This is a genomic window from Oceanospirillum sanctuarii, from assembly GCF_002150805.1.
Taxonomy (GTDB): domain Bacteria; phylum Pseudomonadota; class Gammaproteobacteria; order Pseudomonadales; family Halomonadaceae; genus Oceanospirillum; species Oceanospirillum sanctuarii.
Window position 1 is genome coordinate 57,672 of sequence record NZ_MTBA01000013.1, and the last position, 115,343, is coordinate 173,014.

General features: G+C 51.0%; 108 protein-coding genes (2 of these 108 cut by a window edge). 52 read left to right on the forward strand and 56 right to left on the reverse strand.

Features of this window, described 5'->3' with window-relative positions; translation table 11 throughout:
• Window positions 1–1,097, forward strand: partial view of a hypothetical protein gene (locus BV405_RS16195; RefSeq protein WP_086481930.1) — the 3' portion only. It extends 844 nt beyond the left edge of the window; only the last 1,097 of its 1,941 coding nucleotides appear in the window; the start codon falls outside the window, past its left edge; it ends in the stop codon at window positions 1,095–1,097.
• A 147-nt stretch (window positions 1,098–1,244) separates the two neighbouring features.
• The gene (locus BV405_RS16200) at window positions 1,245–1,805 is read left to right on the forward strand and encodes a hypothetical protein (RefSeq protein WP_086481931.1); all 561 of its coding nucleotides are present in this window, start codon (window positions 1,245–1,247) and stop codon (window positions 1,803–1,805) included.
• A gap of 58 nt (window positions 1,806–1,863) precedes the next feature.
• Here the strand turns inward: BV405_RS16200 and moaA are convergent, their stop codons facing one another.
• The 9 genes from moaA to BV405_RS16245 form a co-directional block, all read right to left on the reverse strand.
• On the reverse strand, window positions 1,864–2,877 hold the full coding sequence (moaA, locus tag BV405_RS16205) for a GTP 3',8-cyclase MoaA (protein WP_086481932.1): 1,014 nt from the start codon (window positions 2,875–2,877) through the stop codon (window positions 1,864–1,866).
• Window positions 2,874–3,347, reverse strand: a complete 474-nt coding sequence (gene moaE / locus BV405_RS16210; RefSeq protein ID WP_086481933.1) for a molybdopterin synthase catalytic subunit MoaE — start codon at window positions 3,345–3,347, stop codon at window positions 2,874–2,876. The genes moaA and moaE overlap by 4 nt, the downstream gene beginning before the upstream one ends.
• Window positions 3,348–3,351: 4 nt before the next feature.
• Window positions 3,352–4,200 carry a cyclic pyranopterin monophosphate synthase MoaC gene (gene moaC / locus BV405_RS16215; protein WP_086481934.1) on the reverse strand — a complete coding sequence of 283 codons (849 nt, stop codon included), beginning with the start codon at window positions 4,198–4,200 and terminating at the stop codon, window positions 3,352–3,354.
• Between the two features lie 154 nt (window positions 4,201–4,354).
• The gene (locus tag BV405_RS16220; protein WP_086481935.1) at window positions 4,355–5,665 is read right to left on the reverse strand and encodes a bifunctional molybdopterin-guanine dinucleotide biosynthesis adaptor protein MobB/molybdopterin molybdotransferase MoeA; all 1,311 of its coding nucleotides are present in this window, start codon (window positions 5,663–5,665) and stop codon (window positions 4,355–4,357) included.
• Window positions 5,665–6,294, reverse strand: coding sequence for a molybdopterin-guanine dinucleotide biosynthesis protein B (mobB, locus tag BV405_RS16225; RefSeq protein ID WP_086481936.1), 630 nt, complete (start codon window positions 6,292–6,294; stop codon window positions 5,665–5,667). Before mobB ends, BV405_RS16220 begins: the two co-directional genes overlap by 1 nt.
• A gap of 275 nt (window positions 6,295–6,569) precedes the next feature.
• A complete protein-coding gene (mobA, locus tag BV405_RS16230) occupies window positions 6,570–7,223 on the reverse strand; it encodes a molybdenum cofactor guanylyltransferase MobA (protein ID WP_217895689.1) in 654 nt (217 codons plus the stop codon).
• Window positions 7,224–7,331: 108 nt separating this feature from the next.
• The gene (locus BV405_RS16235) at window positions 7,332–8,111 is read right to left on the reverse strand and encodes an ATP-binding cassette domain-containing protein (protein ID WP_176330198.1); all 780 of its coding nucleotides are present in this window, start codon (window positions 8,109–8,111) and stop codon (window positions 7,332–7,334) included.
• Between the two features lie 70 nt (window positions 8,112–8,181).
• Window positions 8,182–8,886, reverse strand: coding sequence for an ABC transporter permease (locus BV405_RS16240; RefSeq protein ID WP_086481939.1), 705 nt, complete (start codon window positions 8,884–8,886; stop codon window positions 8,182–8,184).
• A 284-nt stretch (window positions 8,887–9,170) separates the two neighbouring features.
• Window positions 9,171–10,007 carry an ABC transporter substrate-binding protein gene (locus tag BV405_RS16245; RefSeq protein WP_086481940.1) on the reverse strand — a complete coding sequence of 279 codons (837 nt, stop codon included), beginning with the start codon at window positions 10,005–10,007 and terminating at the stop codon, window positions 9,171–9,173.
• 500 nt (window positions 10,008–10,507) lie between these two features.
• Here BV405_RS16245 and BV405_RS16250 point away from each other — a divergent pair, with 500 nt between their 5' ends.
• The 4 genes from BV405_RS16250 to BV405_RS16265 all read left to right on the forward strand — a co-directional run bounded on the left by BV405_RS16250 (window position 10,508) and on the right by BV405_RS16265 (window position 15,514).
• Window positions 10,508–11,989, forward strand: a complete 1,482-nt coding sequence (locus tag BV405_RS16250) for a sigma-54-dependent transcriptional regulator (RefSeq protein WP_245832359.1) — start codon at window positions 10,508–10,510, stop codon at window positions 11,987–11,989.
• Complete coding sequence (locus tag BV405_RS16255) at window positions 11,989–14,130, forward strand: sensor histidine kinase (protein ID WP_086481941.1); 2,142 nt, start codon at window positions 11,989–11,991, stop codon at window positions 14,128–14,130. The genes BV405_RS16250 and BV405_RS16255 overlap by 1 nt, the downstream gene beginning before the upstream one ends.
• Window positions 14,131–14,489: 359 nt before the next feature.
• A complete protein-coding gene (locus tag BV405_RS16260; protein ID WP_086481942.1) occupies window positions 14,490–15,227 on the forward strand; it encodes an AzlC family ABC transporter permease in 738 nt (245 codons plus the stop codon).
• Window positions 15,188–15,514, forward strand: a complete 327-nt coding sequence (locus BV405_RS16265) for a branched-chain amino acid transporter permease (protein WP_086481943.1) — start codon at window positions 15,188–15,190, stop codon at window positions 15,512–15,514. Before BV405_RS16260 ends, BV405_RS16265 begins: the two co-directional genes overlap by 40 nt.
• 89 nt (window positions 15,515–15,603) lie before the next feature.
• On the opposite strand, the gene BV405_RS16270 is transcribed toward BV405_RS16265, so the two are convergent.
• From BV405_RS16270 to BV405_RS16295, 6 genes are all read right to left on the reverse strand, one after another.
• Entirely contained in the window at window positions 15,604–15,921 is a 318-nt protein-coding gene (locus BV405_RS16270) for an antibiotic biosynthesis monooxygenase family protein (protein ID WP_086481944.1), read from the reverse strand.
• A gap of 124 nt (window positions 15,922–16,045) precedes the next feature.
• A complete protein-coding gene (locus BV405_RS16275; protein WP_086481945.1) occupies window positions 16,046–16,735 on the reverse strand; it encodes a RelA/SpoT domain-containing protein in 690 nt (229 codons plus the stop codon).
• A 1-nt stretch (window position 16,736) separates the two neighbouring features.
• Window positions 16,737–17,834 carry a ParA family protein gene (locus BV405_RS16280; protein WP_086481946.1) on the reverse strand — a complete coding sequence of 366 codons (1,098 nt, stop codon included), beginning with the start codon at window positions 17,832–17,834 and terminating at the stop codon, window positions 16,737–16,739.
• A gap of 543 nt (window positions 17,835–18,377) precedes the next feature.
• Window positions 18,378–19,286: a helix-turn-helix transcriptional regulator gene (locus BV405_RS16285; protein ID WP_086481947.1), complete on the reverse strand. Its 909-nt coding sequence runs from the start codon at window positions 19,284–19,286 to the stop codon at window positions 18,378–18,380.
• A 65-nt stretch (window positions 19,287–19,351) separates the two neighbouring features.
• Window positions 19,352–20,278, reverse strand: a complete 927-nt coding sequence (locus BV405_RS16290) for a formate dehydrogenase accessory sulfurtransferase FdhD (protein WP_086481948.1) — start codon at window positions 20,276–20,278, stop codon at window positions 19,352–19,354.
• A gap of 521 nt (window positions 20,279–20,799) precedes the next feature.
• On the reverse strand, window positions 20,800–21,336 hold the full coding sequence (locus BV405_RS16295; RefSeq protein WP_086481949.1) for a peroxiredoxin-like family protein: 537 nt from the start codon (window positions 21,334–21,336) through the stop codon (window positions 20,800–20,802).
• Between the two features lie 174 nt (window positions 21,337–21,510).
• On the opposite strand from BV405_RS16295, the gene BV405_RS16300 reads away from it, so the two are divergent.
• Window positions 21,511–22,440 carry an AraC family transcriptional regulator gene (locus tag BV405_RS16300; RefSeq protein ID WP_086481950.1) on the forward strand — a complete coding sequence of 310 codons (930 nt, stop codon included), beginning with the start codon at window positions 21,511–21,513 and terminating at the stop codon, window positions 22,438–22,440.
• A 56-nt stretch (window positions 22,441–22,496) separates the two neighbouring features.
• Here the strand turns inward: BV405_RS16300 and BV405_RS16305 are convergent, their stop codons facing one another.
• Window positions 22,497–23,447, reverse strand: a complete 951-nt coding sequence (locus BV405_RS16305) for a DUF2971 domain-containing protein (RefSeq protein WP_086481951.1) — start codon at window positions 23,445–23,447, stop codon at window positions 22,497–22,499.
• Window positions 23,448–23,648: 201 nt separating this feature from the next.
• Between BV405_RS16305 and BV405_RS16310 the strand changes: the two genes are divergently transcribed.
• On the forward strand, window positions 23,649–24,497 hold the full coding sequence (locus BV405_RS16310) for an MBL fold metallo-hydrolase (protein WP_086481952.1): 849 nt from the start codon (window positions 23,649–23,651) through the stop codon (window positions 24,495–24,497).
• A gap of 14 nt (window positions 24,498–24,511) precedes the next feature.
• Here BV405_RS16310 and BV405_RS16315 read toward each other — a convergent pair whose 3' ends face one another.
• Window positions 24,512–25,345: a substrate-binding periplasmic protein gene (locus tag BV405_RS16315; protein ID WP_086481953.1), complete on the reverse strand. Its 834-nt coding sequence runs from the start codon at window positions 25,343–25,345 to the stop codon at window positions 24,512–24,514.
• Between the two features lie 998 nt (window positions 25,346–26,343).
• Here BV405_RS16315 and BV405_RS16320 point away from each other — a divergent pair.
• From BV405_RS16320 to BV405_RS16360, 9 genes are all read left to right on the forward strand, one after another.
• Window positions 26,344–27,144 (forward strand): transporter substrate-binding domain-containing protein, encoded by an 801-nt coding sequence (locus BV405_RS16320; RefSeq protein ID WP_086481954.1) that lies wholly within the window; start codon window positions 26,344–26,346, stop codon window positions 27,142–27,144.
• Between the two features lie 76 nt (window positions 27,145–27,220).
• Entirely contained in the window at window positions 27,221–27,883 is a 663-nt protein-coding gene (locus BV405_RS16325) for an amino acid ABC transporter permease (protein WP_086481955.1), read from the forward strand.
• Between the two features lie 12 nt (window positions 27,884–27,895).
• On the forward strand, window positions 27,896–28,558 hold the full coding sequence (locus tag BV405_RS16330) for an amino acid ABC transporter permease (RefSeq protein WP_086481956.1): 663 nt from the start codon (window positions 27,896–27,898) through the stop codon (window positions 28,556–28,558).
• Entirely contained in the window at window positions 28,555–29,277 is a 723-nt protein-coding gene (locus BV405_RS16335; RefSeq protein ID WP_086481957.1) for an amino acid ABC transporter ATP-binding protein, read from the forward strand. Before BV405_RS16330 ends, BV405_RS16335 begins: the two co-directional genes overlap by 4 nt.
• 155 nt (window positions 29,278–29,432) lie before the next feature.
• Window positions 29,433–30,395 (forward strand): dihydrodipicolinate synthase family protein, encoded by a 963-nt coding sequence (locus BV405_RS16340; RefSeq protein WP_086481958.1) that lies wholly within the window; start codon window positions 29,433–29,435, stop codon window positions 30,393–30,395.
• Window positions 30,383–31,339 carry a 4-hydroxyproline epimerase gene (locus BV405_RS16345; protein ID WP_086481959.1) on the forward strand — a complete coding sequence of 319 codons (957 nt, stop codon included), beginning with the start codon at window positions 30,383–30,385 and terminating at the stop codon, window positions 31,337–31,339. Before BV405_RS16340 ends, BV405_RS16345 begins: the two co-directional genes overlap by 13 nt.
• A 42-nt stretch (window positions 31,340–31,381) precedes the next feature.
• Window positions 31,382–32,653 (forward strand): NAD(P)/FAD-dependent oxidoreductase, encoded by a 1,272-nt coding sequence (locus BV405_RS16350; RefSeq protein ID WP_086481960.1) that lies wholly within the window; start codon window positions 31,382–31,384, stop codon window positions 32,651–32,653.
• Between the two features lie 96 nt (window positions 32,654–32,749).
• The gene (locus BV405_RS16355) at window positions 32,750–33,778 is read left to right on the forward strand and encodes a trans-3-hydroxy-L-proline dehydratase (protein WP_086481961.1); all 1,029 of its coding nucleotides are present in this window, start codon (window positions 32,750–32,752) and stop codon (window positions 33,776–33,778) included.
• 241 nt (window positions 33,779–34,019) lie between these two features.
• The gene (locus BV405_RS16360) at window positions 34,020–35,036 is read left to right on the forward strand and encodes an Ldh family oxidoreductase (RefSeq protein WP_086481962.1); all 1,017 of its coding nucleotides are present in this window, start codon (window positions 34,020–34,022) and stop codon (window positions 35,034–35,036) included.
• A gap of 204 nt (window positions 35,037–35,240) precedes the next feature.
• Here BV405_RS16360 and BV405_RS16365 read toward each other — a convergent pair whose 3' ends face one another.
• Window positions 35,241–36,767 (reverse strand): aldehyde dehydrogenase (NADP(+)), encoded by a 1,527-nt coding sequence (locus BV405_RS16365; RefSeq protein WP_086481963.1) that lies wholly within the window; start codon window positions 36,765–36,767, stop codon window positions 35,241–35,243.
• A 391-nt stretch (window positions 36,768–37,158) separates the two neighbouring features.
• Between BV405_RS16365 and BV405_RS16370 the strand changes: the two genes are divergently transcribed.
• Window positions 37,159–37,749 (forward strand): Hpt domain-containing protein, encoded by a 591-nt coding sequence (locus tag BV405_RS16370; protein ID WP_086481964.1) that lies wholly within the window; start codon window positions 37,159–37,161, stop codon window positions 37,747–37,749.
• Window positions 37,750–37,800: 51 nt separating this feature from the next.
• The gene (locus tag BV405_RS16375; protein ID WP_086481965.1) at window positions 37,801–38,955 is read left to right on the forward strand and encodes a response regulator; all 1,155 of its coding nucleotides are present in this window, start codon (window positions 37,801–37,803) and stop codon (window positions 38,953–38,955) included.
• A 292-nt stretch (window positions 38,956–39,247) separates the two neighbouring features.
• Here BV405_RS16375 and BV405_RS16380 read toward each other — a convergent pair whose 3' ends face one another.
• Window positions 39,248–39,934, reverse strand: coding sequence for a GntR family transcriptional regulator (locus tag BV405_RS16380; RefSeq protein WP_086481966.1), 687 nt, complete (start codon window positions 39,932–39,934; stop codon window positions 39,248–39,250).
• Window positions 39,935–40,485: 551 nt separating this feature from the next.
• Between BV405_RS16380 and BV405_RS16385 the strand changes: the two genes are divergently transcribed.
• The 8 genes from BV405_RS16385 (at window position 40,486) to BV405_RS16420 (ending at window position 49,957) form a co-directional block, all read left to right on the forward strand.
• Window positions 40,486–41,049: a DUF3305 domain-containing protein gene (locus tag BV405_RS16385; RefSeq protein ID WP_086481967.1), complete on the forward strand. Its 564-nt coding sequence runs from the start codon at window positions 40,486–40,488 to the stop codon at window positions 41,047–41,049.
• A complete protein-coding gene (locus BV405_RS16390) occupies window positions 41,046–41,801 on the forward strand; it encodes a DUF3306 domain-containing protein (RefSeq protein WP_086481968.1) in 756 nt (251 codons plus the stop codon). Before BV405_RS16385 ends, BV405_RS16390 begins: the two co-directional genes overlap by 4 nt.
• A gap of 492 nt (window positions 41,802–42,293) precedes the next feature.
• The gene (locus BV405_RS16395) at window positions 42,294–44,114 is read left to right on the forward strand and encodes a 4Fe-4S binding protein (RefSeq protein WP_086481969.1); all 1,821 of its coding nucleotides are present in this window, start codon (window positions 42,294–42,296) and stop codon (window positions 44,112–44,114) included.
• Between the two features lie 16 nt (window positions 44,115–44,130).
• Window positions 44,131–44,766: a TorD/DmsD family molecular chaperone gene (locus BV405_RS16400; RefSeq protein ID WP_086481970.1), complete on the forward strand. Its 636-nt coding sequence runs from the start codon at window positions 44,131–44,133 to the stop codon at window positions 44,764–44,766.
• Between the two features lie 161 nt (window positions 44,767–44,927).
• Window positions 44,928–45,173, forward strand: a complete 246-nt coding sequence (locus tag BV405_RS16405; RefSeq protein WP_086481971.1) for a twin-arginine translocation signal domain-containing protein — start codon at window positions 44,928–44,930, stop codon at window positions 45,171–45,173.
• Window positions 45,174–45,192: 19 nt separating this feature from the next.
• Window positions 45,193–48,057, forward strand: a complete 2,865-nt coding sequence (locus tag BV405_RS16410; RefSeq protein WP_086481972.1) for a formate dehydrogenase subunit alpha — start codon at window positions 45,193–45,195, stop codon at window positions 48,055–48,057.
• 82 nt (window positions 48,058–48,139) lie between these two features.
• Window positions 48,140–48,826, forward strand: a complete 687-nt coding sequence (gene fdh3B / locus BV405_RS16415) for a formate dehydrogenase FDH3 subunit beta (RefSeq protein WP_086481973.1) — start codon at window positions 48,140–48,142, stop codon at window positions 48,824–48,826.
• A gap of 78 nt (window positions 48,827–48,904) precedes the next feature.
• Complete coding sequence (locus tag BV405_RS16420; protein ID WP_245832360.1) at window positions 48,905–49,957, forward strand: formate dehydrogenase subunit gamma; 1,053 nt, start codon at window positions 48,905–48,907, stop codon at window positions 49,955–49,957.
• A gap of 101 nt (window positions 49,958–50,058) precedes the next feature.
• On the opposite strand, the gene BV405_RS16425 is transcribed toward BV405_RS16420, so the two are convergent.
• From BV405_RS16425 to BV405_RS16445, 5 genes are all read right to left on the reverse strand, one after another.
• Window positions 50,059–50,472: a hypothetical protein gene (locus BV405_RS16425; RefSeq protein ID WP_086481974.1), complete on the reverse strand. Its 414-nt coding sequence runs from the start codon at window positions 50,470–50,472 to the stop codon at window positions 50,059–50,061.
• Window positions 50,473–50,534: 62 nt separating this feature from the next.
• On the reverse strand, window positions 50,535–50,990 hold the full coding sequence (locus BV405_RS16430) for a GNAT family N-acetyltransferase (protein WP_176330199.1): 456 nt from the start codon (window positions 50,988–50,990) through the stop codon (window positions 50,535–50,537).
• Window positions 50,991–51,126: 136 nt separating this feature from the next.
• The gene (locus BV405_RS16435; protein WP_086481976.1) at window positions 51,127–52,422 is read right to left on the reverse strand and encodes a sensor domain-containing diguanylate cyclase; all 1,296 of its coding nucleotides are present in this window, start codon (window positions 52,420–52,422) and stop codon (window positions 51,127–51,129) included.
• Window positions 52,423–52,606: 184 nt separating this feature from the next.
• Entirely contained in the window at window positions 52,607–52,966 is a 360-nt protein-coding gene (locus tag BV405_RS16440) for a hypothetical protein (RefSeq protein ID WP_086481977.1), read from the reverse strand.
• 201 nt (window positions 52,967–53,167) lie between these two features.
• A complete protein-coding gene (locus BV405_RS16445; RefSeq protein WP_086481978.1) occupies window positions 53,168–54,295 on the reverse strand; it encodes a (R)-mandelonitrile lyase in 1,128 nt (375 codons plus the stop codon).
• Window positions 54,296–54,569: 274 nt separating this feature from the next.
• Here BV405_RS16445 and BV405_RS16450 point away from each other — a divergent pair, with 274 nt between their 5' ends.
• Window positions 54,570–55,688, forward strand: a complete 1,119-nt coding sequence (locus tag BV405_RS16450) for an aminotransferase-like domain-containing protein (RefSeq protein ID WP_086481979.1) — start codon at window positions 54,570–54,572, stop codon at window positions 55,686–55,688.
• Window positions 55,689–55,694: 6 nt separating this feature from the next.
• On the opposite strand, the gene BV405_RS16455 is transcribed toward BV405_RS16450, so the two are convergent.
• From BV405_RS16455 to BV405_RS16475, 5 genes are all read right to left on the reverse strand, one after another.
• Window positions 55,695–56,009: a helix-turn-helix domain-containing protein gene (locus BV405_RS16455; RefSeq protein ID WP_086481980.1), complete on the reverse strand. Its 315-nt coding sequence runs from the start codon at window positions 56,007–56,009 to the stop codon at window positions 55,695–55,697.
• Window positions 55,996–56,328 (reverse strand): type II toxin-antitoxin system RelE/ParE family toxin, encoded by a 333-nt coding sequence (locus tag BV405_RS16460; protein ID WP_086481981.1) that lies wholly within the window; start codon window positions 56,326–56,328, stop codon window positions 55,996–55,998. The genes BV405_RS16455 and BV405_RS16460 overlap by 14 nt, the downstream gene beginning before the upstream one ends.
• Window positions 56,329–56,407: 79 nt before the next feature.
• Window positions 56,408–56,932: a hypothetical protein gene (locus BV405_RS16465; RefSeq protein WP_086481982.1), complete on the reverse strand. Its 525-nt coding sequence runs from the start codon at window positions 56,930–56,932 to the stop codon at window positions 56,408–56,410.
• 211 nt (window positions 56,933–57,143) lie between these two features.
• Window positions 57,144–57,545: a type II toxin-antitoxin system HicB family antitoxin gene (locus BV405_RS16470; protein WP_086481983.1), complete on the reverse strand. Its 402-nt coding sequence runs from the start codon at window positions 57,543–57,545 to the stop codon at window positions 57,144–57,146.
• Window positions 57,546–57,607: 62 nt separating this feature from the next.
• Window positions 57,608–58,546 carry a DUF2971 domain-containing protein gene (locus BV405_RS16475; RefSeq protein ID WP_086481984.1) on the reverse strand — a complete coding sequence of 313 codons (939 nt, stop codon included), beginning with the start codon at window positions 58,544–58,546 and terminating at the stop codon, window positions 57,608–57,610.
• 304 nt (window positions 58,547–58,850) lie between these two features.
• Between BV405_RS16475 and BV405_RS16480 the strand changes: the two genes are divergently transcribed.
• Both BV405_RS16480 and BV405_RS16485 read left to right on the forward strand, forming a co-directional pair.
• Window positions 58,851–60,203, forward strand: a complete 1,353-nt coding sequence (locus tag BV405_RS16480) for a DEAD/DEAH box helicase (protein WP_086481985.1) — start codon at window positions 58,851–58,853, stop codon at window positions 60,201–60,203.
• Window positions 60,204–60,263: 60 nt separating this feature from the next.
• Entirely contained in the window at window positions 60,264–61,112 is an 849-nt protein-coding gene (locus tag BV405_RS16485) for a hypothetical protein (RefSeq protein WP_086481986.1), read from the forward strand.
• Window positions 61,113–61,154: 42 nt separating this feature from the next.
• On the opposite strand, the gene BV405_RS16490 is transcribed toward BV405_RS16485, so the two are convergent.
• A complete protein-coding gene (locus tag BV405_RS16490) occupies window positions 61,155–62,453 on the reverse strand; it encodes a sensor domain-containing diguanylate cyclase (RefSeq protein ID WP_086481987.1) in 1,299 nt (432 codons plus the stop codon).
• 317 nt (window positions 62,454–62,770) lie between these two features.
• On the opposite strand from BV405_RS16490, the gene BV405_RS16495 reads away from it, so the two are divergent.
• From BV405_RS16495 to BV405_RS16505, 3 genes are all read left to right on the forward strand, one after another.
• Window positions 62,771–65,710, forward strand: a complete 2,940-nt coding sequence (locus BV405_RS16495; RefSeq protein ID WP_086481988.1) for a DUF2339 domain-containing protein — start codon at window positions 62,771–62,773, stop codon at window positions 65,708–65,710.
• 257 nt (window positions 65,711–65,967) lie between these two features.
• Window positions 65,968–66,516: a molybdenum cofactor biosynthesis protein B gene (moaB, locus tag BV405_RS16500; protein WP_245832361.1), complete on the forward strand. Its 549-nt coding sequence runs from the start codon at window positions 65,968–65,970 to the stop codon at window positions 66,514–66,516.
• 129 nt (window positions 66,517–66,645) lie between these two features.
• Window positions 66,646–67,926, forward strand: a complete 1,281-nt coding sequence (locus tag BV405_RS16505) for a molybdopterin molybdotransferase MoeA (protein WP_086481989.1) — start codon at window positions 66,646–66,648, stop codon at window positions 67,924–67,926.
• A 103-nt stretch (window positions 67,927–68,029) separates the two neighbouring features.
• On the opposite strand, the gene BV405_RS16510 is transcribed toward BV405_RS16505, so the two are convergent.
• Both BV405_RS16510 and BV405_RS16515 read right to left on the reverse strand, forming a co-directional pair.
• Window positions 68,030–68,392 carry a RidA family protein gene (locus BV405_RS16510; RefSeq protein ID WP_086481990.1) on the reverse strand — a complete coding sequence of 121 codons (363 nt, stop codon included), beginning with the start codon at window positions 68,390–68,392 and terminating at the stop codon, window positions 68,030–68,032.
• 59 nt (window positions 68,393–68,451) lie between these two features.
• Window positions 68,452–69,924 carry an aminotransferase-like domain-containing protein gene (locus BV405_RS16515; RefSeq protein WP_217895690.1) on the reverse strand — a complete coding sequence of 491 codons (1,473 nt, stop codon included), beginning with the start codon at window positions 69,922–69,924 and terminating at the stop codon, window positions 68,452–68,454.
• 170 nt (window positions 69,925–70,094) lie between these two features.
• On the opposite strand from BV405_RS16515, the gene BV405_RS16520 reads away from it, so the two are divergent.
• Window positions 70,095–70,985 carry an EamA family transporter gene (locus tag BV405_RS16520; protein WP_086481991.1) on the forward strand — a complete coding sequence of 297 codons (891 nt, stop codon included), beginning with the start codon at window positions 70,095–70,097 and terminating at the stop codon, window positions 70,983–70,985.
• A gap of 71 nt (window positions 70,986–71,056) precedes the next feature.
• On the opposite strand, the gene BV405_RS16525 is transcribed toward BV405_RS16520, so the two are convergent.
• From BV405_RS16525 to BV405_RS16575, 11 genes are all read right to left on the reverse strand, one after another.
• A complete protein-coding gene (locus tag BV405_RS16525) occupies window positions 71,057–71,665 on the reverse strand; it encodes a hypothetical protein (RefSeq protein WP_086481992.1) in 609 nt (202 codons plus the stop codon).
• A 1-nt stretch (window position 71,666) separates the two neighbouring features.
• Window positions 71,667–72,365 carry a HupE/UreJ family protein gene (locus BV405_RS16530; protein ID WP_086481993.1) on the reverse strand — a complete coding sequence of 233 codons (699 nt, stop codon included), beginning with the start codon at window positions 72,363–72,365 and terminating at the stop codon, window positions 71,667–71,669.
• Window positions 72,366–72,578: 213 nt separating this feature from the next.
• A complete protein-coding gene (locus BV405_RS16535; protein ID WP_086481994.1) occupies window positions 72,579–72,962 on the reverse strand; it encodes a hypothetical protein in 384 nt (127 codons plus the stop codon).
• Between the two features lie 84 nt (window positions 72,963–73,046).
• Window positions 73,047–74,351: a Xaa-Pro dipeptidase gene (pepQ, locus tag BV405_RS16540; RefSeq protein ID WP_086481995.1), complete on the reverse strand. Its 1,305-nt coding sequence runs from the start codon at window positions 74,349–74,351 to the stop codon at window positions 73,047–73,049.
• A 114-nt stretch (window positions 74,352–74,465) separates the two neighbouring features.
• Window positions 74,466–75,404, reverse strand: coding sequence for a LysR family transcriptional regulator (locus BV405_RS16545; RefSeq protein WP_086481996.1), 939 nt, complete (start codon window positions 75,402–75,404; stop codon window positions 74,466–74,468).
• An 80-nt stretch (window positions 75,405–75,484) separates the two neighbouring features.
• Window positions 75,485–76,654: a M14 family metallopeptidase gene (locus BV405_RS16550; protein ID WP_086481997.1), complete on the reverse strand. Its 1,170-nt coding sequence runs from the start codon at window positions 76,652–76,654 to the stop codon at window positions 75,485–75,487.
• 163 nt (window positions 76,655–76,817) lie between these two features.
• Window positions 76,818–77,864, reverse strand: coding sequence for an ABC transporter ATP-binding protein (locus tag BV405_RS16555; protein WP_086481998.1), 1,047 nt, complete (start codon window positions 77,862–77,864; stop codon window positions 76,818–76,820).
• 1 nt (window position 77,865) lies between these two features.
• Entirely contained in the window at window positions 77,866–78,858 is a 993-nt protein-coding gene (locus BV405_RS16560; RefSeq protein ID WP_086481999.1) for an ABC transporter ATP-binding protein, read from the reverse strand.
• Between the two features lie 4 nt (window positions 78,859–78,862).
• The gene (locus BV405_RS16565) at window positions 78,863–79,837 is read right to left on the reverse strand and encodes an ABC transporter permease (RefSeq protein ID WP_245832362.1); all 975 of its coding nucleotides are present in this window, start codon (window positions 79,835–79,837) and stop codon (window positions 78,863–78,865) included.
• A 12-nt stretch (window positions 79,838–79,849) separates the two neighbouring features.
• Window positions 79,850–80,827 carry an ABC transporter permease gene (locus BV405_RS16570; RefSeq protein ID WP_086482000.1) on the reverse strand — a complete coding sequence of 326 codons (978 nt, stop codon included), beginning with the start codon at window positions 80,825–80,827 and terminating at the stop codon, window positions 79,850–79,852.
• A 169-nt stretch (window positions 80,828–80,996) separates the two neighbouring features.
• On the reverse strand, window positions 80,997–82,553 hold the full coding sequence (locus BV405_RS16575) for an ABC transporter substrate-binding protein (protein ID WP_086482001.1): 1,557 nt from the start codon (window positions 82,551–82,553) through the stop codon (window positions 80,997–80,999).
• A gap of 518 nt (window positions 82,554–83,071) precedes the next feature.
• Here BV405_RS16575 and BV405_RS16580 point away from each other — a divergent pair.
• The 7 genes from BV405_RS16580 (at window position 83,072) to hepT (ending at window position 87,064) form a co-directional block, all read left to right on the forward strand.
• Window positions 83,072–83,473: a YacL family protein gene (locus BV405_RS16580; RefSeq protein ID WP_086482002.1), complete on the forward strand. Its 402-nt coding sequence runs from the start codon at window positions 83,072–83,074 to the stop codon at window positions 83,471–83,473.
• Between the two features lie 117 nt (window positions 83,474–83,590).
• On the forward strand, window positions 83,591–83,827 hold the full coding sequence (locus BV405_RS16585; RefSeq protein ID WP_086482003.1) for an RND transporter: 237 nt from the start codon (window positions 83,591–83,593) through the stop codon (window positions 83,825–83,827).
• Window positions 83,828–83,925: 98 nt separating this feature from the next.
• Complete coding sequence (locus BV405_RS16590; RefSeq protein ID WP_086482004.1) at window positions 83,926–84,354, forward strand: HIT domain-containing protein; 429 nt, start codon at window positions 83,926–83,928, stop codon at window positions 84,352–84,354.
• Window positions 84,355–84,439: 85 nt separating this feature from the next.
• Entirely contained in the window at window positions 84,440–84,934 is a 495-nt protein-coding gene (locus BV405_RS16595; protein WP_217895691.1) for an HAD family hydrolase, read from the forward strand.
• Window positions 84,935–85,014: 80 nt separating this feature from the next.
• Entirely contained in the window at window positions 85,015–86,154 is a 1,140-nt protein-coding gene (locus BV405_RS16600) for a GNAT family N-acetyltransferase (protein WP_086482006.1), read from the forward strand.
• 76 nt (window positions 86,155–86,230) lie between these two features.
• Window positions 86,231–86,635 (forward strand): type VII toxin-antitoxin system MntA family adenylyltransferase antitoxin, encoded by a 405-nt coding sequence (mntA, locus tag BV405_RS16605; RefSeq protein ID WP_086482007.1) that lies wholly within the window; start codon window positions 86,231–86,233, stop codon window positions 86,633–86,635.
• 3 nt (window positions 86,636–86,638) lie between these two features.
• Complete coding sequence (gene hepT, locus BV405_RS16610) at window positions 86,639–87,064, forward strand: type VII toxin-antitoxin system HepT family RNase toxin (RefSeq protein WP_086482008.1); 426 nt, start codon at window positions 86,639–86,641, stop codon at window positions 87,062–87,064.
• Window positions 87,065–87,084: 20 nt separating this feature from the next.
• Here the strand turns inward: hepT and BV405_RS16615 are convergent, their stop codons facing one another.
• The 3 genes from BV405_RS16615 to BV405_RS16625 are packed head-to-tail and all read right to left on the reverse strand — an operon-like array spanning window position 87,085 to window position 89,619.
• Complete coding sequence (locus tag BV405_RS16615) at window positions 87,085–88,047, reverse strand: pentapeptide repeat-containing protein (protein ID WP_086482009.1); 963 nt, start codon at window positions 88,045–88,047, stop codon at window positions 87,085–87,087.
• Between the two features lie 38 nt (window positions 88,048–88,085).
• A complete protein-coding gene (locus tag BV405_RS16620; RefSeq protein ID WP_140054647.1) occupies window positions 88,086–88,493 on the reverse strand; it encodes a hypothetical protein in 408 nt (135 codons plus the stop codon).
• Between the two features lie 10 nt (window positions 88,494–88,503).
• Window positions 88,504–89,619, reverse strand: coding sequence for a helix-turn-helix transcriptional regulator (locus BV405_RS16625; protein WP_086482011.1), 1,116 nt, complete (start codon window positions 89,617–89,619; stop codon window positions 88,504–88,506).
• 53 nt (window positions 89,620–89,672) lie between these two features.
• Between BV405_RS16625 and BV405_RS16630 the strand changes: the two genes are divergently transcribed.
• Window positions 89,673–90,893, forward strand: a complete 1,221-nt coding sequence (locus tag BV405_RS16630; RefSeq protein ID WP_086482012.1) for a PDDEXK-like family protein — start codon at window positions 89,673–89,675, stop codon at window positions 90,891–90,893.
• A 75-nt stretch (window positions 90,894–90,968) separates the two neighbouring features.
• Here BV405_RS16630 and BV405_RS16635 read toward each other — a convergent pair whose 3' ends face one another.
• The 3 genes from BV405_RS16635 to BV405_RS16645 form a co-directional block, all read right to left on the reverse strand.
• A complete protein-coding gene (locus BV405_RS16635; protein WP_086482013.1) occupies window positions 90,969–91,235 on the reverse strand; it encodes a hypothetical protein in 267 nt (88 codons plus the stop codon).
• A 77-nt stretch (window positions 91,236–91,312) separates the two neighbouring features.
• Window positions 91,313–92,110, reverse strand: coding sequence for a hypothetical protein (locus BV405_RS16640; protein WP_140054648.1), 798 nt, complete (start codon window positions 92,108–92,110; stop codon window positions 91,313–91,315).
• 35 nt (window positions 92,111–92,145) lie between these two features.
• On the reverse strand, window positions 92,146–93,783 hold the full coding sequence (locus BV405_RS16645) for a SulP family inorganic anion transporter (protein WP_086482015.1): 1,638 nt from the start codon (window positions 93,781–93,783) through the stop codon (window positions 92,146–92,148).
• 268 nt (window positions 93,784–94,051) lie between these two features.
• Here BV405_RS16645 and BV405_RS16650 point away from each other — a divergent pair, with 268 nt between their 5' ends.
• From BV405_RS16650 to BV405_RS16660, 3 genes are all read left to right on the forward strand, one after another.
• Window positions 94,052–95,776 carry a proline--tRNA ligase gene (locus tag BV405_RS16650; protein WP_086482016.1) on the forward strand — a complete coding sequence of 575 codons (1,725 nt, stop codon included), beginning with the start codon at window positions 94,052–94,054 and terminating at the stop codon, window positions 95,774–95,776.
• A gap of 274 nt (window positions 95,777–96,050) precedes the next feature.
• Entirely contained in the window at window positions 96,051–97,184 is a 1,134-nt protein-coding gene (locus BV405_RS16655) for an FIST signal transduction protein (RefSeq protein ID WP_086482017.1), read from the forward strand.
• Window positions 97,185–97,230: 46 nt separating this feature from the next.
• A complete protein-coding gene (locus BV405_RS16660) occupies window positions 97,231–99,285 on the forward strand; it encodes a hybrid sensor histidine kinase/response regulator (protein WP_176330200.1) in 2,055 nt (684 codons plus the stop codon).
• A 135-nt stretch (window positions 99,286–99,420) separates the two neighbouring features.
• Here the strand turns inward: BV405_RS16660 and BV405_RS16665 are convergent, their stop codons facing one another.
• Window positions 99,421–100,974 (reverse strand): methyl-accepting chemotaxis protein, encoded by a 1,554-nt coding sequence (locus BV405_RS16665; RefSeq protein ID WP_176330201.1) that lies wholly within the window; start codon window positions 100,972–100,974, stop codon window positions 99,421–99,423.
• 764 nt (window positions 100,975–101,738) lie between these two features.
• Here BV405_RS16665 and BV405_RS16670 point away from each other — a divergent pair.
• On the forward strand, window positions 101,739–103,361 hold the full coding sequence (locus tag BV405_RS16670; RefSeq protein ID WP_176330202.1) for a methyl-accepting chemotaxis protein: 1,623 nt from the start codon (window positions 101,739–101,741) through the stop codon (window positions 103,359–103,361).
• Window positions 103,362–103,487: 126 nt separating this feature from the next.
• On the opposite strand, the gene BV405_RS16675 is transcribed toward BV405_RS16670, so the two are convergent.
• Together BV405_RS16675 and BV405_RS16680 are read right to left on the reverse strand one after the other, a co-directional pair.
• On the reverse strand, window positions 103,488–104,339 hold the full coding sequence (locus tag BV405_RS16675) for a pirin family protein (RefSeq protein WP_086482021.1): 852 nt from the start codon (window positions 104,337–104,339) through the stop codon (window positions 103,488–103,490).
• A 132-nt stretch (window positions 104,340–104,471) separates the two neighbouring features.
• On the reverse strand, window positions 104,472–105,377 hold the full coding sequence (locus BV405_RS16680) for a DMT family transporter (RefSeq protein WP_086482022.1): 906 nt from the start codon (window positions 105,375–105,377) through the stop codon (window positions 104,472–104,474).
• A gap of 138 nt (window positions 105,378–105,515) precedes the next feature.
• Between BV405_RS16680 and BV405_RS16685 the strand changes: the two genes are divergently transcribed.
• Window positions 105,516–106,985, forward strand: coding sequence for an aminotransferase-like domain-containing protein (locus BV405_RS16685; protein ID WP_086482023.1), 1,470 nt, complete (start codon window positions 105,516–105,518; stop codon window positions 106,983–106,985).
• 56 nt (window positions 106,986–107,041) lie between these two features.
• On the opposite strand, the gene BV405_RS16690 is transcribed toward BV405_RS16685, so the two are convergent.
• The 3 genes from BV405_RS16690 to BV405_RS16700 form a co-directional block, all read right to left on the reverse strand.
• Window positions 107,042–108,235 (reverse strand): NnrS family protein, encoded by a 1,194-nt coding sequence (locus BV405_RS16690; RefSeq protein WP_086482024.1) that lies wholly within the window; start codon window positions 108,233–108,235, stop codon window positions 107,042–107,044.
• 155 nt (window positions 108,236–108,390) lie between these two features.
• The gene (locus BV405_RS16695) at window positions 108,391–108,699 is read right to left on the reverse strand and encodes an acylphosphatase (RefSeq protein ID WP_086482025.1); all 309 of its coding nucleotides are present in this window, start codon (window positions 108,697–108,699) and stop codon (window positions 108,391–108,393) included.
• 99 nt (window positions 108,700–108,798) lie between these two features.
• Complete coding sequence (locus BV405_RS16700; RefSeq protein WP_086482026.1) at window positions 108,799–110,073, reverse strand: YihY family inner membrane protein; 1,275 nt, start codon at window positions 110,071–110,073, stop codon at window positions 108,799–108,801.
• Between the two features lie 83 nt (window positions 110,074–110,156).
• On the opposite strand from BV405_RS16700, the gene arsC reads away from it, so the two are divergent.
• Genes arsC through BV405_RS16715 form a run of 3 tightly spaced genes read left to right on the forward strand, consistent with a single transcriptional unit; the run spans window position 110,157 to window position 111,577 of the window.
• Window positions 110,157–110,507, forward strand: a complete 351-nt coding sequence (arsC, locus tag BV405_RS16705; RefSeq protein ID WP_086482027.1) for an arsenate reductase (glutaredoxin) — start codon at window positions 110,157–110,159, stop codon at window positions 110,505–110,507.
• The gene (gene wrbA / locus BV405_RS16710) at window positions 110,504–111,100 is read left to right on the forward strand and encodes an NAD(P)H:quinone oxidoreductase (protein WP_086482028.1); all 597 of its coding nucleotides are present in this window, start codon (window positions 110,504–110,506) and stop codon (window positions 111,098–111,100) included. Before arsC ends, wrbA begins: the two co-directional genes overlap by 4 nt.
• 42 nt (window positions 111,101–111,142) lie before the next feature.
• A complete protein-coding gene (locus BV405_RS16715; RefSeq protein ID WP_086482029.1) occupies window positions 111,143–111,577 on the forward strand; it encodes a DUF2069 domain-containing protein in 435 nt (144 codons plus the stop codon).
• Window positions 111,578–111,730: 153 nt separating this feature from the next.
• On the opposite strand, the gene BV405_RS16720 is transcribed toward BV405_RS16715, so the two are convergent.
• Window positions 111,731–113,347 carry a sensor domain-containing diguanylate cyclase gene (locus BV405_RS16720; RefSeq protein WP_086482030.1) on the reverse strand — a complete coding sequence of 539 codons (1,617 nt, stop codon included), beginning with the start codon at window positions 113,345–113,347 and terminating at the stop codon, window positions 111,731–111,733.
• 513 nt (window positions 113,348–113,860) lie between these two features.
• On the opposite strand from BV405_RS16720, the gene BV405_RS16725 reads away from it, so the two are divergent.
• A complete protein-coding gene (locus BV405_RS16725) occupies window positions 113,861–114,940 on the forward strand; it encodes a Glu/Leu/Phe/Val dehydrogenase dimerization domain-containing protein (RefSeq protein ID WP_086482031.1) in 1,080 nt (359 codons plus the stop codon).
• 87 nt (window positions 114,941–115,027) lie between these two features.
• Window positions 115,028–115,343 carry the start of a sodium-dependent transporter gene (locus BV405_RS16730; RefSeq protein ID WP_086482032.1) on the forward strand. 1,076 nt of this gene lie beyond the right edge of the window, so only the first 316 of its 1,392 coding nucleotides appear in the window; the start codon lies at window positions 115,028–115,030; the stop codon falls past the right edge of the window.

Genomic DNA, 115,343 nt, shown 5'->3' on the forward strand with positions numbered 1-115,343 from the left:
ACCGTGGTCGCTGGGAGCTAGCTGATGCTCTGGATCGCATGGAACGAAACCGCAGTGAATACCGGATTGCACAGGCAACCGGCCTGAGTCGTATCCGTGCACTGGCGAACTTTATTAACCAACAGTATCTGTCTCAGCGCACCAGTGAAGACGAAGAAGTTGAACAACTCCAGATCAACCAGTCCGCAGACATTCTGGTGGAAAGTGCCGAGCACTATATGGATGAGTGTGCCGAGCGACTTGCAGAATACTGCCGCAAAGCCCGTCGTAAAAAAGCCAAAGTCGATAAAAACTGGATTCGTGAGCAATCCCGTCAGCTGGGCGAAGCATTGAATCTGTGGAAAGAGATTCGTCGCTCATACGAGCGCATCGGTCGCATTCACGTACAGTTGCTCAAAGCTTCCGACCGTTGGGAAAAATTTGTTGATACCTTCTCTGTCAGCGACAACAAACTGCAGATCGGCACCGGCCACCGAGGTCTTCGGGTGACAGAAAAATATGTCTATCTGGATGAAGAAGGCATCAGTGAAGTCTGCGCCAAGCTACATGACTTTATGGTGAAACATAAGCTGACACCGGAAGATCAGAATCAGGCTCGCAACAAAGCGCTGCGTGGTCGAGTGGAACGCTCTTCGCTGCCGGAAGACCATATTACACCTGAACTTGCCAAGCAGCTGGCTATTGAGATCGCATTGGCTCTGGAACCTCATATTCATCTGAGCCGTCCGGAGATCCAGCGGGCAATTTACAGCACCAATGCCATCTATATGAACGATATTGAGCCCGGCATGAGTGCTGCAACCAAGGCTGCTATGGGAACCGCCATGGCCAATGAGAAGCGCCACGATCTCTCTGTAGCGGCTGAACGTCTCGCATTAGCGCTGGTAAAACACTATCAGGTGGAATTAGGGGAAGATGCTATCGCCTTCCTGCGTGATACCTATCATGCCCGCGAAAGCCGACTGAATATGCTCAATCAGTTTGCCAAACCAAGAGAACGCAAAATCAGCTATCTGAACCTGCGACCACCCGTGGTTGCTGCCCCTAAACGAGATTGGTACAAGGCTCTGATTGAAGCCCGCCGACTGGCGGAATAAGCCTTCGGGCAATAAAGCATCGATGGAAAGATGCATCCTGTAACGTATGCCTACAAAAAAGCTATCCTTAATGGATAGCTTTCACGGCAAAATAACTGACTCAATGATTTAATGAGTTATTGCTTACGGTTCTACAAGGGAAAGTCGATGTTTCAGCGGATTAAGCAGATTGTTACACCATGCCAGAGCAGCATTTCATCAGGTTCTACATCTGATAAGGCAGGCTTCAAAAACTTTGTAATGCTGTTAAAAGGGCTGACATTAACCAGTATCATCGCACTGACAACCGGCTGCTCCAACATGCGGGAGCAAAGCGTATCCCCCTGGGAAGAGTTTGATCCTGATTCCGATGAAGCGATCGTACTGGTCAGCCTGCAGCTGGATGAACACGCTACTGCCATTAACCAGCAAGGCCTAATGCCTCACCGAGGCCCTTCCCGCATGGTATTTGCCATGTATGCAGAAACGGAATCCCTCTTCACCCTCAAGAGCATCCAGCTGAGCCAACCTGCTGATAATCCGCGCACTCTTTACTTCAGCAATACCAAAACCCTGAAAATTGAAGAACCCGGCATCTACTTTTATGGCAATGTGCTGAAAATGGGCGGCAAGGTGTATCTGGACTATATGCTGAAACAGCAACAGATTGACCGGGCTTCCCAGCGCTATCCAAAGGTTTTTGAACAGCTGGAAAGCAAAAATTTCTGACCGAGCCAGTACCGCTTGAGAGAATAGAGCTTTCAGCCCGTATAAAGTGATGACCGGCTTAACCGCCGGTCATATTCATAAAGCGAACCACCTGAACATCACCATCCGTTGTAAAGTGATGACGCTCCGGCTTAATCGACATACTCTCCCGAATTGCCTGCTTCACCGGCTCTATCTCCCCCGGATTTGCACGGATAATCGCTCTTAGATCCACTGAGTGCTCATTCCCCAGACAAAGCAGTAAACGCCCTTCAGCGGTTACCCGTACCCGGTTACAGGTGCCGCAGAAGTTATGGCTGTGGGGCGAGATAAATCCAACTTTTGTTTTCAGCCCCGGAATGCGGAAATAGCGAGACGGCCCGTCTGTCTTTTCGGTAGTCGGCACCAGCTCATAGCGCTGGGCAATCACTTCACGGACTTCATCACTGGAGCAGTAGGTTTCTTCTCTCTCATGCTCAGAGATCTCACCCAACGGCATCTCTTCGATATAGCTGATATCGATGCCACGCTCGATGGCAAACTCCAGCAGATCTAAGATCTCGTCATCATTGCGACCTTTAAGAATCACGGCATTGAGTTTGATACCTTTAAAACCCACTGCTACCGCAGCATCGATACCAGCGATTACCTGAGTCAGATCCCCCTTGCGGGTCAGTTGACGAAACCGCTCAACATCCAGAGAGTCCAGAGAGATATTCAGACGCTTCAGGCCTGCAGCTTTCAGATCCTCAGCCATACGCCCCAGCTGGGAACCGTTTGAGGTCATGGCAAAATCGGTAATCTGCGGCAGATCGCCAATATGCTCGATCAGCTCCATTACATTTCGGCGCACCAGAGGCTCACCACCGGTCAGGCGGATCTTGTTCACCCCCAATTGAGCAAAAGCTTCTGCCACCAGAGACATCTCTTCCAGTGTCAGTACCTTTTCCCGGGGCAGAAAGGTCATCTCTTCACCCATGCAATAGACACAACGGAAATCACAGCGATCCGTTACCGACATGCGCACATAGGTCACCTGACGGCCAAAGCCATCAACCAGCTTTTCCTGTTCAGACTGAATCGAAGTGGTCATACATCCCCCTCCTTCCAGCGGCGGGCGGCAGCAGCATCTGAGCTTCTTTCAGAAACCCAGTAATCGCCATGACGGGTGTTCTCTTTTTTCCAGAAAGGCGCGCGGGTTTTCAGAAAATCCATGACGAAGTTGCAGCCATCAAAGGCTGCCTGACGGTGGGCAGAAGCCACCGCCACCAGCACAATAGGATCTCCCGGAGTAAGTCGCCCGACACGATGGATCACATGCACCGCCTGCAAAGGCCAGCGCTCTGCGGCCTCCTGAGCAATCTCTTCCAGCGCCTGCTCGGTCATGCCCGGATAGTGCTCAAGGGTCAGCGCCAGCACATCCGGTTTTTCATTAAAATCCCGTACCAGACCACTGAAGGTAACTATGGCACCAATATCAGTACGATCAGCAGAGATCGCCCGGTTCACTGCACTCAGGTCAAATTCCGCTTCCTGAACACTGATATGAATCTGACAACTCATCAATCTAGCCTCCCGTGACCGGTGGGAAGAAGGCTACCTCGTCACCTGCCTTGACTTCGGCAGAGGCTTTCGCCATTTGCTGATTCACAGACATCAGCAGGTTCTTCGCCGACAGAGCTTCCGCCCAATCAGCATGGGAGGTGATCAATAGCTCCTTCACCTCCGCAAGGGTCAGGCTGTCGCTGTCCAGAGGCACAGAGATCTGCTCGCAACCCAAAGCTTCTCTCAGACCGGCAAAGAAGCGTACATCAACAACTGATGAGCCTTGTGTGGCTTCATTTGTAGCCTGAAGGGAAACCTCAGCTTGCGAAACGTCCTGTTGAACACTTGCGGAATCACTGGCCATCTGCCAGTGACCGGACTTACCTCCTTTTTTCTCCAGCACTTTTGTGCCGGAGATCACCATGGTTTTGTCCACGGCTTTACACATGTCGTATAGGGTCAGGGCGGCAACCGAGGCCGCGGTCAGAGCTTCCATCTCCACACCGGTCTGCCCTGCCAGTTTGCACAGGGTTTCGATACGAATACGATTATTTTCCAGCTCAGGGGTCAGCTCAACCTTCACCTTAGTCAGCATCAGCGGATGGCACAGGGGAATCAGGTCAGCCGTTTTTTTCGCTGCCTGAATACCAGCAATACGGGCGACTGCCAGCACATCACCTTTTTTATGTTCACCGGAAACGATCATACGCAGGGTTTCTGGCTGCATCTCGACATAGGCTTCTGCCACAGCTTCTCGGGCGGTGACCGCTTTTTCGGTCACATCCACCATGCTGGCTTCACCCTTAGCATCAATATGGGTAAAGCCTTCAGGGTGCAGGTCAGAGACTGGGTTGTTTGCTCGCTGAGTCATAATTTTTCTCTCTACTTCCCGCGCGCTGAAACCGATGCTGAAACAAGCAATCGACCAGAGGCGGTGATCATTTTTATTCTTTAAGGCTGTTAAAGCGCATCAATTTATTAGCGGTTAGCCGCTGTTTGCAGACATTTCTGTTAAAAAGTAACGGTCAGAGCAAGTCTGCAAAGGGATAGATATTGACTGTATCCCCGGGGGCGATAGCCGCATGGGCATCACCAATTTCAATCAGACAGTTGGCTTCGGTCATCGAACGCAGAATGCCGGAGCCCTGAGTGCCGGTTGTCCGCACCTCAAGCTGTCCATCACTGTTAAAACCAAAAATGCCACGGTGAAAGTCGGTGCGACCTTCACGGCTGCGCATCTTTTCACCGGCAAGGGCAGGAATTCCCTGCAGCTGCCAACCGGTTTCACCCTGCAGTTTGCGTAGCGCCGGTTGCGCCAGCTGCATAAAGGTCACCATCACAGCAACCGGATTGCCGGGCAGGCCAAAAAACCACGCCGATCCCGAAGGATTATTGATCAGATCTTTACCAATACGGCCAAAAGCAAAAGGCCGACCGGGACGGATATTCATACGCCAAAAGCCGATCTCGCCCACCTGAGCCAGAGCAGTTTTGATGTAGTCCGCGACACCGACAGAAACACCACCGGAAGAGACCACTACATCGGCCTTCACCGCTGATTCAGCCAGAGTCTTGGCTAGCACCGCTTCCTGATCCGGCAGAATGCCCAGATCAATGACATCACAATGCAGTTTTTTCAGCAGCGCGATCAGGGAATACCGGTTGGTATCGTAAATACTGTGCGCCGGTAATGGCTGCCCCTGCGCCACCACCTCATCACCGGTGGAGAAAACCGCAACCACAAGAGGCTTAAATACCGCAACTTCTGTCAGACCAAGGGAAGCGATCAGCCCCTGATGGGCCGGAGTCAGGCGAGTGCCTGCTTTAACCGCAATCTGCCCAGTTGCCAAATCCTCTCCCGCCTGACGAATATTGTCATTCAGTCGCAGGGATTCCGGCTTTTCGATCACCACCCTGTTGTCACCAGACTGGCAGATCTCACGCATAACAACACTGTTGGCTCCCGCAGGCACAGGTGCACCCGTGGTAATGGTGACCGCCTGACCGGTTTTCAGCTCACCTGCAAAACCGTGACCGGCCAGCGCCTTACCCACCAGTTCATATTCAGACTCAAAAACCTCACGGCCATCTTCCGGCAGCGCCAGCGCAAAACCATCCATCGCCGCATTGGTCTGTGCAGGTACATTGATGGGGGAAATCACATCTTCTGCCAGTACACAGCCTGCAAGCTCAGCTATCGGCTGTTGAATAATCTGAGGCTTCGCTGCAGCGTCAACCGCATCCAGCAATGCCTGTCGCCCCTGCTCAACACTCAGCTGTCCCGGCTGATCAAAGCAACTTACCGCAGCCTGAGACGTATTCAGTTCCAATGTCATCACAGAGCTCCCTGTTTGCTTGTAGTGTCGCCATCGATGCAGCTCTCAGCATCCAGAGCCTGACGCTGCTGCTCCACTTGCTGTATCACAAAGTCAGCGATCGCTTCCGGATCATTCAGATCCAGCAAAGGCAGTGCATTAACCGCTTCGCCCGAATCCACCAGATTCTCTTTCAGCTTAGTGACATCATTCGTGGCGATAGCAATAATATTGGTGTCATCCACAGCAATTACCGGCTTACCGGTTGCCGGGCGATGTATCTCAATTTTTGGAAAAGGGATCGCCTTAAAACCCTCAACCAGAACACAATCCAGGCGGTGCAGGGGTAAAAAATCGATCATCTCCTGCAGATCAGGATCTTTTGCCGGTGATTCGTCACTCACAGGGAAATCCAGCATCATCGCCATGCGCTGACTTGAAGCCACCAACATAGGGGCTGCACCAGCCTTGCGCAGTTCAAAACTGTCTTTACCCGGTTGATCTACCTCGAAAGCATGATGAGCGTGCTTCACTACAGCGCAGCGGACACCTTTCTGCACCAGAATCGGTAATAATTTCTTCAACAGCGTGGTCTTTCCGGAACCGCTGAAGGCCGAAAAACCCAGCACGGGCAGGGGAAAATTCAACATAACCCTTCCTATTTGGCTCAGCGCTGAGCTCGCTTTCAGCGCAGGGGTTCGATACCCGAACCTTTTTGTCGTGTTTTATCAGTCTAGTTCAGCAAGGAATATTCCACGGCAGCGCTGAAACGGGTCAAAAAAGTACCAATAAAGTCCATATAGTCCGGAGCAAGGAAAAATTTCCATAAAAAAAGCAGCGACTTAGCGCTGCTTTTCTGTCTTTCCGGATTGAGAATTATGGACTGCGTATTGAACTTAAGACCCTGGTAGATACTACTAACTTGTCAGAGACGCTGCTCCAGCTCCTGAACTTCCTGCTGGGTATTCAGATTCATAAAATCTTCTTCCGGGCTGTCGAATGGCACCACCACCATACGATGCTGCATATACCAACGGTCAATCTTACGTTTACCCTCAGCCAGCCAGGATTCAAGACTTGGTAACAGACTTCGACGCATCAGAGAGATTACCGGCTGAAGACGCTCGCCATCGTGAACTACTGCCACATCCACATCGTTCTTAGCGACCGCCTCGTTCAGCTTCTCAACAACATCCTTTGGCAGCAGAGGAATATCGCAGGGCACAAATAACACCCAGTCAGTTTTGGCGTGGGTCAGACCGGTCAACATTCCCATCAGAGGACCGTGATACCCCTGTTCGATATCTTCCACAACCTGATGTCCCAGCGCCTGATACTCTTCCAGACTGCGGTTGGCATTGATCAGAACAGACTGCACCTGCGGGCTTATCTGCTCCAGCACATGATGAATCATTGGCCGGCCCTGAAAGTTTACCCAGCCTTTATCCATGCCTCCCATACGTTGCCCCTGACCTCCGGCCAGAACCACCGCTGTAATCTCACGGGTGTCGGATAGGATTGATTGTTTGGTCATTGGCTGAGGCACTCCGGACAAAATCCCTATATTAAGATCTGACATAGCGACTCCTCCGCCTATCAAAAAACATATATCTGACATTCACTATAAGCCACCTAGGGAAAACCCGTGGACTTTTTTCGTGACGTTACGTAAAGGGCAAACGAACCCTTAGCCCTCAATAGAGGAAGCAGCTAACGTGCCAGAACTGATGCTCCACCGGGTATTACAAAGATCCGTCAGTAAGTTCTTCTGGTGAGAACTCACCATAATAACCGCACCTTTATCAATTAAATCAGTGACTAAGCGATGCATCAGCTCAACGGAATCATCATCCAGATTAGCAGCAGGCTCATCCAGCAAAAGCAGATCAGGCTGCAACAGCCAGGCTCTCAGCAGGGCGAGTCGTTGCCGCTCTCCACCGGAAAGGGTCACCGCATCCTGATATCGCAAGCCCTCAAGCCCCGCCAGCTTTAAACCCAGCTCAAGAGCTTCACGGGCCGCCGGACGCTTATCCGCCTTCAAAGAACGAATCACAAAGTTAAGGTTGCGCTCCACACTACCGGCAAAAAGATACGGTGTCTGATGCAGATAACAGATACGCTGATCACCCGCCCCGGAAGAGTCATGACAGCGAATCTCCCCATCCTGAACCGGCTCCAGACCTGAGATCAGACGCATCAGGGTGGTTTTTCCGGAGCCATTGGCTCCCTGCAGCCAGATATGCTGCTGGCCATCCCAACTCACCGTATCAACCTTGAAAAGAGCTTCAGCCTGATCCGGCCAGCTCTGAGTTAAACCTTCGATACTAAGCAAACAATGCACAGAGTCTGAAGGGGATTGTTGATCGGCCAACTTGCCCGAAGGACGGCTTTTCTCGGATTTATCGGAGCCAATCCAGGGTAGAAGAGATCGTAAAAAGCCTTGGGTTGAACCGGAATCCGGGGTCATCTTTTGCCTGTTAGCAACGGAAGATCGCTCTGTCACAACGGATGGTTTCTCTATCACATCAACACCTGTATCAGCGGCTGGCCAGCTGACCCTTACCTCGTAGTAATCCCATACCCACATTCAGCACCATGGCGAGAATAAAGAGCACCAATCCAAGCGCCACACCCTGCGCGTACTCCCCTTTCAGGGTTTCCAGTGCAATCGCTGTAGTGATACTTCGGGTGTAATTCAGAATATTACCGCCCACCATCATGGCACAGCCTACTTCCGCGATAATACGGGCAAATGCGGCGATAAAGCAGGCATATAGCGCATAGCGCACTTCCAGCATCAGAACCCAGAGGCAGCGCAGCGGGTTTGCGCCCAACATCTTGGCCGTTTCCCAGGCACGCTTATCCGCCCCCTGAAAGGCACTGTGACTCATGGAAACCAGCAAAGGCAAACAAAGCAGGAACTGACCAACGATCATCGCATCCTGAGTAAACAACAGACGCCAGTCACCCAAAGGCCCAGCGCGGGATAACAGCATAAAGAGAATCAGACCCACAACAACAGTTGGAACAGCCATAAGAGTGTGTGTCAGAGAAAGCAGAAGCCACCGACCGGGAAAACGCCAGTAAGCCAGAGCGAAACCGATCAGAGTCGCCGGAATAATCGCCAGAAGAAGTGCAGTAAAAGAAACCCTGAAAGATACGCCGATAATGGTCCAGAGCGCTTCATCGCCTGATACCAGTAGTTCAACCGCCGCAGCAAAGGTCTCGGTCAGAGAAGCCATTAATGGATGCGCCTTATACTTATCTTATTTTTCTTTTGATTGGTTGTTAGCTGTTCTGTCATTTTGCCTCCTCCGGCAAAACACTTGGCGATCAACTCACTCAGAACAGATCACCTTAAAACAGCAAACCCGCCGGTGCTATCAGTCACAACCGGCAGGTCTTATCTCATCTCGTTTACTGATACTGCCGCAACAACCCCAGCGGTATCAGATAAGTCGATCAGAGTTACAGCCACCAACGCAGGAGAACATCGGCAGCTGCATTACGCTTATACCAAGCGTGCTTACTTAGCGTTAGCGATAAACAGACGCTCACCGTGCAGGCGGAAGTCGCTAATACGCTTCTGAGTTTCCTCAGATACCAGCCAATCGCTCAGCGCCTGAGCACCTTTAGTGTTCAGACCGTCGTATTTAGCAGGGTTCACCAGAATTACCTGGTACGGGTTGAACAGACCCTTGTCGCCTTCAGAAGCGATTTCCAGATCTACTTTGGTTTTGTAAGCCAACCAGGTACCACGGTCAGTCAGAGTGTACGCCTGCAGCTCCGAGCTGATCTGCAGAACTTTGCCCATACCCTGACCCACTTCACGGTAACCTTCAAACGGCAGTTTAGTACCCGCCTGCTTCCATAGACCCAGTTCTTTCTTGTGAGTACCGGAATCATCACCACGGGAAATAAACAGAGACTGAGTCGCAGAAACTTTAGCCAGCGCCTCTTTAATGCTATTAGCAGACTTAACGCCAGCCGGATCATTCTTAGGACCAACCAGTACAAAGTCGTTGTACATGATGCCGCGCGGCTGAACACCGTGACCTTCGTTTACAAATTTGGCTTCAGCTTTAGGAGCGTGGGTCATTACCAGATCCACATCGCCATCACGTCCCATACGCAGCGCCTTACCGGTACCTACCGCAATCACCTGAATAGTTGCGCCGTTAGCTTTTTCAAACTCAGGCAGCAGGTAATCCAGCAGACCAGAGTTATAGGTACTGGTTGTGGTCGCCAGACGTACAATCCCCAGGTCTTCCGCATAAGACTGGATTGATACGGTTGCCGCCAGCGCAGCCAACGCCGCCGAACGGATAAAGGTTTTCAGTGTGCTCTTTTTAGTTGTGCTCATGCTAGTTGCTAGTCCTTTAAATGCTTCAAAGTGCAATGTTTGTTATGATCGGGCACCCTCTGGAGCAAGATAGATGCCAGAGTGCCTCATCCCTGATAAACACTGACTCGCAAGTCAGATTAGATCAAAGTAGATGACTGCAATAGTAAAAAAAACAATAAAACAGGGTCATAATGACCCAGATAAAACACCCTCCGGACAATATGACGCACCGCATCTTCTCCAGCACAAAACGCCGGAAAAACTAAAAGTGACAAAGATCACTCAAGCGGCCCTGACAGACTGATCAACTCCATAACGATCAGATTGCACAGGACAGTCAGAAAGAGATCCGAGAAATGGAACAGACAGGTCGGGGCAGGAATAATTCCCGACTATTTTCGCTGATGGCAATAAAAAGGCTTAGAGGTAACACGTTATAAAAGCAGCCCCATAAAAACAGTCACCGCGAAAATAAATAAACAACAATACCGAGCGAAGAAACGAACACGATGGTCTCCATGGATAAAAACTCCCGCTTTTCCGCCGCTGACTCTACAGGCACACAGTCAGCAGGCACCCCCTCCGGCGCACCAACTTTTGGTCTGGGTGGATTAAACGCAGGCGCAATGGCTCCAGCAATTTCGGTTCTGATCGTTGATGACGAACCGGGCATGCGCAACTTTCTGATCAAAGCTCTGAACAAACGCTTTGCGCTGGTGGAATCTGCCGACAGCATCGAAACCGCTGAAGAGATTCGTAAACGCTGCCACTTCGACCTGATTATCTGCGACATCAAACTACCGGGACGCTCCGGTATTGAGTGGCATGAAGCGATCTCCGGTGACGAGCGCCGCAGCGATATCATCTTTATGACCGCATACGCGGATCTGGAAACCGCCATCGAAGCCCTTCGTGCCGGTGCCAGCGACTTTATTCTCAAGCCATTCCGTCTGGAACAGATGATGGCTGCCATCGACCGCTGCGTTGAGCGCCGTCTGATGGCCCGTGAAAACTTTGTCCTCAAACGTGAACTGAACACCGTATACAGCTCGGGCAGCGCCATGCTGGGTGAAAGTCAGGCGATTCGTGATGTCGACAGCATTATTCGTCGTGTCGCTCCAACCCCTTCTGCAGTTCTGATTGAAGGTGAATCGGGAACCGGTAAAGAACTGGCTGCCCGCGCCCTGCACGAAAACAGTGGTCGAAGCGGTGCCTTTGTACCGGTGAACTGCGGCGCGATTGCAGCGGATATTCTGGAAAGTGAACTGTTCGGCCACACCAAAGGTGCCTTTACCGGTGCTCAGAAAGCCCGTGAAGGCCTCTTTACCTTCGCCAGCGGCGGTACACTCTTCCTTGATGAGATTGGTGAAATGCCACTGGGCATGCAGGCCAAGCTGCTGCGTGTACTGGAACTGAAAGCGGTCAGGCCTGTGGGCAGCGAGCAGGAGATCAGTGTTGATGTCCGTATCGTCGCCGCAACCAACCGCAATCTGGAAGAGGAAGTTAAAGAAGGCCGCTTCCGTGAAGATCTTTATTACCGCCTGAATGTACTGACGCTGACGCTGCCTCCACTTCGGGATCGTCCGGAAGATATTCCAACACTGGTGCACAACTTCTCCCGCAAGCTATCCAAGGAACTGGGTCTGCCACCTGTGCCTCTCACCCACGAAGATATGGCCGTCATCTCAGGCTATGGCTGGCCCGGCAATATTCGTGAACTGAAGAACTTTGTTGAGCGCTGTATCCTTTTGGGTCGCCTGCCCATCGAAAGCTTTGCCAGAGGGGACAGTATGTCCCAGAGCAGCGAAATCACTCCGACCGAAGGGCGCGGATATCCCTCCAGCTGGCCGATGGATGAGGTGGAGAAGCACCATATCCTGCAGGTACTGAGCGAGTTTCAGGGTAATAAATCAGCCGCCGCCCGCCAGTTGGGTATTTCTCGTAAAACATTGGATCGGAAATTGCAGGCGTGGGATGAAATTCAGGGTGCCGAATCCTGATGTCATCCATCAAGCGACAGGCGAAGCGACCCTGGTACATGCGTTCATCAATCCGAATTAAAATTTTAGGCCTGAGTATTGCGCCTCTGGCACTGACTCTGGCCACCCTGATTGGCATGACCAGCTACTGGGTCACTTCCTACTCCACCGATCTGCTCGACCGCAAGGTACGGGCAGATCTGTCTGTCGCCGAAGGTATTCTCAATATTCTTGAGCAACAGGATCTGAGCAATCTGAAACAGCTCAGCCTGAGCCAACAGCTGCGCGAAAGCGTGCTGCGCCAGCAACCAGCGCGCATCAGCCAGCAACTGTACAACTTCAAGATGCTGCATCAGCTGGATTTTGTCCGCATTATCCCGGCCACAAAACTCAGCGAACGGGTATTGAAAGAACCCAGCCTTGGGCAGATCGCCTCTCAGGTACTGGCAGGCAACGCCAATGCTGGCTTGCAGCTGATCGGCCCTGAGGAGCTGACCTTTATCGATCCTCAGCTGATCGATCAGGTTCGTATCAAGCTGCTCAACACGCCAATGGCACAGCCCACGGATCGCAACTTTGAAAGCCGTGGCATGTTTATCCGCGCCCTGCACCCAATCACCAACGACAATGGAGAGCTGATTGGCCTGCTGGACAGTGGCCGCCTGCTAAACCGCAACAACAATTTCGTCGATGAGATCCGCGATCTGGTCTATCGCCCCGGCACCCTACCAGAAGGCGGCTTGGGCACGGTGACCCTCTTCCTCGATGATGTCCGAATCAGCACCAACGTACCGAACAAAGCGATGCCTTCTCCATCCGGCATGGAGCTGGTGGAGGTCTCAGCCCCCCGCGCTGTGGGCACCCGTGTGTCCAAAGAGGTGTACCAGAAGGTACTCACCAAAGGTGAAAGCTGGGTAGATCGCGCCTTCGTGGTAAACGACTGGTATATCTCCGCCTATAACCCAGTGGAAGATCTGGCGGGCAAGCGCATCGGCATGCTCTACACTGGCTTTCTGGAACAGCCCTACAAAGAGATTCATAACCAGACCCTGCTGAACCTGATTCTGGCTTTTGCCGTGGTCGCCTTTATCTCGGTATTTCTGGTACTGCGCAGCACCGGCCTGATCACCCACCCGATCCGCCGCATTCATAGCGTGGTTCAGGCAGTAAAAGCTGGTAAACGCCAGCGCATCGGCATGATGGATACGCAGGATGAGTTCAGCGAACTGGCAGAACAGTTCGATACCATGCTGGACCTGCTGGAAGAGCGAAACCGCCAGATTCAACAGGCTGCCGAGGTTCTGGAACACAAGGTTCAGTCCCGTACCCAGTCCCTGCAGGATAAAACCCGCGAGCTGGAAGAACATATTCGCCTGCTACAGGCCACCCGCGCCCAGCTGATCACCAAAGAGAAACTGGCCGCTCTGGGTGAGCTGACCGCCGGTATCGCCCATGAGATCAATAATCCCGCTGCGGTGATTCTGGGTAATATGGATCTGCTGCAGGCTTCCCTTGGGGAAAATTCTGCTGAAGTGGAAGAAGAGATCGAGCTGATCGTCCAGCAGGTTTACCGGATACGAGCACTGGTGAACAATCTGCTGCAGTACAGCCGTCCCGGCGAATACACCCAGTCGATGTCACCACTGAATATCAATCAGGTGGTGGAAGATACTCTGCTGCTGGTGCGCCACACCCTTGAGAAGCAGAACCTTGAGGTGAAACTCAGTCTGCACGCCAAAAGCTCCGCCGAGGCTAACGTGCAGCAGCTGCAGCAGGTGTTCGTCAATCTGGTGATGAATGCCGCCAACGCCTCCCAGAGCTTTAAGAACATCCATATCCGCAGCCACGACTGGTACGAAGATCAGGTACTGAAAGGGGTTGTGGTTGAGGTAGAAGATTCCGGCATGGGTATCGCAGATGAGATTCTGCCCCATATCTTTGATCCTTTCTTTACCACCCGGGATAACGGCACAGGCCTTGGCCTGTCGGTCAGTTACGGCATTATCCGCCGCTATGGTGGTGATATCCGTGTCCATAGCGTTCTGGGTCAGGGCAGCACCTTCAGTGTCTACCTGCTGCAGAAAGCCCGCTACAACGACAGCGACCACGCCACCGCAGAACAGCTGCTGGCAACCCTGTCCGAGGCACAGAGAAAGCGCTGATCCGGCGCTTTCTCTGTTATCCCCTCGCCTGATCTGCTCGCCCCCACGCTTTTACTCGCTCCCACGCTCTGCGTGGTAGCGCCAAACCATAACTCCTATGCATTCCCACGCGGAGCATGGGAACGAGCCTATATGACGGGCACGCTTCGCTTTGCACCATCCTACGGCTTACATTAAACCTGCTTGTGTGGACCTCTCTTATCTACCCTACTCACGCAATCACTCTAAACTTTGGTCTAGCCAGACCTTAATTCGCCGTGAATCATTTGGTTTTTCCAAAAAAGACTTCTAATATAGCCGATCGCGCTGGTTCACCCTTTTTATTCAGGCTATTCACCGCTCCATTTAAGAAAATCACTATGTCATCAGAAGAATCAACACAGATCAGCCACTCGGCTAACCGCTTTGTCTTTCAGGCATCGCTGCCGGTGATGTTTGGCTATATTCCGCTAGGCATGGCCTTTGGCGTGCTGTTCAGCGATCTGGGCTATCACTGGATTTTTGCCACCCTGATGGGTGTCTTTATCTTTGCCGGAGCCGGACAGTTTCTGGCGGTGGGTCTGCTTGCCAACAGCGCAGGGCTTATGGAGATGTTTATCACCATCTTCCTGCTCAACTCCCGACACATGTTCTACGGCATCTCGCTGGTGGGAAAAATTCCCAACAAGGGCGCAAAACGTCTCTATCAGATTTTTGGCCTGACCGATGAAACCTACTCCCTGCTCACCTCAACCCGCCTGCCGGAATGGGTTGATCCGGCGGAGTTTCAGTTCAAAGTCACCCTGTTTAATCAGATCTACTGGGTGATCGGCTGCACGTTAGGTGCCTGGCTGGGTGGCCAGATCACCTTCTCCACCGCAGGTATCGAGTTTGTACTGCCCGCGCTCTTTATGGTGCTGACCCTAGAGCAGTACAAAAACCTGAAAAAGCCCGCGCCTTTTCTTCTCGCGCTGGTGATCGGCATAGTGACCCTGCTGTTTATCAGCCGTGATCAGATGCTGTTAATCTCAATTCTGCTCAGCATGAGCGTTCTGTTAATGATTCACGCAGGTAAACGATGGAATCCGCAGGCTATCTCTTCACAGTCATCGCAGTAATGACTGCGGCCACCTTTCTGACCCGGGTACTGCCTTTTGTGTTGCTCTACAAGGTAGCGGATCATCATATTCTGGTGTTTCTGGGTAAGTACCTGCCACCGGTGATGATGGTGTTGCTGGTGGTGTACACCTTTAAGAATGAAGATCTGGCCAGTACCGGTTTTCTGCCGGAACTGGGGTGCTTAGCGCTGACGGCAGCGCTGCACCTGATGTTTAAACACCCACTGGTGAGTATTCTGGGGGGAACCGGAGCTTATATGGCACTGGTGCAGATGGGGGTGAGTTAACGCCCTGTTAATGGGCGGATTACGCTTGGCTAAACTTAGCGAAGAATGAGCGCCAGCCAAGCAGTAAGGCGTCCATTTTAAACAGCTTGTTATATGCCGTAATCTCGCTCTACTTTTGAAATACGAACCTTAAATGACTCGTACCATAACTTACGACCAGTTTTTTGAGCTTCTAAATGCTCAGTATTAGCTTTCCAATTTTTGATAGACTCTAAATCTGTCCAGTAAGAAACTGTAATACCAACTTCCTCTCTTGCTGACTCAGCGCCTAAATATCCAGGTTGCTGCTCAGCTAATTCAGCCATTCTATTTGCAGTTTCACCATAACCGTTATCTCCTTCCGTACGAATCGAAGTAAAAATAACAGCATAATATGGTGGCTTTGGGGTGTTAGCTAAAAGGGACATCCGAACTCCTTAGGCATATAACGCCGGCCACAGCGGCTGGCAAAGCTGGCGGTTTTTGTGCCGCGAAGCGCACAAAAAGTGACAGGTTTAACAGTCCGTTGCTGGCCTTTGTTATGCCATTTTATCATTTTGCATCTTGAAGAGAATTTAGCTCAAATATCGAATCAGAAAGCCTCGTCCCTGCACCTACAACGCGAGCTAAAACTTTAAGCTGCTCCTGCACCACCTTATTTTTAGACGGTTCTGGATAGTTAAAAGTATGATCAATCTCTCCCCAAACTTCTTCAAACAAAGTTCGAACCTGAACTTCGCAGGTGATATTGCTATCCGCCCTAGGTTTAAACACATAATGCACGCTGGTGTAAAAACTTTCCTTAAGCTTGGGAGAAACCCCTAAAGCCTCGAATGTTTTGGAATATTCAGGATCCCATGTATATGCTTTTGGCGGTTCAAATAGGGCGAGCTCTCCGGAATCAACATATTTCATTAGAGCTTTATGAATTGCTTCAAACTGTCCAATATAAAGGTGGAGTATTCGAATACCGCAAATATCGGTGATTCGTTCTTTTATGTTGCCTTGTGTAATAGGTCCTTTCTGCTCATCCTCAGGCAACAGTGAATCTTCGTGATTCTTTCTCTCAATCTTGCTTTTTAGGTGATCAAGATCCTTAAATCTTGACTTATAGCTGTGCACCAGATTTTTTAGCTCAGGATCTCTGTTTATATAAGATAAAAACTTGTCATGAAGTAACTCATAAGAATGCATATCGTCTTTAATGAGCTTGATTGCATCGTCTAGATTGATATTTTCCATATCAGAGTAACTCCAATCTTTCCAAAACGTCATCGGCAAGTTTTATATAGCCTTTTTTTGTTTCGTAATAGCTGCCTGCATTACCCTTTATCGTATTTTTTTCCTCACCTAAGTTTGGAAGATTTGGAACGTCCCACATTGGGGACTTATATTTTTGGGCCATTGTCGGGAGGGTGCCATGACCATGAATTACAGAGCTACCACCTATTGAAGTGTCAAAATAATTATGACCATTGTTTAGCAAGCAGTCAGCTGGGATGAAGTTTTTTATAGTTTCTGGAATTTTCTTTGCGTAGTTATAATGTGCAAGGGCTATGTTTAGCTCGTTAGGTGCGTCAGACCTTTTTTTTGCATTGTAGACAGTGTATCCCAGGAGCTTTACAAATTTACTAGGAAAGTATTCTCTTTTGCTGTCTGACAGCAAGGAATACATGGTATTGAATTCCTTACTCCATACGGAAAGCGCATTACCAATATTTCTAATACCATAGTCAGAAAACATATCAGGCGCGCAAGGAATCAGTATTGAGTCAGCGCTCGATATGATTACTTTGTTAAGAGAACCTAGACTAGGGGACGTGTCAATAAGTGTAATGTCATAACCATATTTTTGAGCATAGTCTTCACATATTTTTCTTACTGAAGTAACAATTCTTATTGCCTGTGGCTCACCCAGGAATGCTTCGCTCCAGTGTTTTGCTAATTTGTTTTCGAATAAGTGAAGGGTTAATCTCCCTGGTATCAAATCTAAATTTTGTCTTAGAGATACAGGTGTAGATAATTCTTTTTCTTCTGATTCGCCGTCCTCGATTGGTTTTAACAGATAATGTATCGAATGATTAGCTTTTTGAAAGGACGCAAACTGCTCATCACTAATTTTTGATTTGGCAGCTTTGTAATCGCTAATATATTCGTCTTCTGAATTCCATATTTCTTCTAAACGCTCTTCAGAAAGTCCATACAAAGTTAAATTGGACTGCGGATCAAGGTCGATAAGTAGAACCTTCTTACCTTTCTCAGATAAAGCTGCACCCAAGTGGTAGGTCAAAGTAGATTTTCCAACACCACCCTTGTTGTTAAATACCGATACTATTTTCACTTATTCTCTATCCTTAATCTTTTTAACTATCTGAGTAATTTGACCAGTGCTTGCGATTGCATAACATTTTGATATCAGGCATGCTCGTTTTGACGATTTCAATATACCGTCGAAAAATAAGGAAAAAGTTTGATTAGAAAGGAAAAATCCATTTCCTGATCTGACTGCTTCCCTGCTAAACGCGCATGCGCGTTATCACAATTAAACGTTGCCTGTTATCCCAAGCATGATTTCCATAATTCATTGATTTTGCAGCTTATCCATTTCTAGCACTCCGGTAAACCGCGCATTAAGTCGGACAAAACGAGCACAGTTTGCGAGAAAACAGAAAATATACTGTATAAATCATCAAAAATTCACCTGAAGGGATTTATCGAATGCTGGCGAGATATGAATTTCAACGCGGAGCGTTGGAACTGGAGAGGGGAACGCAAAGCGTGGAACGAGCCGAATATAGGCCGCACATGCGCCCCAAACGCCAAAACGCCCCGGCGCTTTTCAGCGGCGGGGCGTTTCAATCATGCCGAAGGCAAACCTACCCGATTAGCTCTCTGCGCCGTTCCAGACCATCTTGCCGCATTCACTCAAATCATACCCGCCGAGACTATCTGCCAGTGCGCGGCCTTCATTACTTTGCATATAGGTAAACAGCTGCTGGAACAGGCCACGGAAATAAACGCTGCGCGGTACAACCAGATCAAAGGCTTCTTCGCACACCGGAATAAAGCTGAGACCGTATTCACGGGCGGCACTCAGGCTACCCGGCCCGACATCGGCATCACCACGGCAGATCATGGAGGCCATTTCACGCTCACTGAACGCCTGCACGGAAACATTCAGGTCGGATTCCTGCATCTGCTGGCCGGTCAGCCACTCCTGCAGAAAACGTTGTGAACCCGCGCCTTCCTGACGGATCGCCCAGCGCATGCGGTGCATCGGCAGGCTGCTGGCATCATCGGTTTCAAACTCAGGGTTTACGATTAAGCCCTGCGTGCGTTTAAAGGCATGGATCAGCACCCACTGACGATAATGGGAGAACTGACGCACCAGCCCCGGGTGGCGCAGATGGCTCTCTTCTGCCCGCCCCCAGTGAATCGCCGCTACATCTGCATGCCCCTGAGAAAGCAGACTTAGCCCCATACGGGTGCCGGTCACGCTATAGCTGTACAGCGCCTTGTTACCCACCACAGAAGGTAGTCGCAGCATCATCGCCTGCAGGAAAGGATCATCACTGCCGGTCAGCAGCAGGCGATCTGCCATCAGACCGCTATGGCAGGATTCCAGCAGCCAGCGATCCACCAGTTTCTTCGGAAAAAGCCACTTACCTGTCACCTTGGTCGCCGGAATCTGACCTTCACTGGCCAGGGCATAAACTTTCTTCTCGTTCAGATGCAGGTATTCAGCCACCTGCTTTACGTTCATAAAAAGGGTATCGGCGATCACTTCAGACATAGCGTTCTCTCAGGTTCAAAAAGCGTGGGGTTCTATTTGAAATCGGGTTAAGCCGGTCAGGCTTATTAATCTTTTTTTCTGGACGGCGATTTAGGGCGAACCGGCGGCGGTGCGTCCCAGTCGAAGCGCTCTGCGCCCTCGTACAACATAAAGTGCTGCCCCTTGGCGCGGGCGATCAGCATAATACCCAGCTGTTTTGCCAGCGCCAGTCCCATGGCGGTCACACCGGAGCGGGACAGAAGTACGGAAATGCCCATACGGGCGACCTTAATCACCATCTCAGAGGTGAGACGGCCCGTGGTGTAAAACACCATCTGCTCACGCACCATAGGCGTAGGATTTTCTGGTGAGGACGTCAGCCACTGTTTACCCGCCAGCGTATCCACGGCGTTATGACGACCGACATCCTCTGAGAAGGCCAACACTTCTGCGCGGTTTTCCTCTTCTGTATCAGCATTCAGCGCACACAGTGCACAGCCATGTACCGCACCGGCAGAGCGGTAGGTTTCGTTATATTCGTTGAGGGCTTTCAGCAGACGATAGATATCGCTTTGGGCGACCTTAAAGCTGGGCAGCTGGATAGTTTCCAGATCATCCATCAGCGCACCGTATTGCGTACCCTGACCACAGCCTGTGGTGACGGTTTTATGGGCCAGTTTCTCTTCCAGCTCCTCACCAATCTCATCGGCAACCACCACAGCGGCTTCCACATCCCAGTCCACCTGCACGGCACGAATCTGACTGAACGCTTTCACCATGCCCTGATTGCGCAGATAGCCCAGCACCAGTGCTTCCGGCTCTGCACCTAAGGTCATCAGGGTGACGATCTCGCGTTTATTGAGATAAAGGGTAAGCGGGCGCTCACCTGCGATGGCGATCTCCCGAATCTGGCCGTATTCATCGAATACCTGAGTGGTTTGTGTCAGCTCAGCACTGGCCTGACTGATGACAGCTGCTTCAGCGTTTTGCTTATCGGTCTCTATCATTGTCATATCGGGTCACGTCACTTTTATTATTCATTATTCGGTAGCGCATCTTTTTTTCGGTAGCGCATCTTGGGAGCGTCAAAATGCCCACCATGAATTCGGTTATAGAAAACAGCAAAGATCATTCCTGTTTTATCTATCGACGGGCTAAAAAAAGAAAATCAGGGATAAATAATGACCGTAACGGAGAAGAAAAGTGCGCCTAAGGGAAAATCAGCGGCAAAGGGAGACAAAATTAGCAAGTTCGAAACAGGCAGAACCCATGGGTCACGGAGGGGCTTTTAACCGGATTAAGTTTCAGGAAATGGAACTTCAGAAACCGGAATCGGGAAAATAAATCAGCGATCAATTTTTTCTGCCAATAAACACCCGGTTCACTCAGACAGAGCTTGTCTGCTGCGGCAGCAAATCACCGAAAACGACAAAATGACACACATAGGACATTTTGTCCTATGCGTGTCATTTCAGGCTATGCGGCCATCTAAACAAGCAGCCATCCAAACTAATGGACTAGATAAAGCCCTCGATCAGATCAGCTCGCCACGGGCCGGGTAATCATTTTTCAGTACGAAATCCAGCGCCCCCAGCATCTCTTTAAAGTGCGGACGGGCAAATGGCATGGTACTGACATTACCCCAGTACAGCGTGCCATCCGGACGAACCAGATAGATAGCAGGCTCGCTGAATACCGTTGGCTCTTCCACGCCGATAGAAGTCTTGCCCTTACCGGCAGAGGTGTACAGCCCCCAGTCTTTCACCTGCTGCGCGGTCAGTCCATAACCTATGGTGATGTTCGGCAGTTCCCATTCGTTTTTCACCGCTGTTGCACGCTCTTCAGTGTCGCTGGACAGCGCCAGTACAGACACACCTTTCGCGGCAAAGTCTTCCGCCAGACGGTTCAGTTCCGTCAGGTAGTTTCGGCAGATCGGGCAGTGATAGCCGCGATAGAAAACCACCATGGTGAAGTTTTGCGGATGCTGATCTTCCAGACTCCAGCTGTCGCCACCCACAGTGTTTACATCAAGCGCGGGGACAGGCTGACGAGGCATTAAAGGCGTAACCATATTCGTTCTCTCCAAAAGTTGAATCACTCTGCTGTCGGGGTCATTGCCCGACAAACCTGTGTCGATGGAGAAAGCATAGGTGAACTTTCTGTACGATCAGTACGCAGTTTTGCTATCTTTAATAGCAGTTCGTACAAAACAGATCATTCACCTTGGTTATTTGACGGAATCTTTATGGATCGACTCAGCGCCCTGCTTAACCTCTTCCAACCGGAAGCCCGTCATGTCAGCCAGAGCAATCTCAATGACGGGGCGCTCTCTGTCCCGCAGGATGACTGCAGCAGACTCTATCTGGTGAAGAGTGGTCGCCTGCAGCTGACAACCCCATACGATGAGCAAACACTGAACTGCCAGTGCGGGGATCTGATCTGGCTCCCCAGAGGCGATGCTCATCAGCTGGCCGAACTGCGTGAAGAGCTGCGGGAAGATGGCATCAATTTTGATCAGCAACCCGCTGCGGTCGTGACTCAGATCGATATCGCCTTTTTACATCGCGAGCCAAATCAGGAGTTGAACCTGCTGCAAAGTACCCTGCCCGCTCTGCTTTATCTGCCTGCCAGTGAGAGTCAGATCTCCAATCTGAAACCCTTAGTGGAGCTGATGTTTCAGGAAGCGGGTCAACAACGCTGCGGCCATACCACGGTGGTTAACCGGCTGGCGGAGGTTCTGTTGGTGAATCTATTGCGGCATCTGATGGCGAATCAGAAAGTCGCCACCGGTGTGCTCGGCGGCCTGAGTGATCTGCGCTTGGCTCGCGCCATGACCGGCATTCACGACACCCCCGGCGAGAACTGGACATTAGAAGAACTCGCCAATACCGCAGGCATGTCCCGCACCGCCTTCAGTAAACGCTTTCGGGAAGTGGTGGGTTTTACCCCCGCGGATTATCTCGCCCACTGGCGGATGAGTATCGCCTGCAAGAAGATCAGCAGCGGTACAGAGAGTATCGCTGCCATCGCCGATGAACTGGGCTATCAGAGTGAGACCGCCTTCCGGCGGGCATTCCGGAAGGTCACCGGCCATCCACCGGGGTTTTATAAGAAGGGAGGGAGTTTTAGCGAGATCCCTAAGGAAGATACTTTTGAGGCCGAAGCGGTTACATAACCGCTTTCAGCCAGTGAATTGAAAGCAGTCGTAAAAAGTAAACTGCCAATCAATAACTATACTTCTTCAAACTCAATACTGTAGTAATCTAAATTTTGCACCGCTTTGAATACTTCGAAACGTCCCGAGGAGCATGCATGTAGCCCTGTGACACTTTCCTTAGTTAACTTTGAGGCCAGACCAATCAGACAGCTGTTTATTGCCCCAGGTGCTAGTTTCATTAGATAAATGACTTCAGGATTTTTACTTAACCTCGCTAATTCAATAGCAATAAAAACTCTTTCGCCATCATCTGAAATATCCATTAAATCAAAAACACAGGACCCATTTTCATTAACTTTAAAATAAGGTTCCGCTTTTACCCTATCTCTCAAATTCATGTTATCTATTAGACTGAAATCAGGAAGTATCACCCTGTCCGCCTGTTCCAGTCTGAGAACAACACGGTGTTCTTGTTCATAAATCCATTCATCACTTTTCTGAAAGAAAACCTCATAAAGTATACGGTCTGCTCCCTCAGCGATTATGTTTGAATAATCATAGTCGAACTTGTCGTTTCGATATCTCAACCCCTTTCTATACGCGACAGGCATGGGTACTCCATCAAAAGGGGACCACTCCTCATCCAATGAGGAGTTTATTAAGGGATCAGCCCTGAATAAATTTTTGAAAATTGAGCCATTAGGCCCGAACGATAGTATTCCAGCAACAAGCCCCTTATGTTCATTGGCATAATGAGCCCACATCAGCAAGTTTTCTTTATTTTCAGTAAAACTAATAACACCTATATGGTGCTTTCTTAGATCAACATACTTGGAAAAAGAGATTTCTCCATATTCAGGATCCCAAGTCATGGAGAATTCAAAATCATTCGCTAGCTCGTCTAAGCTAGATCTACAAAAAACCGCTTCAAATGGATCATTCAAAACACTTGGTTGCGACAGGCGAATGTACCCTTCTTCGAAGATGCCTCGCGGCTCGCCCATGTATTTAAATAGCTGTTTCAAGCGGCTCTCCTTGTCAAAACTCAGCGAAGAATATGAAGTCTATACTACTGCCAAAAGGCAGGTAAAAGTCACTTTCTGATAACAACAAAGCAATGTCGTTTTATTCCTGACATTAATTAATTCCCTATCCCCATCCGGCGGCAGTGGTAGACTGGCATTCAAACACCTGTTTGATACAACCACTAATCGCTAGGTTCTCCCATGCCAATACGCAAACGCTACAGCTATACCGATGATCAGGGCTTCCATGTGGAAGGCGCTCGGGTTGGCCGGTTGAATCTGGGGATTAACACCTCCTTTATCCTCTATCGCTTGGGGGACACCCTGATCGATACCGGCCCGTCGAATCAGTGGCCGGAAAGTAAGCACTTTATGGAAGAAGCGCCGATCAGCCGGATTCTGCTCTCTCACCACCATGAGGATCACAGCGGGAATGCCGCCAACGCGGCTGAGTTGCTAGGCGTAACGCCTTTCGCCCCGACTCAGGCAACAAACAAGTTCAGTCAGGGTTATAAAACCCCGTTGATGCAGCGGGTGATCTGGGGTGATCCCAAGCCGGTGAGAACTCAGCCTCTGCCTGAGATCATAACACTCGATGGCTTTGGTGAACTGCAGGCAATCCACACACCGGGACACGCAAAAGATCTGCACTGCTTTTACCTGCCCCAGCGGCGCTGGCTGTTCAGCGGTGACCTTTATATCTCCAAGTCCCTGCGCATGATGCGGGAGGACGAAAACCTGACAGAGATTCTGTACAGTATGCAAAAGGTGCTGGAGCTGGATTTTCAGGTGATCTTCTGCCCACACCGGGGGATTCTGGAACAGGGCAAGCAGGCGATGCAGGAGAAGCTGAGCAATATGCTGAACCTCTGCCAGCAGGTGCAACAGCTTAGAAAAGAAGGTTTAAAAGAGAAGGCGATCAGCAATAAATTGCTGGGTAAAGAAGAACTCGCCTGTTACCTGAGCGGCTATAACTTCTCTAAGATCAATCTGATCCGACAAGCGTTAAAGGTTGATCTGAGCGAGTTTACAGCCGTTCCTCTGAGCTAAAGCGAAACCTGAGCTTAGTCAGTACCGGCGCGGGTTGCTACATCCCTATCTGACACATTAACCTGATCAAAATAGCGCTGCAGGATCTTCTGATAACGACCATCCGCCTTAATTCGCTTCAGCGCAGCCTCAAACTGCTCAATCAGCTCCTGATCAGAACCTTCGCTAAAGGCCATATAAAGACTGCCGGACAACGGCTTTATGCTGAGTACCTGCTCAAAGTCATTGGGATTGGCATCACTTCTCATGGCGAAGTTGAACGCCGCCTCATCATAGGCGATCAGAGGAATACGCTGGTGTTTCAGCTTCCGGATATTGAGCAGGTCTGAGCCGATCACATCAAGGTGGGCAAAACCCTCGGAACGCAGGTAGGTATAGATAACATCCTGTTGACTGACACCAACTTCATAGCTTTTGGCATCGTCCAGACTGGTGATACGAATCGGATTCTGGCGCAATTTGTAAATGGAGGTTCGGTAAGGTGCGATCTCGCCAACCCAGTGAAACAGCTCTTCCCGCTCCGGAATACGGGCGATGGAAAAGATCAGTACATTTGGCTGGTTCAGGGCTTTACGGTACGCCCTGACCCAGGGCATAAACTGCAGATCGTATTTCTGCCGGGGGTAGTCCAGCTCCTGCAACACCGCCTGCAGAACCTCTACCGACATACCCTGAGGTTCACCTTTCACCTGATAGTTATAGGGCGGAAAGCTTTCCGTCACGACCGTCAACTGAGGAAAATACGCGCCTTTGCCATAAGCCTGCACCGAGGCCAACAGCAAGCCCAGACAGACAACAAGGCTTTGGAATAGCCGATTTTTTTCAGATTTAGCCGCCATTACAACCATTTCAGACACCCTCTTATTGTTGTTTCCGGAATCTTCGCCCCGGTCAATCCATCTGCGATTAAGAGATCTGTCCCTGTATTTTTCAGTACGCCCACAAAGTCGCAAACCCTGCTACAAAATTACGACCATTGAACAATGGGCAACGCTAACACTTTGCGGCAGATGTGACCACCTGCCACTACAAGTTTGGAGTTTTTTCCTAATATCTAAAACTGGCATAGTTTTTTTATTACAAAAAAACTGAAGCCATAGAAAAACAGTCATTAGGAAGCACAGGGACATTCTCGCTGCCCCAACTTGTCCCATCCTGTCCAAAAACCCTTTTTTCTCTGGGTATTATTACGACTGAAGCTGCTTATGCTCCTGCCAAAAACTGGCACCACGCTTGCAATGTATAGGGTAATTATCCGGCCTTGACGGGGTCACCCTGCACAGTTCGTAAGCCGATTCCGTCAGCTGCCATGTACCGGATAATTTTGGGGTTGTTCTGCGCCGGCCTGACAGATTCGTTCTGGCAGGTATTTCGGAGTTCCGAGACGGCGCTTTTTTATCTGATCTTTTGATATGCAAGATCATGGAGTCCCCCCACCCAATCGCGGTAAACCTTCTTACACCTCCGAGAAGCCCTTTATCAGGTCTATTAAATCGGTATGCCCAGAGTCTTTCTGGAACCCGCAGCTCATTGGACACCTTCTGAATGGCTGCGGGCTTTTTTTTGCCTGAAAAAAAGTTTCTGCCGAATTACTGCCCAATAATCACTCTGCCCACGCCATACATAAGCACTCACTCACACAAAACAAGTCTTTGATATTGCAGTAAAAATCCTACAGAAAACCATCAGCCCCCGGATAAAAACCCGGCTTTTCCTTCTGAGACCAAAGCCCTTTTCTGACCGACAAACGCCAACATCAGACAAAACTTTCCTTGACGGCTTTTTGCTCGCTTTGTATTTTGTATCCAAAATACAAACAAGAACACTCATAGAAGAGGTCGTCACAATGAAAAAAACAATAACTTGTCTACTTTCCGCCGCTCTTTTGGCCACCACCCCTGTTAAGGCTGACACCCTTGATAACGTGGTTGACCGGGGCGAGCTACGTTGCGGTGTCGTGCTGGATTTCCCGCCGATCGGCTACCGTGATGCCAATAACAATCCCGCTGGTTTCGATGTGGACTACTGCAACGATCTGGCCAAGGCATTGGAAGTAGAAGCAAAAATTATCCCGGTCACCTGGTCTGAGCGTCTGCCGATCATCGCCACCGGCCGTGCCGATGTGGTATTCGGTGCAACCTCCGACAGTCTGGCGCGTGCACGTACCGTGGGCTTCAGCATTCCTTACGCGATCTACTTCGCTCAGGGTGTGGTGAACAGCAAGGTTGAGATCAACAGCTTTGAAGATATGCGCGGCAAGCGCGTGGCAGCCGCAATCGGCACCGTTCCGGAGCAGGAGTGGCTGAAGATTGCTAAAGAATGGGGCGAAGAGCACCTGTATCAGAGCTACCAGTCTGAAAACGAAGTCTTCCTCGCGGTTGCTCAGGGTAAAGCCGATATCGGTATCACCACCAACACCGCTGTAAAACCGATCACCAGTCAGTTCAAAACCCTTAATGCCGGTCCTCGTATGCCCTGGACTGCGGATTACACCTCAATTGTCGGTAAGCGTACCGATGTCACCTGGCTGAACTACCTCAATCTGTTTGTTACCCATCAGGTTCGCTCCGGTCGTTACGACGAGCTTTGGGGCAAATATGTGGGCAATAACGTGCCTGAACTGCGTATTCCGGGCGTGATGTACTAACCCCGGCTCTGTTCTGATTCGTTAAAGACCAAAGCCCCGCCCGGCCTCCGGGCGAGGCTTATTGAGGTAACCCTCCATGTTTGAATACAACTTTCACTGGCGACCTGTGCTGAAAAGCCTGCCGGACCTGCTGCAGGCCGGTCTGCTGACCCTTGAGGTCGCGGTACTGTCCATGGTGATCGGCATCACCATAGGTCTTTGTCTGGCGTTAATGCGAATGAAGCTGCAAGGGCCACTGAAGTGGTTTGCAGTCAGCTGGATCGAAGTCGCCCGCAACACTCCGGTGCTGTTTCAGCTGTTCTTTTTCGGTTTTGGCCTGGGTGCAATGGGTGTCAACCTGCCCCCCTACGTCATCATCGTCACGGGGCTGAGTTTTAACTGCGCCGGTTATCTGGCGGAGAACTTCCGGGGTGGCTTTCAGGCGGTGCCGGATACTCAGATCAACGCGGCACGCTGTCTGGGCATGAACTCCTGGCAGGCTTATACCCGCATTGTGATTCCCCAGGTGTTCCGCATCGTTTACCACCCGATCACCAATCAGATGGTGTGGGCGGTTCTGATGTCGTCACTGGGCATGATGATCGGCTTCCGCGAACTCAGTGGTGAAACGCAATTCTTCGCCAGCCGTACCTTCCGCATCTTTGAATATTTCGCGGTAACGGCGGTGGTTTATTACGTGATTGTCAAAGTGATTCTTGGCTCTTCCCGACTGCTCTCAGCCCGTCTGTTCCGGTACTAAGAGACTGTAACCATGCAAGAAACAATAACTTTTTTCAGCGGTTTCGGGGCATCAGATCTCTGGTTCCTGGGTGACGCTGCCTTAAAAACACTGTGGATCTCCCTGCTGTCCATCAGTATCGGTACGGTGCTGGGAGTGATTTTTGGCTGGATGCTGCACGAAGGCAAATGGATGGCTGCAGCGACCATAGGCTCGATTCTGGATATTTTCCGCTCCGTGCCTCTGATCATTCAGCTGGTACTTTTTTACAACTTTGCACCCATCGTGGGGCTGAGCCTTGACCCTTTCGGCTCCGGGGTTGTGATTCTGACTATCTACACCGCCGCTCTGGTTTCCAACGTCGCACGGGGCGGTATTGAAGCGGTGCCGGTATCCATGCGTAAGGCATCACGCTCGCTGGGTATGAGCTACTGGCAGGATCTGTTCCATATCGTGTTACCGATTGGCGGACGGGCGGTATTCCCGGCCTGGATCGGTGTGGTGCTGGGCGTGATGAAAGACAGCGCACTGGTTTCGGTACTGGGCTATGTGGAGCTGCTCAAAGCCAGTCAGATTCTGATCACCCGTACCCAGGAACCCTTCCTGATTCTGGCACTGGCAGGCGCTTTCTACTTTGCCCTGTCTTACCCAATTTCCCGCTACGCGGCCAAGTTTGAACAACGGTGGGCACAATGATTGAGATTCGTGATCTTCACAAACACTTCGGCGATCTGCACGTTCTGAAAGGCATCGATCTGGACGTTAAAAAGGGCGAAGTGCTGTCGGTAATCGGCTCTTCCGGTTCCGGTAAATCCACCCTGCTGTACTGCATCAACAGTCTGGAAAAGATTCAGCAGGGCTCAGTAAAAATCGATGGTATCGATGTACACGCAAAAAGTACCGACGTGAACAAACTGCGTCAGAAACTGGGCATGGTGTTCCAGCAGTGGAACAGCTTCCCGCACCTGACCGCGATGGAAAACGTAGCGCTGGCACCCCGCATCGTTAAGGGCAAATCCAAAGAGGAAGCCCTGCATATTGCGGAAACTCAGCTGAAACACGTTGGCCTGGGCGACAAGCTGAAGAACTACCCGTCAGCCCTCTCCGGCGGTCAGCAGCAGCGTCTGGCTATCGCCCGCGCTCTGGCGATGGAGCCGGAATACATGCTGTTCGATGAAGCCACCTCGGCTCTTGATCCTGAAAAAGTAGGTGAGGTTCTGGACACCATGCGCCTGCTGGCAGAAGAAGGTATGACCATGATCTGCGTAACCCACGAAATGGGCTTCGCCCGCGACGTATCCGACCGGGTTGCCTACTTCCACCACGGCGTGATGGAAGAGATAGGGCCACCGGAACAGATCTTCGATGCCCCGGTTTCTGAGCATACCCGGAAGTTTTTGGCCAACGTGCGCTGAAAGCTGGCAAACGTGCGTTAAAGAGCTCGCCAACGTGCGTTAACAACCTAAACGACTTTATCAACCAACATTTCAAATAAGAACGTAAGTCTGACATTTGGATAGAACAACCCCGTATCTGAAACATACGAGGCCACATATAAGGTAAAACACAAATGAATAACGCTATTTTCACCGGAACCATGCCTGCCCTGATGACACCCTGCAAGGCAGACCGTACCCCGGATTTCGATGCGCTGGTTAAGAAAGGCCACGAGATGATCGAAGCAGGCATGTCCGCCGTTGTTTACTGCGGCTCTATGGGCGACTGGCCACTGCTCAGTGACGAAGAACGCATGGAAGGTGTTGAGCGATTGGTTAATGCCGGTATCCCGGTTATTGTGGGTACAGGTGCCATCAATACCAAATCTGCTGTTGCACACGCGGCTCACGCGGAAAAAGTCGGCGCAGCAGGCCTGATGGTGATCCCCCGCGTACTGTCCCGCGGCCCTGTGATTGCCGCTCAGAAAGAGCACTTTAAAGCGATTCTGGAAGCCTCTCCCAGTATCCCTGCCATCATCTACAACAGCCCGGTTTACGGCTTCTCCACCCGCGCGGATCTTTTCTTCGCACTGCGTGCCGAGCACCCGAATCTGGTGGGCTTTAAAGAGTTTGGCGGTGACGAAGCAATGCGTTATGCCGCCGAGAACATCACCTCTCAGGATGAAAACGTAACCCTGATGGTGGGTGTGGACACCGCTGTCTTCCACGGCTTTGTGAACTGCGGTGCAACCGGTGCCATTACCGGTATCGGTACCGCTCTGCCGAAAGAAGTCCTGCTGCTGTGCGCTCTGTCTAAGAAAGCTGCTGCCGGTGATGCCGAAGCGCGCCAGCGTGCACTGGAACTGGAAGCCGCCTTTAACGTGCTGGCAAGCTTTGATGAAGGCCCGGAACTGGTACTCTTCTTTAAATACCTGCTGGTTCTGAACGGTGAAGAGGAATACCGCCTGCACTTCAACGAAACAGACGAACTGAACGCTGCACAGCGCCGTTACTGTGAAGACCAGTACAACCTGTTCAAATCATGGTTTGCTGACTGGAGCAAACAAGGTGGAGTAATCGCAGAATGCATGTCGTAGACAGCCATACCGAAGGCGAACCGACCCGCGTCATTCTGTCCGGAGGGCCCGATCTTGGATCGGGCCCTCTGGCCGAGCGCGCAAAACGTCTCGCTACAGAACATCAGGATCTTTACCGCTCGCTGGTTAAAGAACCTTACGGACAGGAAGCCATGGTTGGCGCCTTGCTGGTGGAACCGGTTGATCCGGAATGCGTTGCCGGTGTGATCTATTTCGATGCCGCCGCGGTGATCGGCATGTGTGGTCACGGCACCATAGGTGTCGCCGCAACTCTCGCCTATCTGGGTCGGATCGGTATCGGCACCCACAAGCTGGAAACACCGGTGGGCGTGGTTGAGATCGAACTGACGGATAAAAACACCGTTTCTGTCACTAACGTGGACAGTTACCGTCTGGAAAAAGACCGCACGATTCAGGTGGAAGGCATCGGCCCTAATGGAGCATCCGTTGAGGTTAAGGGCGATATCGCCTGGGGCGGCAACTGGTTCTTTATGGTCAATGACAGCCCTGCTGCAGTTCGTCCTGATAACCTGATGGCGCTGACACAAACCGCAGTTGCGATCCGCAAAACGCTGGAGAAAGACGGCATTGCCGGAGGTGATGGCGGCATCATCGACCATATCGTGCTTTTTGGTGATGCTCTGACGCCGGAAGGCCACAGCCGTAACTTTGTCCTCTGTCCGGATAACGCCTATGACCGCTCCCCTTGCGGCACCAGCTGTTCCGCTCGACTGGCCTGCCTTGCAGCAGACGACCTGCTGCCACCGGGTCAGGAGATTCTGCAGGAAAGCGTGATCGGCAGCAGCTACCGCATCCGTTACCAGCCCGCACCTGAAGGCAAAATCAGCCCGACCATTACCGGTCAGGCCTTTGTCACCCGGGATGCCACCCTGATCTTTAATGAGCAGGACCCGCTGAGAAACGGAATCGATCTGGGCATTTAACGCATCTGTTTAATAAGAATAACTTCAGGGATCACCGCTTCCATGAATCAAAGCGAAACCTCTTACGATGTGATTGTGATCGGTGCCGGCATTATCGGCATCAGCAGCGCACTGAAACTCCAGTCCGAGGGCCACAGGGTTCTGGTACTGGATCGCAGTGGTGTTGCCAAAGAAACCTCTTTCGGTAACGCAGGGGCGTTCGCCTTTGCCGATATTGTGCCGCTGGCAACCCCCGGCATTATGCGTAAAGCCCCGAAATGGCTGCTGGACCCGCTGGGCCCGTTAACCATTAAACCGGCCTACGCCCTGAAGATTATTCCCTGGATGCTTAAATTCTGGCGCGCCAGCTGGCAGGACAAATATCAGGCGGCGATGACCGCTCAGGCCAGTCTGATGGCGTTGTCAAAAGCGGCTCTGGAGCGTCAGATCAAAGCGGTAAACGGCGAAGCCATGATGCGCCGTGAAGGTCAGCTGCAACTCTACGAAGGCGAAGCGGAATTCAACGCCAGTCTCCCCGGTTGGAAAACCCGCATGGAGCATGGCGTAGTGTGTGAACTGCTGGAATCACCGGAAGCGATCGCCAGGATACAGCCCGGTATCGATCCCCGCTTCACCCACGGCGGCTTCACGCCGGAATGGATCAACACCACAGATCCGGAAGCCTGGACACTGCACCTTTATCAGGCGTTTACCAAAAAAGGTGGCCGCTATGAAAATGCCAGCGTCAGCCGTCTGATCCCTCAGGGGGATGGCGTGCTGCTGCAGCTGTCTGACGAGGGCGCTCAGCAAAGCAAAAGCTACAGCGCCAAGCGTGTTGTGGTGGCTGCCGGTGCCTGGTCGAAAACCCTTGCCGCAAGCCTTGGGGAGAAAATCCCGCTGGAAACAGAACGCGGCTACAACACAACCCTGCCGAAAGGTGATTTTGAGCTGAACACCCATGTCACCTTCAGCAACCACGGCTTTGTGGTCAGTAAGATCGGTGACCAGATCCGTGTCGGCGGCGCTGTTGAGCTGGGCGGTCTGCACCTGAAACCCAACTATAAACGCTCCCAGGTACTGCTGGATAAAGCGGCCCGCTTCCTCCGTGGATTCAACAAAGAGGATGGAAAACAGTGGATGGGCTTTCGTCCCTCCATGCCGGACAGTCTTCCGGTGGTGAGCTACTCCGCTAAAACAGATCGCGTGATCTACGCCTTTGGCCACGGCCATTTGGGACTGACTCAATCCGCGGGTACAGCCGAGCTGGTAGCTGCTCTGGTGAGCGGTGAAGAGCCACCGATTCCGGTTGCCCCTTTCTCGGCAAATCGTTTCTAAAACAACAATAAGAAGCGGCGGTTAGCGTTGGATTCAACCATTCGCGCCAAACCGTCGCCTGAACGCTGGCGTTTTACCAGCAACAGGAGCTAAGCGATGCGAAGTTGTAAAACACTGCATGTGATCTCCGCCCACGCCGAAGGCGAAGTGGGTGATGTGATTGTCGGTGGCGTACTGCCACCACCGGGGGATACCCTATGGGAGCAACGCGCGTTTATCGCCAAGGACGAAACCCTGCGTAATTTTGTCCTGAACGAACCCCGTGGCGGTGTCTTCCGCCACGTCAATCTTCTGGTGCCACCCAAGCATCCGGAGGCCGACGCCGCCTTTATTATTATGGAACCGGAAGACACCCCGCCGATGTCCGGCTCAAATTCGATCTGCGTGTCGACGGTTCTGCTGGATGGTGGCCTGATTCCGATGCAGGAACCCTTTACCGATCTGACGCTGGAAGCTCCCGGCGGACTGGTTAAAGTCCGCGCCGCATGCCGCAACGGCAAAGCGGAACGTATCTTTGTACAGAATGTCGCCAGCTTCGCCGACAAGATAGGTGTCAGCCTTGAAGTTGACGGTATCGGAACTCTGACCGTGGATACCGCCTACGGTGGTGACAGCTTTGTGGTGGTGGATACCGAACAGCTGGATCTCGACATCAACGAAGCAAACGCCAAAAAGCTGGCGCAGCTGGGGGTAAAAATCACCAACGCAGCCAACGAACAACTGGGCTTCAGCCACCCGGATAATCCGGATTGGGATCATATCTCCTTCTGCGCGTTCTGCGGCCCACTGACCAAAACCGAAACCGGCTTTAAGGGCCGTTCTGCGGTAGCGATCCAACCAGGTAAGATCGACAGATCCCCGACAGGTACCGCGGTATCCGCCCGTATGGCGCTGATGGCGGCAAAAGGCATGATGCAGGAAGGCGATGAATTTGAGGCGGAATCCATTATCGGCTCAACCTTCACCGGCAAGATTCTGAAGCATACAAAACTTGAAAGCGGCCACCCCGCCATTACCCCCCAAATTAGTGGTCGGGGTTGGATTACCGGTATCCATCAGCATATGCTGGACCCGGATGATCCCTGGCAGGAAGGTTACCGGTTAAGCGATACCTGGGGAGCCTGATCCATAAAGACTCACGACCCTGTTAAGGCTCATGACTGTGTTAAGACCCACTACACATCAGGAACTGCTGTGCGCGTCCCTTCCTTACCTGTGTAGTTTTGCTAAAGAATCCCACTACCTGTTGGGTTCTTTAGCTTTTTTGTTTATGCCCTTTTCATTCTGAGCAACCGGGCATTGAAAGAACTGCGACAAATAAATAACGACAAACAAACATCAACAAAATCACTAAGTAGAGCGTCCTATGTCGAACAACATCACCTTGTCACTTGAAGACGTAAAAACACTGAGCCTGTCGGTGCTGACACAGAACGGCTACAGCGAGGCACATGCCTCAGCCATTACCGATGTAATCTACGCTTGCCAGCTGGATGATTGCCACTCTCACGGCCTGTTCCGACTCTTTATGTGCGCTGAAACCATGCGCGGCGGTCAGGTCGATGGTCATGCCCTCCCCACCATTACCGAACCCGGCCCTGCGGTGGTTAAAGCCGATGCCAACAAAGGGATCTCCCTTCTGGCGCTGAACGAGGCGATGCCCCTGCTGGTGGAGAAAGCCAAAACCAATGGCATTGCCGCCCTTGCCATCAACAACTGCTTCCACTTCTCTGCCCTCTGGCCAGAGGTTGAGATGCTGTCGGCTCAGGGCTTAGCCGGGATCGCCATGGTGCCAAGCCATGCCTGGGTCGCACCGGCCGGTGGCACACGGGGCACGCTGGGGACTAACCCTCTGGCCTTCAGCTGGCCTCGTCTGGAAAAAGATCCCTTCACCTTTGACTTTGCTACCAGCCAGTTTGCCCGTGGCGAGATCGAACTTTACCGCCGTGCCGGCAAGCCCCTGCCAGAAGGTGTTGCCATTGATAAAAACGGAAAGCCAACCACAGATCCAGAGGCCGCGATGGAAGGCGCTATGCTGACTTTTGGCGGTTACAAAGGCTCTGCCCTGTCCATCATGATTGAGCTGATGGCCGGGCCGTTAATTGATGATCTGACCAGTCTCGAAAGTATGGCGGCTGCTGACGGTAATACAGGTGCCCCATACCACGGCGAGATTATTCTGGCGATGAATCCTGAGATGCTGAGCGGCGGTAAAGTGGCACAGAATGATGAACGCGCAGAGCGCCTGTTTGCAGATATTATTGATCAGGGCGCACGCTTGCCGTCACAACGTCGTTATCAGGCTCGGGAGCGTAATCTGGAACGCAACGCGTTGGAGATTCCGGCACAGCTGTATCAGGATATTCTCAAACTGAAGGGCTGATCTCCTTAGCTGGGCCCCTTCTGCTTCTATTCACGCGTCCTCGATTCCCTACACTGTCGATTTCGTACCTATAAAACCTTTACCCCTAAACAGAAACGCCCCTTGCGAAGTGATTCGCAAGGGGCGTTTTTGTCGGCTTTCCTTCTCTCGGGGTCACACAACCCCGTCCGACAAAACTATTTCCTTAGTCTTCCACTATATGACTTATAGCTGAAGATCAGCCGGTAACAAGGCCGCAGGAATATCCTGATAGCACACCGGACGCAGGAAACGGCGGATCGATAGCGTGCCAACCGAGGTGGCACCGAAGTTTGTCGAGGCCGGATAAGGGCCACCGTGCACCATGCTGTCACACACTTCAACCCCCGTTGGGAAGCCATTCGCCAGAACACGACCCGCCTTGCGCTCCAGAACCGGCATCAGCTGACGACCCAGTTGGGTATCGCCTTCACTGTCCGCATCCAGATGTAGAGTACAGGTCAGCTGCCCCTGCAGGCTGTTGGCAATCGCCAGCATCTCTTCTTCAGAATCTACGGTGACCACCACACCCAGCGGGCCAAATACCTCTTCCGCCAGAATCTCATTCTCCAGCCAATTGCTGCCGGTGGTTGAGAACAGATAAGGGGTGGCATCACGCAGATCACAGCTGGTGGTCAGCACTTCGCGCACACCTGAGGTGGCTGAGATACGCTTCTGACCTGAACGATAAGCTTCTGCGATGCCATCGGTGAGCATGGTTTGTGAAGGCACGTCTGCCAGTGCTGAACGGGCTGTTTCCAGAAACAGATCCGCTTCTGCCCCTTTTTTCAGTACCGCAATACCCGGATTGGTACAGAACTGACCCGCTCCCATGGTCAGCGACTGAACCCAGCCTTTTGCCAGCGCATCACCACGATTGGCAACCGCCGCAGGCAGGAGGAACATAGGGTTTACCGAACCCAGCTCACCAAAGAAAGGGATCGGCTCAGGACGGGCAGCACACTGATCAAACAATGCACGACCACCCGCCAGAGAGCCGGTAAAGCCTACGGCTTTAATCAGCGGGTGCTGCACCAACGCAGAACCCACAGCGCGATCACCACCCTGAATCAGGCTGAAAACACCGGGATGAATACCGCATTTCTCAACGGCTGCAGCCACCGCTTCTGCCACGATTTCACCAGTGCCGGGGTGCGCACTATGACCTTTAACTACAACCGGGCAGCCTGCCGCCAGAGCTGCAGCGGTATCACCACCTGCGGTAGAGAACGCCAGCGGGAAGTTAGAAGCACCAAATACTGCAACCGGTCCGATAGGTCGCTGGATCATTTTCAGATCCGCACGGGGCAGAGGCTGACGATCAGGCATAGCTTCATCGTGACGCTTATCCAGATAATCCCCTTGCAGAATGTGCTGGGCAAAAAGACGCAGCTGACCAACGGTACGACCGCGCTCCCCCATCAGACGTGCTTCCGGAAGGCCAGTTTCGGAACAACCGATCTCGGTAATGGCATCGCCACGGGCATCAATCTCATCGGCGATGGCATTCAGAAAAGCAGCGCGGGTTTCACGACTCGAGTAACCGAACTCGTTAAAAGCAGCTTCTGCCGCTTCAACGGCAGCATTAACGTGATCGGGCGTACCTTTGGCAAAGGAAAATGCCTGACCGCTGGCAGGGGAAGAGAGAAAAGCCTCTTCACCGGCAACCCATTGTCCGGCGATTAAGTGTTTACCGTGGGGCTGAAAAGACATGGTTGATCGCTCCTGTTCTGGACTTTTGTTTTAAGGATTTTTTAAGCGTCAGGTTTTAGGCATCGACAGCTGTTTAGCACTGAAACCAACCTGCCCACCATTTGCAGTACTGAGAAAGCAGGAGGTACTGATTAGAGAAGTACTAGGCAAAACAGCTGAATGATCCTGACTGCCTCAACTAAAAAAGGATATTGTATCCAATATACATTACAAAATAGAAAGAGAAAACCAGAGCCCTGAAAAAAGCCTACTAAGGAATGGGTCTGAGTTGGAATCTTGGCGTGGATCATAAAAAGCATTCAAAAAACATTTTTAACCTTTTTAAAGATACTGTTTTTATGTATCTTAATTTGCATCAGCCACAAACGGTGCAATCCGAAGGAAGTGAAGGATGACGAACGCCCCTCTGCTCGACCTTAACGACGTACTGGAACGTCTGGGCGGCGACAAGATTCTTTGTGCCAGTCTTTTTCAGGAATTTATCAGTCGATATCAGGGTGTCAGTGATGAGATCCGTAGCCATCTGGAAAATGAAAGCTGGAGTTGTGCGGTCAATGCCGCCCACCGTCTGAAAGGGGTTGCCCTGAATATTGGTGCTAAAAAGCTGGCAGGTTGCGCCTCAGATCTGGAAGCGACCTTAAAAGCCTCACAACAGCCGAACCAGTCGATTCAGACGATCAACCTGAGTCAGTTAAATGATCTGGTGCCGGAAACCTTCGCAGAACTGGAAAATCAGGCACAACGGCTTCAGCAGGAAACCTCTGCCGAATCCGCCGATACCCTTTCACAGGCTGCGATTCAGGAACAGCTTCTGGAAGCCAAAGCCTGGTTTGATACCGACTACGGCAAGGCTTTACGTCTTGTCGAACAGCTGGCACCCCAGTGCCCCGAAGATGAGCATCAGGAAGTGCACCAGCTGCTGGGGCTGATGAAGCAGTTTAATATCATCAGCGCCCGAAAAGCCCTGCATCAGATGGTCTGATCCGCTTTTGATACCAACACTTTCCCCGCCGTACATTCAGGACACCGACCTATGAATGCTCAACCCCCGGAAATATCCGCAAACGAGTCTTTTAAGCATGCCTCGCCCGTCTCAACAGCTCAGGCAACCGTGCTGATCGTTGATGACTCACCGATCGATATCAGCTTTCTGGTCAGTGGTTTGGCGGATAACTTTGCCATTATTGTTGCCAACAATGGACTGATGGCGCTGGAACTGGCTCAGGAACGTCAGCCGGATGTGATTCTGATGGATGTGTCTATGCCGGAGCTGGATGGCTACGAATGTTGCCGTCAGCTCAAACAGCTGGAAAGCACCCAGCATATCGAGGTGATCTTTGTTTCGGCCCACAACAGCGTGGAAGAGAAGATCAAAGGTTATGACGCCGGTGGTTCTGACTACGTGGGCAAGCCGGTTATTCCAGACGAGTTACAACAGAAGGTGCGGGTGGCGGTTGAACATAAACGCCAGCGTGAGCAGTACCTGCGCACTGCACGCCACACCGGCACAGCGCCGCTTAATCAGCTGACAACGGCAGAAGAGCAATCGGTGCTGGTAGAGTTTATGAAAGCAGGGTCAAGAACCGGTTCCGCCTCAGAGCTGGGGGAATACCTGCTTAAAGCGATTGAAAGCCTGGGTCTTGCCGCCTGCAGTTATCTCAATTTCTCCAAGGGAGAAATCATCCGGGCAACTGAGCGTGTGACACCGCTGGAGACAGATCTTCTGGCTCAGATTATCGGTTCCAAACGGGTACTGGAAGATGACCGCCGTCTGATGATCGCCTGTGATCAGGTCGCGGTGCTGATTCGAGAGATGCCGGAGGAAAAAGAAAGCGCAGGGCGTTTCCGTACTCACCTGGAAACTCTGATTCAGGAAGCAGGACACTTCCTGCAGATGATCGAAAACCGCACCCAGCTGGCTGGGCTGATGTCGGATATGCAGAATTCCATTCTGGAAGTGAATCAGGAGCAGGAGCGCATCGAGAAACAGAGTCAGGATCTGTTCGATACCCTGTTAAGTGATATCCATACCGCCTTTGATGATTGGGGCTTAATGGAGTCTCAGGAGAAACAACTGCTGAGTCTGATCCATCAATCCATGACCAATATGCAACAGTGTTATGAATCCGGCACAAATAAAGACGAAACTTTGCGTCCGGTACTGGATCGCCTGATCGCAATGAGCTGATAATAGATCAAGCGAATGATTCTAAAAGAGCCACTAATTAAGTATCAGCTTTAGAATCCGGTTTTAACGACCCCACAGGCTCAATCGCGTCATATCAGTCGCAGACGAGTTCATCACTTGTACACGTAGGCTCGACCCAAAAAAACCTACTCGCTAGAAAACGTACCTGTGATATTGAACCGCCCGGCATCCTCTCTAAAGAGAAGATCCGGGCGGTCTTTTTATCTGCAATCCGAAGCCTGCCTGGAGCAGAGATAAGAAGAGGAATAACCCATAAGCTATTCAGAAGGCATCAGCCCGCTTCTTCTTCCGCAGCTCTTTTAGCAGCAATCAGCTCCAGCATCTGCAGCTTGGTGTTTTCGATATGAGAACGCAGCATCTCACAAGCCGCCTCTACGTCACCGCTACGGGCCAGATCCAGCAAAGACTGGTGGTCTTTCTCTGCATTGGCTGACTTATTCAGCTCATCAATGTGCATGCCCACATAGCGGTTGGACTGCACACTGGCACGCTCCAGCAATGCTTTAGTCAGTTCACGGCCGGATGCCTCATACAGTCTATTGTGATACTCCTCGTTTAGAGGTCCCCACTCGGCAACCTGACCGGAAGCGTAGGATTTTTTCATCGCTTCCAGAATCTCTTCACACTCGGAAAAGTCCTGCCCGGTCATATTCGGAATAGCGCGGCGGAACAGATCCACTTCGAGCAACATACGCACATCAAAGATCTCAGCAATCTCCTCCAGCGTATGTTTGGTTACCGTCGCACCCCGGTTGTTCTGGAATACCACCAGACCTTCCGCATCCAGACGTTTCAGCGCCTCACGGATCGGCATACGGGACACATCATACTCATCGGCGAGCAGCTCCTGACGGATCAGCTCTCCTTCCACCAGATCGCCTGACAGAATGCGCTTACGCAAGTCAGCAACGATCACATCTGGTAAACTTTGGCGAACAACAGCCCTCTTTTGAGCCACGTCACTCCCCCTCTCTTTACAGAAACCTGAACCCTCGCACAGATTTCGGGAAACACACAACAATTCAGATTTTGGGATACAGTATCCAAAATACAAATCACTTTGCCGCCATTATACCTACCTTATGGACGGATCGGTGAATTTATTAGCGTAAACTTCAGTCTAATATTGCACTGCACTTACTGCTTTCATTATTTACAGACCTTGATTTAGCGATTCCATATCCGGTCAAAATATCTGAAATCCCTCTAACTACTTCTCCGCTCAGAACTTTTCTCCCTTTTTTCCCTTAGCTTCCCCAAAACCTGTGGCTCACTCCTTGCCTTAAAGAACCTTCGGGGATCTCTATCTATATTTAGCCTTTGAATAGCTTCGCTTCAGGAGCTGGCCGGTCAGGTCATTTTCAAAATGAGAGCCTGAGGCTGAAAACCCCAGAATCATTTAAGACGGTCTAACCTGAACGAAGGCTATAAGAGATAAAGCTGTGACACCGAATAAAACCGGGTTCAACCCACAACTGATTAAACACTGCTACAGGAAGGGATTTTCCAATGACTGATTCAAAGAATATGAAGCTACTGGGCATTGAACTTTCACCACTGGAACTGCGTTCCGGTCGCTGGGTACTGCAGGAATGGCAGATCGATCAGATCTGGCCTGAACCTCAGGACAATCCCCCTGCGGCAGGCGCACAGGAGCAAAGCGCCAAAGGCAATCCCGTGACCTGGCTGCCGTTTGAATTGCACCGGGATGAGCGCAGCGCCTACCGCTTTAACCTCAACTCTGTCGTGCCTCACCTGTTCGTACTCTGTGATGACTCGGAAGGTGATGAATGGCAGCCGATGCAGATCACCGCCTGTCAGGATCTGGCCGCCTCTTGGCTGGATGGCGAGCAGAAGGTACTGGAATACCCGATGCCGGAAGCTCTGCAGTGCTGGATGGAAGCCTTTATTACCGAGCATGGCGAACTGATCGAAGTGAAGAAAAAGAAACGCTACGCCGGTGAAAAGCGCCCGAAAGATAACGAGCAGGGCACCGAATCAGCAGACAAGTCCACCCCCAATGGCTGCATTGCCAATAACACCACCTCAGCAGAAGCAGGAGATCACCCGTGAGTGACAAGGGTTTCTTTTCCCGCTGGGCCCAGCGGAAACAACAGGTACAAGAGGAAGAAGCTGCCCAGCAGGCGGCTCAGGAAGGCGCTGAGGCGGAACAGCAGGCACCAACTGCAGAGCTGAATCAGACCACCGAAGAACTTCAGCAACTGCAAAGCCCGGATGATCAGCTGCTGGCTGTCGATCAGGTAGAAATCGACACTTCGAATCATGCCGTGACTGACGGTGAAAACCCGCTCTCTGACGAGGATATGCAGGATGTTAATAGCATCGATGGCAATACCAACGTCAGCGCCTTCTTCAGCGAAGGTGTCAGTGAAAAGCTGCGCAAACAGGCACTGAAAGCGATGTTCCTCAAGCCTGAGTTCAATGTTCGTGATGGCATGGATGATTACGATCTGGACTATACCGACGTCAAAGAGCTGTCCAGCGATGTTGCAGCAGGCCTGCGTAACTGGTTCAAAAACAAAGACCCTCTGGATCTTGAAGGCCAGCAGGAAGCTGGTGCAGAAGCCGCAGCTGCGGCTGTTGAAGGCGCAGATTCTGTTACCTATGACGCGAACGGCAGTAATGAAAGCGTAACGGACGAGGTACAGGAAACTGGGTCACAAGGTGGCGCATCGGATACGAGCCGACCCTCAGACGAAAGTATGACTGACGAACCATACCCTGAGACAGATCAAAATAAAACTGACCTTGCGTCAGGTAAGACGACAGTAGCGGATTCTGCTCCTGAACAGAATCCGACCTGATAAGGCAAAAACAGCCGCGACAGATTGACGCTAACGTCAAGCAAGGTAAGAACACCTTAGACCAAAGTCTGAAAAGCATTAAAAAACAAGGTGATAACAGGGGTTAAGGGAGATTCTGGCGAGAAACACACTCCTGATGCCCTGAGAAAAAACAGGGACAAAATGGGGCGATTTGAATAACAACCCAATTTGTCCGGACAAAATGTCCCAAAAGGATACAAAACAACATAACGAAACAGAGCAAAGCAGAACCAAGCGCTTTTTGTTTTCGGAATTCCGGGTCTGGCACTTGCTCCAGCAAGAGTCGATAAAGCTGAAAAATGATGACCTGAATGGTCAGGCAGGCATAAGCCGGTTATTCCAACAATAAGAAAACATTGCCGAGAAATGGTCTCCGCTTTGCTCAGCTCTTCCAAGCTTCTGAAACCAACCGTGATTAGGGTTTCAGAGATGACGACAGCAGGAAGAGATAACAGCGGATGAGGAAAAGTAATGACAGCTCAGTTCACTGAACAGCAGCGCCAACAACAAGCAAGCAACCACCAGGCACGCACCAGCGCACTTGGTGCTTTGTCACGCCCGCAGAATCTTGCTGCCCCGTCAGTTAGCTATCAGGCTGGCGGCCATCTGTTGATTATTGGTGCCGATGACCTGACCCGTTTGGCCGCCTGCGAACTTCTGTCTCAGTCAGAAGACGGCACTATCAGCATCAAAGCAGACTCAGGCGTTAAATCCATCAGCCTGCTGATTACCGATGCAGTACAGAATCCCGGTAACGATGCCCTTGAGCAGGCATTGATCCAAACTGAAAAACTACCGGTTGCTTATGGCAACCTGAACGAGCTGAAAGGTTATCTGGGCGAGTTTCAGGCCCTGATCAAGCCAACAGCCACAGACACGGCTAATGCCGACAGCATTGAAGCGATGGATCTGGCACCTGCCCTGATTCACCGCAGCCACTTTGATCTGGTACTGGATCTGGGGCGTGAGCCTGCACTGGCTCAGGAACTGTCACCACCGGGTTATTTTGCCGTGGGTTCTGATTCCGAAAGCACTCTGGCATCTGTGCTGGAAGAACTGCCGAATTTTGATGGCGAGTTCGAGAAACCGCTTTATTTCCGCATCAACAACGATATCTGCGCCCACGCAGGTCGCGGCAAAACCGGCTGCACCCGCTGTCTGGATGTCTGCCCAGCAGATGCAATCTCCAGCATCAACAATCAGATCGAAGTCGATTCCTATCTTTGTCACGGCGCAGGCAGTTGTTCTACCGCCTGCCCGACCGGCGCTATCAGCTATGGCATGCCAAAAGCCGAGATGATGGCAGATTACCTGACCCGTTTGCTGGCGCACTATCGTGATCAGGGCGGCGTTCAGCCGGTGATCCTGTTCCATGCAGATGAGCAGGAAGTTGCAACTGAGCAGCTGGCTTCCAACATTATTCCGGTGGCACTGGAAGAGATCGCAACCGTCGGTATGGAGCTTTGGCTGCACGCCTTTAATGAAGGTGCATCCCGCATCATTTTCCTGACGTCAGATAACGGGGCACACCGCACACCCGCCAGCCTGATTCAGCTGCTGGATCGCGAAACCAAACTGGGCAACCAGATTATCAGCGCCATGGGCTATGGCGAAAACAGCCTGAGCCTGTGTGCGGATATCGCACAGCTTTCTGAAGACAACTTTAATACACCAGAGCAAGACGGCATTCAGGTCGCTCCCGCTTCTGTTACCGCATCTGTTTCTGCCTCAGGGGTTCAAACCCTTGGTGAAGCGCCAAGCAAGCGTCAGCGTCTGATCAGCAATATCAACCGTCTTCAGCAGGAAGCACCTGCTGGTAGCGAGAAAGTAGAACTGATTCCACTAACAGCCAGTGCACCTTTTGGCCAGATCAGCATTGATGCGGATGCCTGCACCCTGTGCTTCTCCTGCGCCAACATCTGCCCGACCTCTGCATTACAAACGGGCGGCGAAACACCAGCTATCCTGTTCACAGAGAAGGATTGTGTTCAGTGCGGCCTGTGTGAAAGCGCCTGCCCTGAAACTGCGATCAGTCGTGAACAGCGCTTTATCTTTAACAGCGACGTTCGTGACAACCCGCGCACGCTGCACAAGGATGAAGCATTCTGCTGTCTGGATTGTGGCAAGCCATTCGCCCCTACCAGCACAGTAAACAAGATGAAAGACAAACTGAAAGATCACGCCATGTTCGCCGGTGAAGCTCTGCGTCGTCTGGAACTGTGTGAAGACTGCCGCGTTAAAGACATCTATCGCGGCTTAGCAGCTGACCCACAAGCTCAGCTGAATCTTTAATCAGGAGGGACAGACGATGACTACAGAACAGAACCAAGCACTGGCCCAGCCTGCAATCAGCGAACACGATCTGCTGCGTGCAGACATCTACAGCCTGCTGGCAGCACTGCTGCGCGGCGTCCCCACTGAAGAGATGATTCAGTGGCTGAACGAACTGGAAACCGATGAGCATGATGGCTCGGATATGGGTAAAGCCTGGAGCGGTCTGCAACTGGCCGCCCGCCACGTTCAACTGGAACAGCTGGAAGACGAATACCAACAGCTCTTTATCGGCCTGGGTCGTGGTGAGCTGGTGCCTTATGGCTCCTGGTATCTGACCGGTTCCCTGATGGAAACCCCACTGGCGATCCTGCGTCAGGATCTGAAGCTGCTGGGTTTCGAGCGCGAAGAGAACGTTAAAGAGCCGGAAGATCATGCTGCGGCTCTGTTTGAAGTAATGGCGTTTCTGATTATGAGTGGCGCGGGCAGCACCACTCAGAAAAGCTTTTACGAGCGCCATCTCGCGGAATGGGTTGGACGCTTCTTCCGCGATCTGCAACAGGCAGACTCCGCTGTCTTCTACAGCGGTGTAGCAACTCTGGGGCGCGCTTTTACCGATTTCGAAACCGACAGCATGGCAGCCATTAAAGAACAAGCCGTTGAGCTGAAGTAACTCTTTCAGCCGGGGCAAACCGATTCAGATGCACCACTCGGTGGTGCCTGATGAAAATACAGACAGGGCGACAACCCTGCACCGTGGAAAATAAAGCTCTCAAAAGGAGCAACAGGTCAGAGCAAGCCTGATCCTGTGATAAGGCAACGAGGAGAACGCAAATGAGTGAAAACAATAATAAGGTCACATCACCACCTGATCAGACGGAGGGCCTGCAGCACGCGGGCCGTCGTCAGTTTTTAAGAACTCTGGCCACTGGCGGCGCGGTAGCAGGTATCGCAGCGGTAACGGCTTCTCAGGCGATGGCTGCCACTACTCCTGAAGTAGGTGTAAAACCTGCTCCGGAAGAGAAAAGCGGCTACCGGGAAACCGACCACATCCGTACTTTCTACGATACCCTGCGCTAACGGACCGGAGAGCACCTAAATGAAACTGACCAAAAAAACCGCCACGGGCGCAGGCAAGACCGACAGTAAAGGTCTGGGTCTTAGCCGTCGTACCTTCCTGAAGAACACAGGTATCACTACCGGTGGTCTGGCTGCTGCCGGCTTTATGGGCAACGGCATGATCCGTAAGGCCGAAGCGAAAACCGAAGCGATTTCGCCAAATGCGCCTAAAGAAGTTAAACGTACTATCTGTTCTCACTGCTCTGTAGGTTGCGGTGTTTACGCAGAAGTACAGAACGGTGTATGGACCTATCAGGAACCGGCATTCGATCACCCGTTCAACCGTGGCGCTCACTGTGCAAAGGGTGCGTCCCTGCGTGAGCACGGCCATGGCGAGCGTCGTCTGAAGTACCCAATGAAGCTGGTTAACGGCAAATGGCAGAAAGTCAGCTGGGAAACTGCAATCGACGAGATCGGCGACAAAATGCAGCAGATTCGTGCTGAATCCGGTCCGGATTCTGTTTACTGGCTGGGTTCTGCAAAGCATAACAACGAGCAGGCATATCTGTTCCGTAAGTTTGCGGCGCACTGGGGCACCAACAACGTTGACCACCAGGCTCGTATCTGTCACTCCACCACAGTAGCCGGTGTTGCGAACACCTGGGGCTATGGTGCGATGACCAACTCCTTCAACGACATGCACAACTGTAAGTCTGTGATCCTGATTGGTTCGAACCCGTCGGAAGCACACCCGGTTGCGATGCAGCACATCCTGCTGGCGAAGGAGCGTAACAAAGCTCAGATTATTGTTGTTGACCCACGCTTCACCCGTACTGCTGCTAAAGCAAACGAGTACGTACGTATCCGTCCGGGTACTGACGTTGCTTACGTTTGGGGTCTGCTGTGGCACATCTTCGAAAACGGCTGGGAAGACAAAGAGTTTATCCGTCAGCGTGTTTACGGTATGGACGAAGTTCGTGCAGAAGTGGCCAAGTGGACACCAGCGGAAGTTGAGAACGTAACCGGTGTTGGCGAAGCGCAGATGCGTAAAGTTGCCAAGATGCTGGCAACTAACCGTCCGGGTTCTGTTGTTTGGTGTATGGGTGGTACTCAGCACACCACAGGTAACAACAATACCCGTGCATACTGCATCCTGATGCTGGCTCTGGGTAACATGGGCGTAAGCGGCGGCGGTGCTAACATCTTCCGTGGTCACGACAACGTACAGGGTGCTACTGACCTTGGCGTACTGTCTCACACCCTGCCAGGCTACTACGGTCTGTCCGGCGGTGCCTGGAAACACTGGGCTGGTGTTTGGGGCGTAGATCTGGAATGGCTGAAAGGTCGTTTCGATCCGGCTCAATATCGTGGCAAGCAGCCAATGAACAACGCTGGTATTCCGGTTTCACGTTGGGTTGACGGCGTACTGGAAAACAAAGACAAGATCGACCAGAAAGATAACATCCGCGCAATGGTTTACTGGGGTCACGCTGTGAACTCTCAGACCCGTGGCGTTGAGATGAAAAAGGCGATGGAAAAACTGGATATGATGGTTATCGTTGACCCGTATCCAACGCACGCTGCAGTTATGCACGATCGTAAAGATGGTGTTTATCTGCTACCAGCCTGTACTCAGTTCGAAACTTACGGTTCTGTAACAGCGTCTAACCGTTCGATTCAGTGGCGTGATCAGGTTATTGAGCCTCTGTTCGAATCCAAGACTGACCACGAAATCATGTACCGCTTCGCTAAGAAGCTGGGCTTCGCGGATCAGCTGTTCAAGAACATCAAGGTTGAAGGCAACATTCCGGTAATCGAAGACATCACCCGCGAATTCAACAGCGGTATGTGGACGATCGGTTATACCGCACAGAGCCCTGAGCGTCTGAAAGCACACCAGCAGAACTGGCACACCTTCGACTTCGATACTCTGAAAGCTGATGGCGGCCCTGCAAATGGTGACTTCTACGGTATGCCTTGGCCATGCTGGGGTACTCCGGAGATGAAACACCCGGGTACTCCTCTGCTGTATGACACAAGCAAACCGGTTGCTGAAGGTGGTCTGAACTTCCGTGCCCGTTTCGGTGTAGAGCGTGATGGTGTAAGCCTGCTGGCTGAAGACTCCTACCCTGTAGGTGCCGACATCAAAGACGGCCACCCGGAGTTCACCGACAAGCTGCTGAAACAGCTGGGCTGGTGGGATGACCTGACGGCAGAAGAGAAGAAAGCCGCAGAAGGCAAAAACTGGAAAACTGACCTGTCTGGCGGTATCCAGCGTGTTGCGATCAAGCACGGTTGTGCGCCGTTCGGTAACGCGAAAGCCCGTGCTGTGGTCTGGACCTTCCCGGATAAAGTGCCACTGCACCGTGAGCCTCTGTACACCCCTCGTCGTGACCTGCTGAGCAAGTACGCGACCTGGAAAGACGTTGAATCTCACTACCGTCTGCCGACTCTGTACGAGTCCATTCAGAAACAGGACTTCTCCAAAGAGTATCCGATCATTCTGACCTCCGGTCGTCTGGTGGAATACGAGGGTGGCGGTGAAGAAACCCGTTCTAACCCTTGGCTGGCAGAACTGCAGCAGGAAATGTTTGCTGAGATCAACCCTTACGATGCCAACAACCTGAATGTTCGCGATGGCGCAGACATCTGGGTAGAAGGTGCTGAAGGTGGTCGTATCAAGGTGAAAGCCATGGTAACCCGTCGTGTAGATCGCGGAGTTGTATTCATTCCGTTCCACTTCGGCGGTAAGTTCCAGGGTAAAGACCTGACCGACAAGTACCCTCAGGGTTCCGCACCGTATGTTGTGGGTGAAGCGGCGAACACCGCAACCACATACGGTTATGACAGTGTGACTCAGATGCAGGAAACGAAAGTGACCCTGTGTAAAGTGACACCGGCTTAAACCCTGTAGCGCGGCGGATTGGCCCTAAGGGTCACTCCGCTGGAACCACCAGTGAGGCTTTGCCTCCGTAAGGAAAAGAATCATGGCTAAAATGAAATTCCTATGTGACTCCGAGCGCTGCATTGAGTGCAACGGCTGTGTCACTGCTTGTAAAAACGCAAACGAAACCGAATGGGGCATTCAGCGCCGTCGTGTTGTAACACTGGACGATGGTGAGCCAACAGAGACCTCAATCTCCGTTGCCTGTATGCACTGTACTGATGCGCCTTGTATGGCGGTTTGTCCGACAGACTGTTTCTATCAGACTGACGATGGCATCGTACTGCACGATAAAGATCTGTGTATCGGTTGCGGCTACTGCCTGTTTGCCTGCCCGTTTGGTGCGCCACAGTTCCCGACTGAGGGTGCATTTGGTGAGCGTGGCAAGATGGACAAATGTACTTTCTGTGCCGGTGGCCCTGAAGAGGATCCTATCGTAGAGAAAGAGAAATACGGCGCTAACCGTATTAAAGAAGGCAAACTGCCTCTGTGTGCTGAAATGTGTTCCACCAAAGCCCTGCTGGCAGGTGATGCTCAGGTTGTTTCTGACATCTTCCGTGAGCGTGTGGTTTACCGTGGTCATAAAGATGGTGCCTGGTCTTCCCTGGAAGGCGGCGCAGCGACTCCAGGCCAGATGAGCCAGGAAGAGATGGCTGCACGTGCTGAAGCGTTCGCAACGGATGCTACTTTCGCCAGTAACACCAAGGGCGATATCATCGCTAAAGCCTGATTGGTTTAGCCTGAGCTGCCGGGTTTTCCGGTAGCTCTATTGGCTCACCTCAGGTGTTTGACTTAAGAGTTGGATCTTATGAACACATATACGACACAGACAGGCAGCACCCTGCGCGGTGCACGCTCTACAGGAATTAGTCCTGTTCAGCGCCTGAAGATGGTCGCCATCAGTCTGTTAGCACTTTTGTGCCTGACACTGAGCAGCACCCTATGGGCCAGCACAGAAGCCTCTGACGCAGAAAATCGCGTAAAGGGTAACTTTGCCGGTGCCGGTTACTGGCGCGAAGTATCGGACGGTACTGAAGGCTACACCACTTCCAAGGGTCGCGAGCACGGAAAGCTGATCAATGTCAGTGGCGAAACCTGGCGTGACTGGCGTAACCGCTGGGTAAGCCCAGGCGGTCTGTACGCGATTGGCGGCAGCCTGGGTCTGCTGACTCTGGTTTACCTGCTGATCGGCCCTCTGAAACTGGATAAGCCCCGCACCGGTAAAGTGGTTGAGCGCTGGAAGCGTTTTGACCGCACCATGCACTGGTTCGTAGCGATTACCTTCCTGATTCTGGGCTTTAGTGGCTTCCTGATCATGTACGGCAAGCACTTCGTGCCGGATCTGTTCGGTTATACCTTCTGGAAGAACCTGATTGCGTTCTGCAAGCTGGCTCACAACTATATCGGCCCTATCTTCTCATTGGGTCTGATCGTTATGCTGATCAGCTGGATGAAGCACAACTTCTTCAACAAGGTTGACCTGAAGTGGTTCCTGCAGGGTGGCGGTATTATCGGCAACAAACACCCAAGCGCAGGTTTCCTGAATGGTGGTGAGAAAGGCTGGTACTGGTTGCTGTTCTTCGGAGGTCTGACGGTGGTAGGTTCCGGTCTGGTACTGGACTTCCCTATCTTCGGTCAGCTGCGTGACACCATGCAGTGGGCTAACCTGATCCACGGTGTTTCTTCTCTGCTTCTGCTGGCAGCTTCTTTCGGTCATATCTATATCGGTACGATCGGTTCTGAAGGTGCACTCGAAGGCATGAAGACCGGCTACGTGGATGAGACCTGGGCAAAACAGCACCACGATCTCTGGTACGAAGAAGTCAAAGATCAGGCAGTTGATGAGAAGGAAGTACGCTAAGTACAGATTCTTTCAATCGATCGTGACTGATCAGTAAAAAGAGGAGCCTGGCTCCTCTTTTTTTGTCTCAACTTTATCCGCTGACTTCGACCAAAAACTGTTCAGCTCGCCCAGGCTTCCGGGCTAAGGTCGACATAGTCACCACTACCGTTGCGGAAAAGCCTTAACTCAATGTCACTGAGCTGAGCATTACATTCTGACAACTGCTCGACCAGCCATTGATAACCCGCCTTAAATGCCTGTTCCTGAGCCTTTCGGGCAGTATCGCCCTCCTCGAAACCAAGAAGATGCGGCCAATCAAAGGTTCGGAATTGAGGCAGATGATCAAACTCCTCAACTGGTGACAGATTCCAGAACCCTTCGATAAAACAGGCAATATCAAGAAAAAAATCGCACTGAGTCTGGCCTGCATCGGCACAGGCGCGGGCGTTTTTCTCCACCAATTCTCTGAAAGCAGAGCGATAAACATTAAGAGTATTCAGAACCAGCTGTTCTGAGCTTTCTGTATCCTGCATGGTTTAAATCCTTTTTAACCGTTCCGGATGATGATCAGGGTGTGCCCATCATGGGCACACCACTACAACTGCGCTTCCACTATCCGGGCCATCGGCTGATAAACCAAACCACCGGACTCTGAAATCTCGCCATTCGGCTTGAAACCGAAGCGCTGATAAGCAGGCACAGAAGTGAGAGAAGCGTTAACCGTAACCTCTTCCTGGCGGGCATGATCAAAAGCTTCAGCCAGAAGCTTCTTACCGATCCCCTGCTTCTGATATGCAGGTTCAATAAAGAACATAGCGATATGACGCCCTTCTTTCAGTTCAATGACACCCACCGGCTGTCCGCCGTCTTCGGCAACAAACATAAGGTTGTCTTTCTGCATACGATCCGCGAAGGATTCAGGGGTCGTCACACTGGCAAAGGTTTTAGCACCTTTGAGGGAAAGGGTATCCGCAACGGAATACCTGAATGAACGCAGACATACTGCGCTGACGCTTTTCAGATCCTTCTGGGTCATCGTCCTGATAATCACGTTTATATCCTCTTGATACTCAATCCAATTGAACTCAATCAAGTATTAAAGCGAATAAAAGCGCACCTGAAAACCTGTGAAATACTGGCAGCATTAGCCTGACCTCTGATAAAGACCTAGCCTTTATTTTTTCAGCTTAAAGGCTCGCTTTTGTGGTACCTATCTGCAACTCAACACGATTGCGCCCCGTCTTTTTCGCCACATAAAGTGCGTTATCAGCAACTTTCACGGCCTCTTCAAAGCAGGCACCACTTTTTACCTGAGCAAGGCCGATGCTGATAGTCAGGGTTAAGGTACGATCCTCTGCCACCTGAAGAGGGCTACGGGCAACCTGTTCCCGGAAGCGATCAAGCTTCTCGAGACAACTTTTTAGCTCACCACCGGGGAAGAAAATAGCAAACTCTTCACCACCGAAACGACACAGGGAAACCTCATTGCCAAAGGTATTTCGCAGTTTCTCAGCAAGGCAGATCAAAGCATGGTCACCACACTCGTGACCAAAGGAATCGTTGATTTTCTTAAAGAAGTCGATATCGATCAGAGCGACAATTCCCTTAAGCTCTGAATGCCGCTGGGAGAGATAATGCTCTACCTCCTGACTGAACCCCCGACGATTAAGCAGGTTTGTCAGAGGATCCCGATCTGCCAATTCCTGCAGTCGATGCTCTTTCTCTACCTGATCGGAAATATCCCGTTCAATGGCAGCAAAATGGGTAATCTGGCCATAGGTGTTTTTTAACGGGAAGATCTTCAGATCCAACCAGTAAGGAGTGCCATCTTTACTGAAATTCTGGATACGCTCGTGAATCCAGTCTTTGTTTTCCAATCCTTGCCGGATACGTTTACGGGTATCATCAGAGGTTTCCGGTCCCTGAAGAATACGCGGATTCTTGCCCATCACCTCTTCCCGGGTATAACCACTCAAACGGGTAAAGGCGTTATTAACATAGACAATCCGGGGCCCCGGCTCATCAATCGGATCGGCTTCGGTGATAACAACCACGTCATCAGAATTGGCGACCACAGACTCAAACGAGATCTCAGACTTCATCCCCGTAATGTCGATAAAACTGACAATCACATGTTCAATACTGCCGGATGAAGAAAACTGAGGATTTGCATTGCACAGCACCCAGGTCACTTCCGCAGTGGAACTGTCGCAAATACCCACTTCAAGATTTGCGATGCTTCTGCCTTCAGAGATTACCCGATTGACGGGAAAATCCTGATGGGTCATCAGACGATTCTGGCTATCCACAAAGCGCCAGCTGGGATCAAGAGTATCCTTACCCATCGCCTGCGCCTCTGTCAGACGCAGAAGTTCCAGTGCTCTGGGATTGGCATAGAGGATTTCAGTGGTAGCACTATGAACCACAACCCCTTCACGCAAACCTTCTAACAGAGACTTTGGGTCGAGATCTTTTAATTCCAAGGCAGTTCACCTGTCAGAGAAAGACTGATTGGGTTTCGGTAAAGACTTATTTTGAGTGTAGCTTAAAGCAGGACACCGAATGTTTGATTCCAGACAAATCAGATGAAACCGGTTATTTATTACTAATACGTAAAAAGCCCGCAGCAGGTGCTGCGGGCTTTAACATTCGGCAGGTCACAGAGACTTAACAGGTGATATCCGGGGACATACAGCAGGGTATATAAAGCAGATCCTGTTTGAGCTTTTTGATACAACGGGTGGCGATAGGTGCCAGTTCATCCAGCTCTTCCCGCAGATGCTCACTGGCGCGAAGTGGTGTGCCATGCAGAAACGCATCGATATCACTGGTGCTGGCTTCGAAAGCCTCCACATAATGTTCCAGATCCCGATCCAACTTAGCAAAACGCGCCTTGTGCCAGCTTTTAGCTGCTTCTGCCGCAATGGTGTGGCCCACCTTCAGCATCACATCGGCCTTGCCTTCGCTACCATCCGGGGTGTGCAGAAACATCACCAGCCGGGCACCTGTCCTTTCTATCGGTGTCATCGCATCCTCCTGATGCTTATTCGCATTTTTTGTTGTTACGGGTATGGCTAAAATGAGTTTAGCCCAGTGTTTTTAAGGGGTAAACGAGCAGAAAATAGGCAACTTAGTAGCCCTGAATAGCACCCCCCGAAAGAAATAAGGCTATATACCGAAAACTCGCAGTGTTGACTACGGGCTATGCCAGTGAACACCTTGTGCTGATTACAGAGTGACCGCCTGAATTGCAGCCTCAACCAGTTGACCGGTGCGGGGAGAAACTCGATGCTCCAGCAGAGTCGCGAGCTCTTCCAGCTGAGCTTTAGTAAGACCTGTGTTCATTGCCATGCCGATATGAGCACGCAGCTGTGGGTCTGTACCTGAGGTTGCCGCCAGAATCGCTACCGTCAGAATTTCGCGGTCCTGATGGTTCAACACGCCACGGGCGAAAACATCACCAAACAGATGCTTCTGCAGGAAGGTGTTTGCCACAGGAACAAAGTCGAAAAGAGGACCGGCAACAGGGCGACCTACTAGCTCGGTCTGAACCTCAGTGCCGGTTTTCAGGGAATCTTCCGGCAGGTCATTGGGTTCAGCGCCAGCAACATCTTTCTTGCCGGCGGCTTTACGGGCTTCGACTTCACCCATCAATGTCGCCAGCGCATTAAGGGATCGTGGGAAACCACTGTAGGGATAAAGATGCACAAAGGACTCTTTCAGTTCATTGATCGATACACCGTTATCCAACGCCTGATTGATCGCAACTTTCAGGGAACCTAAATCACCCTCAGCAGCAAAAGCTGCTCCCGCAGCCAGCTGCTGATAACGACCACTGAGTACTTTGAACTCCGGCAGCTTAGGAGCCACCGCATCAACCGCTGCCTGATACTGGGCATCGGTCACCTTCTCTTTCCAGTTCACCGCTTCGCCCTCTTTGCTGCCGGTAACAACGAAATGAGTCATCGCAGTATGAGGGGTGGCACCATGCCAGTGATCCACATCTTCAGGACACCAGACCGCCTCGCCTTCATTAAAAGCGATCACCTGACCCTCGCGAGTCGCGGTAATAGCTGTGCCTTTGGTGACGATCATGTGCTGGCCTGCCGGATGGTCGTGCCATGCGGTACGGGCACCGGGCTGAAAGGTCACGAAAGCGCCTGAATAAGGCACCTTGTCCTGATCGGGAAACGTAATTTCAACATCAACCTGACCGGTGAATAAGTTCTCCGGGCCAGAGAAGGTTGGCAGACTGCCAGCGGGATGAACAACCTGATCTTTCCCAGCGACAGCCTCGCCGGAAAGCAGGGCCAGGGTCAGTAAGGCTGCAGGAGTTAAACGGGATTCGGTAGACATAGAGACCTCCGTAGATCGCTCTTGGTGTTATCAAACGGGATATAAATTCGATAACTCATTAGAGCGCTCTCGGAGGATTAAGCGGTAGAACGATTGCCTCAGATTATTGCTCGATTCTCTGACGCCCTCTTCTCTGACACTCTCCTGAAATGCACCATGTCCTTTAAAGAGCCTAACCCTGCAAAGCCGCGGTTTGCTGTTTAGAAATCAATAAGATAGATTGAAACGCGATTCATCGGTTTACCACCCACCCGTTATACCAAGCGAGTCTGTAATGTCTGTTCAGGTTACACGCCCTACTCATCTGATCGATCTGGCTGTTGGCCATCCGGAGCCGGATCTGCTGCCTGTTGATCTGCTTCGCCCCCTCACCCTTGAGACGCAAAACCTGACCTATGGTGAGCAGGCCGGAGCCGCGAGTTTCCGGCAACAACTCGCAGGCTGGCTGACGGAGGATTACGGGCAGCAGATCAGCCGGGAAGAACTCTTAGTCACTAACGGCTCATCCAACGCGCTGGATATGATCTGCTCGCAGCTGACTTCAACCAGCCAAGCCAAACAAACGGTCTTGGTAGAAGACCCCAGCTATTTCATAGCCCTAAAGCTATTTAAAGCTCGTGGTTTTGAGGTTGTCGCCCTGCCGATGGACAACGAGGGTATTGAACTGAGCGCGCTGGAACAGGCGATCAAAGAGCACAGCCCGGCCTTTATCTACTCCATTCCGAGCTTTCATAACCCGACAGGGCTGACCCAGAGTCATCAGCGCCGACAGGCACTGGTCAAACTCGCAAAGGATCATAACTGTCCGCTGATCGCCGATGAGGTGTATCAGTCGCTCTATTTTACCGACAAGCCTCCCGCGCCTTTGGCTTGCTACGATCGTTCGGCACCTGTTATCTCCATCGGGTCTTTCTCTAAGATTCTGGCACCGGGGCTGCGACTGGGCTGGATTCAGGGTAATGGTGAACTGTTTAACCAGTTAAGAAGCTCCGCACTATTACAAAGTGGCGGTGGACTGGCACCGATGACCTCTGCCTTAGTAGGTAACCTGATCGCCAAAGGTGATTTCCAGAGCAACCTTACCCTGTTACGGGAGACCTATTCTGCAAGGGCAGAAGTGCTTTATCAGGGCTTGAAATCCACCTTTGGAGATCGGATTCAGGTCAACAAACCTGAAGGCGGTTACTTTCTGTGGGTAACCTTTACCGATGGGCTGGATGTATCTGCCGCGCGGGAACAGGCCAGAAAAGAGGGAGTGAACTACCTGCCGGGCAATCTTTGCTCCGCTAATGGCGAGTTTAGCAACAGCATGCGGCTGTGCTTTGCCTGGTACAGTGAAGCGGAACTGAAAACCGCCTGTGAAAAGTTAAGTACTGCGTTGGCACTGGCCTAAAAACGGCTACAGGTCAGCGATTTGGGACAGGGTTTCCGGATGACGCTGAACCAATTTAAGTAGCGTTACAGCCTGACCATTTGGCGCACTTCGGCCTTGCTCCCAGTTTTCTAATGTACGGGATGATGTATGCAGTAATCGGGCAAACACTCCTCGTGACATATTAAACTGCTCACGAATACTGACGATCTCATCAGGGGAGATATTTAACTCACTGATGTCATTAACCTGATGAGTTTTTAGCGTAAGCTTGCCCTCTGAGTGTTCTTTAGCCTCAACAAGAGCAGAGCTTAACTCCGCAAATAGATCACGACTGCCCATGGCGCCATGCCTCCATAAAAGCTTTTAACTGTTTCTTCTGATCAGCGGTTAAATCTGACATTTCATTCTTGCCATAAATCGTCAGCAGATAGAAACGTCGTTTTTCGTCGAGAAAGTAATAGATAACACGGGAACCACCGCGCTTCCCTTTACCCTTACTGGCAACCCGTATCTTTCGCAAACCACCTGTGCCCTGAATAACGTCTCCCTGCTTAGGGTTAACCATAAGCTCAGCCTGAAAAAGGCGAAACTCATCATCAGTAAGGTATTCACTACGATACTTTTCAAATAGGGTTGATTCGACAAATACGCTTTTCATTCAAAGAGTATACGCAGATCACGTATAGACGGCAAACCTATACGCGATCTACGTACCCGAATAAAAGTGAGCATTTGGCTCAGAGAAACGCCATTACTTCATCAAAAGGGACATCGACCACTTCTGCCCGTAGCGTTCCGTTTACCGGGATCTCCAGCGGGTGGGTGGGAATACTGGACTGCAGCGGCTTACCCAGCGCATTTTCCACCTGGTATTGGTAGACGGGATCCGTCTCGTCGTCATTAATCACTTCGTAATAACTGAAGTTCAGCCCTTCGATCCGCCCTCTTTCATCTTCATGGGACAGCCCGTAACAGGTGTTGATGATGATCTGCTCGTCGGTTTCCGTAACCTCACGGGAGATAATCGGCGTATGGCCTTCGTAACACTCAAACAGCAGCTCTGAAAAGTGATATTCGCTGTAACGGTGCAGCTTATCCGCGTCCGGTTCGGCATTCAGAGGGCGAAAATAAACGTAAGGTTCACACTCCTGCCCGTCACGGTATTTCAGTTTGATGTAGTCGCCATACTGCTCCGAAATCTGAAAATCTGATGTCGGCAGCACCAACTCCTGATAGAAAAAAATATACTTAATATCATCCATAAAAAACCACAGAACTATTTGTTTTGATTGGAGAAAAGTAATCTCAATAAGACTGGAAAACCAGAGAGGTTTCACAGTTTTGTGACAGGTTACGGGAAAAGTCGAGCAAAAGCTCTTATAGGGTAAGGGATTCTTGGGTATGAAGTTAAGAGAAAGGAAAAAATTAGGGAAATTTGAGACTTGTACCCACGCTCTGTGTGAGTACATCAAGTCAACGATGAGCAGACATATACTCCGTTACCGCATGAGCCAGCAAGCCGGAACGAGTCTCACCGTGTTTTTTCGCGTACTGGTCGACAGCATTCAGCAAGCGCTCCGGAATGGTGATGTTCACCCGTTTGGATTTCACCGGCAACTTAGAGAGATCAATATCCACCAGCGCCCAGATGCCATTCGAGTAATCTTTGTTCTGCTGATGAGCTTCCATAGAAGTCGGCACAGGAATCGCTTCGCCATCCATCAGCATCCCTTCCAGATGGCATTCAATGGCTTCCCGTGCCATATCGATGGCTTCTTCAAGGGTTTCTCCGGCAGAGAAGCATCCCTCTACATCCGGCACGGTCACACCATAATCAGAGTCGCTGTCTTTGTGAATAACGATAGGGTATCTCATATTATCTCCACTCCCAGCCCGCCTGACGGTAGATACTGCGAACAGTGCCGATGGGGTAATAGTTAGAACTTCCGCCGGTAAATATCTTCCATTCCCTGCACATGATTTTCCAGTATTCCAGCTTCATGCAACATTCGATATGGGTTTTTCCTCGCGGCATATTGTCGGTGAGATTCATTAATTGAACACCAAGAACAGCAAGCTTCATCTTCAATAGACTCAGCCATGGGTTCCTTGCATTTTCGGCAGATTTTCTTTGATACAGAAATATCTTCTCCATCGAAAATAAAGACTGAACCGGCTTCATCTCGCATGTATTTGCTAGGAAAACTTTTCCCTATAAATGACTGGAAAAATCGACACCCAATCTTTGCTGCCAACTCTTTAGCTTGATCTATATAGTCCGGAGCAGCTTTTGCCCCTGAGATTATGGAAGTTACACACTCCAAGGGGACGAAAAAAATCATGTTCCCTTTCACATCCTCGACAAACTCGTTAGGTACGATCACTCTGCGCTCTTGCTCGTAACTCCAACATGTCTGCTTTGAAAAGTATGCAGAAGCCATTATCATTTTGTGAAGAAAAAAAGTGTGCCTTGGTTTACAGGTAGCGAATGCTCTCTGCAACGACGGGGTTATCTCCTTATTGGGTGTATCTGTGTAGGTTACATTAGCAATAGAAATATCATCAAAACTCTTTTCAAGCTGCTCTTCATCAATCTCAATTACAAATCCCCTAGACGTGTGTGCATAGTGAGCCCACATGGGCACCACTACCGGACTTTGAGAGAAGCAAGTTGTAGGGCACTGAGGCATTTCACCAATAGACTCTTGATAAAACGCCAGAAGCTGGGGAGAGAGGTTTCTATCAATACTAAGAAATAGTTCGTAAGGATCGTTATAGTCTTCAGGGAGAGAACATTTAAACCCTACATACCCTTCTCGATTGAATGAGAGCTGCAAGATATCCGGCCCCATATATTTATACAATTTCTTAGTCATAAGAATCTAATCCCAAAATTTTCTCATCTAACCTACAGACTTCATACATAACCAAATATCAGGGAAAGGCTTCAATAAGAAAGGAACAAACTCCATCTCAGATCAGACCGCTTCCCTGCCCGCGCACCTGTGCTATAACCACCGGACCAAAACCCGGCTCTAAAATTCCACTTAGCATATCAGCTTATCCTTAATCAGATTGTGACAAAACCCAACCACAGCTAAAGTCGCACGCGCAGTGCCAAAACCTGCTAGAATCGCGCCTTTTATTTCTCTCGGCTATCTCACTGGTACTCTGCACTCTATGTCTTTTATCTCCCTTGGCCTGTCGGGCTTTTTCCAACGCGCGTTAGATGAACGGGGTTACGACACCCCTACGGATATTCAGGCGCAGGCGATTCCTGCTGTGCTGGAAGGTCGTGATCTGCTGGCGGCGGCGGAAACCGGTTCCGGTAAGACGGCGGCGTTTGTTCTGCCCCTGCTGGAAAAGCTGCTGGACCATGAGGGGCTACGCAGCAATCAGGTTGCGTCTCTGGTGCTGGTGCCGACCCGTGAGCTGGCGGTTCAGGTAGAAGAAGCCGTAAAGGCGTACACCGCCTATTACCCGCGCCGGATCAAATCCCTTGCCGTGTACGGTGGTGTGTCTATTAATGCCCAGATGCAGGCGATGAAAGGCGGCTGTGATCTGATGGTGGCAACGCCGGGTCGTCTGATCGATCTGATGGAAAAGAACGCAGTGCAGCTGGATCAGGTGCAGCATCTGGTGCTGGATGAAGCCGACCGCATGCTGGATCTGGGTTTTGCCGAGGAGCTGCAACAGGTGCTGAGTGCCCTTCCGGTGCAGCGCCAGAACCTGCTCTTCTCCGCGACCTTCCCGAGTGAAGTGGATGCCCTGATTGATCGCCTGCTGTTTAATCCGGTTAATATCGAGATCGAGCGGGAAAACAAGCTGCCGGACACCCTGATTCAGCGTCCGATTGAGGTCGATAAAGAACAACGTACCGCCCTGCTGCGTCACCTGATCGGTGAGATGAACGGTGCTCAGTTTCTGGTATTTGTTGCCAGCAAGCGTACTGCCGATAACGTCACTGGCAAACTGAAAAAATATGGCTTCAGTGCCGAAACCCTACACGGAGACAAGGCTCAGAAAGAGCGTAACCGCTCACTGGCTGCTTTTAAGTCCGGTGAAATTCAGGTACTGATCGCTACCGATCTGGCCGCCCGGGGTATCGATATTCCGCAGCTGCCTTTTGTGGTCAACTATGACCTGCCCCGCTCTCCGGCTGACTATGTTCACCGCATTGGCCGTACCGCCCGTGCCGGTGAAGTGGGCACCGCGTTCAGCTTTATCGACCACGAAAGCGATGCTCACTTTAAGCTGATCGTTAAACGCAACAACCTGGATATCACCCGCGAACAGATTGCAGGTTTCGAGAGAAGTGCTGAAGCGCCGGAAGGCACTGCACCAGCCAAAGGCCAGCCGCCGGTTAAAGGCAAACGTAAGAGCAAGAAAGACAAACTACGTGAAGCCGCCGCCCGTGAACAGGCTGCCCAGAACAGCACTAGCCAGAGTAGTGACAAACGTAAAACTGCTAACCAAAACAGCAGCGACAAAGGCGGAAGCATCTGGGCTAAAGCCACTCTTAAGCGTCGCTAACCTATCCGGACGCTAAAACCGAGAAGCAGATACCAAGACAAAGCAAGACAAGGATGTTTTATGTCTGATGCCAAGATCAGAGAATTAGCAAGCGCAGAGTCAAAGGATGGGGTTCAGGTTAATGCAGACCTGAGCCTGCTTCCACCATTAAGCTATCTGAGCCAACCTTTTAATCGTGGCTTACGGCTGGTTTTCAGCCTGATGTGGCGCTTTCGCTGGCTAACATTAACACTGCTCGGCTTTGCCTATCTGGCAGGCATTGTGGTGATCAATATCCCTATGCTGGATATCCCGTCAGATACCTCCGCGCTGGTGGTGATGTCACCAATGATCATCCCACTATGGCTGTTGGCGGCCTATCTGTTACCTGCATTTCTGCTTCTGACCTTTTTTGCCCGCAACCCTAAAACACGGTTAGGTTTTACCTTATTGTTCAGCAATATGGTGCTGGTTCCGATACTGTCGTATCTGTTCAGTGATACCCGATTGCTGCTGATTGTGGGAGATAACGGATTTATTGCGCTCTTTATCGCTCTTTTTCTGGCGGTGCCCTGGCTCTATTTTCGCTATCGGGATCGACTGGAGAGACACGCCCACTGGAGTACACCGGCACTATTACTGGTGATGGCGCTGCTTTACTGGGAGGGAGCAATCGGCTTCTCGACAACTCAGGTCACCCAAGAGCAATACACCCTCAGCGGCTGTAAGTCAGAGCGCCCGGTGAATAAACATGGCGTGAAAGGAGATCCTGTCTGGAGCTGTCGGCTGGATCTCAGCCTGAATGGTTTTGAGTACTCCTTCCCGGATATGCGTTTGCCGGATATCTACCTGAGCAAGGAAGGCCGTGATTCACCGGAGCGGCATCTGGAGATTCGCCACGGCCTGTTCGATCACTTTACTCTGAGATAAGGTTCCTATCAGGGAGCCTGTTCAGGTAGGAAGAAGAATAGATCAGGCGTGACAGAAGCCATTTTTACCGGATTTTTTCACCCGATACATCGCCTTGTCCGCACGCTTTATCATATCTTCCGAACAACAATCTCCCTCCGGATAGAGAGCAATCCCGATACTGGCTCCGACATTCACTTCTGCCTGAACACCACCATCGGTTTCAATCTGAAATACGGGTTTCAGAGTCTCCAGCACACAGGCCGCAACGTGTTCGGCATCCTGCGCCTGCTTAAGGTCGTTCAGCAGAATCAGAAACTCATCACCACCGATGCGGCCAACGGTATCAGACTCCCGAACCAGCGCCCGCAGGCGATGCCCTACTTCTACCAGAACCTGATCACCACAGGAGTGGCCGTAGTTGTCGTTTACCGCCTTAAAGCCATCCAGATCGACAAATAACAACCCAACCTTCTGGCGGCGACGATCCGCTTCCGCCATCGCCTGATTGAGACGATCTTTGCACAGGCGAATCACCGGCAATCCGGTCAGGGCGTCAAAGTGCGCCAGCTGTTTCAGCTCTTCCTGAGCGGCCTCAGCCGCTTTGATGGCATCATGCAGGTCGGTAACATCGTATTCGCTGACCAACAGGACATAATCCCCCGTGATCGGGTGGCGACTGGTTCGGATATCCACGTTATGGCGGCGTACCCCGTTGCGGGTGATCATCAGATGTTCCTGACAACCATCCTCTTTCGCCTGTCCCTGACTCAGACGGTGAAGCCCCTCTTCAGGATTGAGGAAACGACCCACAAAGGTGGAGAGGTTTTCCTGCTTGGGCTGATAACCATAGAGTTTGGCGGCAGCAGGATTTTCAAACAGAGGTTCGCCACCCATAGAAAAACTGGTGACAGAAACCGGGGTATAACGCACCGCTTCGGCAAACAGCAGCTGCTCCGGCTGCTCACCCAGATTCACGTTTTCAGAGATATAAGCCACGATACCTTTATGACGATCCGGCCCCAGCAGCACCGCTTTATGGCGCATCAGCAACATACGGGGTTTGCCGTTGGGATAGGTTGTCCAGGGGTCAGTGGTCATGCCTTCAGCTGCAGCTTTGTAGAAGGTTTGTTCGGTGCGTTTGCGGGCACCTTCGGTATCCGCAGACAGATCTTTAGCGATCAGGTCTTCAACCTTTTCCAGCCCCCAGAACTCCAGAGCCTTGCTGTTGCCCCACCAGAAGCCGTGTACATCCAGATCGAAAATCCAGATGATATCGGGGACATGTTCCAGAATTTCGATCTGCTGATGGTTTTCAAAAACCGGCAGATGGCTGTACTTATCAGATGCTTGTGCTGGCATGACCTTCTCACTGAAACACTGCTAACCGAAAAATAACTAACCTGTAAGAAGATAAAAGTATTTCCATCAAATGGCGAGTAGAAACCGGTACTCTGCTGATTAAAAACAGCTTTCCCGCTGACCGGAAACAAGTTTTAAGCTTGAATCAGTGCACAATTCCGGTGAAAGCAGGTTGCCGCCTCCCGCAGGTTATCTGCTAGTATGCATCTTCTTTTGACTAATGACTCTAGCTGCAGCTTGTCTGGCCGTGCCCTATCAGTCATTTGCTTTTGGCCTTAACCGGCTAACGGGAATTTTTACTTTAGGATCATCAACTCATGGATGACGATTTACTCATCACCCTTCTCTTTATTGTGCCGGTGGCCATACTGATTATGGCGTCCCTCGGGCTTGCGGCCTTTGTTCGCACCAATAGCCAGCAGGATGAACTCAAGCGCCTGCAAAATGAGCTTCAGGAATACCGATCGGTACTGAAACACTTTGATGGTGTGCTGAAAAATCAGCAACTGAACCAGCAGCAGCTCAGAGAACAGCTGGATCAGCTAAGTAGTGGCTTACCACCTCAGTCGGCACCGGAAGATACCGTTATCCCGCAAAATGCCGAACCGGAAGCCATTCAGCCGCTGTCACCTGAGATCCTTGCAAGTGACTCATCCAAATCGATTGATTCTGCTCCCGTTGCCCCTTCTGCTGACGAACCAGCACCTATTGAAGAGCCCGTTGCAGCCCGGACTGAAGCCGTTCAGTCCGGACAGAATGACTGGAATGAGGTTCGGGAATCCTCTCAGCCAAGCCATACTTCTCAGCCAAGCCATACTTCTCAGCCAAGTCATAACGCTGACAAAGACAAAACCGGCTGGCTGGATCGCCTGAAAGAGAACGCTCAACAAAACTGGATGATCTGGCTGGGGGGCATCTGTGTCGGTCTTGCCGGTGTCTTTATGGTGGGTTACTCCATCGAGCACGGTATTCTGGGACCGGAAGCCCGTATTATTCTGTCACTACTGGCAGGTCTTGGCCTGCATGGTCTGGCGGAGCATCTGCACCGCAATAAAGGCCAGAACAATGTCTTTGCCGCACTGGCGGGTGGTGCCAGTATCATTCTCTACTCGGCACTTTTTGCCACTTTTAAGCTCTTCCCGGACTTCTCGCCCATGGTTGTGTTTGCGGCCATGGCGTTGGTTTCCTTTGGCACCATGGCGCTTGCACTGCGACAGGGTCCAATTCTGGCAGCACTGGGGATGCTGGGCGGATATATCGTACCGATACTGATCAATACAGGTTCCGGCGAGATCGAACTGGCTCTGGTGTACAGCGCCATGCTGACCTTCTTCAGTCTCTGGCTGATCAGTTATGTGGAACGTCGCTGGCTCTGGATCGGTGTTATTGTCGGCAGTCTCTTCTGGTGGCTGGCGTCACTGGCGACGTCTCCCATAGAAGGTGCGCGATCTCTTTATCTGCTGACCGTGGCTTATCTCTTCCTTGCAGTACCACGTTTTGACTGGACACTAAAACAGCTGGACTGGCCTGAAGATCATCAGGGCACCATCAAAAGCCTGTGGCAATGGCTGAAAAACCTGAAAGATGCTGAACTGCGCGAAGCTCAAATTAGTGAGTTGCGCCAGAGCACAGGCTGGTTCCAGGGAATCCTGCTGTTACTGGTCACTCTGGCACAAGCCTGGAGTCTGCTGATTGAAGGGGTTGATGATGCCAGTCCAATCAGCCTGTTGCTGCTTCCGGCACTCTTGATTCTGGTGGCGGCACGGCGACCGCTGTTTACTCTGTTACCGGTTATCGCTCTGGTGACGATTCTGATTGCAGCCTTGCTTCCTCTGCTGACTGAAGCACAGGATCAGATCATGTTGGAAGCAACGACCTATACCATTCAGTACGGCCTGATTGTTCGCTTTATTCTCATCAGCATGCTCTTCAGCGGCACTGCCGTTTGGCTGATTCGTCAGCGTTATCCGTTACCGGCATACTGGGCTGCACTGGGTTCTCTGACACCCATTGTGCTGCTAACCACCGCTTATTACGCTCTGAACAGCTTTACCGAAGAGTGGACCTGGGGTTCTGTGGCAGTAGCGGTCAGCATCGCTTACCTGTTACTGATGCGCTGGACTCTGACCAAAGGTTCAGAGATTTATAGCGATAGCTTTAAGGTGGTGATTACCGCATCGGCGCATCTGAGTCTGGCACTGTTAGCTGTGATCTGGCTGGCAGATGCCACTCTGACAGTTGCTCTGGCAGCACAGCTAGTGAGCCTGTCATGGCTGCAACGCCGCTATCAGCTGACCTATATGCCTTGGGTGATCCGTGCCGTGCTGACGGTTGTTGTACTGCGCCTGACACTGAACCCCTGGGTACTGACTTACGACAACGGCAGCCACTGGTCGCTCTGGACTTACGGTGGCTCGACGCTGTTTGCAGCTCTGGCGGCCTGGTTGATGCAGTCAGATCTTAAGATGCGCGCCTGGCTGCAGGGAGCAACCGCTCACCTGCTGATTCTGACCATTGCGGCGGAGCTGCGTTACTGGCTCTACGATGGCGATATTTTTGTTTCCGAGTACAGCTTCCTTGAAGCCAGCCTGAATACCCTGATCTGGGGCGGTGCAGCTGCAGTTTATCTGTATCGCGCAAGAATCAGCGAGCATCTGGTGCGCTTCTATGAAATTCTGGCGACCGTGCATCTGGCCGCTGCAGCAATCAACTACGGCGTTTTCGTTTTGCTGGACGGTAACCCGCTCTGGAGCTATCAGACTCAGGTTGGCGATACCCCTATCTTTAATCTGCTGCTGTTGAGCTATGGTGTACCAACACTGATCGGCGTAGCCCTTTGGCGTTTACTGCCGACTCGCTTTGCCCGCTACGCCATTATGTTTGCCGGAGCCAACCTGCTGCTGTTCGTTTCTATGGAGATACGACACCTTTGGCAGATTGGCGAGGTTGGGCTAACGAACCCTATGGCATTGAGAAACACCACGTCAAACGGCGAGCTCTACACCTATTCTGTGGTTTGGCTGCTGATGGCCTCTGCGGCACTGTTGCTGGGTAGCTGGCTACAAAAGAGCTCTCTCTATAAAGCGGGGATGGGACTACTTCTGGCCGTCGTGGCCAAGTTGTTCCTGATCGATATGTCGGATCTGACCGGACTATGGCGTGTAGCCTCCTTTATGGGGCTGGGTCTGGTGCTGTTGGCATTGGCCTGGTTACACCAGCGACTCAACCGCAATCTGGTATCCGATAGTGATCCCTAACGTCTGATAAAGTTAGAGACAGTTAAGCGGTTGCAGCTTAAAGCCCTGTTTGGCTCGTCCGAACAGGGCTTTTTTGGATGATAGCAGAGCATTTCCGGCTTTTTTCCCTTACGCCATGGCATAAGGTGTGCTTTTATTTGGTCAGTAATTTTAAACCTGTTTGCTCTTATGTTTTTAAATCCGATTTAAAGCCAACTGCTGAGCAAACAGCGCCGGACAATTTATCTCTTAAGTCATCAGAAGAATAAGGTAATCCCATGTCACAAATTATGGATAACAAACCAGCAGAACCTGTAGAAGTCCCTCTGAACATTGCCGTTCTGACGGTTTCTGATACCCGTACACTGGAAACTGACAAAAGTGGCGACACCCTGATCAAATGCCTGGAAGAAGCCGGTCACAAACTGGGCGATCGCGCTATCGTGCCGGATGATGTTTACAAGCTTCGTGCAACCATCTCTAACTGGATTGCCGACGAAAACATCCACTGCATCATCAGCACCGGCGGTACCGGCTTCTCAGGCCGAGACAGCACCCCGGAAGCGGTTGCACCTCTGCTGGACAAGGTGATCGATGGTTTCGGTGAAGTTTTCCGTATGCTGTCTTACGAAGAGATTAAAACCTCTACGATCCAGTCCCGTGCTTTGGGCGGTCTGGCCAACAACACCCTGATTTTCTGCTTGCCGGGCTCTACCGGTGCTTGCCGTACCGGTTGGTACAAGGTAATTCAGGATCAACTGGACAGCCGTCACCGTCCTTGCAACTACGTTGCACTGCTGACCAAAGGCAATGCTCAGCACGTTTAATTCTCCATAATATCAAACCGGTCTCTACCCTTAAGTCGTTATCAATTAGGCAGAGACCGGTTTGTGCTATCTTAGCCCGCAAAGTTTATAGAATGACCTCACAGCCCAAGACAACGGAAATCGGAAGTTATGTTGCTTAAATCGAGAAAAGACGCCTGCGATCAACCCGGCCTGATGCCTGTGGATGAAGCGATCAGCCGAATTTGCGCTGAGATCCAACCGGTTGCTACTGAAGTAAAACCGCTTTCTCAGGCACTGGGCTGTGTGCTGGCGGAACCTGTGATTTCCAAAGTTAATGTACCCGGCATGGACAACAGCGCCATGGACGGTTACGCCCTGAATATTCAGGATCTGAAGAAAAGCCCGCTGCGCATCAGCCAGCGTATTCCTGCCGGTCAGCAACCCGAGCCTCTTGAGCCCGGCACCTGCGCCCGCATCTTCACCGGTGCGCCTCTGCCTGCCGGTGCAGACACTATCGTGATGCAGGAAAAAGTGAAGGTTGATGGCGATATGGTCAGCTTCCACACCCATATCGATGCACCCCGTCAGGGTGATTTTGTCCGCAAAGCGGGTCAGGATATTCAGCAAGGTCACGCCCTGTTAAGTGCAGGCAGCCGTCTGGATGCAGTCGCCCTTGGACTGGTGGCGTCTGTAGGTCAGGCGGAAGTTGTGGTCTACAAAAAGCCGAAAGTGGCGCTGCTGAGTACGGGTGATGAACTGGTTGAACCGGGCTCACCGCTGCAGGCCGGTCAGATCTTTAACTCCAACCGCTATATGCTGCTGTCTCTGCTGACTAATCTCGGCTGTGAGGTGATCGATAGCGGTATTATTCCTGATAATCGTGAAGCCACCGTTAATGCCTTGCAGGAAGCCGCCTGCAAAGCAGATCTGGTGATCAGTAGCGGCGGTGTTTCCGTCGGTGAAGAGGATCATGTTAAGCCTGCTATCGAGCAGCAGGGTTCTCTGAATCTTTGGCGTATGGCGATGAAACCGGGTAAACCGCTGGCTTTTGGTCAGATCGATACCGCCAAAGGCAAAACCCCTTTTATCGGTTTGCCGGGCAATCCGGTTTCCTCACTGCTGACCTGTCTTGTGGTTGTGCGTCCCGCTTTGGGCGTGCTTCAGGGTCGTGGTGAAGTGCCAGCTCCGGTTTACCGCCATGCGGAAGCCGAGTTTAATATTGATGCTGGCCAGCGCCGTGAATACCTGCGGGTACGTCGGGTTCGCCTGCGTCCGGGAGATCTGCCAAGCCAGCCGATGCGGGTAGAGCTTGCCCCATCCCAAAATTCCGGCGTACTGACCTCTTGCCAATGGGCGGATGCGTTGGCGATTGTTGAACCGGGTCAGAAAATTCGCGAAGGCGACTGGGTGAAATACCTGCCGATGGATTACCTGATGCTGGCGCCTTAGATCTGATTTTCAGGCAAGATTGCCACCAAAACAAAAAACGGGATGCCATCACAGCATCCCGTTTTTTATTAAAGCAGTATCAATAAATTACAACCACTTCCGATCAGAGGAACTTCTCACCCGCTGCAGCGGTAAAGGCCATCTCTACCAGATAACCCGGATCAGCCAGTTCTGCTTTCACACAGGCGCGGCTTGGTGCGGTGTTCTCCGGGAACCATTCATCCCAAACCTCATTCAGCGCTGCCAGATTGGCAAAATCGGTAATGTAGATCGTAACCGACAGAATCCGGCTTTTATCGCTATCCACCGTTGCCAGAGAGGCTTCCGCCTGTTCAAAAATCTGCGCCACCTGACCTTTGATATCTGCAGTCAGGTCTGCTTCCGGTACTTCAACAAAGTTTGCAATACCGTTGTAAACCGTCGCGTCAGACCAACGCTTGCAGGGGTTGATGCGATGAATATCCATAGAAAACCTCAACAGGAATAAGGGGTTACAAAATCAAATCGTTACTGTTACTTAGAATATCACGCCCTACCGGAAGCTGTTAGCTGAGCCTGTTTATCAGGTTTTTCTTTGCTCTGTGCACCAACCTGCTGCTTACTAACCCGCTGTTTATTCACAAGCCCCACAAAACTTGCCAGCAGGGTTTCAATTTTTTCATCCAGCGGCCAGCCAGTATTGATACGGACATAATCCTGATAGAGATCCAGCGTGGTAAAGGCTGGTCCGATACGCAGATCCAGCTCTTCGGCGATCGCCTCTTGCCAGAGCTGTTTACTGTCCAGCCCCGGAATCTGCAACCAGAGCACCATGCCGCCGGTGGGCTGGCTGACCGCACAGCCATCAGGCAGATGATCCAGCAGATACTGCCGGTAGTTTTTTAGATTCTGCTGCAGCTGGGTGCGGATACGGTTGAGATGGCTGTGATACTGACCGGTATTGATAAAGTCCGCCAGCCCCGCCTGCACCGGCGTACTGACACCAAAGTGATTCACCCCATGACGGCGCTCGTAAGCAGTAAAAAAGCGCCCCGGCAGACACCAGCCGACACGAAAACCGGCACTCAGGGTTTTCGATACCGAACCGCACCAGAGCAGATAACCGCCTTTGTCCCAGTATTTCGCCGGTAACGGCAGGGTTTTACTCTGCCCCAATTCGATATAGATATCGTCTTCGATTACCGGGGTCTGATAGTGATTCGCCATCTCTGCCAGCCGCTGCTTCTGATCTGCAGTCATACTGATGCCCTGGGGATTCATATGGGAGGTACTGAACAGCCCCGCTTTGACGGTTTTGGCTTTCAGCAGCGCCTCAAACTGATCCAGATCGATACCCTCCGTGGTCGAAGGAATCTCAACCACCTTACGGTTCAGCCCTGCCAAGAGCTCTAGTAAACCGCTGAAACAGGGTGAACTGATGGCGATGGCATCACCGGGATCAGATACGGTTTCCAGTGCGATACGCACCGCATCAATACAGCCATTGGTGATCACCAGATCCCGCGCACTCAATGGGAAGCCATAGGCAGAAAAGTGTTCTTCCAGCGCCAGACGCAGTGCAGGATCACCCTGTCGGTCGGGATACGCATGCAGCTGCACCGAGAGTCGTTTCAGGCCTCGTTTAAGACTGCGCTGCAGGGCCTCGGTGGGCATCAGATCCGGTGCTAACTGAGAGATCCCCAGCGGACCCGGCTCATAGATGCCCGGCTGATAGTTAATGCCGGATTCCTGAAAGGAGATGCTTTTCAGCTGACTTCGAAACTGCGGCAACTCCGGGGTTTTGCTGGCCAGCAAAGGGCGGGAGACATAAAAACCGGACTGAGGTTTGGCGATAATCCAGCCCAGCTCTTCCAGATGGTGATAGGTATTGATCGCGGTAGTCATGCTGACATTAAACTGCTGCGCCAGCTTTCTGAGGGAAGGCATACGGCTGCCATGGCCCAGTTTTTCAGACTGAATATCGGTAATAATCTGCTCGGCAATGCCCTGATAACGCACCTTCCCACCCCTGTTTCTCTGAACTGTACGGCTCAGATTAGCGCCACAGCCCAAAACTGTACACTTTTTATTTTCAAAAATTGATTCTGTTATCTTTTTTGCCGATCCCGGAAACTTACTCCTCAACAGCAAAGCGTTTCAAAGCGCTATTTTCTGAGGAGGACAAAACCATGCGCCTTAACGACCTGCTTCTGGGTTTGAGCATTATGTGTTTATGGGGCTTTAACTTTTCCGTGATCAAACTGGGGGCGGATCAGATCAACCCGATTCTGCTGACCACCCTGCGCTTTACTTTCGCCATGCTGCCGGTGATCTTTTTTATCAAACGTCCACAGGTGAAACTGCGTTATCTGATGGGCTACGGCATCACCTTTGGCGTGGGTGTCTGGGGCATGATGACTTCAGCCATTACGCTGGGTGTTAGCGCCGGAATGGCGGGCGTGCTGATGGATCTGAGCCTGATTGCGAGCCTTCTGATCGGCTGGCTGGTGTTGAAAGAGAAAATCTCTGCTCGTCAGACATTGGGAGCTGGCCTGATTCTTTTGGGAGCAGTGGTCAGCCTGAGTCTTGAAGATGGCTCTGTGCCTTTGGCGGGACTGCTGCTGATCCTGATCGGCGCTTTAAGCTGGGCGGTTATCGGTCTGATCGTAAAACTCGCCAATACCCAGCAGGTCTTTGCCTTCAGTGTCTGGGGTATGCTGTTTGCGCCCCTGCCACTGGCGACGCTGGCACTGGTGACTTACGGCCCTGAGGTGTTTGTCGCCCTGCCGGAGCAGATGAATGGCAGCGTTTGGTTTTCGGTTCTGTTTCAGGCCTACCCAACGACCTTGCTGGGTTACTGGCTCTGGAATCGCCTGATTACCAAATACCCGCTATCAACAGTCGCCCCGTTAACCATGCTGACCCCGGTGTTTGGCCTGTTAGGCAGTATGATTTTCCACGGCGAAGTGATCGACAATACCAAGCTATTGGCCTGTGCGCTGATTCTGGTGGGCTTCCTGATCGGACAATGGCAGCAAAGCTGGTTTAAGCGACAGCCAGCAGTGCGCTTGGAGAGTTAATAAGGAGTTCATCGATATTTAATAAATGAAAAGGCACTAGTACCCTCGGGGGTAGTGCCTTTATCTATGGATTAGGGCAGGTAAACGCCCTGATAAAACCCCTGAATTTTCAGTGTCAGAGTGACGGCTTCAGTTCCCGGGTTATACCAGTACCAGCCATGACTGCCTTCAAAAGGCGCGGTAAAACTACCCTGAGCAGAGGCGTAACCCTTGGCTTCCCAGAAGCTGGTGAAATCCTCTACAGCCAGAGGCTCTTCGCCATGCATATCAAAATCCAGCTCACCGCCCTCTGCTTGCCATTGGTAAATAAAGCGCTGTCCCTCATGCATCATCGCTTTCACCTCCAAACCTTTTCGGGGTGGGAGTGTCAGGGTTAGTTGATCGGATTGAAGCTGAGAATCCGTCTGCCAATGCTCACCCCCAGCGGACGTAGCTGAAGAGGTGATTGAAGAGTTCGTTAAAGGTGCATTCGCCTCTTTTGCTGCCAAAGGTTCAGCCGCATCAGCCTGCGTTAAACCCGTTAATCCCAATGCCGCTCCCAGACCGGTTGGATCGCGCTGAAATTCCACAGGCAACACAACGACTAAAAGAACAACAAGGGCGACGACAAAAGCAACCAGTGTTTGCCTGATCAGCTGGGCCTTACTGGCGGTTTGGGGAATATCCTGCTGAATTGTCATTTCAAACACCTCCTTCAATTACAAACCCGGTTAACTGGTATCCGGCCAGCAAAAAACCAAGAAAGATCAGCCCAAGATTGAGGTAGGCTGACTGTCGGTTAAACACCGAAAAACTACGCCAGAGATTCACCAGCGCCAGCATAAGAATCAAGGCCAGCGCCTGTCCCAGTTCAACACCGATATTAAAGGCGATCAGATTGGCAAAGAGGCCTTCGCTGTTGAGTGAATATTCCTGCAGCTTGGTCGCCAGACCTAAGCCGTGAACCAGACCAAAGAGAAACACCGCCCAGCGGATATCCGGCTGAAGCCGGAACCAAACCTTATAAGCCCCCAGATTATCCAGCCCCTTGTAGACCACAGATAAACCGATCAGAGCATCAATCAGCCAGGGATTCACCTGCCATTCAGCCAACACACCAACCAGCAGTGTAATGCTGTGTCCCAGGGCAAACAGAGAAACGGTAATCGCGACATCACGGCTTCGGTAAAGCAGGAAAATAACGCCGAGCAGAAACAACAGATGATCGTATCCGGTGACCATGTGTTTCGCACCGAGATAGATAAAAGGCAGGATTGCAGCCCCTTGGGTTTGCTCGATAAAAGCACCATCCTGACTATCAACACCATGGGCAAAGGCCAGAGGGCTGATCAGGCCCTCAAGACAAAGAAGTGACAAAAGGAGTAATAAGCGGAAAGCCATAAGCTCAACCCTGTTGGTTAGAACATCCGGGGGTTAAAACATCAGAGTGGTTAAAACATCGGATCAGGAACGAATCCAGAGTTGCTTTATAGCTTGTTCCGGAGATTAAACCGATACCACTTGAGTGCCATGGTCAGACTGGAGGGTAAGTCTAAGGATGTAGAGATGGCTCTGGGCCAGGGCAAGAGTTAGGGCAATAAACAGACTAATGGATCATCGGATCTGGTCAATCAGCCAGGCTTCGGCTTCAGTGTTATTAAAGAAAAGTGCCTGCCGGGCATGGGGAATTTCAAGTTCAGTACAGTGAATATACTGATCGATTAAAGGTCGTAAAACAGGGTCTGCAGAGACAATAGCAACCGGTATCAGAGGATTATAACGGTTATTCCGCAGGGCAAACTCAACGGCGATCAGAACATCTTTTTCGCCAACGTCATAGCTTTCGATTTCATCAAAGCTGATCAGAATAGTATCGATCTCTTCATACTGAGCAGAGCCTATCGTTGCACTATTCGCCTCAATCAGATCTTTAGAGGTGAGATTGCCAAAATAGCGGGTCGTCAGACGCTGAGCTGCCCAGTGATTCTCAAATGCCATAAAGTGATGCCAATTCAAATATCGATGAAAAGCCTGAATCAGTAACTGCCCGTTAAACAAGCAGTTACTGATTAAGCTAGCAGATTAACTCAACTTGGCAAAACCGTCACGGGTATAGTTTTCACTGCCCTCAGCAGTGACACACAGGTTATCTTCGATGCGGATACCACCATAGGGCAGCAGCTTCTCAACCATCGCCCAGTTGATCTGGTCAGACGCCTTGGATACTTTCAGCTCTTCCAGCAGCTGCGGAATAAAGTACACACCCGGCTCTACCGTAATCACGTAGCCTGCTTCCAGCTTACGGGTCAGACGCAGGAAAGGATGCTCTGCCGGTGGCTCTTTCAGGGTGCCGGATGCATCCTGCTGCCAGCCGCCCACATCATGTACCTGCAGGCCAAGAAGGTGACCCAGACCATGAGGATAGAAGGTACGGGTGATACCCTGCTCCAGCTGTACCTCAGGGTTGGCGTGAACGATACCAAAGCGATTCAGCAGATCCGCAATCATCAGATGCATCTGCTCGTGCAAGGCGACGAAATCGCTACCAGCACTGATCTGATTGCACAGTTGCAGCTGCAGATCATCCAGACCTTTCACCAGATCAGAAAACAGAGTGCCTTCCTGAGTGAACGTACGGGTGATATCAGCAGCATAGCCGTTGAAGCTGGCACCGGCATCGATCAGCAAAGTGCGGTGTTCACCTGGCGCAGAACGCTGCTGGAACTGGTAGTGCAGTACCGCAGCGTGCTCGTTCAGGCCAACAATATTGTCATAAGGCATATCGCGCTCATTATGAGAAATCGCGCTCAGGTACGCCTGATGAATCGCATATTCACTCAAACCGGACTCAAAACCACGTTGGGCCGCACGATGGCCTTTAACTGCCAGATAGTTGGCCTCACGCAGGCAGTGTTGTTCCCACTCGGTCTTAACCGCGCGGCTGAAGTTAATAGCATGAATCAGTGCTTCCGGATTGTGGCTGATATTGTCGCCGTCAACACCCTGCTCGCTGATCAGAGCCGTACGGGCCTGACCAACCGTCGCCAGCATCACCGCTTTATCGTCATAAGCGATCCACTCAAAAGCCAGCGCCCAGTCCGCCGATGGCAGATCCGGTGTCAGGTGCCAGAAATCCTTTGGCGTGTAGTAGAACATCAGCGGCTTCAGCCCCGGGCGAACCAGCAGCCAGCAATCCGGATGCTGCGTCAGGAATGGAGCCCAGTGAACAAAGTGCGGGTTGGGACGAAACGGATAACGGGTATCGTCCAGAAAGTGTTTGTGCAGACTGCCGGAGCCGATCAGCAGCTGATCGAACTGATGGTCCTGCAGAAATTTTTCGGTACGGGACTGCAGTTGTGACAGGTGAGCAAAATAAAGTGCAGACATAAGAAAACCTTTTTATCGAAACCTTTTATCGAAACCCTTTTGATCGATCTTCTACCATTCAGGGAATCAGAGGTTTAACAGCAAAATTCCGGAAATTGTTTAACGAACCCGCCCTCAGACGGAGAGCGAGTTATTGGCGATAGCTTCTTCCAAAAGCGTCCACAGCTGACGGATATTGGTCTGAACATTCTGACGGTTGCGGTACAGGCGAATCTCCATCGGCACATGCCACTCTTCACCTCCGGCAAGACTCAGGCTGCCATGCTCCAGGCTGCTCTTAACCAGACGCTTAGGCACCCAGCCAAAACCAAAACCCTCTTTAATCATGGCTTTAACACTAATGGAATGTACGTTCTCATTCATGGTCACCAGTTGAGGTGGCTCAGGCTGCTGCTGGACAAAATGATCCAGTACCGAGCGCATGAAGGAGTTTTCGTAGTAACCGATGTAGGGTAAAGGCTTGGCCTTCTGGCCCGGCAGATAGTAAAGCGGGCGGCCATCTTCATCGTTAGCCGTTACCGGCACCAGCTTTTCACGGGCCACGGTCAGGCTCTCAAAGCGCTCGTCATCCAGATCCCGTGCAACCTTCATGGTGGGATGCCAGAAACACAGCACCAGATCGCACTCGCCCTGAGACAAAGCATTAACAAAATCAGCGCCAACCCAGGAGGTGGATTTGAGATTCAGATCAATCGGCAAATTGTGCTGCTCAGAAAACGGCAACAAGGCAGAGTGATACAGGGTCAGATAGAGAGTCTGTGTGGTGGCAAAGGTGAGGCGGTTACTCTGCTGTTCACGAATTTCGTTACAACGCACCTTGGTTTCCCGGGCGATGCGAGACATCTGTTCGGCACCCGCCAGAAACACTTCGCCGGCGGCTGTCAGCGATAGCGGCAAGCTATTACGGTCGATCAGGGTGGTGCCCATCTCTTCCTCTAACAGCTTAATGCGGCGACTCAAAGTCGGTTGGGTGACATTACGCTCGTCAGCCGCCCGGGAAAAATGCCGGGTACGGGCCAAAGCGATAAAGTCATCAAGCCATCTAACTTCCATAGCGTACCTTAAAGGACAAACCGGCCTGACTCGGGACAGTGCCCAAAATCAGGCCAGTTAAATAAACAACCATCGACAGCTTACAGGTCAGCCTGCAGCCACTGGTGAATCGGGTAAAGCATAGATTCACCCAGTTTGATGGAGCGTTCCGGTGACCAGCCGAAGTCCGCATCCGGGCGGTTGTCGTAATCCTTGAAAGGCATCTCCAGAGTCATCGACGGGCAATTAAACTCCCGACCAACCCAGAAGGCTGCAATGGTAAAGGTCTCAGGACCAAACTTGCCGGGCGGATAGCCGCGCTCCAGCTGAAAGTCCGGGTTGATCTGTGCCAGATCCTGCTTAAAGCGGTCTTCCTGCGCCAGAATCGTGTCAGGCAGATGTGGAGCACCTTCCTGACCGGCGATAAAGTTACACGGCAGCGCTTCATCACCGTGCAGATCCAGAAACAGATCGACACCGGTCTGCTGCATCAGACTACGAACCGCCAGAACTTCAGGGCTACGCTCAGCCGTCGGTGTTTCCCACTCACGGTTAAGGTTAGCACCACAGGCGTTGGTACGCAGGTGTCCGCGAATCGAACCGTCCGGATTCATATTCGGCACAACATAGAATTCTGCCTGCTCCAGAATCGATTGCGCAAGAGCATCATCTTCATCCAGCAGGCGAGCGATAAAGCCTTCTGCACACCACTCAGCCATGGTTTCGCCGGGGTGCTGACGGGCCGTAACCCAGATCTGCTTCTTAGCAGGTGCTTCAGACTCTGTAGGCTTACTGATTTTCAGCAGATTCAGATCATAGCCGTCCAGCGTGGTGCCGATATCATGCACCTCACACAGTGCGGATTGCTGCGCCTGAGCGATCAGATCCAGATGCTGCTCCCAGGTATAAGGAGCAAAGTAAGCAAAGTAGATGCTGTTCTGCGCCGGTGTATGCTGAATCACCAGTTCGCCGGTATCGGCTTCATAAGCCGTATCCACGCGGAACCAGGTTTCACGGTCGTATGAGGCTACCGCACGGTAATCCGGCCAGCCATCGACATACGCTGCCTGACCCGCATTCAATACCCGCAATGTCAGTGGCTGATTGGCAGCGCCCTGTACGCGAAAATGAAACCATTGGAAAAAATCGGACTGGTTGTCCTTACGGATACTCAGCTGAATATCCTGCGGATTGGTCAGGTCCAGTACCTCAATATTACCGGCATCGAACTGACTGCTGATCTTGATCGCTGATGGGATCATAAAGCTCATATCCACTCCTTAAAAAGCCTCCGGCTGTCTCTGCCTGCTTTCCAGCGCCATCATCTATGAGCGCGAAACAACAAACAGGAATCAGACCGGAGGCTGATATTTTTTGTGCTCTGAAAGAGGATCGACAACCCAACCTTATAGTTGGGCCGTTAGAACCGGACGCTTAAATGCGGCCCTCTTCCACACCATGACAGGCCACCTGACCACCTTCATCAGTCGTGATCAGCTTCGGAATCTCTTGCTTGCAACGCTCATTCGCGTATGGGCAACGGCCGTGGAACACACAACCACTTGGCAGATTCACCGGGGTCGGTACCTCACCCTGCAGTTTGATATGTGGCGGACGGTCATCTTCCAGACGCGGAATCGCCGACATCAGTGCCTGAGTGTACGGGTGACGTGGCTTGGCGAACAGTGTCTTGGTCGGTGCCAGTTCACACAGTGAGCCCAGATACATCACTGCCACACGGGTGCCGAAGTGCTCAACAACCGCCAGATCGTGAGTAATAAACAGATAGGTCAGGTTACGTTTTTCCTGCGCATCCATCAGCAGGTTCAGCACCTGCGCCTGAATCGACACGTCCAGAGCCGAGATCGGCTCATCCGCCACGATAAACTCAGGATCAACCGCCAGAGCACGGGCGATACTGATACGCTGACGCTGACCACCGGAGAACTCGTGAGCAAAACGCTCGCCCCAGCTTGGGTCGATACCGACCGAGAACATCACCTCATGAACCTTGTCACGCACCTGCTGAGCAGACCAGTCAGGGTTGTGCAGGCGAACCGGCTCTTCCAGGGTCTGGGCGATGGTCATACGCGGGTTAAGAGATGCGTATGGGTTCTGGAAGATCATCTGCATCTTCTTGCGGTACGGCAGAAGCTGCTTGTCATCCAGATCATCAATACGCTCACCACGGTAGCTGATAGAACCGGCAGACGGTGTAATCAGCCCCATTACGGTACGGGCAACGGTGGACTTACCACAACCAGACTCACCCACTACGCACAGAGCTTCGCCCTTCTGGATATCCAGATTCACACCGTTAATGGCGTGAACAAACTCCTGCTCACGAACAATCTTGCCGCCTTTGAATTTCAGCTGATCCAGAAAGTCGCCGGAGATGTTGAATTTTTTGTATAAACCACGGATCTGCACCAGAGTCTCAGGCTGCTGATCCGTTTGCTCAGTGATTTTGCTATCGGTCATGTTATGCGCCCTCTGATGCCTGTTCTGCTTGTTTCAACTCGGCCACCATGTGGCAGGCCACCTGACAGTTACCGGAAGCGGTATAACCCGGCAGCTGTTGGGTACAGGCATCACGAACATAGTCACAACGTGGGTTGAAGGCACAACCCGTTGGAATTTTCTGCAGAGACGGCATAGCACCACGAATCTGATTCAGACGCTGACCCGGAATCGCCATCTGCGGCAGAGCGTTCATCAGACCCTGTGTATAAGGGTGCTGGGCATCGTTGATGATCTCGCGGGTCGGCCCCTGCTCGATAATACGACCGGCGTACATTACGATCGCTTTCTGGGTAACCTGAGACACCACACCCAGATCGTGAGTAATCAGAATCAGGGCAACGTTGTTACGCTCACACAGCTCAACCATCAGCTCCATGATTTCGGCCTGAATGGTTACATCCAGTGCTGTGGTAGGTTCATCAGCGATAATGATATCCGGATCCATCAGCAGACCGATGGCGATCACCACACGCTGACGCATACCACCGGACAGCTCATACGGATACTGGTCGATACGGGTTTCCGGAGATGGAATCTGTACCTGCTGCAGCTTTTGAATCGCAATGGTACGGGCGTTTTCTTTACTAATCTTACGGTGCGCCTGCAGACACTCAATCATCTGCTGACCAATGGTCAGAACCGGATTCAGAGTCATCATAGGGTCCTGGAAGATCATGGAGATACGGTTACCGCGCACATCACGCAGCTCTTCCGGGGACATATCCGCCAGGTTTTTGCCTTCAAACAGGATCTCACCACCGGAGATACGTCCCGGTTTGGAGATCAGGTTCAGGATGGAGAAACCCAGTACAGATTTACCGGCACCGGACTCACCAACTAAACCGAGACGTTCGCCGCGATCCAGAGTGAAGTTGATGTTGCGCAGCGCTTTAACTTCACCGCTACGCAGACCGAAACTGACTTCAAGGTTTTTAACTTCTAATAAAGGCATCGTCTTACCCCTTATACAGTTTCGGGTTGAGTACATCACGCAGCCAGTCGCCCAACAGGTTCATCACCAGAACCAGAACAACCAACACAATTCCCGGAATCACGGTGATCCACCAGGCACCGGAGAAGATATATTCGAAACCGCTGGAGATCAGAGAACCCAGAGAAGGCTGAGAAACCGGCATACCCAGACCCAGGAAGGACAGAGAAGCTTCAGAAATAATCGCGTTAGCCACCTGAACCGTAGAGATCACCAGAATCGGACTTAAGGTGTTCGGCAGAATATGACGGAACATAATCCGCATCTGTCCCAGCCCCATAACTCGGGCGGCATCGACATACTCTTTCTTCTTCTCCGCCAGAACCGAGGCACGAATCGTACGGGCGTACTGCGGCCACTCAGCAATACCGATAACCAGTACCAGCATAATCCTCGCCAGATCCTGATAAAGCTCGGTGCCGAAACTGGCCTGAAACACCGCCAGAACCACAATCGCAACCATCATTGTTGAGAAAGACAGCTGAACATCAGCAAAGCGCATCAGAATGTTATCAACACGGCCACCGCGGTAGCCCGCGATCAGACCGATAATGATACCGATGGTCGCCTGCAGCAGTACTGCACAGATACCGATGGTCAGAGAGATACGGGTGCCATACAGAATCGTCGACCAGAGGTCACGACCCTGAGCGTCTGTACCCAGCCAGAACTGCTCGTCGCCCATCTCTTCATCCCAGCTTGGAGGCAGCTCAGAGTTCATAATGTCGATCTGGGTAGGATCATACGGATCAAAAGGTGCGATTGCCGGAGCAAACAGCGCCATGATCACGTAACCCATAAAGATGGTCAGACTGATCTGAGCCACACGGTCTTTGATAAAGCTGTGCCAAACGTGCGTTTCTTTAAAACGCTCCCATGCACTCGGTGCTTTTTCCGGCACAGGCATCTTGTTGGCTGAAGTTTGATTTTCAGTAGTCATGGTCATTCCGCCTTATTTCTTGCCCGCCAGATTCACCGTAGGATTCACTAAGCCGTAAACCAGATCCACGATGGTATTGGTGATTACAAAGATCGCACCTACAACAATCAGGTAGGCCACAATCAGCGGGGTATCCACACGGTTAATCGCTTCCAGGAACAGGAAGCCCATACCCGGCCATTGGAATACGGTTTCAGTCAGAATGGTGTACGCCACCATGGTTCCGATCTGAACACCACCAACAGTAATCACCGGCAGCATGGTATTTTTCAGAGCGTGCAGGAAGTAAATACGGCGCGGGTTAAGACCCTTAGCCCAGGCAAATTTCACGTACTCAGACTGCAGCACCTCCATCATCTCCGCGCGGATCAGACGGATAAAAAGCGGCAGCATAATAGAAGCCAGAGAGATACACGGCAGCACCAGGTGCGCCAGACCATCCCAGGTAAAGAAACCGGATTCCCAGCCCCAGAACATCGGCTGAGTTTCACCACGACCGAAGGAAGGCATCCAGCCCAACTCGATAGAGAAGAAGTAGATCAGGCCAATAGCGGTCAGGAACACAGGTACAGAGATACCGATAATACTGAAGCCCATTACCGCCTTGGAAAACCAGCTTTGAGGGTTAATGGCAGAGTAAACCCCCAGCGGAACCGATAAAAATACAATAATTAGAGAGGCACCAAATACCAGCTCAAGTGTCGCCGGTAGTTTTGCCAGAATCACATCCAGGGCAGGCTCTTTAAAGAAATAGGAGGTGCCCAGGTCACCTTGCAGCGCATTTTTTACAAAGCGGCCGTACTGTACTAAGAAGGGATCATTCAGGCCCAATTCATTACGAAGTTGCTGACGTTCGGCTTCTGAAACCGATTGGCCAACCATCTCTCGCAATGGGTCGCCCAAGTTATCCTGAATGGAGAAGCTGATAATACTGATGACAAACATCACTACTATCGCCTGAGCCAGTCGTTTTATAAAAAAAGCAATCATGGTTATTCTGCCTTTATGACGTCGCGTATCCCTGCGTCGTTTTATTCTTTATATATCTGAGGGAAAGTATCCCCGAAGGAACACAGGGCCAGCCTGACTCTCGGGGGAGAGAGGCCAGACCGGCCGAACTTCACATCGACTTAATAAGCCGTGATCTCAGTTGCCGTGATTATTCTTCAATAACCAGGTCACCCAGGTATGGGAAGTCCATAACGTTTACTACCGGCTCAATGTTCACACCCTTACGAGCGGCCCAAGCCAGGTTCTGCCAGTGCAGAGGAATGAACGCGGCATCGTCATACAGCATCTGTTCGATTTTCTGCATGATCTGAGCACGTTTCTTAGGACTGGTTTCGGTGTTCGCCTGCTGCATCAGCTTGTCAGCTTCAGGGTTGCAGTAGTTACCGCTGTTGTACTGACCCAGACCTGTTTCAGTATCAGGACATGCAGTCAGGAACTCGAAGAAGTTGTTGGAATCTTCGGTATCTGCGTGCCAGCCGATCATCATCATGTCTGCAGCGCGAGCATCAAACTCACCCCAGTACTGAGCTTTTGGCAGAGTTTTCAGGTCAACTTTGATGTTGATCTTCGCCAGCATAGAAGCCACAGCCTGAGCGATTTTCTCGTCGTTCACGTAGCGGTTGTTAGGCGCCATCATAGTGATGGAGAAGCCTTTCTCGTAACCCGCTTCTTTCATCAGCTGCTTCGCTTTCTTCAGATCATAACGAGGCTTCAGCGCTTCGTTGTGACCCAGATAACCCCATGGGCTCATCTGAGCAGCAGGAGTTGCGAAACCACGCATGATTTTCTTAACGATACCCTGTTGGTTGATTGCGTAAGCAACAGCCTGACGTACACGGGCATCTTTAAAGGCTTCAACACGTTCCTGATTCATCTGGAACGTGATGATACGGGTACCGCCCATAGTCACCAGGTCAACATTCTTGTTGGACTCGATACGCTTGTGGTCGGTTGGTGGAACCGGAGCGATGAAATCAACGTCGCCGGACAGCAGAGCTGCAACACGGGTCGGCGCTTCTTTAATCGGGGTCAGTACGATCTTATCAACGTTGCCAGGAGACTGAGTATCCCAGTAGCTGCTGTTACGATCGAACTCAACTTTTACACCCTGCTGACGGTAGCTAACGGTGTAAGGACCAGTACCGGACAGCTGACGGGATGCGAAAGAGTTGCCGTGTTTAACCAGCTTGTCTTTAGGCTCGCCGTTTGCGTCAGTACCTGAGTAGAACTTGCTGTCCATTGGGAACAGGTAAGTAACGTTGTTCAGGATCAGCGGGAAAGGCTCTGCTGTTTTCAGCTCGATGGTGTAGTCATCGATTACTTTCAGCTCAGAGAAAGGTGCGAAGATGCCTTTAAAGTCAGCAGATTCGCGCAGACGGTTGAAAGTAAACTCAACGTCTTTAGCGGTGAAGGTATTTCCGGAGTGGAATTTAACACCCTTACGCAGATGGAAACGCATAGTCAGATTGTCGATACGCTCCCACTTCTCTGCCAGACGTGGTTCGAAGCCCAGTTTACGATCCCAACGTACCAGAGGATCGAAAGTCATGTGGGACAGCTGGAGTGTGCCGCCGGAAAGCTGCTCATGTGGATCAAGAGACACAGGGTCAGCGTCGTATGCCATCTTCAAAGTTGCTGCGTTAGCACCAGTCATGAGCCCCAGGCTCAGGACCGCACCAGCCAGCAGGGATACGGATTTTTTCATCTTGGATTCCCGTTAGTTATTATCTTTGTCGGTGATTTCAGGTTCAGCCGGAAAGTGCTGCCAAACCCAGTTGTGAATCAGTTCACACAACTGTCATCGGAAAAAAGTCTAATAGAAGGTTCGGGGTCTACCAATTTGAATAACGAAAGATGCCATACAAGATCCGTATAAGAGTTTTCGATCTCCCTAAAATAGGGCGACAAAACAGTATATTTACCTGCAAAGGTGCGATTAAAGTGCAAAAAAACCAACATTTTGCACTTATTGTCTAACTCAGGATGCAGAAAAATCTTCAGATTTTCTTTCGCCCCCGTCGATTTTTCTCTGTTTGCTAACCTGACAACCACTTCTGACCGAATTTACAGACTAAAACTTGCCCTTAAACACGGCCTTACCTAATATCCCGCCCGCCAATACATCCTTATAACGGTTTTGTATCGGTAGCCTCTGTAGCTTTCAGGCAAACCGATTTAATTTGTGTATCAGGCTTTTCAGCCTCAACTGCTTTCGGAAAATCCATGGAATTCGACTTTATTCGTGATCGTGACGGCCAGTGCAGCCTTGAACTGAACGGCGAGCAAACCGCTCTTGAACGCTGGTTTAACGCCAAAGAACGCCAGTCTCTCTGCACACTGGATGACCTGCTGGAAGTGATTGCGGATATCAAACAGGGTAACAAGCGGGAGTACACAGGTTCAGACCCCGAGTTTCAGATCACCCTGACCAAAGATGACTGCCTGATCACAGCCAACTGGCTGCTGTTTGAGGAAGGCCTTAAAGACAACGAATACGAAAACACCAGTCTTGAAGAACAGGATCTGAACAACGACGAAAACGATGCCAGAGCTGAGTGCGGACTGGATGATTTCGCGTATCTGCTGGAAGAGTGGCGGGAGTTTCTGCGCGAAAACCAGCGCTGATCCTTCTATTTCCCTCATTCTCAGAATGCCTCAAGTCTGGGCTAGCTTAGCAAAATCGATTATCCTCTTATTTAAATTAACAAAACCTAATTTAATATAAACGATAAAAGGTTATCCATGACTACACTGCTTAACTGGCTCGACACTCTGCCCTGGGGCATTCTGATTATTGGCTCACTCACTCTGGGCCTCGCCCCTTTCTTTCCTGAACCCCATCTGGTTGAAAAACTACGTATGCTGGTTAATGGCGAACTGAAAGCATCTATCGACTGGTTTGACCTTGCCATGCACGGCGCATTTCCTTTTCTGCTGATTGTTAAACTGCTGGCTACGGGATTCAGGCAAGTGGCCTGAATCAAAATCCTCTCCGCTCGCTTTCTCTGATATGCTTCTGAAATCACTGGCCTTTTCATCTCATTTTTATATCGGCCTACTGTTTTCAGGAGCACCCTATGTTTACTTTGCACTCCCGTCTTGAGCAGGACACCATCCCGGTTGCAGACTTCCCGGTTTCCCGTCTGGTAATGATGAACGACGCCCGATTTCCATGGTTTATTCTGGTGCCTCGTATCGGCGGCATTACCGAGATCCATCAGCTGGACAAGTCTGATCGCCAGCAACTCATGGATGAATCCTGCATTCTGGCTGAAGCTCTGATGACTGCATTCCACGGTCATAAAATGAATGTCGCGGCTTTAGGCAATGTGGTGCCTCAGCTGCATGTGCATCATGTCGTGCGTCAGGAAGATGATGCCGCCTGGCCAGCGCCGATATGGGGTGTTGGCTCGCCAGAAGCGATGAGCGATGAAGAGGCTCAATCCCGCATTCAACAGCTGATTCCTCACCTTCAAAAAGCGATGCCAGAGCTTCAGCTGGTGTAAATAAAGAGCCTCAGCTGGCCTGAACAAAGAGCTTCAGCCGGTTTGATTTAAAGCTTCAGCTGATGTGATTTGGAGAATGATCTGCGTGTCTGACAGCAAAACAAAACAACCCATTTTTCTGTTCGACTGGGGTGACACCCTGATGGTGGATTTCCCTGAAATGACAGGGAAGATGAAGGAGTGGCCTAAGGTTCAGATGCAACCGAAAGCCGATGAGGTCTTAGCAGAACTCAGCAAAAGCGCCCGACTCTTTGTTGCAACAGGAGCTGCCGATTCCGCAGAAAGCGATATCCGGGCTGCTTTTGACCGGGTGGGTTTATGCGCTTACCTTGAAGGCTATTTCTGCCAGAGCAATCTGGGGATCGGCAAAGGCACTCCCCGCTTTTATCAGGCCATCATAAAACAACTGGGAGTAACACCCGATCAGTGCACCATGGTGGGCGATCACTTTGAAAAAGATATCGCACCGGCATTGGAGGCTGGCCTTAAAGCGATCTGGCTGACTGATCAACGTGGGCCAGCTGAACACAGGAGGCGGCAATTCCTTAAGATAAAAAGCCTGAATGAGTTACTGCACTGATTCGCCTGACCGACGTATAAGCACCCTATGAGCGAATGCGTCGCTAAAATTTCTGTAAAACCCAAGGGAAGTCCGCGCTGATGAAGATACGCTTTATCGACAACATCTCTCAGATTGACGATGCCGACTGGCAGCGGCTTCTGAATACGGACAACAACCCCTTTATCGGCAAAGCCTTTCTGCTGGCTCTTGAAAGCTCGGGTGCCGCAAGTGAAAAAGGCGGCTGGAAGCCCCACCATCTGACCGTAGAATCTGATGACGGCCTGATCGCCTTTATGCCGCTGTACCTTAAGACCCACTCCTACGGCGAATACGTGTTCGACTGGTCCTGGGCCGATGCCTATCAGCGTTATGGACTGGCCTATTACCCAAAACTGGTCACCGCCATACCTTATACCCCAAGTCAGGGTGAGCGTCTGTTGGTGGCCGATGGTATACAGAAGTCCGATCTGCTCCCCCTGATTGTTGACGCTGTAAAAGCCGAAGCAATGCGATTAGGCGCCTCCGGCTGGCATCTGCTTTTCCCCCAGGAAGATGAACACCAGCTGCTGGCAAATCAGCAACTGCATACCCGCCTAACCTGCCAGTTCCACTGGTTTAATACCGACAACTGGCAGGATTTTGATCAGTTTCTGGCAAGTTTCAGCTCGAAAAAACGTAAAAACGTCAAACAGGAAAGGCGCAAAGTTGCCGAACAGGGATTCCGCTTAGCGCGTGTTGAAGGCACAGAGATCACGCCAGAACAGCTGGAACACTTCTATCATTGCTACCACATCACCTATCTGCAACGGGGAAGACAGGGCTATCTGAACAGAAGCTTCTTCCAGCAGTTAGTTGAAACCATGCCAGAACAGATGATGCTGGTGATCGCCTATGATTCGACAGATGCCCCGGTGGCGGCAGCACTGTTTTTTCATGACAACGCCAGCCTTTACGGACGCTACTGGGGCAGCAAGGTTGAAGCTGACAGCCTGCACTTTGAGGCCTGTTACTATCAGGGCATCGAATACTGTCTGGAACGCGGCCTGAAGCATTTTGACCCCGGCACCCAGGGTGAACACAAGATCAGTCGGGGCTTTCACCCGATCCTCACCTGGTCTAACCATTGGCTTGCAGAGCCGGGCTTTGATGATGCGATACGGGATTTTGTCGAAGAAGAAGCCGAGCATGTTCAACAGTACGCAGAGCACGCCTGCGACATGCTGCCGTTTAAGGAATAGGCCTGAGCGGATAGCATTCACCCTCAAACCGGTTAGAATGAAGCCAACACATATTCCATTCTCACAGCAGAACAAGATGACATCTTCACAAGACCCTCTTCTGGCAAGACTGATACAGTTAGCCACTCAAAAGCCGGAAATCAATGCACTTTGGCTATATGGCTCAAGAGCTAAGGGCAACTATCGCCCGGACAGCGACTATGACTTAGGTGTGTTATTTGCTGATCATATCGATGACCCCTTCGAGCGTCGATTACGTCCGGAATTACTCGCGCTGGATTGGACAAAAACGTTAGGTCTTGATGAAGATCTAATCAGTCTCATAGATATTCAAAACGCCCCAATTCCTTTGGCGATGAATATCATCTCCGGTGAGCTTCTTTACTGCAGTAATCGTGATGCAAGGCTGGCCGCAGAAGGGCGAATCATGTCCAAGGCTGAGTTAGACTATCAATATCATCTGAAGCATTTTGGAATCTGACCCGTGGCAGACACCTACTATTTATCTGCGATAGAACAAAATACGAAGGTATATCATGCTGAGCTCAATCAGCTTCATCAGATTCTGTCCGAGCGAAACCTTTCAACCTTTGAATACCGCGCTGCAGAACGCTCTCTGCAGGTCAGCATTGAAGCTGCCATTGGGGTTGCCAAGCACTGGGCAAAATCACTGACAGGCAGTAGCCCCAGCGATGCTTACTCTGCTTTTGAAATCCTGTCTCAACATCAACATCTTTCGCTTGAACAACTGGGAAATTGGCGCAAGGTCATCGGTCTGCGTAATGCCCTCGTTCACGATTACCTCAATATCGATCCAGGCATAGTGCGCTCGGTTATTTCGCAGGGATACTACCAGCAGATTTTCGAATTTATTACTCTGGGAATTGAGGCGTTAACTTCGGCAGACTGAAGCCATCATCGCGTCATTTTCTACACAAACACCACAACAAACAGCGCCAGCGTAAAGCTCCCCATAAAGGCTTCGGTCGCCGCGAAAAAGCGGCTCAGCCCTATCGGAGTGATATCCCCATAGCCCAAAGTCGTGAAGGTGACGACGCTAAAATAGATGGCGTTGATAAAGCCAAAAAAGTTATCAGCGAAGCTTTTTCCGGTATCCAGCTGCAATAGCTGCCCGCCATCGTTAACACCGTTTAAAAAGAAGATCACCGCGAAGCCAAGAATCAGAAACAGGGAAAACAGAATCACCCGAAGTGGTCGCTCACCATAGCCACAGAAAAGATCAACTACACGGGATACAACTCGGGGAACAGAGAAGAGCGGCATCTGATAACGACGCATCACCATTTCACGACGGAAGAAGTATCCCGCCTGTTCAAACAAGCCCTGATTTTCCAGTACTCGCCGAAGGTGACGGTAGATATCCTCAGCCTGCTCGAAATAATCCAGTCGCGTGGCACGGGCTCTAGCTTGATAGGCTTCCTGCTCCTGCAGCAGATAGTGCCCCCAATGCACGTTCTCCAGTCGGGCATCGTCAAAGCGTGCTCCCAACAGGTTAGCGCCTTCAAGGTTTGCGCAATGAAGGTTGGCACCCCGAAGATCTGCTTTCATCAGAGAAGAGTGCCTGAGGTCAGCATGAAACAGATGAGCGTTCTGCAGATTGGCGCGATAGAAATCGGTAAAACGCAGATCATAACCCTGCTTACTGCCATCATGGACCAGATTAACTCCCTCAAGCTGAGCTTGCTTAAGGGAAAGCCCCTGTAAAGAAACATCAGTTTGCGCGAAATGTTCTAGGCGGGCTTTCAATTCAGGTTCGGTCTTAACACGGCGGGCATCATGCCAATAGCAAAGGTCATCGTGGGCAGCGGTCTCACCGCATGTCATGCCGTCTGGGCTGGTGTAGGTGCAGATGTACTGACTCTTTTCTTTCATGACAATCCTCCCTCCCCGCCCCCAAAATACACTTTCAATTAAAGATCATCATTCCAAAGGTTATCCAGTTGAAAATCTTGGGTGGTGTAATGCGGGTCGGTTTTCCAGATTACAGGACAGCCCTCCAGCTGGAAAAAAGCTTTGATCTGAGCCTTAGTTTCAGGGGCTAATAAAACCGGATCACAATAAATTCTGTGACGATTTCGGCTGATATCGAAAAGTACTCTTCCTCTGGGGAACGCAAAATAATCCTGATCCAAAACACGAAGAGGGAGCTTTGCCCGATACGGTTCTCGCTCCCAAATAAACCAATGTTCAAACGGAGAGTCGAGTATCATGACTCCACTTTTTGCGTGAGGGGATTCATATTCCCAAAGCCCGAATACCTCACCATCCCCATTAGTATTGCGAATAAACCAGAAAAGCCCTGTTCGTGAATGAGCCATTCGGCAGCTATCAGTCATAAAGCTTAGCGGCCTGATTGAGAGCGCAGGCTAAGTCATCCCTTAATGACTGCGGTTTAAGAACTTCAACCTGATCCGCAAAGCCCTGCAGCCACCAACGTAAAACTTCTGTAATTTTTAATTGCGCCGACAGACGAAACCAACCCTCTTTCTCAACATCAGGAGCAATCACCTGATCCACTGACAGCGGAGTTTCTTTAAGATGTAAAACAGCAGCCCGAGTAAAACGGGCTTCAAATCTGACGATACTAGGATCTTCACCATAATCAGCACATTGCATCTCTGCATATTCGCTCGCGTTAAAACCTTCCATCCGCTTGGCCTTCAACGACAGAGATTCAGCACTTCGGATCCTATTGCAGGCAAACTGTCGTATCTCCTCATATCCATCGCAAACAGCAAGCAGATATATCATAGCTCCCCGGCAGATAATCCCCTGTGGGTGCAGGCGGTAGCTCATCGTCTCTTCTGGCTCGTCCCGTTTCCAGTAACCAATCTCCAACTGCTCTTCAGTAAGCAGACTTCGATAAACGATTCTGAGGAGTTCCAGATCATATTCTGGAGGGAGGAGTCTCTGGCTTGTCTGTATCACAGCCACTTTATCCGTCCAGCGCTCGTAGCCGCCTTGCCCCGGCTTACGACTATTCTCCATTGAGATTTTCATTAATTTACGAGCTTTTTTATGCAGATCCAGATCCGGCAACAGATATTTAAGATGCTCGCTGGCCAGTAACGTCGAGATAACATCAGAAGGTAGTGGAAAGAGCCATTGCGAGTTTACTTCGTAAGTACCGGGCCTTCTGCCCTGCGGCTCTACGACACAATCCACAAAATCAGCCAGATTCCCCCTCAGGTCTTTATTCACCAGATCTGCACTGGCGTCAAAACCACTATTGGTTAGTTCATCCGATATTTGTTTCGCTGTCATTGGTTTTTGCGCTGAGGAGAGTATTCTCAGAACTTTCAGTGATCTGGCGATAGAAACCGACATAACAACTCCTGTTTTTTCCAATCCGGTTTTTCTGAGATCCCAGCGGCTTAAAATAAAACCTTTATGCGCCCAAATCGAACGGACAAAAAAAATATTTATTGATTGCGAATCCCGCATTTTTATCGATAAATATTATCGGATAAATAACCCGCCAAGGAGTGTTAATCGGCATGTTTAGCAATGAGTTATTTAATACTTTCAGGTTGCTCAGAGAAAAATATGAGAATAAACCTGAGTACAATCTATTCAAAGTACTGCGCAGTGAAAGTGATGAGGTTCGACTTCATTCAAGATTCTTGTGTCACCTGCTTGATCCCAACCAGAATCACGGTTTGGGAACCAAAACCCTCTATCTATTCCTGAAAACCTTAAATATTGATCTACAGGAATCTGAGCTGACCGGCGCTGAAGTTTATCCCGAGTATCAGAACATCGATATTCTGATTAAAACCCAGACGGGGAAAGCGATCATAATTGAGAATAAGATCTACGCCCTTGATCAGCCAAAGCAACTATCCCGTTACTATCAGATCATGGAGCATGAGGGATTCACTGATGAGAATATGACCATTCTGTATCTATCATTAGATGGACATGAGCCCTCAGAAGACAGCACATCTGAAATCCCAAAAGACTTTCTTGAAAGCGATAACTACAGCTGTATTTCTTATTCCGTCGAGATTCGCTGCTGGATCCAGTCCTGCATTGAAAAGTCTGCAACAAAACCAGCGTTACGTGAAAGCCTGATCCAGTATCTGAACCTGATTGAGGAGTTAACCGGTATGACTGAAAGCCAACAACACATCGATGAACTAAAGAGCCTGCTCAATCAAGATAACAATATTGCTGAGTTCCAGGCATTACAGCATGCATATACAGAATGCCTGGTGGATTATCAGTTGGATATCTGGAAAAAAATATTAGAAAGGATTCAGTCATCGCACCCAGATATGAGCGAAAAAATAAACTATGACGGTGACTTTTTGCGCTTTGATGATGCGACTAAAAAAATTATCCAGAAGTTTCACTACAGTAGCAGGAGCAATAAATGGTATGGGGTTAGTTTCACTTTACCCAAAAGCTCCGCACAAGCACGGGTTGAGATAGAAGAGCACCTCTATTTAGGCATTGCATGCTCTCAAAGTGAGTATCCAGAAGACTATGCAAAGATCATCAGCATTCGTAATTCAAAATCCATTCCCAGCGAGACGGAAGCGGAATGGTGGCCAATGTATAAATACACAAGCAATGATATCAATTTCGCTGCACCAAGTATTGATGACTTAACCAAGCTATCCGATGAAACTGAGAGAGAAAAACTAGCCTTTTCCATTGCTGATAAACTCTATGAGATTTGGCTTGCCTTCTCAGAGGAGCTGAAAAAAAGCTAAGCCCTACAACCCCAAAAGGCCATACAAATATTCACCTGTATGGCCTTGCCATTAGGACGCAATGGATAGATAGAACTAATCAGCCACCCAACCGGCATCAAGCAAACTATCTACCGTCGAGAAAAGCCCCAGCTCTTCATCCCGTTCACGGCTTAATACCCGATAAATATCCTGCAGAGCATCAGCCAGCTCTATATATCCGGTATAGCCCCCAATATGCTTCAGCCAAACCTTGTTATCCGGGGACATAAAATTCTGGGTTTCAAAAAGCGCCTGAGTTGCAATTTTTGCACCGTCGCTCCACTCTTTCGCCTTAAATTTTGCTCCAACACCTTTCATCATTTCGTCTCCATTAAGATGATCATCCCCACTACTCTAATGGGCTTGTCCTTCCAAATTGAACGTACAAAATTTAAAACTTAATACTGCGCAGATACCCCAAGATAGAAACCAGAGAGAGATTCCGAGCGGGTACTGATAGAACGATAGCCCAACTTAACGCCAACAAACTCATGTTTCAGCATAAAAGCGGTATCGTAATCAGATACACCACCTGCCCATGCGGGGCGAAATTCAAATCCCCAGAGTGGATCAGGATGAATCAGAATCGGTGTACTCAGATATAGATAGGAATTGGATGAATCGCCCTTGACCTCCATGGAACCAAGACCGAAATCCACCTCAACGATATCTCCAAGTGACATGCGATAAAGCCCGTAGATCCGGTTCAGATCGAGACTGTCTTTAGGGTTTGTTTCGGTAAAGGCCGTGTTTTCCAGAACCAGCGCCCATGCGGCATAACCACCCTCAAGTCGGTAGCTGATCGCCGAAACATCAGAGGAGATCGGGTGATAACTCAGATCCATGCGGGCAAAAGGGATGGTGGCTTCACCTGGCTGACGAAGCATTGAAGCGCCATCAAAAGAGAAGCCATCATCCGGGCCATCAATGCGCTCAAAGCTCATCTGGCCACCATAAACAACTACAGCCATCATGATGTCGCCGACAAGCTCCGAGAAAAAACATCCGAAATCAGCATTCATACCATCACAGTCAGAACTTTCATCGGAACCAGAGCTACCGGAATTGGATTCAGACTTGGAAGGAATACTTCTCTCAAAATCGTCCAGAGAACCAGCCATAACAATAGGTGAAAATGGCGCAATCCATAAAAGACTCAGAACGAGCGCCCTGATCAGGACAATTGGCTTTGACATAAAAGATATGGGCTTGGGCATCGGTCATGAATCCATCAGTTCGTCGGCTGGCGAAGATTATCCATAGCATTCTTACGGGTTTCAAACCTTTCCACTTCCGGTATCTGATGCAGCACTTTAAGCTTCTGCAGGGTATAAGCTACCGGATTCTGCAGCCCCACAACACTGACACGGCAGCCCGCCGCCTGACTTTGCGCCAGCAACTCCTCTATCACCATAGCGGTTGATGATCCTATGAAAGGCACTTCGCTCATATCCAGAATCAGATGTTCATAATTCTGATAGGCCATCAATTTCTGACTCACGCCTTTGGCAGCAGCGAAGCTGATCGGGCCTCGCAAAACATAGAGCAGCGTTTTACCGCCGGAGCCAGCCAAAAGCCTACGCTCTTCATCGCTTAGTTCCTGTTCTGACTCATGGCCCTGATAGATCTTCAGGTTTTCCAGCTGTATCTCGGAAAGGCGTTTCACCGTATAGACATTGGCGATAAAAACTCCGACACCCACAGCAGTAATCAGATCGACAAATAAGGTCAGCCCCAGAACCAGCAACATCAGAAAACTGACAAAGGGCGGGGCGGTATGAATCCGTTTAAGGAAACTCCAGTCGATAATATCCCAGCCGACTTTCAGCAGAATCCCCGCCAGCACCGCCAAGGGAATATGCTCGGCGGCACTGCCCGCCCCCAATACAGCTATCAGCAATACAAGAGCATGCACCGCACCGGAAACGGGTGTGGAGCCTCCAGCCCGAATATTAACCACGGTACGCATGGTTGCCCCCGCCCCCGGAAGGCCGCCGAAGAAACCCGCAATTAAGTTGCCAAGCCCCTGCCCGATCAACTCTTTATCGGATTTGTGCTGCGTTCGGGTCATATTGTCCGCCACCAGAGAGGTCAACAGAGAATCTATAGAGCCCAGCGCTGCGAGCATAACCGCTGAAATCAGCATTTCACCGATCAGTTCCGGTGAAAAAACCGGCAGATGCCATTCAGGCAAACCGGAGGGAATTTCACCAATCGTATCCACAGCGAGTGCTGGAGGCAGGCTTAAAGCCGCTAAAGTGCCCAGTAAGAGCGCCATCAGAGGCGCCGGAATAATCCGCCCCCAGCTTTTGGGCCAGAGGATATTCAGCAGCAAAGTACCTGCGGCAATAAGCAACGCCGGAAGATGAAGATTCTGAATCTGGTTAGGAAGCTGACTGAGTGCGGTTGCCACGCTTTTGGCGGAATCATGGCCAAACACAGGGCCAAGTTCGATGCAGATAATGATGATACCTATCCCGGTCATAAAACCTGAGATCACAGGAAAAGGTACCTGAGTGATGTATTGCCCTAAGCGTAGGGCACCAAAAAGAATCTGAAAGAGACCACTGAGCATCACCACTGTAAAAGCAATGGCAGGGCCTGTGACGGGATCGAGAGCAACATACTGGGTATAGACCGCAGCCATAACCACAGTCATAGGACCTGTAGGGCCGGAGACCTGAGAAGGCGTCCCACCAAAAAGCGCGGCAAAAAGGCCGACAAAAATCGCCCCATAAAGACCCGCTATCGCCCCTGCCCCCGAGGAGACACCAAAAGCCAGCGCTAACGGCAACGCCACCACCGCGGCGGTAATACCGCCGTACAGATCTCCTTTCAGGCTTCGTGCATCTAGTTCCGGCAGGGCCATAGTGTGTCCTTTATCTGATTGTTTTTGTTGTTATCGCTTTGGCTGCAAACCAGTGTATGCCCATAGAGACACCCAACCAATAGTGTCTATGGCTAATAAAGCCGGAAAAATCGGTAGCGATTGCGTTTAAAACAGGGAAACTTCTTTAAAAACAAGCCATAAGGCACTGCAAACAGAGGAAACAAACCTCTCCCCCCTGTACGCTGGCTTACTGAACGCATACAATTAGCGGCATTTTAAAACATGAATTAAGTCAGAGACCGTATCTATGCGCGCCAGTCAAATTCTTATCTCTACACTAAAAGAAACCCCTGCAGATGCAGAAGTGATCAGCCATCAGCTGATGTTACGTGCCGGTATGATTCGTCGTCTGGCTTCCGGTCTGTACACCTGGCTGCCGCTGGGTCTGCGTACCCTGCGTAAAGTTGAGCGCATTGTCCGCGAAGAGATGGACAAGGTTTCTCAGGAAGTTCTGATGCCTGCGGCACAACCTGCTGAGCTGTGGGAAGAGTCCGGTCGCTGGGAACAGTACGGCCCTGAACTTCTGCGCTTCAAAGACCGTCATCAGCGTGATTTCTGTGTGGGCCCAACCCATGAAGAAGTTATCACCGATATGGCTCGCAAAGAGATCAAAAGCTACAAACAGCTGCCGGCAAACTTCTATCAGGTACAAACCAAATTCCGTGATGAGATCCGTCCACGCTTCGGTGTGATGCGTTCCCGTGAATTCATCATGAAAGATGCCTACTCCTTCCACAGCACTCAGGAATCCCTGCAGGAAACCTACGATGTGATGTATCAGGCGTACTGCAACATCTTCGATCGTCTGGGTCTGAACTACCGTCCGGTACTGGCAGACAACGGTTCTATCGGTGGCTCCGGTTCTCACGAATTCCATGTTCTGGCGGACTCCGGTGAAGACGATATCGTATTCAACACCGAAGGTACTTACGCGGCGAATATCGAAAAAGCAGAAGCAGTTGCTCCCAAAGCAGAAGCGGATGCACCGACTCAGGAGATGACGCTGGTTGATACGCCAAACGCCAAAACCATCGATGAGCTGGTAGAACAGTTTGGTCTGGCGATTGAGAAAACCGTTAAAACCCTGATCGTTAAAGCGGATGAAGAAGCAGAAGCTGACTTCGTTGCCCTGATCGTTCGTGGCGATCACACCCTGAACGAGATCAAGGCGGAAAACCTGCCAATGGTTGCAGCACCTCTGACCTTCGCCACTGACGAAGAGATCAAAGCCGTGATCGGTGCAGGCCCGGGTTCTCTGGGTCCGATCAACCTGAGCATTCCATGCATCGTTGACCGTGCAGTAGCGGTTGCTTCTGACTTTGGCGCTGGCGCTAACATCGACGGCAAACACTACTTCGGTATCAACTGGGGTCGTGATGTTGAGCTGCCGCAGGTTGAAGATATCCGTAATGTGGTTGAAGGTGATGCAAGTCCAGATGGCAAAGGCACTCTGTCTATCAAACGCGGTATCGAAGTGGGCCACATCTTCCAGCTGGGCACAAAATACAGCGAAGCGATGAATGCCACGGTTCTGGGTGAAAACGGCAAGCCGATCCCTATGATCATGGGTTGCTACGGTATCGGTGTGACCCGTGTGGTGGCGTCTGCTATCGAGCAGAACCACGATGAGAACGGTATCATCTGGCCGGAAACTATCGCACCCTTTGATATCGCCATCGTACCGATGAACGCTCACAAATCTGAGATGGTTCAGGAAGCCAGCGAGAAGCTGTACGCTGACCTTAAAGCTGCGGGTTATGACGTTCTGCTGGATGATCGTGACAGCCGTCCGGGCTTCAAGTTTGCAGATCTGGAGCTGATCGGTGTACCACACCGTATCGTGATTGGTGAGCGCGGCCTGAAAGAAGGTCAGCTGGAATACCGTGGTCGTCGTGACAGCGATAACACCATGATCGATCAGGCGACAGTGATGGAATTCCTGAAAGACGCGTTCGCGAAAAACGCTCAGTAATACCGCCGCCTGAAAAAACCGGTTTACCGCTTCAGATCAGGTAAAACCGGCATAAAAGCCCGCACAGTAATGTGCGGGCTTTTTTATTGGGAAAACAACTACTAAGCTGAAAACTAATCCCATCGGATCCTTTCCTAAGGGATGATATTCATTCATTTGTTCAATATACTCATACGCTAATAGATGGTTGAAAAATATATTTTCAACTCCGGTAACGGCAAGCGATTAAAAAGATCAGAAAACGGCTCCCTTCGGTAATGACACAGGATTGCGCATGACACAGGGTTACACAGGCTTCATCAATTTTTCAGAACTGGGTCAGGATACTCAGCAGGACGAGTTGAATCAGGCTCTCAGCACACTGAAAGCATCCGGTGCCAGCCAGATCAGTTGCTGGCTGGCGGAAAAAAATGCCGATCGGATCCCTCTGATTCAGAGTCTGTGCAAAACACAAGGATTGCAACTTGTTGGTGCTGTTTTCCCTGCTCTGATCTTTGATGGCGCCCTCCGAAACGAAGGCTGCCTGCTTAAAGCCCTGCCAGAGTCCTGCCAAACCACCCTGATCAGCTGTGAACACCAGACCCCTGAGGCCATTACCGATCAGATTACTCATCTTGAGATCAGCCAAACGGGCAAACAACCGAATCTGTTTCTGGTTTTTGATGCGCAGCAACCCAACATCAGTGATATTCTCGATCAGCTATACCTGAAGCTACACAACAGTGTTCGTTACAGCGGCAGCAACGCCGGTAGCGAAACCTTCCAGCCGATGCCCTGCCTGTTCGATCAGGATCAACAAATGGGTTATGGCCTTTGGGCGCTGCTTTACGAGACCGAATTCGATACCGCTCTGGCGCACGGCTATAAGAATTTTGAGCCAATCACAGCGACCTCCACAACCGGCAACCGCATCCACAGCATCAACTGGCGTAACGCTTTTGAGGTCTATCAGGAAGAGATCGCCAAACGCTATCAGCAGAAAGTGACGGCAGACAATTTTTATGACTTTGCCACCCACTTCCCTTTTGGCATTATGCGTATGTCGGGTCAGCCTCTGGTGCGTATTCCTGTCGCCGTTGAAGAGGATGGAACTCTGGTTTGCGTGGGTGATATACCGGAACACACCGTTATCAGTCTGTTACAGGGCGTTGAAGCCGATGGCACCGAAACCCTGGATCTGTTAGCGAAACAACTGCAAAAACCGGCGCCGGAGTATCAGGTCTTTTATTGTGCTGGCCGCCGGATGCATCTGGGTGAAGAAACCAACCGGGAACTGAAATTACTGACAGAGCACTTCCCGCAAGCCAGCCTGAGCGGGGCTCTCTCACTGGGTGAAATTAGTAACGATGAAGGACAGGGTTATCCCCTTTTCCACAACGCAGCGATTGTTTGCTGCCCCTGGGTTTAACCCACAGGTCTGAACACCGGACAAACCGGACGTAATGAGGAATTCCATGAGCGATCAGAATCTGGCCATTCTTTACGAGATGGCACTCCTGATGGGATCTGAGACCAGTGAAAAACCACTGGTACAGAAGTTTTTACAACGATTGCTCTATCACACAGGGATGCCCACCGGTCTCTTTATCAGCAATATTGAGCGCCGCGAGCAGGCTTTCAGCTTTAATGTCAGCCAGAGCCTCGCAGACAAGGCTTTCTCGCCAGACTCCACAAAGCGCTTTACTCTCGAATATGATCTTCCCCTGAAAAGCAGCTTTAAACCTTCAGACGACAAGATCCGTGCCCTGCATCCGGTTTTTGAGCACTACCAGTCAATTTTGCTGCTGCCAGTAGGTGAGAAAGACGCTTTTTTGCTTTTCACTACCCAGGAAGAACAACCTCTGCCGGATCAGCTGTTCACCCCCATTCTGGCTAATTTTGCCAAAACTCTGGAGCTCTGCCGCAGCAACGCCCGCTTCACCGAGAAACTGCAAAACGAGATTCAGGAGCGCCAGCGTACCGAGAAGATGCTCAAGCTGGTTCTGAATCACATTCCTGCCGGTGTTTACTGGCAGGATACTCAGGGCAATATTCAGGGGGCTAACCGCTGGTTGCTGCATGATCTGGCCAGGCTGCCTGAACAGAATAACGACCAAGCAACGGCTAACGCCGAAACCGATATTCAGCACCTGCAAAACATGGTCAGTATCAGTCAGCTGCAGCAGGATGACAGTCTGGTGATCGAGCAGGGTCATGAGATCCAGAACAAGAACTACTACCTGCACCGTAACGATGACAGCTATCTCTGGGTTGAGCTGAACAAGGTGCCGATCCGGGACGAAGATCAGAACATCACCGGCCTTCTGGGCACCTATCGGGATATCACCGGCCGTAAGCTGATGATGGAAGAGCTGTTACATGCCAAAGAGAATGCAGAGCAAGCGAATCGTGCAAAAAGCTCTTTCCTTGCCAGTATGAGCCATGAGCTGCGCACGCCGCTTAACGCGATTCAGGGCTATACACAGCTGATGGAGATGGATGAGGATGACCTCACAGAGGAGCATGTCGAAAGCCTGCAGGAGATCCGAAAAGCCAGTAATCACCTGCTTCAGCTGATCGATGAGATTCTGGATCTTTCGAAAATTGAAGCTGGCCGTATTGACCTAAAAATTGAACCTATCAACCCCATCCCTGTGATTCAGGAAACCCTCACCCTGAACAAACACATGGCTGAGCGTTTCGGCATCAACATATCCACCCTCTTCCCGGATAATCTCAATCTTTCAGTCATGGGTGACAGCCGCCGCGTGAAGCAAGTACTGCTTAATCTGGTGAGCAACGCCATCAAGTACAACCATGACAAGGGTGAAATCAAAATCAGCATGGAGCAGGTGGACAAGCAGTTTAAGATCCATGTGACCGATACCGGTTACGGCCTGACCAGTGATCAGCTGTCGCGACTCTTCCAGCCCTTTGAACGATTGGGCATGGACTCTTCCACCCGACAGGGAACAGGCATTGGTCTTGTGATCAGCCAGAAACTGGCGGAAGCGATGCATGGCTCGATTGAAGTCGCCAGTATTCCCGGTGAAGGCAGTACTTTCACTCTGGTGATGCCTATGGCTAAAGGCAGCCAGATGCCCGCTTCTCCGGAGCAGGTTGAGATCTCAGTTGCCGATATCATCTCCCGGGGCGGCGAGAAAACCACCACCCTGTACGTTGAAGACAATGCAACCAACCGCATGTTGGTGGAGAAGATCTATGGCAAACGCCATGGGGATCGCCTACTGACGGCTGCCACACCAGAGGAAGGATTGGAAATTCTGCGTCATGAATCCCCGGATCTGGTGATTCTGGATATCAATTTACCGGGTATGTCTGGCTACGATCTGCTGCGCCATATTCGCAGTGAGGGACTGGATGCCAATCGCCATATGGTGGCTCTCTCTGCCAATGCGATGCCGGAGGATTTCAAACAGGCAGAAGAAGCCGGTTTTGATGCCTATCTGACCAAACCGCTGAATATTCCGGAGTTTAACCGCCACCTGAACAAATGGCTGGAAAAATAGGTCTCTCTTCCAGAAAAATAGTCCCGCCAACCGGAAAAAAGAAGCCTCTGAAAGAGCTATTCTCTTTCACATAAAAAAGCCCCGAGTCATTCGGGGCTTTTCTTTTCCGGACTTTTTCCAGAGAACTCGCAGGCTTTATTTAAGACCAAAGCGGCGAATCAGGCCGGAAAGATCTTTTGCTTCACCTTTCAGCGCAATACTGTCAGACACCATATCTTCATTAGAAGAGGTTACGCCGTTGGCCGCTGCATGAATCTGTTCCAGACGCAGGTTCATCTCTCCGGCTGCACTGCTCTGCTGAACCGTAGCCGTTGCGATCTGCTGGTTCATATCCCCCAGACGGCGAATGGTATCGCTCAGCTCCATCAGAATATGTTCCGCTTCTTTAATCTCATCCACAGTACCGCCTGCCTGTTCTTCACAAGCAGTCATCAGACGGCAAACATCCTGCGTTTCCTGCTGGAAGGTTTGCAGCAGCGCCTGAATCTCAGCGGTAGATGACTGTGAACTTTGTGCCAGATTACGCACTTCATCGGCAACAACTGCGAAACCACGCCCCTGCTCACCGGCACGGGCAGCTTCAATGGCCGCATTCAGCGCCAACAGGTTCGTTTTCTCGGCGATACCGTTGATCACATCCAGAATCGACTCGATATTGCGACTGCTCTGTTCAAGAGCAGTAATCACTTCCATAGAAGCACGAATATCTTCCGCCATCTTACTGATGGACTGCTCAGTACGCTCGACGATAGCGCGACCTTTCTGACTCACCTCGTCAGTTTCCTGAGCAACCGTCGCCGCCTCAGCACAACTCTGAGCCACCTGCTCGGTAGCAACGGTCATCTGCTGCATGGTACCGGCTGCATGGGAGATATCATCCAGCTGGTGCAGAGTCTTATCGCTGACATCACGGGCTTTCTCAGCCACTTCACTGGTATGCGCATGGATATGCTCAGAAGCATTTTCCAGACGGTTAACCACAGTTTTCATGGTCAGGCTGAGGAACTTTTGAGTCAGCTCTAACTGTCCCAATTCATCATATCTGCCAGTAAACACTCGCTGAGCAACAGGGTTAGCAAAGATCTGCTCACTCTGTTTCGCCAGACGGGAAATCGGTGCAGACAACCAGCTGGCAGCAATACCACTCACCACACCGGCACCACCAATCATGGCCAGTAATTTCAGAGGCGACATACCATCAAACAGCAGAGAAACTAATGCCAGCATCGGCAGAGTGGTCAACCAGATAACAGCCCAAGTTCTGCGGAAATAACTGGTTGAGAAGAAGCCTTTAAAGCGGGACCAGAGGCTGACATGCTGCCCCTTATTGATCGCCTGATAGAGCTTTTCAGCACGATCCACCACTTTACGGTCAGGGCAATGACGAACAGACTGGTAGCCAGTGATCTCCCCTTTATCAAAAATAGGGGTAACGTAGGCATCAACCCAGTAATGGTCGCCGTTTTTAGCGCGGTTCTTCACCACACCAATCCAGGGTTTACCTTGCTTGATCACATCCCACAAATCCTGAAATGCCGCAGGAGGCATATCCGGATGACGAATAATGTTGTGGGCAGCCCCCATCAACTCGTCTTCGCTGAAGCCAGCGATCTCAACGAAGTAATCGTTGTAGTTAGTAATCTTCCCTTTTTTATCCGTAGTGGAAATAATGCAACGGTCTTTATCCATTAACCGTTCTTGGCCGGAAACAGGGAGATTCCGCTTCATCGTTTAACCTCGTCATCACAGAGCTGTCAGACTTTCTTCATCAAAGCGTAACAACCCGGGATTTATCATGCCGGATAAGATAAACCGTGTGGGTACTACAGTACTATTTCTTCAGTACCACTTTACAGTCTAGCCTCACTTTTACCGTTGTCCGGTGCTTTTCACGCCAAAGCTGCCCCAGAAGGGCTGATGTGGGGGGCGCAAATTTTAATGGATCACCGTAAAACGCAAAAGCCCCTGAAAAATGTAACCCTTAAGATTTACTCCTAGAGCCTTAACTCCGAGAATTTAAAAAGCGGATAAAAGCCTGTTATATCCATTTAAATTCAACAAGTTGCATTTAAAAGCTCATTTTCTCTCTCTCAGATACCGATACATTTTTTTACAAATTTCCCGCAAGGAGTGTTACTAATCCGGACATAAAGAACACTTTTCGTTCTTCTTTCACTATCTGAATAGTATTTATTAGAGAAAAGTATTATTTAGAAAAACAAAAGAGTACTAACTCTATTAAAACCACTTATAACAATTGGTTTTACCTGACAGAAAAAATCGTCTTTACAGACTCTCTATTTCTCTGGAGGTATTGATATTTTTTTGACATCATCGCCCGCAATTTCAGACCGGAACTCATGGGTCACGGAAATTGTCGCGCAGCTAGCCTGACGCGCAACATACCAGCACTGGAACCGGATCTTCCCCACATAACTGCAAGGACAAAGCAGATGCTCATCTCTTTACGCTCCCGACTGCTCGCCATTGTGCTTCTGATCAATGCGGTAGCCGTCATCAGTTACACCCTCTATACCTTTAACGCCCGAAAGACAGATCTTTATCTTCAGATCGATGCTCAGTTGGAACTGGCCGCCCGCACCGCTGCCCACCTGACTAACCAGAATATTTATGATCAGGTCGCAAACGGCACTTTTACCCAGGCACAGTCCGATGAAATCCAGCGTCAGGTTTATGAACTCATCTCAGAAACGCCGGTTGAGTACATCTACACCATGGTGCTGCAGGATGACAAAATTCTCTTTGTGATGGATACACCGGACGAAGAAGAGTACGTCAATAATGAGCTGCCTGAGATGCTGCCGGAATATGAAGAACCCAGCGATGGCCTGCTGCAGACTTTCCGCACTCAAACCAAGATGTTTGATGAGTACAGCGATGAATGGGGCGAGTTCCGTTCCGTATTTGTGCCCTATACCACTGCCAGTGGTCAGCGCTTTGTTGCTGGCGCAGATATCACTATCGGTCATATCAACGCTGCGCTACTGGACACTCTATTGGTTTCCTGCGCTCTGGGTCTGATTCTTTTCGTACTGGGTTCCGGCATCACCTATCTGCTGGTGGCTTCTGTGCTGAAACCTGTGTCTCAGGCACAAACAACGCTACGTGAGATCGCCTCCAGCCGAAACCTGTCCTTACGCGCTAAAGGTGGCAAGGATGAGATCGGTAAGCTACTGAACGACTTCAATCAGCTAATGGACGAATTACAGGATGCGATCCGCACCACAACGGACAACGCCCGGGAAACTGCCGCCATATCAGACCAACTGCAAAGCAGTAGCAAAGAGATGGAGCAGCGCACCCAGAAGGTCCACAAAGCGGTGGATCAGGTTCGCCAGCAGGCAGGCATCACAGATCAGCTGATTGCCGATTCCGATCATCAGCTGGGCGAAGCGATGACAAGGGTTTCCGACTCCGTTGAACGCCTGAATATCGGTCAGAGCGCCATCTCTAAAACCACTCAGGCGATCGGGAGCACGACGGAAGAACAAACCCGCCTGTCTCAGGAACTAACCCGTCTTTCTCAGGAAGCCGAAAATGTGAATGAGGTGCTGTCAGTGATCAGCGGTATCGCAGACCAGACCAACCTGTTAGCACTGAATGCAGCAATTGAAGCAGCCCGCGCCGGTGAACATGGTCGAGGCTTTGCCGTTGTTGCCGATGAAGTTCGTCAGCTGGCAACCCGCACGCAGGATAGCCTGAACCAAACCAGCAGCATTATTACTGCCATTATTGATGCCATCACGCTGACCGCCGGCCAGATGCAGAAAAGTTCAGCACAGTTTACTCAGCTTCTGAGCGATTCAGATCAGGCGATGCAGCATGTGATCAACAGCGCAGAAAGCATGCAGCATACCCAGCAGAGTATGCGCCTGACTGTTGAACAGCTGAAAGGGGTTCTGGAACGCAATCAGGAAGTGGTTAGTCAGATTGAGCTGGTCGAGCTGCAAACGGAAGACAATACCGAAAGCACCGAGCAGATTCTGGATGCCGCCGATCGTCTTCAGCACTCTGCCCGTAGTCTGAATCGCCAGCTGGCTAAATTTAGTGCCTGATACGATTCAGGCCTGAAACAGCACATCAATATGCGAAAAGCCCGACTGTAATTACTGCAGTCGGGCTTTTAATTTTTCTCAAACAACTCAATGAGAAGCAGAGAACTGATAAAGGACAGATAAAGATCAGACTTTCTCTGCAACCTTAGCCAGTACACCATTCTGATAATCCACCATCGCCTGCTGAATCTCTTCAGCGGTGTTCATCACGAAAGGACCATACTGCACGATAGGTTCTTCCAGAGGTTTACCGGCAACCATAAGCACACCAGCTTTATCGGAGCTGACAAGCTTCAGGGATTCACCCGTAAAGGCCAGAAGCTCACCACGATTCAGTGTTACGTTCGCCTCCGGCACCTCAACAGAGCCTTCATAAACGTAGATAAAAGCCTTGTGCCCCGCTGGCAGGTCATGTTCAAGCTCCGTTGCCTGCTGGATGCGGAAATCAACCATCAAGGGCTGAGTCGCCTCTCGCTGAATCGGGCCTTTAGTCCCTTTTGAGACACCGGCAACAACCCGGCGCAATACATCATTGTCATCCTGCACCTCTGGAATCTCCTCAGGAGCAAGATCCTGATAGAAAGGCGCTTTCATCTTTTCATTAGCAGGCAGATTCAACCAGAACTGAAAGCCCCAAAGCAGACCGTCTTCCTGCATCGGCATTTCAGAGTGGATAATGCCCTCGCCTGCTGTCATCCACTGCACGCCACCTGTGGTCAGCATACCGACATTACCCAGATGATCTTCATGCTTCATAGCACCGTGGAGCATATAAGTAATGGTCTCAAACCCGCGATGCGGATGCGGCGGAAAACCGGCAATATAATCATCAGCTTTATCCGAACGGAACTCATCCAGCATCAGAAAAGGATCCAGATGACGCAGTTGAGGCGTTCCGATAACACGATTCAGGCGAACACCAGCACCATCAGATGTCGGCATTCCTTTTACGCGGTTCAGTACTTTAAATTCAGCCATGACAGGCTCCTTTCCCGAAGAGTTTCGATTCATTGACGACACTATAACCCCGAGAAAAACGATAGAAAATTGCTATTTATTTGACCTGTTATTCGACTAAATCGAACAGTTAACGCCGATAGAGATCTGCCATCACTTCTTATTGACCCAGTAAACACCCAGAACCGTAATCGCCATTCCGATCAGCGCTACGCCGGTCAGCTGCTCATCAAATAGAATCCAGGCCTGTAGCGCGGTTACCGGCGGCACAAGATAGAAGTAACTGGCAGTTCGGGTGGCCTCTCCCATCTGAATCATCAGCATAAGCAGTAAAATCGCGCCTACCGATAACACCAGCACAGACCAGATCAGAGCACCGGTAAACTCCGGATGCCACTCAACCTGAGTATTCTCTGTCAGCAACGCGATGGGCAGCATCACCAGCAAACCGGACAGGTACTGAATAAAAGTAGCGGCTAACAGAGGCTGCGGCTGACAAAAGTTCTTCTGATAAAGCGTACCCAGCGTGATTCCCGCCAGTGCCAACAAGATCCAGAGCAACTGAGTGCCGGAAATATCGCCATTGTGCAGAAAATCTGACCGGCCTTTGCTCAGCACCAAAGCCACACCCACAATGCCTAAGCCGAGCCCCAACCACTGTTTCACGCTTGGAGCATTGCGGAAAGCCAGCGCCATAATACCTGCGGTCAATAGCGGCTGAAGGCCGACAAGAAGTGCTGCAAGACCTGCCGGCATACCCAACTCAATCGCAGAGAATACACCTCCGAGATAGGCCGTATGTACCAGAGCCCCGGTGATCAGCTGCTGCTCCCAGAGTTCAGGGCGTTTAGGCAGGCTTACTCTGAACAGGCGCATCAGCAGCATAAAGACCAGCAGGTTTCCGGCCATACGCCAACTTAAAAAGGTAAAGGGCTCGCTGTAAGGCAGACCATAACGAGCACCGATAAAACCTGTACTCCAGAGCAAAACAAACACCCAGGGCAGCAAGGTGATCAACAGAGTTTTATGGCGTTCAAACTGAGCAATTAAAGCGGTCATAGTTATTCCTGACAGATAACAAAACCTCTGCAGCCGTAGAATTTTCAATGGCACAGGAAGGTTTTCATTTGATCTGTACTATAAATCGGGATAAAAACTAAAAAAACAGACAGATGCCTTCGACAAAAAAGGGTACAGATGACCAAGTTTCGCTACCTGAGCCTCGCAGACCAGTTTATTCGCCAGCTAAGAGAAGGCCGGTATTCCGCAGATGAAAAGCTGCCCTCTATCCGGCAGATCAGTCAGGATTTGAATGTCAGCAAGGGAACAGCGATCCGCTGTTATGAATATCTGGAAGATCATGGCTGGGTAGAAGCCAGAGAAAAGTCCGGCTTCTTTCCGGGGCGAAAAGCCCTTGAGCAGCTGACAGCCAGTTCAGCGCAACATGCACACCAGCCTTCTGCAGAAGCGTTGGCAGCGATCAGTCCAAAACGACTCGATAACAAGAGTCTGGGGCTGGAGATTGTCCGATCCGCAGGAAGAACCGATCAGATTCCTCTGGGAACCGCCAACCCCTGTGTCAGCTTTCCCGGAGTGAAGCGCCTTTACCAACTACTGAAAAAAGAAGTTGGTAAAGAGGAGCTGGCACTGACGGATGGCTTTATCTCCCATTATCAGACTCCACCGGGGGCTGAGAAACTGCGCAAGCAACTGAGCCAGTTGTTGCTAAAGCGCGATCTTCACTGCACACCAGATCAGATCATAACCACCAACGGTGCACAGGCTGCGGTAAGTCTCGCACTGCAGGCAACGTCACAAGAGGGGGATATTGTGCTGATCGAATCCCCCTGTTTTTACGGCATTCTGCAATGCCTGGAAGCTTTTGACCGTAAGGTGGTTGAGATACCACAGGCCACAAGCGGCGGGCCGAATCTGGATCTGGTGGCGGCAGCACTGGATAAGTGGCCGGTGAAGGCGATTATTGTGCAACCAACCCTGAACAATCCAACGGGGAAAAGCATGTCTCAGGAGAATCGGCAGCGACTGATTGATCTGGCAAACCAGCACGATATCGCCATTATTGAAGATGATATCTTTGCCGATCTGGATTATCGCGGCAGTGCCCCAAGCCCTTTGAAAGCAATTGATACCCAGGACCGGGTACTCTATTGCAGCTCAATCTCTAAAACGGTTACGCCAAAACTCAGGCTTGGCTGGCTGGTTGCTGGCCGTTGGCACGAGCGCTGCCAACACCTGCAGTTTGTCAGCAAGATGGGCTTACCCGCGCACACACAGAATGCGCTGGGTAGCTGGCTGGAAGCCGGGCTCATGCAGCGTCACCTGAGACTGATCCGTAGGCGTTATCAACAACGACAACAACTTTTTCAGCAAGCGATGCAGGCTTATTGGCCGGAAGGCATTGAGTATGAGGTTGCGGAAGGCGGCTTTCTGGCGTGGATAAAGTTCCCCAAGCAATGCGATGCGATGACGCTGTATCAGCAGGCACAGCAGGAAAAAATCAATATTACTCCGGGTCCTCTGTTTGGCAGCGCCAAAGCCAACAGACACTTCATTCGTATCAATTTCGGCCTGTATCAGGATCAACCGGAATACCGACAGGCGATGCAGCGCTTGGGGGAACTGATCCGACAGGCGATGGCCAGCTAAGTTCGCATGGGGATAACAACTGAAAAGGCTGCTCGCGCAGCCTTTCAACTTTAAGATTACTTACCATCCGCCCGAGGCGACACAAGGGCAGGAAGAAAAGTGAAAACGTAAATCCCGAATGCCAGCGCCCAAAAAGTCGCCGCCATATCGTACAGAAAAGCTTTGTGCACAAAGGCCATAACAAACACCCGCACAATGACAGCAATCAGCAGCGCATAAAAAGCGATCACCATGCTCTTAGGAAGCTTTAGAGGTCGCCCGGTATGCCCCAGTGAAACCCGCGCCATCATGCCTAAAGTGAGCAGACCGATCCCGCCAACAGTCAGGGCGTGCACATAGATAAAAGGGGATAAACCGGTTAAAGGCAGGGTGGCACGCAGCAGAAAACCCAGCGCGATCATCAGATAACCGGCATGCAGAATCCAAAGCAGCGGGTTACTCAAAAGCTTACGGTCAAACCAGCCCCCGACTCTCAGCAGTAGAAGCAGCGCCAGCAATCCAGATAGCCCATAAGCCCAGATCGCCAAAGGCTGCCAGAGATCATTCAGAAAGGTGATTACTGCGACAGGCAGGATCAGCTTTTCGACAAAGGGGATCTGCTTGCCACTGTAATCCGGTGTCGCTCTTTCGGTGAAAAAAGGGATCACACGCCCACCGATAATCAGCATCACCAGCACGATAATATTCAGCGCACCATAAATCCCCAGATGCGCCATTCCCGGAGCGATGCCAAGGCGGTCAAAATGCACCAGCAGGTTCATCAGAATCAGCAAACCGCAAAAGACAATAAACACCATATTGCGCAGATTGGCGCTCTTCAGAATCGGTATGGCTATCGCAAGTGTCAACAGAGGGTAAAAAGCCAGATCGATTAGCGCGATAACAACCGGCTCCAGAGGTAGAAAGGGTGCAATTCGTCCGGCAATCCACAGCAACAACAGCGCCATCAAACCGTGACCACTGAGCATCTTCTGACCGGTCCAGTTACCCACCGCCGTCAGCAGAAAGCCGCTGATAATGGCAGTAGCAAAACCAAAGATGAGTTCATGGCTGTGCCACAGCACACCGGGATAGTAGTTAGATACCGAGGCCGACGGAAACGGTACACCTCGCAGCTGAAGAACCCAGCCGATCATCAGCACAATGGCGAACAGCACACCAAACAGAAAGAAGGGACGAAAGCCGATGGAGAAGAACGCCTGATACGAGACCTTAAAATCAGACCGGTAAGAGAGTTGTGATGATGCCATAAAAGCCTCCGATAAATTCGGAGGCCATTCTAGCGAATACCTGAGTAATTTACTTGGCTTAAGTCAATACCGACCACAGTTCAAAAACTGCTAATTAACAGGCCAGAACCGGATCATGAAGACCCCATCAAAGAGAAATGCAGCCCCAGGAGAATCTAGCGAATCTCGAAACCTGTCATCACCAAAGGCTTGGCGTCGACGATATCAAGATGATCCACACGGGAGAGCGGTGATCCCTTCCACAGCCAGTCGATCAGATCCATCACCTGACTTTCCGGCCCCTGGACATGCACCTGAACAGAGCCATCTTCCAGATTCATCACCCAGCCTTCCAGTTGCCGCTTCTGTGCCTGCTGCAGAGTATTTTTCCGGAACCAGACCCCCTGAACACGGCCGGATACGTTAATCGCTTTTACCAGCGCCGGTTCAGATCCCTGAGGTGCAGTTGTTGCGTCATTCAGCATTAAAGTCACCCGTGATAAAACATCAAATACGGTCAGCCCTTATCCGTAGCCCGACTTTTTTTTGGTCAAACCTTATTTTCGGATAAGCCCATTAAGAGCCTATTTCTCAAACAACTGCTGTGCAGGCTTGGACAACTCGGCCTCTTCCCGCTGCAGATAGCATTGCAGAACATTTATAACAGATGATGACAAGGTGACAAATCCCCCCTTCGGCGAGGTTGATGCCGCCCCCTTTTCATCTGCTTTAAGTGCCACCGGAACCGGCCAGGGCAACAACGTCAGCAACTGCCACTGGGTCAACCCGGAAAGATCCCGCCCCAGCTGCCAGTAGCTGGATGGCAGGCCTTTAACGCCCGTCTCGTTTTTAACCCGAATCAGCAGGCCATTATCCTGCAGCACCTGCATCAGCTCACGCTGCTGGCGGGCACTTAACGGAGAAATCACTTCCTGCAGCTCATTTTTGGTTACGGGTTTATTCAACTTCCAGCGCTCGAACAGTAGCTGAAGTACCTGTATTGCCACCATAAAGGGATTCCGGTTAACCCGTTTCCAGTCCGGCTGATAACGCTGAAGCGCCATCACCAGAGTCGCGCCCAACAAGAGGATGTTCCAACTGATATAAATCCAGAGCAGAAACAACGGCACAGCAGCAAATGCTCCGTAAACAACCTGATAGGAAGGTGACTGGCTGACAAACTGAGTGAAAATCCACTTGGCCAGCTCAAAACAGGCGGCGGTAAACAATCCGCCGATCCAGGCGTTCTTTAGCGGCACATGAGTCTTAGGCACAAAATGAAACAGCATCATAAAGGCCAGCGACGAGGTAAACAGTGGCAGAAACTGCAGAAAAACAGCAGTGATACCCAGAGAGTCTGTGGCACTCAGGAAAAGCTTGTGGGACACCACAAAAGAGGTGACCGCCATACCCGAGCCCATCAGCAGAGGCCCCAGCGTCAGAACCGACCAGTAGAGCAGAAAGCTACTGGCACCCTTTCTGTCTTCAGCCACAGACCAGATGTTGTTAAACGCGCGCTCGATCGCCTTCATCATCAGGATCGCGGTCACAATCAGAAAAGCGACACCAACAAAGGTCAGGTTACGGGCCTGCTGAGCAAAGTCCGCCAGATAGTTACTGACCATCTGACTGCTCTCCGGCAGAAGGTTACTGAAGAGCAGTTCCTGAATACCGGAACCGGCTTCATCAGTACTTGGCAGTGCTGACAGAATGCCAAAGGCCACGGTCATCAGAGGCACCAGAGCAAAAAGTGTCGTGTAGGTCAGTGCTGCAGCGGTTTTCTGACACTCCTGCCCGATAAAGCGGCGAATCACAAAACGGATCAGCCCCGGCCAGTCTTTCCTTAGAATCAATGTCATTTAAGCCGCTCCTTTTCGTTAGCTGGACATATCGTTAGAATAGGCGCCATTCTACCCTATTTGATCAGGATCAAGGATATCTCATGCCTGCTGTAACTCTTTATCACAACCCTCGTTGCTCCAAATCCCGCGCTACTCTGGAACTGCTGCAGGAAAATGGCGTTGAGCCAAGTGTTCGTCGCTATCTGGATGAGCCGCTGTCTGATGCAGAAATCCGTACCCTGCTGAAAAAGCTGAATGTGTCTCCGATTGAGATGATGCGTACTAAAGAAACTGAATTCAAAGAGCTGGGCCTGAGCAAAGAAAGCGATGATGAAACACTGATCGCAGCGATGGTGAGCACTCCAAAACTGATCGAGCGCCCTATCGCCGAAATCGAAACTGCTGCCGCTATCGGCCGCCCTCCTGAGAATGTTCTGGAGCTGCTGGCATGAGCCAGCCCTTCGTACTGGTACTCTACTACTCCCGCCACGGTGCAACCCGCACCATGGCGGAAGCGATCGCCCGGGGTATCGAATCGGTTTCCGGTGTAGAAGCCCGTCTGCGCACAGTACCTGAGATCTCTGCTGAGTGTGAAGCGGTGTCTGACACCATTCCCGCAGAAGGTGATCTTTACTGTACTGATGAAGATCTGCGCCAATGCTCCGGTCTGGTTCTGGGTAGCCCGACCCGTTTTGGCACCATGGCGGCTCCTCTGAAATACTATCTGGAAACCACCAGCAATCTCTGGATGAACGGCGCTCTGATCGATAAGCCTGCAGCGGCCTTTACTTCAACAGCAAGCCTTCACGGCGGTCAGGAAGCAACGCTGTTGTCGATGATGGTTCCCTTACTGCATCACGGTATGATTCTGGCGGGTATTCCCTACAGCCAGACAGGTCTTCTGGAGACCAGAACCGGTGGTACGCCATACGGTGCAAGTCATGTTGCCGGCAAGTCCGGTGAAAACCCGGTTGATCCAACCGAGCTGGAACTCTGCGTTGCTCAGGGTAAACGCGTTGCAGAACTGGCACTGCGCCTGAACTGATCCAAATTTTAAAACCGATTCACAGGAGATACTGTGAGAAAGATGATGAACCGCCTTGAAGAAGGCAAAGATATTTCAGGCATGGCCAACAAAGGCCGGCTCTGGGCATTGCTCAGTTACCTGTCGATTATTGGTTTTCTGATCCTGAATAGCTTTCTGATCACCAAAGACGGCGCACCTCTTTATGTGATCGCCCTGTGGGCGCTGCTGCCAACACTGCCTCTGCTGCTGTTTGTGCCAGGTATCTGGTTGCGTAACCCGCGCTCTCACGCCTGGTTATGCTTTGTTAGCCTGCTGTACTTTATGTACGGTGTGGATCAGGCCTTCCTGCCGGGCCATCAGATTGTTGGCCTAGGGCTTTCCATCTCCTCGATCATCCTGTTTATCGCGGCCATGATGTTCTCCCGCTGGGAAAGTCTGCGCCTGAAGGCAGGAAGCTCATCTGAGACTCAGGAATCATCAGAAGACAAGGGTTAAGCAAGAAGTTGTCTTGTAGCCCAAGGGCTTGGCAATCAGACTGAAACAGCCCGATTCCATCAGCCTCATAATCGAAAAAGCCAGACAGAAAAATCTGTCTGGCTTTTTTACGCGCTTCTGAAATTTGATCCAACCAGAATCAAACCCTGACAATCAAAGCTTACGCTTAAGGTCCTTACGGGGCTCAAAGCTCTCATGATTGGCACTGACCACCTGATTACGACCACGATCTTTCGCGCAGTAGAGCGCCTGATCCGTCAGGTCCAGCATATCGTGTTCGGTAACTCCACTTTCCGGAATCAGGCTGCAGACACCAACACTGATGGTAACGACATCTGAAATCGTCGATTTGTGGTGCGGAATTGACAGAGACTCCACAAGCTCACGGCATTGGTTAGCAATTTTCAGAGCGCCAGCTTCCGGAGTATTCGGCAGCAGCAGAATAAACTCTTCCCCACCAAAGCGGGCAAAAAGATCCCCGGGACGGTTAATCACCGAGGCAACTAATTCAGCGATACTACGCAAGCATTCATCACCCTGCAGATGGCCATACTGATCGTTATACTGCTTAAAGAAGTCCAGATCGAACAGCACCAGAGAGATCGGCTGCTTTTCACGCTTGGTCCGCTTCCACTCCTGAATAAAACTTTCATCAAAGAAGCGTCGATTGGAAATCTGTGTCAGGCCATCAGTCTGAGAAAGGTGCGCCAGTTTTTTATTAGCTTCCTGTAATGCATGATTTCGTTCATCAGCCACTGTCTCAATCTCAAAACTCCGCTTGGAGAGCATGCGCAAATAAGCAGCAACGAGACCTGTGATCATAAGACCCGCCATCATAACGACATAAGCAAGCTCACTCTTACGCTCGTTCATATAGCCTTCTGAAGGAGCAACCACCAGCTGCCAGTTACGCCCGCCTACATCATTGATCATGTAACGCTGCTGCATATCCATCACAGGTGGCGTTACCGGCTGACGAACAAAAAGCAGAGCCTGATCACTGCCCTTTTCCTGCAGCGTCGCCATATCCAAGAGGGCGATATGCAGGCCGGAACTACGCCCGCCCATCAAAGCTTCCTGCACTAAGCGATTCAGGGTGAACTGGCCTGCCACAACACCTTTAAGCTCTCCCGACTGGCCACTGGCAAGAGACTCATAAACAGGTAATACCGCAAGCACCCGCTTACCGGTCAGGCCCTCAGCTTTTAGCTCCATGGGCTCTGTAGCGGCTAACTCTGAACTGTCTGATGCTTTATTAATCGCGGAAAGAAGCGCTGGGTTAGAGGACAAATCAAAACCGGTTCGTACCTTGGTCATCCCTTTATCAGCCTGATAGACCACAGGGAAATAGCGTCCACGTACAGCAGCAGGCATCCAACGACCTTTGTCAGAAACCTCCTGAATGGCAAATCTCGGATCTTCAGCTTTTTGTGACAGCTCAAAAGTCGCTCTGTCGCGCTCATTAACCAATGGAGCCCATTGCAGGTAATGCAGCTCAGGATGTCGGGATAGAGTGCCATCCGCTACACGGCGGAACTCTTCCGAAGAAACCGAAGAGGAACCGGTGAAGAGCCCCTGCATCACGTAGAGGGCTTCAAAGTTAACAAACAGCTCCCGGGAAACCTGATAAGAGAGCTCTTTCATCTCACCTTTCAGCTGAACCCGGATCGCATCATGCCGCAACACACCAATATTCCAGGCGATCAATGCAGAAATGATAAAACCCGCGATCAGGGTGATATAACTCAGCCTGTTTGAATATGCCTTCATTCGCTTCTTATCCTTATAGCAAAACCAACTGCAGACGAATTTTCGCCCTCTGTTTTGAGTATATGCCTTTTCTATCGGCTGCACCCCACGGAAATAGAGGGCTACAGCCTTTTTTTAACAAAAAAACCTGCAATCTTTTTTTAAAGCAACATCCAGTTAATTCGACTTCTAATTAAAAAAACTACAGAAACATCAACCGCAAAACCTTTGGTAACAAAGACGTGTATTCCGGTAACACCAAAGTCTAGGAATCACGTGGCACACAAGATGCTGACACTCATAACCTGTTGTTTTAGAATGACAAACTGATTGTTGGCATACAATATGTCTCCATCTGTTAGTTGTGGGTATTCGACGTATCAGCAAACAACACCCTGGTTTGAGATACGTTTCAGGTGACGGACCCGCCTGAAGAATTGCATTTACTAAGCACCACGACTTCGAGAGCTATTCAGGACATAACCCCATAGCTCTATTAAGGCCAAAAGCCTAAAAATAAGAACGGAGTACGCCATGAACGTATTTAGCCATCCTGATTTTGACGGACACGAACGTGTCCTGTTTGGTCACGATCCCAAATCCGGCCTTAAAGCCATCATCGCCATTCACAACACCAATCTTGGCCCTGCACTGGGCGGCTGCCGTATGTGGCCCTACGCCAGTGAAGGTGAAGCCCTGAAAGATGTTCTTCGTTTGTCCCGCGGCATGACCTACAAGTCTGCTCTGGCAAACCTTCCTCTCGGTGGTGGCAAAGCAGTCATCCTAGGCGATCCCCGCCAGCAAAAAACGCCTGAATTGCTCAGAGCCATGGGCCGTTTTATTGAATCTGCCAATGGTCATTACATTACGGCTGAAGATTCCGGCACCAGTGTTCCTGATCTGAAAATCATGACGGAAGAAACCTCCTACGTAGCAGGTGTTATGGAGAAACCTTGTGCAGATGGCCATCTGCGCAGCGGCGACCCATCACCTTCTACCGCTTACGGTGTTTATCGCGGACTGATGTCTGCGGTGGAATTCCGCATGGGACGTACGGATCTTTCCGGACTGAAAGTTGCCATTCAGGGCGTGGGCAATGTGGGATTCCGACTGGCGAAACATCTGCACGAAGCAGGTGCGGAACTATGGGTCACAGACATCTACGATGACATGGTACAACGCTGCGTTAACGAACTGGGTGCGAAAGCAGTCTCATCTGATGAGATCTACAGCCTGGACGTTGACGTATTTGCACCTTGTGCAATGGGTGGCATTTTAAACGATGAGACGGTAAGCCAACTAAAAGCCAAGGTTGTCGCAGGCGCTGCGAACAACCAGCTTGAGTCACCAGTTCATGGCAACCTGCTTCGGGACCGAGGCATCCTCTACGCTCCGGATTATGCAATCAATTCCGGCGGCATCATCGATGTGTGTTACGAGCGCATGGGGAATTTCGACCCTAAAGCGGTTAACGATCACATTGAATCTATTCACAGCACCCTGATGGAGATCTTCACCCGGGCTGAAAGCGAAAAACAACCTACCCATGTTATTGCGGATCAGGTTGCCCGAGAACGCTTCAGCAAGCCGGCAGAGAACCTTCAGAGCGCATAAATCAATTTCCCTGAATCAGTTATTGCCGACTATCCTTTTTGAGTCGGTGTACTGAGCTTTTGCTTAAAGAAAACCGAGGAGAAACTCGTGTCTAAAACAACTACAACAAACGCCACAGGGCACCAGGGCCTGCACTGGTCATCCCGTTGGGCATTTATCATGGCAGCTACCGGTTCTGCGGTAGGCCTGGGCAACATCTGGAAATTCCCTTACATCACCGGTGAGAATGGCGGCGGCGCTTTCGTACTGGTTTATCTGGCCTGTATCGCAGTGGTTGGCCTGCCAATCCTGATGGCAGAAGTTCTGCTGGGCCGTAAAGGTGGTAAGAGTCCTATCGCCAGTATGCGCGATCTGATTCGTGAACATAATGCGAAAGCTGGCTGGGTTTCCATCGGTACTCTGG

Excerpts from the sequence above, each read along its gene's own strand:
- BV405_RS16200 (WP_086481931.1), top strand. The coding sequence starts at position 1,245 with ATGTTTCAGCGGATTAAGCAGATTGTTACACCATGCCAGAGCAGCATT.
- moaA (WP_086481932.1), bottom strand. The coding sequence starts at position 2,877 with ATGACCACTTCGATTCAGTCTGAACAGGAAAAGCTGGTTGATGGCTTT.
- moaE (WP_086481933.1), bottom strand. The coding sequence starts at position 3,347 with ATGAGTTGTCAGATTCATATCAGTGTTCAGGAAGCGGAATTTGACCTG.
- moaC (WP_086481934.1), bottom strand. The coding sequence starts at position 4,200 with ATGACTCAGCGAGCAAACAACCCAGTCTCTGACCTGCACCCTGAAGGC.
- BV405_RS16220 (WP_086481935.1), bottom strand. The coding sequence starts at position 5,665 with ATGACATTGGAACTGAATACGTCTCAGGCTGCGGTAAGTTGCTTTGAT.
- mobB (WP_086481936.1), bottom strand. The coding sequence starts at position 6,294 with ATGTTGAATTTTCCCCTGCCCGTGCTGGGTTTTTCGGCCTTCAGCGGT.
- mobA (WP_217895689.1), bottom strand. The coding sequence starts at position 7,223 with ATGTCAGATCTTAATATAGGGATTTTGTCCGGAGTGCCTCAGCCAATG.
- BV405_RS16235 (WP_176330198.1), bottom strand. The coding sequence starts at position 8,111 with ATGACCCCGGATTCCGGTTCAACCCAAGGCTTTTTACGATCTCTTCTA.
- BV405_RS16240 (WP_086481939.1), bottom strand. The coding sequence starts at position 8,886 with ATGGCTTCTCTGACCGAGACCTTTGCTGCGGCGGTTGAACTACTGGTA.
- BV405_RS16245 (WP_086481940.1), bottom strand. The coding sequence starts at position 10,007 with ATGAGCACAACTAAAAAGAGCACACTGAAAACCTTTATCCGTTCGGCG.
- BV405_RS16250 (WP_245832359.1), top strand. The coding sequence starts at position 10,508 with ATGGATAAAAACTCCCGCTTTTCCGCCGCTGACTCTACAGGCACACAG.
- BV405_RS16255 (WP_086481941.1), top strand. The coding sequence starts at position 11,989 with ATGTCATCCATCAAGCGACAGGCGAAGCGACCCTGGTACATGCGTTCA.
- BV405_RS16260 (WP_086481942.1), top strand. The coding sequence starts at position 14,490 with ATGTCATCAGAAGAATCAACACAGATCAGCCACTCGGCTAACCGCTTT.
- BV405_RS16265 (WP_086481943.1), top strand. The coding sequence starts at position 15,188 with ATGGAATCCGCAGGCTATCTCTTCACAGTCATCGCAGTAATGACTGCG.
- BV405_RS16270 (WP_086481944.1), bottom strand. The coding sequence starts at position 15,921 with ATGTCCCTTTTAGCTAACACCCCAAAGCCACCATATTATGCTGTTATT.
- BV405_RS16275 (WP_086481945.1), bottom strand. The coding sequence starts at position 16,735 with ATGGAAAATATCAATCTAGACGATGCAATCAAGCTCATTAAAGACGAT.
- BV405_RS16285 (WP_086481947.1), bottom strand. The coding sequence starts at position 19,286 with ATGTCTGAAGTGATCGCCGATACCCTTTTTATGAACGTAAAGCAGGTG.
- BV405_RS16290 (WP_086481948.1), bottom strand. The coding sequence starts at position 20,278 with ATGACAATGATAGAGACCGATAAGCAAAACGCTGAAGCAGCTGTCATC.
- BV405_RS16295 (WP_086481949.1), bottom strand. The coding sequence starts at position 21,336 with ATGGTTACGCCTTTAATGCCTCGTCAGCCTGTCCCCGCGCTTGATGTA.
- BV405_RS16300 (WP_086481950.1), top strand. The coding sequence starts at position 21,511 with ATGGATCGACTCAGCGCCCTGCTTAACCTCTTCCAACCGGAAGCCCGT.
- BV405_RS16310 (WP_086481952.1), top strand. The coding sequence starts at position 23,649 with ATGCCAATACGCAAACGCTACAGCTATACCGATGATCAGGGCTTCCAT.
- BV405_RS16315 (WP_086481953.1), bottom strand. The coding sequence starts at position 25,345 with ATGGTTGTAATGGCGGCTAAATCTGAAAAAAATCGGCTATTCCAAAGC.
- BV405_RS16320 (WP_086481954.1), top strand. The coding sequence starts at position 26,344 with ATGAAAAAAACAATAACTTGTCTACTTTCCGCCGCTCTTTTGGCCACC.
- BV405_RS16325 (WP_086481955.1), top strand. The coding sequence starts at position 27,221 with ATGTTTGAATACAACTTTCACTGGCGACCTGTGCTGAAAAGCCTGCCG.
- BV405_RS16330 (WP_086481956.1), top strand. The coding sequence starts at position 27,896 with ATGCAAGAAACAATAACTTTTTTCAGCGGTTTCGGGGCATCAGATCTC.
- BV405_RS16335 (WP_086481957.1), top strand. The coding sequence starts at position 28,555 with ATGATTGAGATTCGTGATCTTCACAAACACTTCGGCGATCTGCACGTT.
- BV405_RS16340 (WP_086481958.1), top strand. The coding sequence starts at position 29,433 with ATGAATAACGCTATTTTCACCGGAACCATGCCTGCCCTGATGACACCC.
- BV405_RS16345 (WP_086481959.1), top strand. The coding sequence starts at position 30,383 with ATGCATGTCGTAGACAGCCATACCGAAGGCGAACCGACCCGCGTCATT.
- BV405_RS16350 (WP_086481960.1), top strand. The coding sequence starts at position 31,382 with ATGAATCAAAGCGAAACCTCTTACGATGTGATTGTGATCGGTGCCGGC.
- BV405_RS16355 (WP_086481961.1), top strand. The coding sequence starts at position 32,750 with ATGCGAAGTTGTAAAACACTGCATGTGATCTCCGCCCACGCCGAAGGC.
- BV405_RS16360 (WP_086481962.1), top strand. The coding sequence starts at position 34,020 with ATGTCGAACAACATCACCTTGTCACTTGAAGACGTAAAAACACTGAGC.
- BV405_RS16365 (WP_086481963.1), bottom strand. The coding sequence starts at position 36,767 with ATGTCTTTTCAGCCCCACGGTAAACACTTAATCGCCGGACAATGGGTT.
- BV405_RS16370 (WP_086481964.1), top strand. The coding sequence starts at position 37,159 with ATGACGAACGCCCCTCTGCTCGACCTTAACGACGTACTGGAACGTCTG.
- BV405_RS16375 (WP_086481965.1), top strand. The coding sequence starts at position 37,801 with ATGAATGCTCAACCCCCGGAAATATCCGCAAACGAGTCTTTTAAGCAT.
- BV405_RS16385 (WP_086481967.1), top strand. The coding sequence starts at position 40,486 with ATGACTGATTCAAAGAATATGAAGCTACTGGGCATTGAACTTTCACCA.
- BV405_RS16395 (WP_086481969.1), top strand. The coding sequence starts at position 42,294 with ATGACAGCTCAGTTCACTGAACAGCAGCGCCAACAACAAGCAAGCAAC.
- BV405_RS16400 (WP_086481970.1), top strand. The coding sequence starts at position 44,131 with ATGACTACAGAACAGAACCAAGCACTGGCCCAGCCTGCAATCAGCGAA.
- BV405_RS16405 (WP_086481971.1), top strand. The coding sequence starts at position 44,928 with ATGAGTGAAAACAATAATAAGGTCACATCACCACCTGATCAGACGGAG.
- BV405_RS16410 (WP_086481972.1), top strand. The coding sequence starts at position 45,193 with ATGAAACTGACCAAAAAAACCGCCACGGGCGCAGGCAAGACCGACAGT.
- fdh3B (WP_086481973.1), top strand. The coding sequence starts at position 48,140 with ATGGCTAAAATGAAATTCCTATGTGACTCCGAGCGCTGCATTGAGTGC.
- BV405_RS16420 (WP_245832360.1), top strand. The coding sequence starts at position 48,905 with ATGAACACATATACGACACAGACAGGCAGCACCCTGCGCGGTGCACGC.
- BV405_RS16425 (WP_086481974.1), bottom strand. The coding sequence starts at position 50,472 with ATGCAGGATACAGAAAGCTCAGAACAGCTGGTTCTGAATACTCTTAAT.
- BV405_RS16440 (WP_086481977.1), bottom strand. The coding sequence starts at position 52,966 with ATGACACCGATAGAAAGGACAGGTGCCCGGCTGGTGATGTTTCTGCAC.
- BV405_RS16445 (WP_086481978.1), bottom strand. The coding sequence starts at position 54,295 with ATGTCTACCGAATCCCGTTTAACTCCTGCAGCCTTACTGACCCTGGCC.
- BV405_RS16450 (WP_086481979.1), top strand. The coding sequence starts at position 54,570 with ATGTCTGTTCAGGTTACACGCCCTACTCATCTGATCGATCTGGCTGTT.
- BV405_RS16455 (WP_086481980.1), bottom strand. The coding sequence starts at position 56,009 with ATGGGCAGTCGTGATCTATTTGCGGAGTTAAGCTCTGCTCTTGTTGAG.
- BV405_RS16460 (WP_086481981.1), bottom strand. The coding sequence starts at position 56,328 with ATGAAAAGCGTATTTGTCGAATCAACCCTATTTGAAAAGTATCGTAGT.
- BV405_RS16465 (WP_086481982.1), bottom strand. The coding sequence starts at position 56,932 with ATGGATGATATTAAGTATATTTTTTTCTATCAGGAGTTGGTGCTGCCG.
- BV405_RS16470 (WP_086481983.1), bottom strand. The coding sequence starts at position 57,545 with ATGAGATACCCTATCGTTATTCACAAAGACAGCGACTCTGATTATGGT.
- BV405_RS16475 (WP_086481984.1), bottom strand. The coding sequence starts at position 58,546 with ATGACTAAGAAATTGTATAAATATATGGGGCCGGATATCTTGCAGCTC.
- BV405_RS16480 (WP_086481985.1), top strand. The coding sequence starts at position 58,851 with ATGTCTTTTATCTCCCTTGGCCTGTCGGGCTTTTTCCAACGCGCGTTA.
- BV405_RS16485 (WP_086481986.1), top strand. The coding sequence starts at position 60,264 with ATGTCTGATGCCAAGATCAGAGAATTAGCAAGCGCAGAGTCAAAGGAT.
- BV405_RS16490 (WP_086481987.1), bottom strand. The coding sequence starts at position 62,453 with ATGCCAGCACAAGCATCTGATAAGTACAGCCATCTGCCGGTTTTTGAA.
- BV405_RS16495 (WP_086481988.1), top strand. The coding sequence starts at position 62,771 with ATGGATGACGATTTACTCATCACCCTTCTCTTTATTGTGCCGGTGGCC.
- moaB (WP_245832361.1), top strand. The coding sequence starts at position 65,968 with ATGTCACAAATTATGGATAACAAACCAGCAGAACCTGTAGAAGTCCCT.
- BV405_RS16505 (WP_086481989.1), top strand. The coding sequence starts at position 66,646 with ATGTTGCTTAAATCGAGAAAAGACGCCTGCGATCAACCCGGCCTGATG.
- BV405_RS16510 (WP_086481990.1), bottom strand. The coding sequence starts at position 68,392 with ATGGATATTCATCGCATCAACCCCTGCAAGCGTTGGTCTGACGCGACG.
- BV405_RS16520 (WP_086481991.1), top strand. The coding sequence starts at position 70,095 with ATGCGCCTTAACGACCTGCTTCTGGGTTTGAGCATTATGTGTTTATGG.
- BV405_RS16525 (WP_086481992.1), bottom strand. The coding sequence starts at position 71,665 with ATGACAATTCAGCAGGATATTCCCCAAACCGCCAGTAAGGCCCAGCTG.
- BV405_RS16530 (WP_086481993.1), bottom strand. The coding sequence starts at position 72,365 with ATGGCTTTCCGCTTATTACTCCTTTTGTCACTTCTTTGTCTTGAGGGC.
- BV405_RS16535 (WP_086481994.1), bottom strand. The coding sequence starts at position 72,962 with ATGGCATTTGAGAATCACTGGGCAGCTCAGCGTCTGACGACCCGCTAT.
- pepQ (WP_086481995.1), bottom strand. The coding sequence starts at position 74,351 with ATGTCTGCACTTTATTTTGCTCACCTGTCACAACTGCAGTCCCGTACC.
- BV405_RS16545 (WP_086481996.1), bottom strand. The coding sequence starts at position 75,404 with ATGGAAGTTAGATGGCTTGATGACTTTATCGCTTTGGCCCGTACCCGG.
- BV405_RS16550 (WP_086481997.1), bottom strand. The coding sequence starts at position 76,654 with ATGAGCTTTATGATCCCATCAGCGATCAAGATCAGCAGTCAGTTCGAT.
- BV405_RS16555 (WP_086481998.1), bottom strand. The coding sequence starts at position 77,864 with ATGACCGATAGCAAAATCACTGAGCAAACGGATCAGCAGCCTGAGACT.
- BV405_RS16560 (WP_086481999.1), bottom strand. The coding sequence starts at position 78,858 with ATGCCTTTATTAGAAGTTAAAAACCTTGAAGTCAGTTTCGGTCTGCGT.
- BV405_RS16565 (WP_245832362.1), bottom strand. The coding sequence starts at position 79,837 with ATGACTACTGAAAATCAAACTTCAGCCAACAAGATGCCTGTGCCGGAA.
- BV405_RS16570 (WP_086482000.1), bottom strand. The coding sequence starts at position 80,827 with ATGATTGCTTTTTTTATAAAACGACTGGCTCAGGCGATAGTAGTGATG.
- BV405_RS16575 (WP_086482001.1), bottom strand. The coding sequence starts at position 82,553 with ATGAAAAAATCCGTATCCCTGCTGGCTGGTGCGGTCCTGAGCCTGGGG.
- BV405_RS16580 (WP_086482002.1), top strand. The coding sequence starts at position 83,072 with ATGGAATTCGACTTTATTCGTGATCGTGACGGCCAGTGCAGCCTTGAA.
- BV405_RS16585 (WP_086482003.1), top strand. The coding sequence starts at position 83,591 with ATGACTACACTGCTTAACTGGCTCGACACTCTGCCCTGGGGCATTCTG.
- BV405_RS16590 (WP_086482004.1), top strand. The coding sequence starts at position 83,926 with ATGTTTACTTTGCACTCCCGTCTTGAGCAGGACACCATCCCGGTTGCA.
- BV405_RS16600 (WP_086482006.1), top strand. The coding sequence starts at position 85,015 with ATGAAGATACGCTTTATCGACAACATCTCTCAGATTGACGATGCCGAC.
- mntA (WP_086482007.1), top strand. The coding sequence starts at position 86,231 with ATGACATCTTCACAAGACCCTCTTCTGGCAAGACTGATACAGTTAGCC.
- BV405_RS16615 (WP_086482009.1), bottom strand. The coding sequence starts at position 88,047 with ATGAAAGAAAAGAGTCAGTACATCTGCACCTACACCAGCCCAGACGGC.
- BV405_RS16620 (WP_140054647.1), bottom strand. The coding sequence starts at position 88,493 with ATGGCTCATTCACGAACAGGGCTTTTCTGGTTTATTCGCAATACTAAT.
- BV405_RS16625 (WP_086482011.1), bottom strand. The coding sequence starts at position 89,619 with ATGCGGGATTCGCAATCAATAAATATTTTTTTTGTCCGTTCGATTTGG.
- BV405_RS16630 (WP_086482012.1), top strand. The coding sequence starts at position 89,673 with ATGTTTAGCAATGAGTTATTTAATACTTTCAGGTTGCTCAGAGAAAAA.
- BV405_RS16635 (WP_086482013.1), bottom strand. The coding sequence starts at position 91,235 with ATGATGAAAGGTGTTGGAGCAAAATTTAAGGCGAAAGAGTGGAGCGAC.
- BV405_RS16640 (WP_140054648.1), bottom strand. The coding sequence starts at position 92,110 with ATGTCAAAGCCAATTGTCCTGATCAGGGCGCTCGTTCTGAGTCTTTTA.
- BV405_RS16645 (WP_086482015.1), bottom strand. The coding sequence starts at position 93,783 with ATGGCCCTGCCGGAACTAGATGCACGAAGCCTGAAAGGAGATCTGTAC.
- BV405_RS16650 (WP_086482016.1), top strand. The coding sequence starts at position 94,052 with ATGCGCGCCAGTCAAATTCTTATCTCTACACTAAAAGAAACCCCTGCA.
- BV405_RS16655 (WP_086482017.1), top strand. The coding sequence starts at position 96,051 with ATGACACAGGGTTACACAGGCTTCATCAATTTTTCAGAACTGGGTCAG.
- BV405_RS16660 (WP_176330200.1), top strand. The coding sequence starts at position 97,231 with ATGAGCGATCAGAATCTGGCCATTCTTTACGAGATGGCACTCCTGATG.
- BV405_RS16665 (WP_176330201.1), bottom strand. The coding sequence starts at position 100,974 with ATGGATAAAGACCGTTGCATTATTTCCACTACGGATAAAAAAGGGAAG.
- BV405_RS16670 (WP_176330202.1), top strand. The coding sequence starts at position 101,739 with ATGCTCATCTCTTTACGCTCCCGACTGCTCGCCATTGTGCTTCTGATC.
- BV405_RS16675 (WP_086482021.1), bottom strand. The coding sequence starts at position 104,339 with ATGGCTGAATTTAAAGTACTGAACCGCGTAAAAGGAATGCCGACATCT.
- BV405_RS16680 (WP_086482022.1), bottom strand. The coding sequence starts at position 105,377 with ATGACCGCTTTAATTGCTCAGTTTGAACGCCATAAAACTCTGTTGATC.
- BV405_RS16685 (WP_086482023.1), top strand. The coding sequence starts at position 105,516 with ATGACCAAGTTTCGCTACCTGAGCCTCGCAGACCAGTTTATTCGCCAG.
- BV405_RS16690 (WP_086482024.1), bottom strand. The coding sequence starts at position 108,235 with ATGGCATCATCACAACTCTCTTACCGGTCTGATTTTAAGGTCTCGTAT.
- BV405_RS16695 (WP_086482025.1), bottom strand. The coding sequence starts at position 108,699 with ATGCTGAATGACGCAACAACTGCACCTCAGGGATCTGAACCGGCGCTG.
- BV405_RS16700 (WP_086482026.1), bottom strand. The coding sequence starts at position 110,073 with ATGACATTGATTCTAAGGAAAGACTGGCCGGGGCTGATCCGTTTTGTG.
- arsC (WP_086482027.1), top strand. The coding sequence starts at position 110,157 with ATGCCTGCTGTAACTCTTTATCACAACCCTCGTTGCTCCAAATCCCGC.
- wrbA (WP_086482028.1), top strand. The coding sequence starts at position 110,504 with ATGAGCCAGCCCTTCGTACTGGTACTCTACTACTCCCGCCACGGTGCA.
- BV405_RS16715 (WP_086482029.1), top strand. The coding sequence starts at position 111,143 with ATGATGAACCGCCTTGAAGAAGGCAAAGATATTTCAGGCATGGCCAAC.
- BV405_RS16720 (WP_086482030.1), bottom strand. The coding sequence starts at position 113,347 with ATGAAGGCATATTCAAACAGGCTGAGTTATATCACCCTGATCGCGGGT.
- BV405_RS16725 (WP_086482031.1), top strand. The coding sequence starts at position 113,861 with ATGAACGTATTTAGCCATCCTGATTTTGACGGACACGAACGTGTCCTG.